The organism is Epilithonimonas xixisoli (assembly GCF_004365655.1).
GTDB lineage: Bacteria > Bacteroidota > Bacteroidia > Flavobacteriales > Weeksellaceae > Epilithonimonas > Epilithonimonas xixisoli.
The window spans coordinates 747507-862849 of the sequence record NZ_SOEO01000002.1 but is presented as its reverse complement, the minus strand read 5'-3'; the positions used below and the strand labels follow the sequence as shown (position 1 = coordinate 862849).

Sequence of the window (115343 nt, the reverse complement as noted above, 5' to 3'; positions counted from 1 at the left end):
GCCTTAAAATCTTATGATGAAGGCAAAACAATGTTGGAAGGCTATACGCATCATTTCAACAAAGTTTACAGAAAGCAAATTGCTGAACTGTAAATTAAATTTAACAAAATTCAAATTCAAAAAAATCTTCCGAATTCCGTCATCGGAGTTCGGACAAAAAATTAAAATTATGGCAGAATTACAATCCATAAAAGCACGCTTCGGCATCATCGGGAATTTCCCTGCACTTAATAGAGCTTTGGAAAAGGCAATTCAGGTCGCTCCAACCGATATCTCAGTTTTGGTAATGGGCGAAAGTGGCGTTGGAAAAGAGTTTATCCCGAAAATTATCCACGGCGAATCCAGAAGAAAGCACCAACCATATATTGTCGTGAACTGCGGTGCAATCCCAGAAGGAACAATAGATTCCGAACTATTCGGACACGAAAAAGGTGCGTTTACAGGCGCAACTTCCACAAGAAAAGGTTATTTTGAAGTCGCAGATGGCGGAACCATTTTCCTTGATGAAGTGGGTGAATTGCCTTTGCAGACACAAGTTCGTTTGCTGAGAGTTTTGGAAAGTGGAGAATTTATGAAAGTTGGTTCTTCTCAAGTTCAAAAAACGAATGTAAGAATAGTGGCTGCTACAAATGTGAATATGATGAAAGCGATTGGCGACAACCGTTTCCGTGAAGACCTTTATTATCGTTTGAATACAGTTCAGATTGATATGCCGGCTTTGCGAGAAAGAAAGGGCGATATTCACCTGTTATTCAGAAAGTTCGCGATAGATTTTGCTGAAAAATACAGAATGCCGGAATTGAAATTGACAGATGATGCGGTTTCTTATCTTGAAAATTATGCTTTTCCTGGGAACGTTCGTCAACTCAGAAATTTGGTGGAACAGATGACTGTGGTTGAGCAAAACCGAGAAGTTAATTCCACAAAATTGGCAGAATACATCCCGATGAATGCGAATTTGCCAGCGGTCATTTCCAAAACCAGCGGAAGCGGAAGTTCCAGCTCAGACTTTGGGTCGGAGAGAGAAATTATGTACAAAGTGCTCTTCGATATGCGGAATGACATTAATGATTTAAAATCCTTAACTTCGGAACTTATAAAAAGTAGAGGAAATGCCGATCTGAGTTCTCAGGAAAAAAATCTGATCAATAGAATTTATACACCGGAACCAGCTCAGAATGCGAATCCAAACTCCTTGCTCTACTTCGAAAATAATAACAACAGTCAGCAGAATCAGATTCACCATCCAACGATTATCTCTGAGGATAATGAGGATTACAATGATGTAGAAGATATTGAAATAGAAGAAGCAAGACCAGAATCTTTGTCTTTGCAAAACAACGAAAAAGATTTGATAATCAAAGCTTTAGAAAAGCATAAAGGCAGAAGAAATAAAGCCGCAGACGAATTGGGAATTTCCCAAAGAACGCTTTACAGAAAAATAAAACAGTATAATCTTGAGGAATAAAAAAATCAAGATAAAAAAGCAAAAGAATCAAAATGATTTCCAATTTTAAAAACAATATTTCATCACTTCGCATTTTTAAAACGTGTATATTTTTACTTGTTTCTTGTCTTTTATATTCGTGTTACAAATTCTCCGGATCTTCACTAAGCCCGGAAATGCAAACGGTGAAAATCAATATGTTTCCAAATAACGCTGCCAATAATCTCCCAACTTTGAGTCAGGATTTTACAGTGGCTTTGCAAAATCGCTTCCTGCAAAGATCTGGTTTGAAAGGCGCTATTGACAATCCACATCTGTTGATAGAAGGTGAAATCAGCGATTATAGCATCACGCCAACCAGTATTGGATCAGCAACCACCACTACTCAAGGAAACACAATTCAGGCTTTGCAAAACAAGCTGACCATCACAGTAAAAGTACATTACGAAAACAGCATAGACCCTACTTTGAGTTTTGACAGAACTTACAGCGACGAGGCGGTTTTCAACAGTGATCTGGATCTCAATACGATAGAAACTGCGCAAGTGAGAATTGTGAATGAGAGGATCATCAACAAAATTTTTAACGACATTGTCGCCAACTGGTAAAAGTATGAATACGAGAGTTTTAGAATTAATAAAAAATCCGAAAATCATCATAGAATCTGACCTCCATATTTTGGAATCGGAGTCAGAAAAAATGCCGTACGCACAAAGTATTCGCGCGCTTTATCTGTACGGAACCAACCTTTACAAGACAGAAAGCTACAAAGAAAATCTTTCTAAAACGGCGGCTTACACCACGGATAAAAAAATATTGTATCAGTTTATCAATTCAGAGAAAAATATTAAAAAAGAAACTGAAAATCAAATTATTAACAATTTAAAAGAAGAGGAAAAGCCTGCAGAGTCTAAAATCATCACAGAAATTGAAGCTGCAGAAAACAATGCTGTTCTTAATAAATTTGATGTTGAAAAAATCATCGAATCCGAGAGGAAAGAAAATTCTGAATTCATCGTTGTAGAAGGCGAAAAGAACCGTTTGCTTTATGAAGGTGAAGAAAATTTCCTTGAAGAAAAATCGGAGGAAATTGATATGGAAGCAACCAAAGAATCGGGCGTTATCACAATCAAAGATGATCTGGAAGTCAAAGAAACCCTGATTGTTATTGATGAAAACCGATCGGAAGAAACCATTTCCGAACATTTGGAGGTAGAAGAAGTTTTAGAAACGCCTGAAGAGAAAATGCCTGAACAAATTGCTGATACTCAAGTTCAGGACGAAGATTCTTCTGGAAATATTAGTTTTAATGGGATTGAAGAATTTTTGCCTCAAGTGAAATTCTCTGTTCCGAAAAATCATTTGGATTATCTGAATCCACCTAAAAAATCGGTGAAAAAAGAGGAAAATTCAACTCCAGAAAAAACAGTTTCCAAGTCAGAATATATTGAACCAATCGTTCCGAAAATTGATGACAATCAAATTAGTTTTGAAAACACGCAAGCTTTTGAAGTTTCAAAACCAACCGAAATTGTAAATGCTGAGCCTGAAACTGAGGACAACATTAATGAAAGTGAAATCAGCTTCGAAAATACGCAAGCTTTCGAAGTTTTAAAATCAGAAGCAGAAATTGTAATTGAAAAACCAACTCAAAAACCTGAAAATCAAACAATTGAAAAAGAAGTCATTTTGGAACAACCAATTTCTGAATGGAAGCCAATGTCGTTTTCCAGCAATGTTCCAGATTCATTAATCGGGAAAAAAGAAGTTCAACAGCCAAAGCAGGAAATAAAAGTTGAAGAAAAAGTTGAAAAACCTGCAGTAATCGAGGAAGTTATCATTAATGAAACACCAATCGTAGAAGAAAAACCTCAAACCTCAGAAACGGAAAGACCTGTGATGAATGTTTCTTTCTTCGGAAATGACGTTTCAAAAATCAAAGAGGAAAAAGAACTTCCATCAATCCTCGACAAACCCGAAGTGAAAGAAACTGTTGACAGCAACGTCGGAACCTTCATCAATACTTGGCAAAGCTGGTTGAAAATCGACCGACCAAAATCCGACGAATCTCCGGAAAAAACAATTGTTGTAAAAGAAAAAATCATAGATCAATTCATCGAGAAAAATCCAAAAATTTCTCAGTTAAAAGAGGAAGTCAGCTTCATTGTAAAGGAGAAAAAAGACGATATTTCGCACCTAATGACAGAAACCTTGGCAAACTTGTACGTGGAACAAAAACTCTATTCCAAAGCCATCAAAGCCTACGAAATATTGATAGAAAAACATCCGCAGAAAGAAGAACATTTTCTTGGAAAGATCGAAGAAATAAAGGAAATCAGAAAATCATAAAAACAAAAATCGTCCCGAGTATCAGGACGATTTTTTTTACTTCAATTCTATCGGATTGTTCTTGCTTTTAGCTTCTTTTTCGAATCGTTTTTGCATTTCCTGCATTTGTTTCGGGTCAAGCGTGAATCCTCCGCCTCCAAGACCGCTATTTCTACCAGCAGTCATAAAACTTACTGGATCTTTTTGCATCTTTTTTTCCATTTCTATATATTTTGATTTGGAAAGTGCGATAACTTGTCCGCGGTTCAAAGGCTGATAGATCTCTCCTATTTTTTTGGTTTGCATCAAATCGAAAGAATAATCGCCTTTTTCGTCTTGAACTTTCACGATCAAACCAGGCAATCCGGAAAATTTATACGGTCCATCTTGCAACGGAACTTCTTGTGTGAACCAAGCGTACCAAGTCCTTCCACCGAATTTTGTTTCTGCTTTTTGCGTTTGGTAATCTCCAATTTTTACGGTTTCTGGTAAGATTTTCCATTCAAAAACAGGCGTTTCTGAATAAGAATAATTATCTCTTCCGATTCTTGATTTATAAATCAAACTCTGGTTCGTCAGATCTTTATCAATAGTGAATTGCAGGTTACTTCTCAGATTTTGCATCTGGCTTCTGTCAAAGTTTTTCGTTGCCCGCATTCTCTCCATCAAAGAATCTCTTTTCAAAGAATTTTCTGCGTAGAATACTGATTTTTTGCCGTCTGTATCCAGATAGGCCAATTCTGTTTTTTTCTCCACGTTTGTAGAATCCGGTGTTAGACTTACTTGATAAACGAATCTTGTACTTTGCTGAGCCATTACCAATGGCATTGCCAAAAGGCTTAATATTTTAATGAATTTCATATGTTTATTTATTTTTTAATTCGATGGGATTTGTATTGATAAAGTTTACATTTCCACTGTTGGGCGTGGTTGGTGAAGAAGAATTACCCATTTGTACATCAGGTTGTCCACCCACAACGTCTCCATTTTGCATGATATTTTGATTTCCAAATCCACCGTTCATACCGCTATTTCTTTGGTTCATTCTGTTGAAGCTATCGAAGTTGATTTCTGGATCTTTATTGGTGACCATTTCCATCCTGACAGAAGCTTTGTCACCTTGGAAGTTGATTCTCGTAGATTTTCGGGCGTCTGGTTTTATCGTTTCGGAAAATGAATTGGGAATATTAATTTTTTTAATAAAACTAAATCTATAATCCCCTTTGTCATCTTCCAATTTCAAAATCAAACCCGGAAGTCCGAAGAATTTGTAAGGCCCATCAGAAATTTTAATGTCTGGCGCAAACCAAGCAGTCCATTTTCTTCCACCAAAATTCATTGTTGCTTTCTGTATTTTATAATTGTTGAAATCGGACGTTTCTGTGGAGATTTCCCAATTCATTTTTCTGTCTTCCTGATAATAAACCTGTCTGGAGCCTACATTTTCAATCAGATCTACAGATTTTGTTTCGAGATCTTTTGTAATATGATATTCGAAAAAAGTGAGCTGTATAGATTTTCCGTCTGGCAATTTTGGAAATTCGGATTTGTCTTTTTTTAATTTTTTCCCATCCAGTTTTCCTTGGCTTCTCAGCACAGCGATCAAAGAATCCCGCAGCAGTTTGCTCTCGCTTATGAACAAAGATTTGTCTGCTTTGATGTCCAAAAAAGTTTTTTCAACTTTCATATTCACAAGGTTGATGGTATCCGGATTTACCTCCGTTTGGTAAATATATCTTTCTGTCTGACAAAAAATACTTGCCGGAAATAGCAAGAATATCATTAAGATAATTAGCTTATTCATAATTTTAAAACTGATTCTTTGATTATTAAAATCAGGCAAAGTTAATTCTTCAAAGGAAGTGTTAAGGTTTTGTAGGTTAATTTATAAATTATTTAACATTCAACAATCTGTTTATCAATATTAATTATAAGAAGAACGCGTATTAAAAATGATGAGAATAGACGACATCGATTTGAGATTGCGGAAATTAGTTCGTACTTTTGTAGACTAAAATCAGTCTAAATAAAAACAATGATACAAGTAAGCGATCAGGCAAAATCTAAGGCGGCTCAGTTGATGACCGAAGAAGGCTTCAACCCTGAGACTGACTATATACGAGTAGGCGTAAAAAGTGGCGGTTGTTCCGGACTAGAGTACGTCTTGAAGTTTGATAATTTAAAAAATGAAACCGACACGATCTTCGAAGATAACGGCGTAAGAGTCATTATTGAGAAAAAATCCATCCTTTATCTTGCAGGAACAGTCTTGGAATATTCAGGCGGATTGAACGGGAAAGGTTTTATTTTTAACAATCCAAATGCTGCAAGAACTTGCGGCTGCGGAGAGAGTTTTAGTTTATAATTAGAGATTAGAAGCTAGAAATTAGATGTGAGAGATCATCTAAAATCTAAAATCTAAAATCTAAAATCTTTTGAAATGGCAAAATATACAGAGGACGATTTAAGGGAAGACCTTAAAACAAAAGAATATGAGGCGGGATTTTATACCGATATCGAGTATGATGATTTCCCGACTGGACTGAATGAAGACATCGTGCGCGCTATTTCTGCAAAGAAAGAAGAGCCAGAATGGATGACGGAATGGCGTTTGGAATCTTTCCGAATCTGGCAGAAAATGACAGAACCGGATTGGGCCAACGTCAAATATGAAAAACCCGATTTCCAAGCGATAAAATATTATGCAGCTCCAACTAAAAAGCCCGAGCTAGCTAGTTTGGACGAAGTTGACCCAGAACTTTTGGCAACTTTTGCCAAATTGGGAATCAACATCGAAGAGCAGAAAAGACTGGCAAACGTTGCGGTGGATATCGTGATAGATTCAGTTTCTGTGAAAACGACTTTTCAAGAGACTTTGATGGAAAAAGGGATTATTTTTTGCTCTATTTCAGAAGCGATCAAGAATCATCCGGATCTGGTAAAAAAATATCTTGGGAAAGTTGTTCCAAGAGGCGATAATTTTTATGCAGCGCTTAACTCCGCAGTTTTCTCTGACGGAAGTTTCTGCTACATTCCAAAAGGAGTGAAATGTCCAATGGAATTATCAACTTATTTCCGAATCAATCAGTCAGGAACCGGACAGTTCGAGAGAACTTTGGTCATTGCTGATGCGGGAAGTTATGTTTCATATCTGGAAGGTTGTACTGCCCCATCAAGAGATGAAAATCAGCTTCACGCTGCGGTTGTGGAATTGATTGCGATGGATGACGCTGAGATCAAATATTCTACCGTTCAGAACTGGTATCCAGGAAATGAAGAAGGAAAAGGAGGTGTTTTCAACTTCGTGACGAAAAGAGGACTTTGTGAAAACAGAGCCAAAATCTCTTGGACTCAAGTAGAAACTGGTTCTGCCGTGACTTGGAAATATCCATCTTGTATCTTGAAAGGTGATAACTCAATCGGCGAATTTTATTCGATTGCCGTGACGAACAATCACCAATATGCTGATACAGGAACGAAGATGATCCACATCGGTAAAAACTCCAGATCGACAATTATTTCTAAAGGAATCTCTGCAGGGAAATCTCAAAACTCATACCGAGGATTGGTAAAAGTAATGCCTTCTGCAAAAGGAGCGCGTAACTTCTCCCAATGTGATTCATTGTTGATGGGTAACGAATGTGGCGCACACACTTTCCCATACATCGAGATCAAAGATCCTACAGCACAATTGGAACACGAGGCGACGACTTCAAAAATTGGTGAAGATCAGATTTTCTATTGCAACCAAAGAGGAATCGATACAGAAAGAGCAATTGCATTGATTGTCAATGGATTCAGTAAAGAAGTTTTGAACAAGCTTCCAATGGAATTCGCGATTGAAGCTCAGAAATTATTGGAGATTTCCCTAGAAGGAAGTGTTGGATAACATTTTGCCATAAAAAACTACAATAATATGAATATCAAATTAAGATTTGTATTTTTCGTTTTGTTTTTGAGCATTAACGGTTTTGCTCAGAATAATTATTACAGCATACTTGGTGGAAAACCTTTTGATGAAGAAAAATATAAATCAATCAAGGAAAATGTTGCCAAGCACGGAAAAGTTGAAGAAGTCAATTTAAAAACGGTAATCAAAAAAGATTCGGCAATTCATTATGTGAAAATCGGAACAGTTTCGCTCACTCCTGATGCAATAGACCCTTATGAGGATTTGAAAAAATTAATTGGGACGAAATTTAAAATCGAAAAATTTGTTGATGATAATTCTAAAAATTTCAAAAATAATTATCTCAACGGTAAACCAACGCTCATCAATTTTTGGTTTACCAGATGTCCACCTTGTATCGAAGAACTTCCGACTTTAAACAGTTTGAAAGAAAAATACGGCAATACCGTGAATTTCATAAGCATTACTTTTGAAAATCAAAAAGCTGTCGAAACTTTTTTAAAAAAATATGAATATCGTTTCAAGCATATTCCTAATTCCAAAAAACAAATTGATGAACTGAATATTTCCAGTTATCCAAGCAATTTGATTCTGGATAAAAACGGAATTGTAAAAATTGCAGAAAGCGAAATTGTCGAACAAAACGTGAAGGGTATTGAAAAAATTCTTGATATTTTGCTATAAGATTATACGGTAGAAATTTTTGTAATTTTAAAGAAATTTTAGAAATGGAAAATACAATTTTAATTAATAAAATAAAAATATTGCCTAATTCTTTGAAGGAAGAGGTCAATGATTTTATTGATTTTTTGTTATCCAAAAGAAATAAAAAATCAACGAGTAACATTGATGTCTTTTCAGGAATTTGGTCCAAAGAAGAATCAAAGGAAATTGAAGATATTATAAAAAAAGGAGCAGAAAATATAGACAATGAGTGGTAATGTCCTAGATACAAATATCATCATTGATCTGTTTCGAGGAGACGAGAAAACAAAATCATTTTTGAATAATTTTGATTTCGAAATACCCGTAATTGTAATTGGTGAATTGTTTTATGGCGCAGAGAATTCTTCAAATAAAGAAAAGCATTTTCAGCAAATAAAGAAATTCACAGAAGAAGTTTCAATTATTAATTCAACAGAAGATACTGCTAAAATCTATGCTTCTATAAAATCTGATTTAAAACAACAAGGAAAGCCAATTCCTGAAAACGATATTTGGATTGCAGCCATTGCTATTGAAAACAATAAATCATTGGTAACCAATGACCAACATTTTTTATCTATCAAAAATTTGAAAATCATTAATTTAAAATAAAAAATCATATTTCGCCAAAAGAAATGTGTATAGAATAATATGTTACAAATCAAAAACTTACACGCCAAAATTGAAGATGGCGCAGAAATATTAAAAGGAATCAATCTTGAGATCAAACCAGGCGAGGTTCACGCAATCATGGGACCGAATGGTGCTGGAAAATCAACGCTTTCATCTGTGATCGCAGGGAAAGAAGATTACGAAGTTACCGAAGGAAGCATCCTTTTCGAAGGCGAAGACATCGCTGAAGATGCTCCGGAAGAAAGAGCACACAAAGGGATTTTCCTTTCGTTCCAATATCCGGTTGAGATTCCTGGCGTTTCTGTTACCAACTTCATCAAAGCAGCGCTTAATGAAACCAGAAAAGCAAATGGTCTTGAAGATATGGGCGCCAAAGAAATGCTTGGCCTGATCCGCGAAAAATCTGAGCAATTGGGAATCAAAAAAGATTTCCTTTCCAGATCTCTTAACGAAGGTTTTTCCGGAGGTGAGAAAAAAAGAAACGAGATCTTCCAAATGATGATGTTGAATCCAAAATTGGCAATTCTTGACGAAACCGATTCTGGACTTGATATCGATGCTTTGAGAATCGTTGCGGATGGTGTGAACAAATTTAAAAATGAAGGCAACGCCGTTCTTTTGATCACGCATTACCAAAGACTTTTGAACTACATTCAGCCAGATTTCGTACACGTTTTGGCAGACGGAAAAATTATTAAAACAGGAGATAAATCTCTAGCACTAGAATTGGAAGAAAAAGGCTACGATTGGCTTTTAAACTAAAAACAAATCTTCTAACAGATGCAAAATCAAACCATTACAATGGCTTTATTTGAACAGACAATAGATCAACATTCAGATTTTTTGGGAACACTTCGTCACAGATTTTTGGACGAGGGCAGAAAAACCGCACTTCAAACATTCGCTTTGAAAGGTTTTCCGACCAAAAAAGACGAAGAATACAAATACACCAATCTGAAAGAAATCACGGAAAAAGAATACAACTTTTTCCCAACAGAAGAGCACCACATCTCGAAAGAGCAATTGGATGCGCTTCATTTGGGTGAAGAAAACTTTGACCGAATCGTTTTTATCAACGGAAAACTTCACAAAGAATTTTCTAAGATTTCGATTGGTAATGCAGAGTTTCTTTCATTCAGTTATGCGCTGAACGATTCTGCTCATAAAGAAGCTTTCGACAAATATTTCAACACGATCACCAACAAAGATTTGGCTTTTACCAATTTGAATTCTGCTTACTGCAACTTCGGATTTTTCTTGAGAGTCCCAAAAAATGTAGTGATTGAAAAACCAATCCACGTTTTTTATCTTTCTCAAAATCAAGAAGAAAACACATTCTACAACACAAGAAATCTCTTGATTGTAGAAGAAGGTGCAAAAGTAGAAATCATAGAAAGTCACCACAACTTGGACGAATCTTTCGTACTAACCAATTCTGTAACAGAGATTTTTACTTACCAAAATGCAAAAACCGATTGGCACAAATTGCAGAATGATAATGACACTTCTTACCTCGTTGATCACACCTTTGCAAAACAGGAAAGAGATAGTTTGACGACGGTGAACACGTTCACTTTCGGAGGAAAACTGGTTCGTAACAATCTGGATTTCATTCACAACGGCGAGAATATCAACTCATTTATGAACGGGATCACGATCATCGGGAAAGACCAATTAGTCGATCACCACACGGCGGTTCATCACAACACGCCAAATTGCGAATCTTACCAGAATTACAAAGGGATCTACAAAGACAAATCTCACGGTGTTTTCAACGGGAAAGTTTTTGTGAACAAGATTGCTCAGAAAACCAATGCTTATCAGCAAAACAACAACATTCTTCTGGACGAAGGCGCAAGCATCGACACAAAACCTCAGTTGGAAATCTTCGCAGATGATGTCAAATGTTCGCACGGTTGTACCGTTGGACAGCTGAACGAAGATGCAATGTTCTACTTGAGAGCGAGAGGAATTTCCAAGAAAGAAGCCAGAGCATTGTTGCTTTACGCTTTCGCCAACGATGCAATGCAAAACATTGATATTGAGTCATTAAAAGTAAAAGTTTCCAAACTTCTTGCAGAAAAGCTGGAGGTAAATATGGAATTCTAAAACTTCAACATAAGCAATCTAAATCCCGGAATTTTCTGGGGTTTTTTATTTTTGGGCGACAATTTCCGTCTTCCGCTCCCAATCTTTTTTGCAGACGGTTTCAGTTTAAATAGAACTTTCGTACACGCAAAAAAGGATTTCCGCTCAAGCCGGGTCGCGGATTCAACTTTTTTTGAACATTTGTCTTTAAATTGTAAATTTGAACAAGAATCGAATTTACATCAACACAAATGAACTACGAAAAATTACAATTCAATCTCAATGCTTACAAAGAAACCGGCGAAATCCTAGACGGTGCGAAATTCCTCATTCACCAATTCGATTTGGACGACGATAATTTTGCAGGATTTGGTTTCCGCGATGAATTAGAAAAGAACTCAATTCTCTTAACAGCGAACGGAGAACTCGGAGAATTACAACACGTGATGATCCCAAGAAACATCTTCGATTTTGACTTGACCTTAGTTCTGAATATGCTCGCTCACGAGATGTTGCACGTCCGCCAGAAATCGCCGAGAATGATGATTATCGATAAGAACGAACGCGAATGGCAAGCTTACTACGAAATGCTTTTCCATACCAATTTTCCTCAAATCCCGACGCTTTCTGATTATTACATCAAATTCTTTGGCGAAAAAGCCTTGATCTATTATTCAAGAATGGGCGAAGGAAGCGAACTTCAATTGAAATATTCAGAACAAAAAAAAGAAGTTGAGAAACTCTTGGAAGATTTAATTAACAAAGAAAAATAAAATGACAAAACCCGAAATAACCTGGCAAGATTTTGAGAAAGTAGACATTAGAGTCGGAACGATAATTTCCGCAACAGATTTTGAAAAAGCCAGAAATCCATCTTACCAATTGGAAATCGATTTTGGAGATTTGGGAATCCGAAGATCTGCGGCGCAAATCACAGCTTTGTACAAACAAGAAGAATTAATTGGAAAACAAATTATGGCAGTCGTCAATTTCCCGAAAAAACAAATCGCCAATTTCTTCAGCGAATGTTTGGTAATGGGCGTTTACGGCGAAAACAAAAGTGAGGTGACGCTTTTGACATCAAGCTTGCCTGTGAAAAATGGATTGGAAGTTGGGTAATCAAATTCTTATTTAAGCAAGCCATCTTTCCAAAAATAATAACAAAATTGAGAATATAATTTGCGCTGATTATCTTTATTTATCCATTGATATTTATGAAAAACATTGTCTTTTAACCGTTTTTCTAATTCATCGACAGTAATTGAATCACCTTTATAATCCACTAAATTCCAGCAATCATCTTGAACACTTTTACACAAATTTGTATAGCTTTCCATTTGTGGAATATTAAGTTCTGGAAACTTTTTAATTAGCCTTTCAGATATATCTTTTCCAAAATTCTTACCCCATTCCAATGATAACTTTAGTGCAAAGTTTTCTATTTCGAACGGTTTACTTTTTCTGAATAATGAAAACATAATTTGATTCTAGAATTATTTGATATAAGTTTTTACTTCTTCCAAAATATTGAAAATCAATTCCATTGGTAAATCCTCATCCATATCCAAAAGTAGGATTTTGAATTTTTTCCTGCCTTCGGATAGAAGCTCTGGATAATCTACTCTGTCGCCGTGATAGAAACTGAGATAATGCTTTTGATGCTGTTTGCTGTAATAGAAATAGCAGAGCATTTTCTTTTTGTATTTCAAAAAAGGAAGTCCAAAACTGAGGGTTTCAGTAATCAATTCGTCGGATTCCAAAATCTTTTTTCTAATGAATAAAAGAGTGCTTCTCGCAGGCTCATCAATCCGAAAAAAATATTCCTGAATGGGGTTCATCGGTTATCATTAATCAAAATTCTGCAACTCGACCAACTTTCTGTACGTTCCGTTTTTCTGCATCAATTCGTGGTGGGACCCTTGCTCTATGATGTCGCCTTTTTCCATCACGACAATGTGATCAGCTTTTTGGATAGTAGACAATCTGTGCGCAATAATCAATGATGTTCTGTTCTCCATCATTTTTTCCAAAGCGTCCTGAACGTATCTTTCGGATTCTGTGTCCAAAGCAGAAGTTGCTTCGTCCAAAATCATAATCGGTGGATTTTTCAGAACAGCTCTTGCGATGGAAACACGTTGTTTTTGTCCGCCAGAAAGTTTGTTTCCATCGTCACCTATATTGGTGTCGTAACCTTCGGGAAGGCTTTCTATAAAGTTGTGAGCGTTGGCAATTTTCGCAGCTTCGATGATTTCTTCTCTCGTCGCATTCTCTTTTCCCATCGCAATATTGTTGTAAATAGAATCATTGAAAAGCACGGATTCCTGTGTCACCATTCCCAAAAGCGAACGATAATCTTTGAGATTCAGGTTTTTGATATTTTCGCCGTCAATTTCTATGCTTCCTTCGGTCACGTCGTAGAAACGCGTTAGGAGATTGGCAATAGTAGTTTTTCCACTTCCGGATTGTCCTACCAAAGCGACGGTTTTCCCTTTTTCGATATTAAGTTCAAAGTTTTTGATGATGGCTCGGTCTTCATTATAATAGAATCCAACGTCTTTGAAAGTAATTCCAGATTTTAAATTTTTGACTGGAATTGGATTTGCAATTTCGTCCACACGTACGTCTGCGTCTAGGATTTCCATCACTCTTATCAAAGAAGCTTCACCTTTTTGAACATTGGAAATTGAATTGGATAAACTTTTAATTGGTGGTAAAATTTGGAAAAATATTCCTAAAAACACCAAAAAATCTTCCGGACGAATGCTTTGATTCACGATGATTTCTTTCCCTCCATACCAAGTGATTATTAGAAAAGTAACAGCGCCCAGGAACTCGCTGGTTGGCGATGCCAGTTCTTTTTTTCGACCAAGGCTGATGGAATTGTTGATCCATTTTGTCATCGATCCAGCAAAACGATTATTCAATAATTTTTCTGCATTGAAAATCTTGATAATTTTTGCAGATTTCAAAGTTTCATCTACTATTGAGAAGATATTTCCCAGCTCGTGTTGCGCTTCGTGAGAGTCTTTTTTCAGGCTTCTTCCAATCAAGGAAATCAAAGTTCCCATCACAGGCAGAACGATTAAACTGAACAAGGTCAATTCCGGACTTAGGTAAAACAAGGTTACTAAAGTGCTTATCAACATAAATGGAGAATTGATGAGATCCACCAAACTTCCCAAGATATTATTCTCAACTTCGCCAACATCATTAGACATTCGGGACATCATATCGCCTTTTCTCTGCTCTGTGAAAAACGAAACTGGCAAAGCCAAAACCTTGCTATACATCGCACTTCTCAAGTCTTTGGTAACGCCAACTCTGTAAAAAATCAAAAGATAAGAGCCTAAATATCGGAAAATATTCCGCAGTAAAAATGTAAACGCCGTAATCACACAAAGCCAAGCCAAAACGGACAAAGCGCCTCTCTCATTGACCTGATTTTGAATGAAGTAATAGGAATATTCCTTAATGTATCCGAAATAATTGGTAATGTCACCGTCGTAAATTGGTTCTTTCAAATTGGCGTCCATCTTCACACTTCCGAACAGCATTCCCAAAACTGGCAAAATGGTTCCTAACGAAGCGATTTGAAATAAAGAATACAGAATATTAAAAAATAAACTGCCGTAGATATATTTTTGGTGAGGTTTGGCAAATTTTAGAATACGACGGTATAAATTCATTGAGAAAAATTGAAATGCAAAATTACGGAAAATAAATAGCTTAGTTTATCAAGACGTTAGAAATCGAAATTTACTTTATCGTTGTATTTTGGAGCGAAGTTTTTGGTGTTCAGCTTCTCAATTGTTTTTGCGAAATTGTTGATGATATTGGTCAAATTCTCTGCATCTACAATATTAATATCATCATTCACAGCGTGATAATGCGTCGCTTTGTTCATATCAACCGTTGAGATTGAGTGCGCGATGATTTTCTTTTTAACGAAATTCACATTGTCCGAACGGTAAAACAATTGCTGACCTTGGTATGGGTCGGAATGAACTTTCAATCCGTTGACTGCATTGGCATTGATTAATTCATCAAAATCAGAAAATTCATCGCCAGTCATAAATACAGCATTTTTTCCGAATTGAGATTCCGTTGCCAACATTTCGAAATTGAAAAGTGCTGAGATATTATTGAAAACTGGTTTCAATTTTTCATTATCAGTCAAAGCTTTTGAACCGATCAATCCAATTTCCTCTGCATTGAATGCCATAAAAACCATTGAGTAATCTGTCTTTTTTTCTTTGAAATAATCTGCCAAACCAATCACTGTCGCAACGCCACTTGCATCGTCATCTGCGCCATTGTAGATATTATCGCCAGATTTATTATTCGTTCCAATGTGGTCAAAATGAGCCGAATATGCCAAACTTTTTTCAGATTTTCCTTTCTTAATTCCGCAAACATTGAATCCTTTTTGTCCTTTATATTCAAACGGAATCAAATAAGAATCGCCGACACAATATCCCAAATTATTTTTTTTGAATTCGCTGGCGATGTATTCTGCAGATTTGTCATTTTCCGGTGTTCCAAATTTTCTGCCTTTCATCTCATCCGAAGCTAAAGTGGAAACAACATTTACAACTCTTTCCTTGGAGATTTCCTGAGCAAAAGAAAAGATTGAAAGATTGACAAAAAGAAACAGGTTTAGTTTTTTCATAATGATTAATTTATAGATTTTTAAAAATAACTAAAATCCCTCAACCACAAAAGTCACAAAAGAAAAGATAGAAAAGGAAAATCTTTCAAAGAGCAAAAAAGCAGACTTTTCGAACACTTCTCTTTTTTGAACTTTTGATAAACTTAGAAACGTTATGGCTTTTGTGACTTTTGTGGTTTTTATTATTTAGTTATATAATAAGTAATTGATTCTTTGGTTTTGTTACCATTAATAAAACAAAAAAACAGCCTCCAAAAAGGAAGCTGTTCTTACTCAAAAAAATCGTCGTCAAGTTTATCGAAGTCTGTCTACAGATTTTACGAGCCTCTCATCTTTCTTGATGTACACATTTGCCAAAAGCAAACATACAATCGCAATTACTGAGAAAACCGGCTCAATACCCTTCTCAGGAAACGAGATTCCTCCGGGTAATTTTAGTAGCCAATAAATCAAAAAACCAAGCAACAAAGCGTTTATGAAAATACTGATGTTATTCAGCAATATCTGTCTTTTGCGGTTTTTGAAACTAAAGATACTTAGCAATCCTAATAATATTAATAGAACCGTAGAAATATTGATCAGAAGATTTCCGCCTAATATATCAAAATCCTGCGCTGTCAGGTTTAGGAACAAAGCGCCTAATACAGCTAAAAATATCCAGATTGTTTGTATTCTTTGTAACATTCTTTTTTTGATAAATTCCGTTTTGAATGGGAACAAATTGTCTGCAAAAATAAAATAATTTTTGCGTAATTCAAAAATTAATGTAGATTTGCATTGTAATCACCTATTAAAAATGATAATCGCCTGATTTTCATTCTTACTTTTACAAAAATAATTTACTTTTTTACGCATTATATGTTTAATATTGAAACGCTAAGGTCCAAATCCGATGAGGAATTGACCAAACTTTCTAAAGATTTAGGCGTCAATTTGGCAAAGAAAAGCTCTCCGGAAGACACGGTTTTCGCCATTCTGGATTATCAGGCTTCGAATCCAAAAATCATTAAAGATTATCTAAACGCCAATCAGGAAAATATGAATAAAAACACAGAAGACAATTCTGAGCAGAAAGCTGTTCCTGCCAAAAAAAGAGGAAGGAAACCTGCAGAGAAACCGAAAGAAGAAACGGCAATTCCAACTGCAGAAGTCGCAAAAGAAGAGGCTCCTGTAGCGGTAGAAACGCCGGTTGCATCGGAAGAGGTTAAAAAACCAAATCCACCAAGAAAAAAGCAACCAAGAGCAAGAGTTGTTGCCAACGAAAATCAAGAAGTTGTGGCAGAAGCTAAACCAGCAGAACCAACTCAGCCAACAGAAACCGCTCCAACTACTGACGAAAAACCAGAGGAAACAAAACAACCTCAACAAAGACAGCCTCAACAGCAAAACAACCGTCAGCAACAGCAAAAGACCAACAACAATAACAACAGAGGTCAGCAAAAAACACAAAATCCCAATTCTCCCCAACACAACAATCAAAAAGAACCATCCGAAAACCAACCTGAGCAAGCTCCAAAGAAGGAATTCAACTTTGATGGATTGATTACAATAGAAGGTGTTTTGGAAATACTTCCAGACAATTACGGATTCCTTCGTTCTTCAGATTTCAGTTATATCTCTTCTCCAGACGACGTTTACGTTTCTACCAATCAAATCAGAAATTATGGTTTGAAAACGGGAGACACTGTAAAGGGATTCGTAAGATTGCCAAAAGAAGGCGAGAAATATTTCTCTCTTTTGAAACCGACAGAAGTTAACGGACGCGATCTGGCTTTCATTAAAGACAGAGTTGCTTTCGAATATTTGACACCACTTTTCCCTCAGGAGAAATTCAATTTGGCAGGAAAAGGTTCCACACTTTCTACAAGAATTGTTGATTTGTTCGCACCAATTGGAAAAGGACAGAGAGCAATGATTGTTGCACAACCAAAAACTGGTAAAACAATTTTACTTAAGGATATTGCTAACGCAATCTCAGCCAATCATCCTGAAGCCTATATGATGGTTCTTCTAATCGACGAACGTCCTGAGGAAGTAACTGATATGCAAAGAAGTGTGAATGCAGAAGTGATTGCATCTACTTTTGATGAAGCTGCAGATAAGCACGTAAAAGTGGCGAATCTTGTTCTCTCAAAAGCGCAAAGAATGGTTGAATGCGGACACGATGTTGTCATTCTTCTTGACTCGATCACAAGATTGGCGAGAGCTTATAATACAGTAACACCAGCTTCAGGAAAAATACTTTCTGGTGGTGTGGATGCCAACGCGCTTCACAAACCAAAACGTTTCTTTGGTGCAGCAAGAAAAATCGAAGGTGGCGGATCTCTTACAATCATTGCAACAGCTTTGATCGATACAGGCTCCAAAATGGACGAGGTGATCTTCGAAGAGTTCAAAGGAACTGGAAATATGGAATTGCAATTGGACAGAAAAATTGCTAATAAGAGAATCTATCCTGCTATAGATCTTGTTTCATCCAGTACAAGAAGAGATGATCTTCTCTTGGACGAGGCGACGATGCAAAGAATGTGGATTATGAGAAAGTACCTTTCTGATATGAATCCGCTGGAAGCAATGGAATTTGTACAAAAACAAATCCAAGGAACAAGAAACAACGAAGAGTTCTTGATGTCTATGAATAGATAATTCTTAGATTAAGTTATAAAAAAGTTCGGCTCGCAAATGCGAGCCGTAACTTTATAGTAAAGTATAATATTTACCATTAATTAATTCATAAAAACGTCTTCCACATCTGGTTTTCTTTTCAAAACAGAATGTGCGTAAGAACAATGTGCCTTTATTTTCCAGCCATTTTTTCTGGCAAAGTCGACGGATTTTTCAACCAATTTTTTTCCAAGACCTTGTCCTTCGAATTTTGGGAAAACCATCACATAACTAACAATTAATTTTTTAAGTTCTGGAACAATCGTGTAAGTCAGTCTCCCGACATCTTCTGCGCTGTTCTTCAGAGTGATGTAACCGCCGTTTCCGGATTTGTTATTTTCAAAGCTAAGATCCATAATAGTTTGTACTTTTCTATGTTATATCCAAAAATATTCCAAACAGCATTATAATATTATTAAATTAACACAAAATTACCTCACAGGAGTTCTAAATTCTCCATAACCCATCAACCCATCGAAGTTTCTACCGAACGGTGTGTAATATAAAAAGGCTTGATAGAGATTTTCCGTTTGCCAAAAATTCCCATTGATTTCGCCGTAATTCAGTTTTCCATCTGAGCCTTTGGTTGCAAGAATATAACTGTAGAAACCTTGTTTCAGATAGATTTTCGCAATGTATTTCTGTGCTTTTTCGTCATATTGCATTTGGCTTAGCTTGTCGGCTTTGTAATCATTGAACATTCCTAAGACATAGAATTCTTTGTCAGATTTTTGACTGTCTAAAGCAAAATAAACCCAAGAATAATCACCTTCTCTATTCGCATCTCTCTCAATTCCAAGGTCATTTCTTCTGAAATAAAACGCACCGTTTACATCAGGCTGATATTGATAATCGCCTGGGAAAGCCCAAACTGGATGCAGATAAGTATAATTTTTTCCATCGATGTTTTCTGTGTTTGCGACCATATCCATCGCTTGGTTCATAATTTTATTATCGTAATAATAGAATTCATTATTCCCCGGAAAAGCCAAACCTAATTGCTGAAACAAAAGCTGATTTCCCATCGTAGAACTCGGTCGAATATTAGTCAAAGAAATTCCCCAATTGTTATTTTGAATCACACTTAATGACAACGATGAAATATTATTTGTAATTCCTGCGCCATTTCCCGTCGCTTGGATTTCCAATCTTTGCTTGGCGTTTGGATTTTTGGCATCAATCAATCGGGTAACATTAATTCCAAGATTAGCATTATTTTCATAGATCGAAAATCTTTTCTTGAACAATGGTTTGTCCTGAGAATCTTTGTAAACGATGATTTCGTAATTCCCAGAAATCTTTGGACGAATTTTTTCGTTTGGGAAAACCAAGTCGTAATGCGTGTATTTTTGATACGTATTGAAGGAATATTGAAACTGATCGATTAGCGCATTCATACTTCCGTCCGCATATTCTGTGAAGAAAAGTCCATCATCTTCCCAATTTCTGTTATAATGTTTGTAGGTATATCGGTAGAGTTGACTGGTATTTGAAAGATCATCAAATCTTAAAATCAACTGCTCGCCTTGTGCAATAATCGGCGTTTCGTCATTAGTCTTAGGATTAAAAACCTGTACACTTCTGATTTCCTGAGCGAGAGAAATTGTGCTTAAAAAAAGAAAAAATAGTCTAATTAGATTCATATCGCTAAGTTAATGTTTTATATTTTTACAATTAAATTAAAAAAATGTTACACGTAGAATCTTTCACTTTCAATCCATTTTCGCAAAACACTTATCTTATTTATAACGATGAAAAGGAGGCTTTTCTTATAGACCCAGGAAATATGCCCGATGCTGAAACTAAAGTTTTAGGTGAATTTATAAAATCCAAAGATTTGAAGATTCAAAACATTCTTCTAACGCATGCTCACATCGATCATATCATAGGCTTGCAATGGGCTCATGACGAATTCAAAGTTCCGGTTTTGCTTCATTCTAATGAAATCGAAATTCTCGAGCAAGCGCCGTTTACAGCAAAAAAATATGGTTTCTTTTTCCCAGCTTTCAGTGGCGAAAAACAATTGATAAAAGAAGGCGACGAGATTAAATTAGGTTCAGATGTTTTTCAAATTTTAGATGTTCCGGGACATTCGCCGGGAAGTATAGCTTTTTATAATAAGGAGAATGAATTTGTGATTTCCGGTGATGCACTTTTTATGATGAGCATAGGCAGAACAGACCTCTACAAAGGCGATTACGACCAATTGATCACCAGCATCAAAACAAAATTACTCACGCTTCCAGAATCAACAAAGGTTTTCAGCGGACACGGAGAATCTACGACGATTGGTTTTGAAAAAGCACACAATTCATTTTTAAAATAAAATTAAAACCGATGAAGTATAAAATTCTGATTCTCTTATTATTAATTTTCAATCTCTCGTTTGCTCAAAATGATTTGGATAAAACTGAAATTGAGAACATTCAAAAGTTGATCAATTTATTTAAAACTAAAAACATCGATGGCATTTCGAAGGTGATTACTTATCCTCTGAATCGAGAATATCCAATTCCACCAGTCAAAAATGAAGCAGATTTAAAGAAAAGATTCAACCAGATTTTTGATAAAACAATTGTTGATGAGATTTCAAACTCAAAAATCGATCAATGGAGTGAAGTTGGATGGCACGGAATTATGCTTAACAACGGCAATCTTTGGATAGAATCTGACGGAAAAATAAAAGCACTCAACTATCAAAGTCATTTTGAATTGACTCAGAAAAAGAATCTGATCAGTAATGATAAAAGTAAATTGCATTCGTCCTTAAAAACTTTCAAATCGCCAACTTACAAAATCCAGACAAAAAGTTATCTGATCAGAATTGATGAATTAGCCAATGAAAAATACAGATACGCCTCTTGGAAAATCGGTAAATCCGAAAATTCAAAACCCGATTTGATTTTAACTAATGGCACAATCCGAATGGAAGGAAGTGGCGGAAATCACACCATCATTTTCAAAAAAGGAGAATATAATTATGAGATTTACAGAGGAATCATCGGCGAAAAAGACGCACCGGAAATATCGTTGACCGTTGAGAAAAATAACAAACAGATTCTTTATCAAGCTGGTAAACTATTAGAATAAAAAAACGCTTCCGAATTGGAAGCGTTTGATATTTAACATTATTTTAAATTTAATTTTGATGAACTTCTGATAAAACCGGACCAGAAGAAATCAATTCACGAGCTTCGTCGTTATCGGCAAACTGCTCAAAATATTTGATGTATTTTTTGGCCAAATCTTTCGCTTTTTTCTCCCAATCAGAATTATTTTCATAAGTATCTCTTGGATCCAAAATGTGTTCGGAAACATTTGGAAGAGAAGTTGGGAATTCCAGATTCATAATTGGAACGTGATCTGTCTCAGCTTTATCAATGCTTCCATCAATGATTGCATCGATGATTGCTCTTGTATCTTTCAAAGAAATTCTTTTGCCAGTTCCGTTCCAGCCTGTGTTTACCAAATAAGCTTTTGCGTTGTGTTCCTTCATTTTTCCAATCAACGTTTTGGAATACATCGTTGGATGAAGCGTCAAAAATGCCTCACCAAATGCTGGAGAAAAAGATGGCGTTGGTTCTGTGATTCCACGTTCTGTTCCTGCTAATTTTGATGTATATCCGCAAAGGAAATGATATTGCGCTTGGCTTTCTGTCAAGATAGAAACCGGAGGCAAAACTCCAAATGCATCTGCTGACAAATAAATGATTTTGCTTGCGTGACCAGCTTTGGATGGCAACACTATTTTGCTGATATGATAAATTGGATAGGAAACTCTTGTGTTTTCCGTAATCGAACCGTCAGCATAATCTACATTTCCTTCGTCATCCGTCATTACATTTTCCAAAAGCGCATCTCTTTTAATTGCACCATAGATGTCCGGTTCTTTTTCTTTGCTAAGGTCAATCACCTTTGCATAGCAACCACCTTCGTAATTGAAAACGCCATTATTGTCCCAACCGTGCTCATCGTCCCCAATCAAATATCTTTTTGGATCTGCAGAAAGTGTCGTTTTTCCAGTTCCGGAAAGCCCGAAGAAAACAGCTACATCGCCCTTTTCACCTACGTTTGCGGAACAATGCATTGATGCCATTCCTTTCAGCGGAAGGTAATAATTCATTATCGCAAACATTCCTTTTTTCATTTCTCCGCCGTACCAAGTTCCGCCAATGATCTGCATTTTTTTCGTCAAATCAAACATTACGAAAACCTCAGAATTAAGTCCCTGTTGTTCCCAATTTGGATTTACAGATTCGGAAGAATTGATGACTACAAAGTCCGGCTCGCCATAATTTTGAAGGTCATAATGAGAAGGACGGATGAACATATTCATCACAAAATGCGCTTGCCAAGCCACTTTGGTCACGAATCTTACTTTCAATCTTGTGTCTTCGTTGGAACCGCAATAGGTATCAACAACATAAAGCTTTTCGTTTGAAAGATCTTTGGTCACGATATCTTTTAACTCATCAAAAATTTCTACAGAAGTTGGTCTGTTGATGGTTCCGTCCCACCAGATCGTATCCTTCGTGATGCTGTCATTCACGATGTATCTGTCTTTTGGAGATCTGCCGGTAAAAATCCCGGTTTTTACAGCTACAGCACCAGATTTTGTCAAAATTCCTTTTGCAAAACCAGAATTGCTTGGATCCATCTCTGCTTGGAAAATTTCTTCGTAAGTGGGATTGTGAATGATTTCTTTGACGTCAAAAATACCTTGACGCTCGAGATAAGATTTTAACTTGTCCATTTTTAATTTTTTTTGAAGATTAAAGGTGTTGCGACAAATGTAAAAATATCAGCCAATTATCAAAGTTTTTATAAAATGACTTTCATCAGTTTAATAAAAATTTACAATTAATTAATAATCAATTAATTAACTCACTCCAAGAGAAAATTTTAGAAAATCCCTGCTTTTTAAAATAGCTTTCATAATCTCCAAATTTGGACGCAAGAACGAAATCTCCACCCCAAGCTCCCAAACTTTTGACAAAGCTGGGACAATTTTGGAAATATTTTTCTTTCACGGTTGGGATTCCAAGAAAATCCGACAGTTTTTGCTCGTGAATGGTCATCAATTGCGAAAATTCTTCCAAATTCTGACTTTTTACAATCTTTTCGGTTAATTTAGAATAGTCATTGATTAATTCCGTTGAAGTCGGCTTTGACTTGTAATGAGAAATTCCTTCCCGCGTATCTTGTTTTTGATTGAGATGGATAAAAATCAGCTCGTCTTTAAAATTTGGATTGAAATTAATTCTATGATAAGTCCTCTCGGGAAATCGACTGTAGAGAACTGCAGACTTTTCTTTGGCAACAGCAACATCGTAACCGCTTCCGCCAAGACTTACTTCGTTCAAAATAAATGGATCAATCTCGGCCCATTCTGCCAAGTTGCTCATCAAAGTAGAACTGCTTCCAAGCCCGAAGTCGGATGGAAATTGAAGATTTGTTTCTAAGTGATACGAAACATCACTTTTGGATTTGTTTTCAGAAAGATTCTGAACGTTTTTGAGAACTTTAAGAATAAACTCTGTGGCTTTTTGATTATTGGTTTCCAGGATTTCCCAATTTTTATAATCAATCTTTGCATCCAACCATAATTGGTTTTGATGATAAGCCTGCCAATGAATCAATGATTTTTGGTCATCACTTTCGGTAAAAAAAAGCTCTTGTCCTAGCTTTGTGGGAACAGCCAGAACAAGAGCGCCATCAACAGCAACATATTCTGAGGTCAGCATTAGCTTTCCGGGGGAAAATATTCTGTTCATATCTTTCTATTTAATTTTGATAACGTCTTTAAACGTTGAATCTGCAGCCCGAGCTGAGTGGAGCTCATTTTTTGCGTGGCTTTAGCTTGGCAAAATAGCGGGAACGGAGCGCGGAAAAGCTGCCCAAAAATTCTTATTTTAAATCGCAGAGGCTACGAAAACTTCTGAATCGATTTTCTTAATCAAACCTTGAAGTGTCTTACCAGGACCAACTTCTACAAAGTTACTTGCGCCATCTTTTATCATATTTTGTACACTTTGCGTCCATTTTACAGGACCTGTCAATTGCGCAATCAGGTTTTTCTTAATTTCTTCCGGATCGGAAATTGCAGTTGTCGTGATGTTTTGATAAACCGGAATTGTAGCTTTACGGAAATTAGTTTTCTCGATAGCAGAAGCCAATCTTTCTTGCGCAGGCATCATCAAAGGAGAATGGAATGCACCGTTCACAGGCAATAACAACGCTCTTTTTGCACCAGCTGCTTTCAACGCTTCACAAGCTTTTTCCACAGAAGTGGTTTCGCCAGAAATTACCAATTGCCCAGGACAGTTGTAATTCGCAGGAACTACGATTCCTTCGATTGTCGCACAGATCTCCTCCACTTTGGAATCTTCCAAACCGAGAATTGCCGCCATAGAACTTGGATTGATGTCGCAAGCCATTTGCATTGCCTGAGCTCTTTCGTAAACCAACTTCAGTCCGTCTTCAAAAGACAAAACGCCGTTTGCTACCAAAGCGGAAAATTCTCCCAAAGAATGTCCAGCAACCATTTCTGCGCCCAATCCATTGGCAACTTTTACAGCTGCAACAGAGTGTAGGAAAATCGCAGGTTGGGTAACGCTGGTTTTTTTAAGGTCTTCGTCTGTCCCATTGAACATTATTGAAACAAGGTCGAAACCGAGAATCTCATTGGCAGAATCCATCAAGTCTTTCACATCTCTTCGGGAATCGTACAATTCTTTTCCCATTCCTACATATTGTGAACCCTGACCAGGAAATACAAGTGCTTTCATATATTTTATAAATGATAATTGATGATTGATAAATGATTATATCATCAATGTTTTAAATTTTATTTTAATCTTGAAATTACGAATTCTGAATCACTTATCATTCATCGCTTATCAACTATTATTTACTGCATTAATCTTACAACTCTGTAACCGTTGTTGATGTATGCGCCGTTTGGTTTTGCTTTTACGAATTCGAATTTTGTAGCGAGTTGCGTTTGAGATTTTCCGATTTGTTTGAAGATCTCGCCTTTTTTGTTTTCTCTCGTCAGCATATCGTTCATCACATCAAACCCGATTACGGCATATTTGGATGGTGATTTGCAATATTTTGCTTTGTAATCTGCAAGAATTTCTTTTTCGAAATCGCCGTCGTAATTGATTTTTCTGTCCATCAGATAAACCAAACTTGCTTTTGAAAGATCATCCACATTTTTCTCAAAACTTGGATTGTAGAACATACTGAATGCTTTTACGCCCTCGGTTTGTTTTCCAAGAGCAATAACTTTTGATGCAAAAGCACTTCCTGCAGTTTCATCATCATCAGCCAAAACAGCAATCACAGGAACGGATTGTCCCGTCATCATATTGTTTTCTAACTGAATCTCATTGGATGAATTGACGATAATCACATTTGCTTTTGACAAAGATTTTTCCAAACCAGCTTTGATTGCGTTGGCATTGGCTTTGGAATTATCTGCAACGATGTAAATTTTTTGGTCTTTATAAACCTGTGAAACTTCTTTCACAATTCTGTCTGAATAAACAGAATTTTCAGTTTCGATGATGATTAAATTACTGTAATCAAAAAGGTCTTCTGAGTTGGCAAAAGGCGCAACCACAGGAATCTTTTTGTCATTCACAAATTTAAGAACTTCCAAAACACTCGATTTGAAAAAAGGACCAACAATCAAATCCGTATTGTCCGGATTGATTTGCGAAAGGCTGTTTTTGAAAGTCGTTTCGTTTCCTGCATCTACCACTTTGATGTCCAGTTTTTGTCCCGTCTTTGCATTTCTTTCAGCCGCCAGTTTAGCGCCTGTCAAAAAATCCATTGACAGCGTTCTGTACTTCGCATCGTTGGCATCAAAACCGAAAGGTAACATCAAAACAACGCTCAAAACATCGCCACTTTTTTTGGAATACATTGGATCTTGCTTCTTGATTTTCAAAGTCATTCCAGCTTTCAAACCATCGGAAAGATTTGGATTTAATGAAATCAATTGATCCAAAGTCACGTTGAATCTGTTCATAATGCTGAACATCGTGTCGCCACTTTGAACGGTGTATGTCACAAAATCGTCTTCCGTGAAAGTCGATGTTGCGGTGTAGGTCACATTGGAAGCTGTGTTTTGAGAACTCACTGTTTTCGTCACTGGAGCCGATGTTGTCGTACTTTGGGAATTATCTTCAACCTTGATAGAATTGGAAGAACTTGCCACAGAATCTGAACCAGAAACTCTAATCGCTTCGCCAGGTTTCAAGCCTGCGGATTCCAAACCTGGATTCAAAGCAAACAATTGCTTCTGTGTCAAGTTGAATTGTCTTGAGATTTTATAATAATTATCTTTCGCCTGAACCACGTACAAACCTTTGTCCGGAGAAGCGGTTTCAGTTTTAGTTACTGTTTTTACTTCGGCAGGTTTTTCTGTCGTAGTAGTAGTTGTTGTAGTTTGAACAACTGCTGTTGGCGTAGAACCAGCGTATTTCTCAATATTCTCTAAAGGCAAAATGATCTTATCACCAATTTTGGTGTGAGAATCCAAATCTGGGTTTAGTTTTCTAAGATCTGCTTCAGAGATTTTATATTGTTTTGTAATGCCGTAGATGGTTTGCTTTGGTTGCAAAGTGATGAAACCCGTTTTTCCATTGTTAGTTACCGCACTTACAGGCGTCGCTTTTGGAGTCGAGGTTTTCGGTTGGCTTCCGGATTTGGAAACCGTAATCACATCACCAATTTTAAGACCTCCTTCTTTTTTGGAAGGATTCAATTGATACAATTCATCAATCGTGATACCATATTGTTTGGAAATCCCGTAAGGTGTTTCTTTTGGAGCTACAGTGTGCGTTTTCTGTGCAGAAAGTCCCAAGAAGCCGATAAGTGCTGATAAAATGAAAATCTTTTTAACCATCCTTTTTTTATAATGATACAAAAATAATGCTTTCAGATTAAATGGGCGAAATTTTATTTCAGAACAAATCAGAATGTGTTCCGGTTCTGACTAATGTGATTAATCTGATTTCCTCTTCCTGATCCCAAACCAAAAGCCAGTCAGGTTTTAAATGGCATTCCCAATAGCCTTCGTAATTTCCGGAAAGTTTGTGTGCTTTGTATTTTGGAGGAAGTTTGTTCCGTTACTAAAAACGTAACAACTTCATCAAGTATTTTCATATTCAAGCCCCGCTTTTTTGCGAGCTTGACATCTTTTCTGAATTGATTGGTTTGTTCTAAACGATACATCAAGAATACAATTGATTTCTGAAATCTTCCAAACTTACAGACGTTGTTTTCCCTGCACGAGCATCTTTCATAGCCTTTTCGGTTTCCTTGTTGTAACGAGGTTTTTCTTCTTCATTAATGAAAACACTTTTTCTTTCTCAGAGAGAAGTTTTGCCATTTCGAAAAGTAATTTGCCTGCTTTTGTGCGCTTATTGATCGTTATCGTTGTCATAACAAAATGATTTGGTCTAACAAATATACAAAATTTAGAATCTGATTTTTTTAAATCTACCTCAGATTAAATGGGCGAAATTATTAATTCGGATTTTTCAACATTCATTTTTTGGTAGCTTTCGTCAATCCATTGTTTGCCAAAATCTGCGTAGAACACACTGAAATTGAAAACTCTTTCTTGCCAATTTCCGCCGGGATGAACTTTCAAGAATAAACTTTGCATCTGGTCAAAACGTTCTGATTGTTTTATTTTTTCTGCTTTCAGAAGGCGTTTTTGCATTCTTTTGAAAGATTTCAATTGTCGGGTTTCTTCTGCTTCTACAAGATTGTAGAACGTTTTTTCGGTTTCGGAAGCTTTGTTTTTAAGTTCTGAAAATGAAGCGATTAACTGAAGTTCTTTTTCCGTGAGAAGTAATTTGATGTCGTTGTTCTCAAGAATTTTTTGATTCAAAACTTCGGCGAAGTTTTCGAAGAAGTTTTCGATTTGCAATCCTGAGTTTTCAATTTTTTTGAATGTTTTTTCTTCGAGGAACAACATTGAGTTTCTTGGAACCAAAATCGGGAAAGGAAGATTGATGGATTCAAAGTAATCTTTCAACTCGATCCAATACATAATCTCTGCATTTCCGCCAACGTAAGCCAAATTTGGCAAAACCGATTCCTGATAAGCTGGACGAAGAACCGCATTTGGACTGAAATTTTCAGGATGATTTTCTAATTCGTTTAAGATTTCTTCTTCAGAAAATTTTAAATCTGTGTCGAGAATTTGATATTCGTCATTGATTTTCTCGATTCGGTTTCTGGTTTCAGAAAGATAGAATAAATTGATTTCTCTCGGATTGACCTGAACTTTGTGATATTCTTTTTCAAGAAATTCTCTTTGCGTTTTTGTAGTTTCGAAAAGTTGGTTTGATAATATTTCTTTTTTGAAAATATCTTTGACCTGAGATTTCAATTCTTTTGAATTTCCATCGATTGTCAATAATCCGTAATCTGCAAACAGTTGATTCACTAAATATCGAATCGCTTGCGTATGGGAATTTCCTTTTTTGTAAGCATTCTTGATCCAAAGAATCAACTCGGTTCCGTAGAGATTGTCTTTGAATTCTTTTTCAAATTCCTGAATGAAATATTGGTCTTCGATTTTAATATTTCCGACATCGCCTCCGGAATTTCCTTTGATTTCGTAATAATGTTCGCGCGTTTTGAAATGGTCAATCTCTTCGAAATCGTGGTCTTCTGTTGCCATCCAAAATATGGGAACGAAGTTGAGATCTGGGAAATTTGATTTTAGGAATTCTGCTGTTTTTATCGTCTGCAAAATTTTATAAACAAAGAAAACCGGCCCTGTAAAAAGGTTGAGCTGGTGTCCTGTTGTAATCGTAAATGTTTTACTTTCCTTCAGCGAGAAAAGAAATTCCAACTGTTTTGGGGACAATTGAGATTCTTGATTTTGTGAGAAAATAGTGTCGTAAAGAGCCGCTCTTTTCTCATCGGAAAATGAATTTTGTTTTTCGGTGATTTGATTTTTGAAGTTTTCCAAATCAAAAACTTTGTTCTGAAATCCGTCCAGTTTTTTTCCTAAAAAATCTTTGATGAGTTTTGGAATGCTGGTTATATTTTCGAAATCAATGGTCATTTGGTTGATTTTTTTTCTTAAAAATTTTAACGCAAAGCTCGCTAAGTTTTTTTTAATTTCTGACTGTTTTTAAGGCTCGCAAAGACGTAAAACTCATCAAAGAAAGCAATGTGTTAAATTGTATACAAATCTTCGTTTTTTGCAGAATCCCGCAGCCCGACTTGAACGGAGCTCTTTTTTGTTATTGCGATTTTGGAAAAGTTCTATTGGTTGCTTCACGCCGTTCGCAATAACAAAAAAAGCGGGAGTGGAAGGCGGAAATAGCTGCCATAATTATATTAATGGAAAAGATACCAAACAATCCCCAAATTGAGCCTGAAATCGTACAATGGATAGTTGGGCGACGTGAAGGATTTGTTTTGCATAAAGGTTTGATTGATATGTTGTCCCTCTACATAGAAATACATCCGCTTGACTCTCATATTGATGTAAACGTCCGCAATCGGTTGCCCACCAATAGAATATGCTGTTGCGCTTGGCAAAATATATTCGTTGAGAATTGGTGAAAATTCTCTAGAAGCAAACTTGGTGAAGTAATAAACTTTGACTCCAGCTTGGATATCTGCGGCTTTTTTGAATGCTTTGGTTTGATAAAACAAATTGATTCTTCCAATGAAATCCGGCATTGGCAAAAGGTTTTCGTTGTTCAAAGCTTTTTGGAACAACACTTTTCCGTTCAGATTGAATTTGCCATATTTTAAAGTACTTTCGCCACCGATTTGAGAAATGTTGAGTGAGGATCCACTCTGCTGTGGCAAAGAACTACTGTTGAAGTAAGTGTAATTGTCGATCTTATAAAAATCTACAAAAAACTGGGTGTCAAACAACTTCGCCAGTCTGACAGTTCCTCCAATTTGGGTTACAATCTCATTGTTTGGGCTTTGTAAGTTGTAATTATAATCGATGTAATGCGAAGAGTTGACGAGATAATTAAAACTTGGATAAGCTGATTGGAAATTGAGTCGTCCTTCCACCAAATAATCTTTGATGGGCTCGAAAACCAATAGATTGGTCGTTTTGATATAATCTCCGAATTGCGAACCTTTGGAAATCTCGAGGAAAGATTTGAGTTGAATTTTGTCCAACAATTTGATTTGCAAATTGCCGACTGCGCCAATCCTTTGCTCTTTGAAATAGCCCGGAATGTTGAGAATCGGGAATGCATTTTTGTTTCCAAATGTCAAATATTGATGGCGGAAACCTGCATCCAGTTTGAATTTCTCATTGTCCCAGACCAAACTAAAGGTGTTGCTGAGATTGTTGGAAAACTTCTTGTTGGAAAGTGGGAAATTTGTAATATTATCGGAATCAAAGAAATTGGTATTGGCTGCTGTTTCCGAAAAGTAATATTTGTTCCCCTGATGAAAAATCGTGTGTCTGAGTTTGAACGGATATTTTGTAGGATCGAAAGGCGAAAACTCCTGACTGAAATAATATCTTCTGTAGGAATATCGGGATTCTGCTCCGTCTAGATTAGTTTGTATATTCTGTCTATTATTAAATCTAGAATCACCACTAAGGAAGACATCTAGATCGACAATTCCACCATTTTCTTGATTGTTTATATTTTGGTGAATGTAGTGCGCATAGGCTTCATATTTTCCGTTTTGCGAAACGTAGTGGCCGCTAAAAAGTGTGTTGTTGCTAGATGCTAAGCTGTTCCTGTACAACCCTTGTGACCTAAGGCCCATATATTCTATTGCGAAGTTGAAATTTTTGCCGACATTCTGTGTATAAGTTGTCTGCAACTGTCCTCCATTCCTCATAGCGTTGTTGTAGAAAAATGTGGTGGTTGGGGTTTTGACATCGTAGTAATTGATGTCATTCTCTCCTTTTAGGTAGAAGGATTTATTTTCTGGGAGGAGATTTAGATTCTGCTCCGCATTTTTCTGATAGACTAAGTTCTGAAAACCGCCACCCACATTTGCGGATTGGATTTTTCCGAAATTATCCTGTTTGTTATATTGTGTGACGATATACGATCTATCGATGGCAAAGCTTGTGTCGTAGATTTTCTTTTGAGAGAATCTGGTTTTTACCAAATAATCATTAATAGTCGGTTTGTAGATCTCCAAAGAATCTTGCTCTCCGGAATCCACCTTGATGGTGTCTGCGGAGATTTTGTTGGAGTCTGTTTTGTTTACCTGCTGTGCATTGATCGATATGCCGAAAATGAACATTAGTATGAATAAATATTTCATCGAGGAAATTTGGGTACAAAAATAGTAGTTATTTTTGTAACGCAAAGGTAAATTTACGCACGCCGCTTTTACATTATCCTAAGCGAATGTTATAGTAATCAATCTAATTTGAATATATTTGTAATAATTAATAAAAAATTCTCAAAATGAAAAAAATAATAATTCCAATTTTATTGCTAGGCAGCATTAGCATCTACTCACAATCAGATATTATGAGAATCTTAGATTCAGATCCAAGACTATCTGCCACTTTGCGAAGTAATAATGTGTATGATCCTAATAAAAATAATAATACAATTACCGGGAACCCCTACAGCTCTACGGAATTTGAAACAGGGACTATTCCTAATATTAATGCTAATATTATCTTTAAATACAATGCTTATAAAGATGTTATCGAATTTAAAGATGGGAATAATATTTATGAACTACCAAAGGACGTAACTTATTCTCCTATTAAGTTAAATGATAATACAAATATTGTTTTAGAAACTAACAATGATGGCTCTTCTAGTTATTATACAGAGCTATATCAAAATAATAGCAGCAGTCTATTGAAGAAATATAAAGTTAATTTACTTGATGCAAAACCAACTGATGGTTACAGGGAGGCGACAGCTCCAAAGTTTTCTTCCCTTAAAACAGAATACTATCTAAAAACCAATAATAGCATTATCGAATTTCCTAAGAATAAAAAAGAATTACTATCTAAATATTCTAATAATTTAGCCTTGGAACAATTTGTAAAAAAGAATGGATCTTATATTAAGGATGAAAATGCAATGAAGGAAATTGTAAAAATAATTTCTCAAAAATAATTTTCATTTTTTTAAATAAAAAATCCGAAGAAAATAAATTCTTCGGATTTTTTTATGCCATAAGCAAACTCAATTATGGAGTCGCTTTATAACCTGGATTCTGCTGAATTAATTGGTTTGCCTGTAATTCCTTTCTCGGAATTGGCAAAGTAAATCTAAAATCGTCATTAGGAATGGTTACCGGCGCTTCTTTTGAATAGTCATCAACGATACTCCTATCAATCGATTGTCCTGTAAGTTTCCCTAGCCTTTTAAGGTCAATATATCTGTGCCCTTCAAACGCTAGCTCGACTCTTCTTTCTTTTAAAATATCTATAAGAGCTGATTGAGAATTTGTGTAAGTAGGCATTACTGCCGCACCTCTATAGTTTCTAGCATCTCTAACGGCTTTTATATATTGTGCCGCTTGTGTTAAGTTATTCTCAACCGCCGCACATTCTGCCAATATAAAATAGATTTCAGAAAGACGGAATACTTTTACATCATTTCTCAATATAACACCACTTCTTCCTGGGTATTTATCAATAACCAATGCATCATCTTTTCTGTAATTATCTGATGTCAAATAATTAGGATCCATTTTATAAGTTGGATCTATATAAGCCCATCTTCTAATATCACCAGGTGTAGAATCTAGTATATTAAATAAATTCCTTCCCATGTCATATCTAGAACCACTAATAGTAGATGAGTTTTGAGCAAATAAATTGACCATATTTTCCCAACCTCTAATTGGAGGTGGTGGATCTGTATTTGGTCTACTTAGCGCAAAAATTACCTCTCCTGGATTTGTATCTTGCCACATTTTAACATACGGGTTAGATGTAGTGTAAACATTCAATGACCTATGCCAACTTAAAACCGCACTCGGAGTACTATTTGAGGTAGGTATCGGAGCTGGAACTGGAGTAGCAGATGTTAAAGACAACCCAGATTCGTTCACAACTTTTTGAGCATATTGCTTAGCCAAAGTATATTTTTTGGTATATAAATAATATCTTGCCTTTAAAGCATTAATCATTTGTTTTGATACAAAAAATCTACTCTCATTTCTCCCTGTAAGGGAAATATTATTTTCAGCAAAATCTAAATCACTTTCAATAACACTATAAATCGCTGAGTTATTAACCCTCGGCAATTGTTCTTCAAAAGTAGGTATGTGATCTAACAAAATAACTCCTAGAGCATTCGGATCTGCCATATCTGTGGAATAATAAGATAATAATTGCAAATAAGCAAATGCTCTCAAAGTTCTACCTTCTGCAAGATATGAATTATAAAGTTTTTGCTCAGCCGGTGATGTTGGTGTTATGTTCTTTGATCCTTCTATTAAACGTACCACGTTGTTAATGATATTGTAACTACTAACCCAAATATCATTTGCTTGGCTTGTGGTAATGTCAACATAAAATTGGTGAGGCCCAACAGTAATATCAGAATTAGCAGGACCAATTCCAACTTCATCTGTAAACTGAGAAGTAAAGCTGATTTGTGGAAACATAGACAAGGATGCTACCTCGGCTTCAGCACTATTTATGTAACTTCCATTATAAATATTTGCATCTAACACTCTTCTTAGATCGTCTGTATATTTGTAAGCATTTTCAGGATATAATTCTCCTTCTTGTACAATATCCAACGCATCTTTGCACGAATATACTGAAAGTACACCTACACAGAGGGCTATTTTTATAATATATTTTTTCATTTTTTACTTATTTAAAATTGTATGCTTGTTCCTATTGATATAGTTCTTGGATTCGGATAACTTCCTAAAGGAAATGTACCCAAACCTTCTGGATCAAAGCCATTATATTCTTTTCTCCAAAGATAAATATTCTCACCTTGTACAAAAATTTTCATTCCTTTAATAAAAGTCCTATCTGTAAACTTTTTAGGAAGTGTATAACCCAACATGAGAGATTTAAATCTTAAAAATGAGGCATCTCTTAAAAATCTGTCAGATGTACTACTGTTATCATTTGCTTTCAGTACTTCCCAACTTGGAATATCTGTTATTTTATTATCCGGCGTCCAGGCATTTAATAAATGGGCAGAAACATTATAACCATCCATTGCATAGCCTTGCCCTAAATAAGCCCAGTATTCCTGATTATCGGTTCGATAATAATCTGCCTGGAAGGAAAATAAAGTATCCAAAAAGAATCCTTTGTATTCTGCATTGAAACCGAAACCACCAATATATGCCGGGAAATAATTTTTTCCAGTTGCTCTTCTATCACCTTCAGTTGGATTGGTCGTGATTGTATTTCCACTCGCATCCATGTACTGCATCTTACCAGTTTCTGGATCAATGCCTAAGTATGGCACTACATTCCATTGGTAAACTGTCCCTCCTACTTCATTTATTAGAGACCCTCTTAACAAAGGAATCTGAAGATCTGTAATCGTGTTTTTGTTGTAAGATCCGTTTGCAAATACAGATAACTTAAAATCTTCTTTGTTAAACATATTATATCTCAACAACAATTCCACCCCTCGGTTTCTGATTCCTCCTAAGTTACCATCGTATTCTGTAAGACCATTGATAGCTGAAACTTGAATACCTGTAAATAGTCTAGATGTCTGTTTGTTGTAAAAATCTATATTACCCTCCAACTTTCCATTAAGCGTTTTAAAATCTAGTCCAATATTAGCCTGTGCAATTTCTTCCCATTGTAAAAGCGGATTTCCTAACTGATCTATAGTAAATCCCGCATCATTATTATTGTAACTTGTACCAACTGCTAATACATCTCTAATAAGGTTTGCACCAACAAGCAATGCATTAGAGCCATAGTTAGGAGCTAAAACATTTTGATTTCCCTGAGTTCCATAAGACCCTCTCAATTTTAACATTTGGAAGCCAGAGTCAGACATGAAATTTTCTTGGTCAATATTCCATCTAGCGCCCGCTGACCAAAAAGTTCCCCATCGATAATCTTTTGCAAAACGATAAGTTCCGTCCCTTCTTATCAAACCGGTAATACCATATTTACCAGCATAATCATAATCCAAAGTTGCGAAATAAGCCAAAGACCCGGCATCAACCTTACTAGCGAGAGCCGTACTATTGTATCTAATTTGAGGGTTATTTGGGTTTGTAAGATCGACCTGTGGATCGACATACCCCTTTCCTGTTCCCATACTCCAAACTCGCTCATCTAATCCGTTTTTAGTTTGTGAACTATATAGATAATGAACTTTGGTATATTCTAAATAAGCACCGAAATCAAAAGTATGATTTTCCCCTAGCTCAAAATTATAATTTGTACTGGTAACAGAGTTGAAATTCATTTCCCTTCCTGCGTATATTTGCTCGTGCCCACCATAAGGATTTGCAAAATTTGCATTTACGGTACCAAAAGCAACTATTCTTGCTAAGTAACCTTTGGGGTCTCTACCAGTATCACCATTCGTATTCTTATAATCAACCCCTGATCTATTGCTAATTGACCATTTGTCCGTCAACTTATATGACAATGTTGCTCCGGCAAAGATGGTAGTTTCTTGAATTTGATGAAAAACACTTTTGTTTCTTAGAATCTCCTGCAAAACATAAGTACCATAGCGATCGTAATTCGGTGCTGTAATTGTACCATTTTGGGTTAAAATATTAAACAACTCTAAACCAGTGTTTGCAATATTTGCTTTCAATGCTGGATTTCCAAGTAAAGCTCCTTGTAAAGGATTTTGAATAACATTATTATTAACTGCACTGTTTGTTTCTTGAATCAATTGATTTCGTTTTGAATAAGCCAAGCCAACTTGAGCATTATATGAAAACCTGCTGTTCTTAGACTTTCCTGTTATATTGTTTCGGAATGTCATCCTTTGGAAATCAGTACTTGGCACCATCCCTCCTTGACTCAAATATCCTAGTGATGAATAAACACTTGTATTTTCGCCCCCAAAAGTTGCATTAACATTGTGCTGCAAAGTTATATCTGGTCTGAAGAATTCTTTAGTCCAATTTGTGTCGGTTTTATAATTATCTATTTCTTCATAAGTCATATCTTGCTGACTATCACCCAATATATTGACACCAAGATTCTTTTGGATAGTTAAAAACTCTTTTGCATTTGCAAGATTATACCTATTTGTAGGAAGCACACTTACTCCCGTGGTACTATTGTAGCTAACTGTTAAGGGAGAGTTAAACTTTCCAACTTTCGTTTTAACGATAATTACACCATTAGCACCTCTGTTACCATAAATCGACGTTGCGGCCGCATCACGAAGAATACTTACAGCATCAATATCTTCTGGATTTAGATTTCTAAATTGGTTTGCATTTGTGGGAACACCATCTATTACAATTAGAGGATCAGTACTTGCATTAAGAGAAGAAACCCCTCTGATAACCACATCTATTTTTGCAGAACCAGGAGAACCTGAACTAGAAGCAATTGTAACCCCCGGGGCAGACCCTTGTAGAGAATTTAGAAAGGAAACATTTGGACGATTTTCCAATACTTCCGACGAAATAGTTGTATTCGCCGAAATGTCTTTAGGTTTTGTCGTAACCTTACTATAACCCAAAACCACTACTTCATCAATTTCTTTACTTGTAGAAGCAGTATCACTTTTTGTTTTTTGAGCCATAAGATTTTGCCCACAAAAGAACAAAACGCCCACAGTCAAAAGCTGTAACTTTACATTCATATTAACACTATTTATATTATTACCTGCAAATATGTTAATAAATACTAATATTTCCAAATTTTTAACATTTATTCTTTAAAAAAATATATTTATTGAATTTTCTATTACCAATTCTGTCCTTAAACAATCGATATGAAAATACAACAAAGACATCATTACCTTTTTGAGAATTATAAATTAAGAACCAAAAAACCCCACTCAAGAGTGGGGTTTTTCCTATTAAAAAAGAAATAATTTACTTCTTAATAATTTTCTTTGCTTCAGATTTGGTGCCATCTGTAACTGTGATAATATATACTCCTTTTGTCAAATCGCTCACATTATAAGAATCTTGTGAACTGAAAGATTTAACTAACTTACCAGATACATCTGTTATTGAAACTTTTACTTTTGCATCATCATACCCCTTAACATTAATTTTAAAATAGTCAGTAGCTGGATTAGGGAATACGCTCACTGAATTTTTGTCAGCAATATCATTTACTGCAAGACTTTCTGTAGATTTGAACATTCCGGAGTTAGTAGAAATATCTGAGTAACCTCCCGAATAACATACATCTCCTATACATTTAATCGAAGTATGCTGTACAGCATCCAACTGTGTCCAAGTAGACCCATTATCTTTACTTATATAAGACCCTGGAGCTGCTTGAGTAACCGCAGCTGCAATAATTGTGTTTGTTCCTGGCACGTAAGAAATTGAAGTTATATTACTTTGAACATTTATACCACTTACATTTACTGTCTCCCAAGTTGAACCTCCGTTTGTTGTTCTATAAACATTTAAAGCCGTAGGAGTTCCTGCTGAATTAGCACTTTTTCTAAACACGATGCCTTTGTTTGCATCACTAAAACTCATCAATCCACTATTAGCAGTAGTACCAAAATCTGTAACATAACCTGTTGGTAGTATAACAGACCATGTCAATCCTTTATCAGTAGATTTCAAAATTCTTCCTCTATTTGTATAAAAAAACACAGCATCACCAACATATGTATATCCTCCTGTATAACCATATTCGGAATTTAAAGGCGCTGGGATATTAGCGGATGGAACCCTAGTCCAATTAGCACCACCATCAGATGTTGTGTACAATTCGAAATAACCACCAACTGGATCGCTCATGAAAACACCATTATTGGTATCATAAAAATGAACCCAGTTATTCCAAGATTCGTCAGGTGTCGTTCCTCCAATTTGGAAATCCCAAAAATCGCCTCCATCAGATGTTTTGAAGACACCTCCCGTTCCATCTGCTTCTCTGGAAGCCATAACCCAAGCGGTATTAGCATCAGCTCCGACGATACTTTGAATATTAAGACTTGGATCCCCTAAATCTATAATGCCAGCCGTCCACTGCGCGCCACCATCTGTGGTTTTTGTAAACTCTTGAATATCTGCCCCCGCAACCCCATCAAATGCATAAGCCCAAACATTATTAGTATCTTTTGCATGAATTCCTAAAATTCCTCTAGAATCATCGGCAAAACCAGTAAATTGATTAGTCCAAAATTGTGAATATGCATTAGTGGCAAAAAACATTGCTGCACAAGAAAATAGAATTTTTTTCATAATATTTTTAAATTTTTGTTTAATAAAGTAAAATTATAAAAAAAACCTAGAAAATCTAGGTTTTTTTTAGGAATTTATTATTTTAACTTTTTCTTAACAGCTACTTCTTCATAAACTTCAAGTATATCTCGTTCTTCGATATCATTGTAACCTTTGATATTAAGACCACATTCGTAACCTTTGGTTACTTCTTTTACATCGTCTTTAAAACGTTTCAAACTTTCCAGTTCTCCATCGAATTTTACAATTCCATCTCTCAGAAGTCTGATTTTAGAATTTCTGGTTACTTTTCCGGTAAGAACCATACAACCTGCGATAGATCCGACTTTAGAAATTTTGAACACCTCTCGGATTTCTACGTTACCGATCACTTGTTCCTGAATTTCTGGAGAAAGCATTCCTTCCATTGCTTCTTTCACTTCGTCGATTGCTCGGTAGATGATTGAGTATGTTCTGATTTCTACTTCTTCTTTATCTGCAATATCTTTTGCATTCACACTTGCTCTTACGTTGAAACCAATCATAATGGCATCAGACGCTGCAGCTAGCAATACATCAGACTCTGTAATCTGACCAACACCTTTGTGAAGGATATTAACCTGAATCTCTTCTGTTGATAATCTTTGTAATTGATCTGCCAATGCTTCTACAGAACCATCCACATCACCTTTCAGAATAATATTCAATTCTTTGAAATCTCCTAGAGCAATACGACGTCCAATCTCATCAAGCGTCAAATGTTTCTTGGTTCTGATAGATTGTTCTCTTTGAAGTTGCTCTCTCTTATTTGCAATCGTCTTAGCTTCTTTTTCATCCGCAAAAACTCGGAATTTGTCTCCAGCTGTTGGTGCGCCGTCCAAACCTAAAATTGTCACAGGAATTGATGGTCCTGCTTTTTCCATAGCTTTTCCACGCTCATCCAACATTGCTTTCACTTTACCGTGATTTTTACCTGCGAGTACGTAATCTCCAACAGTTAAAGTTCCGTTTTGAACCAACATTGTTGCAACATATCCACGACCTTTATCCAAAGCTGCTTCTATTACTACGCCACTTGCTTGCTTGTTTGGATTTGATTTTAACTCCAACATTTCTGCTTGAAGAAGGACTTTTTCCAACAACAATTCTACATTGTTACCAAACTTAGCCGAGATTTCTTGTGCTTGTACATTTCCACCCCATTCTTCTACCAAGACATTCATTGCAGAAAGTTGCTCTCTGATTTTGTCAGGATTTGCGCCTGCTTTATCCACTTTATTGATAGCGATAATCATTGGGACACCTGCTGCTTGTGCGTGTGCAATGGCTTCTTTTGTTTGTGGCATTACGTCATCATCTGCTGCAACTACGATAATTGCAATATCAGTAACTTGAGCACCTCTAGCTCTCATCGCGGTAAATGCCTCGTGACCTGGTGTATCCAAGAATGTAATTCTCTGTCCACTTTCCAATTTCACATTATAAGCTCCAATGTGCTGAGTGATTCCTCCAGATTCTCCAGCAATTACATTGGTTTTTCTAATATAATCTAGCAATGATGTTTTACCGTGATCTACGTGTCCCATCACTGTTACAATTGGTGCTCTTGGCAATAAATCTTCTTCCAAGTCTTCAACATCATCCGCAGCAGCCTCTTCTACATCGGCATCCGCAAATTCAATTTTGTAACCAAATTCGTCTGCTACCAACAACAATGTGTCCGCTTCCAAACGCTGGTTCATTGTCACCATTACACCTAGAGAGAAACATGCAGAGATCACTTCTGTTGCGCTTACATTCATCAAACTAGCCAATTCGCTAACTGTGATAAACTCCGTCACTTTCAGAGTTCTGTCTGCCGCATCAATTTCTTGTTGAAGTTCGTCTTGCTCTCTTCTCCAAGATCTTTTGTCCTTTCTATGTTTAGAACCTTTAGATTTCCCTCCTTTATTCGTCAGTTTTTCTAAAGTTTCTTTGATTTGATTTTTAACCTGCTCATCTGTCAGTTCAACTGGCATTGTACGAGCTTGTCCGCCACGGTTGTTCCCGCCTGGACGATTGTTTCCGCCTGGACGGTTGTTATTATTTCCGCCTGGACGATTGCCGCCTTGCCCTGGTGGGCGATTGCCTTGATTGTTACCTTGTCCTGCAGGTCTGTTGCCGCCACCTTGGTTTCCACCTTGGTTGGTATTGGTCTGTCCAGGAACATCTTTGGTAATACGCTTTCTTTTTTTCTTCGCAGCGTTATTTGAATTGGCAGAAGGTTTTGGCTTATTGAACTGAGACAAATCGATTTTCTCACCTACAATCTTAGGCCCGTCCAATTTTTGATAAACGGTTTCGATTTTTTGAGGCTCGTCAGATTCCGGAGTAGTAGGTTCAGCCTGAGTTGACACAACTGGCGCTGGTTTTTCTTCCACTTTCGGTTCTGATTTCGGTTCTTCTTTTGCAACAGATTTTGGCTCTTCTTTTGGTTTCTCAGAAACTTTTGGTCTGCCGCTGTCTATTTTAGAAAGATCAATCTTATCCAAAACTTTGAACTCCTGTTTTTCTTCTTTTTTCACAACCTCTACTGGCTGCTCTTCTTTCTTCTCTTCTACTACCGGTTTTGGTGTAGGAGCAACTTCTTCCACAGGTTTAGCTGCAGGATTCAAGTCGATTTTTCCCAAGATCCTGGTTTCGGGTCTTGCGTTTGATTTGGCTCTTATAACCTCAGGTGCTTTTTCTTCGATCGCTAATTTTTCGTCAGGAACTTTAGAAATCACCACCTCATGAGAAGCTTTTCTCTGTTCTCCATCTTTTCGGAACTCAGCTTCCAATGCAGAAAATGCCTGTTCTTCTAATAGAGCGTTAGGATTACTATCCACTTCTATTCCTTTGCCCTGCAGATATTCCACAGCTCTTGGGATAGAAATGTTAAGTTCTTTAACGGCTTTATTTAATCTTATTTTTGGCATAAATATAATTTTGCTTTTGGCTTTAGCGTTTTAAGCTTTTGCTTTAATTTTTCTTTTTATTAAATTTTAGTTTTTCAAAAAATAATTTGAAAAACTATATTTCATTTTATTATCCTTCTAATTCTTCTCTTAGAATATTCTTCACATCATCAATCGTTTCTTCTTCAAGATCTACAATTTTCAACAATGCGTCCGTATCTTTATCCAATACGCTTCTTGCAGTCATAAGTCCCACTTTTTTGAACTCATCGATAATCCAAGCTTCGATCTCATCTGAGAATTCTCTCAACTCAACATCATCGTCATCAGAAGTTTCTCTGTAAACATCAATCTCATAACCCGTCAACCATGATGCCAACTTGATATTTTGTCCTTGTTTACCAATTACTTTCGAAATCTCTTCTACTGGTGTATAAACCAAAGCGTAGTTCGATTCTTCGTTGATTTCAATTTTATTAATGATAATATTCCCTAAAGCTCTCTTCACAAAAATCTCAGGATTTTTTGACCATTGAATCACATCGATGTTTTCATTTTTAAGTTCTCTCACCACACCGTGGATTCTTGAACCTTTCACTCCAACACACGCTCCAACTGGATCGATTCTATCATCATAAGCATCAACTGCGATTTTCGCTTTCTCACCAGGAATTCTCACTACTTTTTTAAGGATAATCGTTCCATCTTGAATCTCAGGAATCTCAAGCTCCAACAATTCTTCTAAGAACTTCGGTGCTGTTCTGGAAACGATGATCTGTGGTTTTGAACCTCGGAAGTCAACACTTTCCACAATTCCTTTAATGCTTTCTCCTTTTTTGAAAAAGTCAGAAGGGATTTGGTTTTCCTTTGGTAAGATAAACTCATTATCTTCATCATCCAAAAGAATCACGTGTTTGTGACGGATATGGTGAACTTCACCTATAATGATTTGTCCGATTCTGTCTTTGAACTGCTCATACAAAGAAGCGTTGAAATGCTCTTGGATTTTCGTAGCCAAAATTTGCTTCAAAGTCAAGATACTTCTTCTCCCAAGATTTGCAACTTCGATCTCTTGAGTATATTCTTCACCAACTTCGAAAGTGGAATCGATCTTTCTAACTTCAGAGATCTCGATTTCCAAATCATCATCTTCTGACATCTCGTCTTCTACGATAGTTTTATTCAAGAAAATCTGAAAATCCCCTTTGTCAGGATTTACAATCACATCAAAATGGTCATCAGAGTCATATCTTTTTCTAAGAAGAGTCTTAAGAGAATCTTCGATAATAGCCATTAAGTCTATTTTGCTGATATTCTTTATTTCTTTAAAATCACCAAAGGCTTCTATTAAAGCTAAATTATCCATATCCTATATTATATATTGATAAATGATGGTTGATAGTTGATTTTATTTTGAATCAATATCAAATCATCTAATTGTTAAAATTTAATTACTACTAATGCTTTTTTGATTTCGGTGTAAGGAATTTCTCTTTCTTCTACTACATCTTCTTTTCCTTTTCCGATTAATTTTGGTTGTCTGTATTCTAATCTCAGAACAATCTTTTCATCATCAACTGATAAAAGCTCACCTTCAATCTTTGTAGAATCTGCAAACATCACCTCTATATCTCGACCAATATTTTTTCTAAATTGTCTTGGATATTCAAGTGGTTCACTCAATCCAGCTGACATTACCTGCAAACTAAAATCGTGCTCTTCCCTATCCATATTGAACTCAATCGCTCGGCTTGCATCCAGACAATCCTGAAGTGTAACGCCGTTGTCTCCATCCAAAACCACTGTAACATCGGACGTTACAGAGATTTTCAGATCTACTAAAAAAAGATCCGCTCTAGTTTCTAGAAACTCATTAAGCAACCGACTTAATTCTGTTTTAAATTCCATAAATATTACCTCCTAATTACATCTACGAAAAAAGGCATTCTTGCGAAAGCCTTCCCATTTTCCCGTAAATCTTTTGCAAAGATAATTAAATTTATTTTAACAAACAAAAACCTCCAATAGCAATTAGACATAGTTCAAGTTAATTTTCTTATTTTTGCCGAAATTAAAAACTTATTCTCTGTGAATATTACAATTGTCGGAACAGGATATGTTGGTCTTTCCAACGCTGTTTTACTAGCGCAACACCATAATGTAATTGCGTTGGATATTATCCCCGAAAAGGTAGAGATGATCAATAACAGACAGTCTCCTATTGACGATCATGAAATTATAGAATTTCTGAAAACGAAGAATCTCAGCCTAAAAGCAAGTCTTGATAAAGAAGAGGCTTATAAAAATGCTGATTTTATTATCGTAGCGACACCGACTGATTATGACCCAGCTACAAACTATTTTAACACAAGAAGTGTTGAAAATGTTGTAGAAGAAGTTAAAAAATACAATCCCAAAGCAGTTGTGATTGTAAAATCCACAGTTCCTGTTGGTTTCACGGAAAACTTAAAAAAAGAGTTAAATTTCGATAATATCCTATTTTCTCCAGAGTTTTTGAGAGAAGGAAAAGCACTTTATGACAATCTTTATCCATCAAGGATCATCATTGGCGAGCAAAGCGAGCGGGCAACGGTTTTTGCGAATCTTTTGAAAGAAGGTGCCATAAAAAAAGACATTCCCATCCTTTTTACCAATGCAACAGAAGCGGAAGCCATCAAATTGTTCTCAAATACTTATTTGGCAATGCGTGTAGCTTACTTCAATGAATTGGATAGCTATTCCCAAATCCACGGATTGGACAGCCGTCAAATTATAGAAGGTGTAGGATTGGATCCGAGAATTGGTTCTCATTACAATAATCCATCTTTTGGATATGGCGGATATTGTCTTCCGAAGGACACCAAGCAATTGCTTGCCAATTACGATTCGGTTCCTAATAACCTCATCCAGGCTATTGTGGATGCCAATCGTACGAGAAAAGATTTTATTGCCGATTCTATTTTGGCAAAACAACCTAAGAAAGTTGGTGTTTACAGGCTAATCATGAAATCTGGATCAGATAATTTTCGAGCTTCTGCAATCCAAGGCATCATGAAAAGAATCAAGGCAAAGGGAGTGGAAGTTGTTGTTTACGAGCCCGTTATGAAAGAAAGCACTTTTTTCGGATCAAAAGTTTACACAGATCTAGATGCTTTCAAACAAGAATGTGATGTCATTATATCCAACAGAAAAACGCCGGATCTGGATGATGTGAAAGAAAAAGTTTACACCAGAGATTTATTCGGGAACGATTAAAATTAAAAAACTAAAAACAATACAATAGTATTTATGAAAAATATTATCATTACAGGAGGTGCTGGTTTCATCGGATCTCACGTTGTAAGAGAATTTGTTAAAAATAATCCGGATTCCAAAATCATCAATCTTGATGCTTTGACTTACGCCGGAAATCTTGAAAATTTAAAAGACATCGAAAACGAACCAAATTATGTTTTCGAAAAAGCAGATATCACAAAACCTGAAGAACTAAGAAAGGTTTTTGAAAAATACAATCCAGACGCAGTTGTGCATTTAGCTGCAGAAAGTCACGTGGACAGAAGTATCACGGATCCAAACGCCTTCATCAACACAAACGTCAACGGAACTGCAAATCTTCTTAATCTTTGTATCGAATTCTGGACTTTGAATCCAGATCATACACACGGAAGATTCCCGAACGAGCCTAGAAAAAATCTTTTCTACCACGTTTCTACGGATGAAGTTTATGGAAGTTTAGGAGAAACTGGTTTCTTTTTGGAAACAACACCTTACGATCCACAATCGCCATATTCAGCTTCGAAGGCTGCTTCTGACCACTTGGTAAGAGCCTATGGAAATACTTACGGAATGCCGTTTATTTTGTCAAATTGTTCCAACAATTACGGGCCAAATCATTTCCCTGAGAAATTGATTCCACTTTGTATTTCGAATATCATTAATGAAAAGCCATTGCCAATCTACGGTGACGGAAAATATACAAGAGATTGGTTATTCGTAATCGATCACGCAAAAGCGATTCATCAGATCTTCAACGAATCTAAAACTGGAGAGACTTACAATATCGGAGGTTTCAATGAGTGGCAAAACATTGATTTGGTTAAAGAATTAATCAAACAAATGGATGAAAAGTTAGGAAAACCTGCCGGACATTCAGAAAAACTGATTACTTACGTGAAAGACAGACCAGGTCACGATAAAAGATATGCTATTGATGCTACGAAATTGAACAAAGATCTTGGCTGGAAACCATCTGTAACTTTCGAACAAGGTTTAGGAAAAACCATCGACTGGTTCCTTGAAAACAAAGAATGGCTGGAAAATGTGACTTCCGGCGATTATCAAAAATATTACGACGGACAGTATAATTAATTTAATATCAGACTTATGAAAGGAATTATATTAGCCGGCGGATCCGGAACAAGATTGTTTCCATTGACGATTGCTGTGAGCAAGCAGTTGATGCCAGTTTATGATAAACCAATGATCTATTATCCGCTTTCAACATTGTTGTTGGCTGGGATTAAAGATATTTTAATCATCACAACGCCTCACGACCAAGCAGGATTTATCAAACTTTTGGGCGATGGATCTCAATTGGGTTGTAATATCGAATATGTTGTTCAGCCAAGTCCAGATGGATTAGCGCAGGCATTTATCCTTGGTGATCAATTCATTGGTGATGATTCTGCAGCTTTGGTTTTGGGCGATAATATTTTCTATGGTTCCGAAATGGGAACTTTATTGAAAAATAAAACCAATCCAGACGGCGGTGTCGTTTTTGCGTATCACGTTGCAGATCCGGAAAGATATGGCGTTGTGGAATTTGACAACGATTTCAAAGCCATTTCTATCGAGGAAAAGCCAACTGAACCAAAATCAAATTATGCTGTTCCAGGACTTTATTTCTATGATAATGAAGTCGTTGAAATTGCTAAAAATATACAGCCATCTCCAAGAGGCGAACTTGAAATCACGGATATCAACAATGTTTATCTAAGCAAAGGTAAATTGGAAGTTGGTGTTCTTGACAGAGGAACCGCTTGGCTGGACACTGGGACTTTTGATTCGCTACAGGATGCGTCAGAGTTCGTCAGCGTGATTGAAAAAAGACAAGGTTTCAAGATTGGCTGTATCGAGGAAATTGCTTTCAGAAACGGATTCATCAATGAAGAAAAACTTTTGGAAACCGCTTCGAAATATGGTAAAAGTGGATATGGAGAATACCTGAAAGCCCTAATCAAATAAAATAAAACACACACAAATGAGTGATTCTCAAAATCATCAATGGACCGAAACGATAGAGTCCAAACATTCTCTTTTTGATCTTAATCTGAAAGAAGTTTGGCGATATAAAGATTTGGCTTACATGTTTGTAAAACGGGATTTTGTATCCAGTTTCAAACAGACTATTTTAGGGCCGATTTGGTTTTTCATCAATCCAATTTTCACCACGGTAGTTTACCTAGTTGTATTTGGTAATATAGCCAAACTTTCTACTGATGGTGCGCCAAAGATTCTATTTTATCTTGCAGGAATTACACTTTGGAATTATTTCTCTTCTTGTCTTACAGCTACTTCTAATGTGTTCACAACCAATGCGAGTATCTTTGGCAAAGTCTATTTTCCAAGACTCATTATGCCCATATCTATTGTTCTTTCGAATTTGATGCGATTTGGAGTACAAATGGGACTATTCCTAGTTGTGTTTGTTTATTATCTTTTTGAAGGTCAAGTTCAGCCAAACTGGTGGATACTTGCAACGCCGTTTTTAGTTTTTTTGATGGCTGTATTTGCGCTGGGAATGGGGATGATATTTTCTTCTCTCACCACAAAATATCGTGATTTGCAAATGCTTCTGACATTCGGAATCAGTTTGTATATGTATGCTACGCCAGTAATCTATCCAGCTTCCAGCTTGAAAGGAATTTTCAAAACTATTGCTTTTTACAACCCCTTAACAGGAATTTTTGAGTGCTTCAAATATGCTTGGCTTGGAGTTGGAGATTTTAATGCGCCTATGTTAATCATCAGTACGATATTAATTTTCGTGATCCTTGTGATTGGCACTGTGACCTTCAATAAGGTGGAAAAGGGCTTTATGGATACGGTTTAATTTTAAAATTAAGAAAATGGCATTAGCATTAAAAGCTGAAAATATATCTAAACAATACCGTCTTGGGCAAGTGGGCACAGGATCTCTTTCTCACGACCTCAATCGTTTCTGGCATCAAATCCGTGGAAAAGAAGATCCATATTTGAAGATTGGTGATTCTAACGACAGAACCCAAAAAGGAAACAGCGATTACGTTTGGTCGCTCCGGGATATTAATTTTGAAATAGAACAAGGCGACGCAGTTGGTATTATCGGTAGAAACGGCGCTGGAAAATCGACTTTACTAAAACTATTGAGTAAAGTAACCAAACCAACCACAGGAAGGATATTGACCAACGGTAGAATTGCTTCACTATTAGAAGTGGGAACAGGTTTCCATCCGGAAATGACGGGGCGAGAAAATGTTTTCCTCAATGGTGCAATCCTAGGAATGACTAGAAAAGAAATCACTAGAAAATTTGATGAAATTGTCGATTTTTCGGGAGTTGAAAGATATATTGACACGCCTGTGAAGCGATATTCTTCTGGGATGTACGTGAGATTAGCATTTGCTGTAGCTGCAAATCTGGAATCTGAAATATTGATTGTAGATGAAGTTTTGGCAGTAGGTGATGCAGAGTTTCAAAAGAAATGTCTAGGGAAAATGGGGGATGTTTCTAAAGGTGAAGGTAGAACCGTATTGTTTGTGAGTCACAATATGACGGCGGTGAAAGAACTTTGTTCCAAAGGAATTCTTCTCAACCAGGGACTTTTAGATTATCAGGGAAATATTGCAAATACGATTTTTGAGTACCAAAAAAGTTCTCAAATACAAAGTAGCTATCTACATTCAGGATCTTTAGATTCGGCTTTAGGAAATGAAAATATCCGAATTTTAGAATTTTCCGTTAAACCTTTAAATGATGGATTTCTGGATATTGATTCTGGAATGAAAGTAAAATTGAAGTTTTACAATTTTCAGGAAAATATCAATTTGGATACAACTTTTGAATTGAGAACTTATGAAGAAAGTGTGGTTTTCCATACAGGTGTCCTCATCTCTACCCAAAATAACAGTAAAAAAGGAGAATATACCGTAGAATTTGAAATACCAAAAAATCTCCTGAATGCAGGAAATTATTATTTCAAACTTATCTTTGGTATGGATCAAAAAGTAGCCCTTTTCATTGCGAATGAGATTGTAGGATTCGAAGTTGAAAATGTAAAGATTGGCAGTAATATGGCTTTGTTGCCTGGAATCATAAGACCCATTTTTGATTATAAATTACAAACGCCATGAAACCAAGAATCATAGAACTTCCAAAAATATATGACAAAAGAGGCAATTTATCTTTTTTTGAGCATCCAAATCAATTACCTTTTGAAATTGAAAGAACATATTGGATTTATGATGTTCCAGGAGGAGAAGTAAGAGGCAGTCACGCTTTTAGAGAGCAGCAAGAATTCATCATTGCACTTTCTGGCAGTTTCGATGTTGTATTAAACGACGGAAAGGAAGAGCAACGTTTTTCACTCAACCGCTCGTATTACGGCTTACTGATTCCAAAAATGTACTGGAGAAAACTGGAAAATTTTTCTACCAATTCATTAGCTCTTATTGTATCGGACAAAGCATATAATGAAGCTGATTACATTAGAGATTTCGAAGAATTTATAAAAATTGCAAATGAGAAATAAAGTTTCAATTTTTGACTGCAGTGTTATCAATTTAGGAAAAATTAATTTTGATGAAGGCAATCTTACCGTTGTCGAAAATAATTCTAATTTTCCGTTCGATGTAAAACGTGTTTTTTACCTTTACGATATTGCTGGAGGAGAAAACCGCGGTGCACATTCGCACAAAGAATGTCATCAGTTCCTAATAGCTGCCAGCGGAAGTTTCGAGGTTTCTTTAGACGACGGAAATTACAAAAGACAAATTTTCTTGAATCGTCCCGATATGGGTTTGCATATTCCGCCTGGGATTTGGGCATCAGAAATCAACTTTTCATCTGGAGCTATTTGCTTGGTCTTAGCCTCTCATCATTACAACGAAGCAGATTACGTTAGAGATTACGATACTTTTTTAAAAATACAAAATGAAATTTAATAATATCAACGTCCAAATTAGTCCAAAAGCCATCATTGGAGCCAATGTAAAAATTGGCGACAATACCGTTATCTATGACAACGTGGTGATTGGCGACAATTCTATTATTTCTAATGACTGTATTATTGGCGAACCTTTGAACGATTATTACTTCAGTGAAGAATACGAAAATCCTAAAACCATCATTGGAGAGAATGCTTTGATTCGGAGTCATACCATTATCTATGCGGATTCTGTTTTCGGAAAAAATTTCTCCACAGGTCATAGAGTTACAATCCGTGAAAAATCTAAATTTGGAGACAACTGCAGATTGGGAACAGTAACGGACATCCAAGGTTATGTAGAGTTTGGCAATAATTGTTGGTTGCATAGCAATGTTCACATAGGTCAGCAATCCAAGATTGGGAATTTTGTTTTTATCTATCCTTATGTCGTTTTGACAAACGATCCCACGCCGCCTTCTAACATTTGTGTTGGATCTACGATTGGTGATTTCTCTCAAATTGCCGTAGGAACGGTTTTGTTGCCTGCTACAGAAATTGGAAAACATTGCCTTGTAGGAGCACAATCTTTGGTAGGCGGGAAATATGAAGACTATTCTTTGATCATTGGTAATCCTGGGAAAAGAATTAAAGATGTGAGAGATTTGAAGTCTCGAGAAACGGGTGAATCTCACTATCCTTGGCCTTATAATTTTCAAAGAGGAATGCCTTGGGAAGGCGAAGGTTTTGACTCTTGGAAAAAAAGTAATGGTTACGAAAACGACTAGAAGTTTCTAAAAAAGAATGCCATTGAAATTCAGATTTGACATTTCATTTCTAAGAGCAGTATCTGTACTCACAGAATAGTTATACCAAACATCTCCGTTTTTCTCTGTTTTGAATAAAAACAACATTAATATTAAACACAATACAAATGATTAAGTTTCTGGACTTACAAAAAATAAATCTGGTTCATCAGCAGGAAATAGAAAACGCATTGTTAGAAGTTTTCCGATCCGGCTGGTATTTGTTGGGCGAAAGACTCAAGAACTTTGAAAAAAATCTGGCCTCATACATTGGTTCTTCCCAAGCCATTGGTGTTGCAAATGGTTTGGATGCTTTGAGATTGATTCTAAAAGCATATATAGAATTAGGTTTTATGAAAGTTGGAGATGAGATTATCGTTCCAGCCAATACTTACATTGCTTCCATTCTTGCAATTTCTGACAATGGATTGGTTCCCGTCCTTGTTGAGCCCAATATTGATAATTATAATATTGACATTTCAAAAATTGAAGAAAAAATAACGCCTAAAACCAAAGGCATTCTGATTGTTCATCTCTATGGAAGAATTATTTTTTCTGAAGAATTACAGCAGTTAGCAATCAAACATGATCTTAAAATCATTGAGGATAACGCCCAAACTATTGGTGCTGAATGGGGCGGCAAAAAATCCGGAAATCTAGGCGATGCTGCTGGATTCAGCTTTTATCCCGGCAAAAACCTGGGTGCATTGGGAGATGCTGGTGCCATCACCACCAATGATGAAACGCTTGCGGCAACAATCCGAGCTCTCGCAAATTACGGCTCCAACCAGAAATATGTGAACATCTACCAAGGTCTCAATTCCAGACTGGATGAGATCCAGGCTGCTGTTTTGGACGTGAAACTACAATACATCGATTCCGAAAATGAAATCCGAAGAAAGATTGCAAAACGTTTTGTATCAGAAATCAATAATCCAAAAATAATTCTCCCAGAATATCCGGAAAATGAACTGGAGCACGTTTGGCACGTGTTCATCATCAGATCTGGCAACAGAGAACTTTTGCAAAATTATCTTGCGGAAAACGCTGTACAAACCTTGATTCACTACCCAATTCCTCCGCACAAACAAGAGGCTTACAAGGAATGGAACAATCTCTCTTTCCCGATCAGCGAAAAAATACACGACGAAGTTTTGAGTTTGCCGATTTCACCAGTTTTGGACGAAAACGAGGTAAGCAAAATCATTGCAGTTCTAAATCAGTATTAGATGAATCATTTTCCCTTGGTTACCATCGTGGTGATTTCGTACAATCAGAGTCAGTATATTAATGAAAATTTGGATAGTATTAAAAATCAGACATATCCGAACATCCAGTTAATTGTTGCTGATGATGCCTCTAAAGATAATTCGGTGGAGAAATTTAACTTGTGGTTGAAAAACAATGATTTCCAAGCACATACAAATTTCCATCAAAAAAACACAGGTCTTGCTACTGTATTAAATGAGTGTATTGAGCTCGCTTCGGGAAAATACATTAAGATGATCGCAGCAGATGATTTTTTGCATCCAGAGTCTATCGAGAAATGTGTACAAAAGCTTGAGATCCTAGGTGATGAGTACGGAATGGTTTTTACGGACACGTATGTAATTGATGTTAATTCAGAAATTATTAGTGATGTAGCAGATTACAATACTTTAGGTAATGTATCTCCAGAGTATTTTAGAGAATCATTGATTAAAGGTAACAGAATAGCGGCGCTATCGGTTTTGCTTAGATTAGATGTATTGAAGGAGACTGGAAAATATGATAGTAATTTCTTAGTAGAGGATTATTACAGATGGCTTCTTGTGAACGAAAAATATTATATTGGATATATTGCTGAAAAATTAGCGTACTATCGAATGCACGACACAAACATTTCTATTAGCAAAAGAGAGCAAATAGAAAGGGAAGATATCTTACTAAAACTGATTTTTGATAAAAAAGGATCTGTTAAAAAAAATATAAACTATTATCTTTTCACACAATATTTGAACAATAGAAAAATTGACAAAAAACTTTTAGAAGCTTTTCTCAAATACCCATATAAAAGTAAAAGATTAGCGATACTATTAAGATTGCATATTCCTGCAGAATTTTATAAAAAGGTCAGCAAATTTATATAATGTTTTTTTTGATGAAAAATCCTCTTATCTCTATTATAGTACCCTGCTACAACCAGGGAAAGTTTCTTTCAGAATGCTTGCAATCTGTGTTAGAGCAAACATACCAATTTTGGGAATGTATTATTGTAAATGATGGATCAATTGATGATACAGAAGACATTGCACAAAAATGGATATTGAAGGATAGTCGGTTTAGGTACATTTCTAAGCAAAATGCGGGTCTTTCCGCAGCAAGAAACAGCGGGATTGATCTAGCACTAGGCAAATGGATTCTTCCTTTGGATGCAGACGATAAAATAGGAAATCAATATTTAGAATTAGCTGAAAAAGAATTTGACAAAGGATATTCTATTATTTACTGTAATGCAGAGTTTTTCGGAATTAAAACTGGACACTGGGATATTGCCGAGTTTTCTTTGCATAATTTATCCTTCAATAATGTTATTTTTTGTAGTGCATTTTTTCAAAAGAGTCAATGGGTTGATGTTCAAGGATATGATACTGACTTAATTTACGGTCTCGAAGATTGGGAATTTTGGATTTCTCTTTTAAAAAATGGAGGAAATGTTTTGAAATTAGACTATTATGGTTTCTTTTATAGAATAAAAGAAAGCTCCATGCTCGCAGATCTATCAGATGACAGATTGAGAAAAATGAAAACATTAATTTTCAAGAAGCACGTAGATTTTTTTTTAGATCATCAAGGAAGCTATCATGAAAACCTCTATTTGCTAAAAAAACTAAGCCCAGAGTCGGAATTTTTGAGAAAACTATACCAAAGTCGGCTCTTCCGCTTGATGTTGAAACTCAAGTTTTTCCAATAAACATTCATATACAGTTACATTAAATACTGAAAAAATTGGAAAAAATATTAATCATAGAAAGGAACATCCTGAACACAGAATGCTGCAGTTTTCTGAAGCAAAAAGGTTATGATGTGACAAAAATTGATTTTTCCGATGCTCCAACTTTTAACCAACGTAGTTTTATAAATAAATATCTTAATATTTTTCTGCGTGTTATCTTTCGGTACAAAAACTATCTTTACAAAGCAGAAAGAAAATTTAATAAAAAACAACGGTCCAAACTCGTCACTCAGTTTTGTAAAAAAAACACCACGAAATTCGATAAAGTAATTGTTGTAAGGCCTGACTATCTGAATCAAAAATCAATCCTTCATCTCGCAAAAATTTCCTACGAAATGGCAGGCTATTTTTGGGATTCTATTGCAGAGGGAGAAGCTTTAGAAGTTTCCAAAAGTGCGCACCTATTCAAAAATTTATTTATTTATGATAAGATTGATCTGGAACGTTACTCTTTTTTGAATCTGAAATTCATAACCAACTTTTATTATCCGATTGAGCAAGATTTACCAAAATCTGAACCAAAGAAACTTTACTATCTAGGCAACATTACCGTAGAAAGACGAGACTTCATTCTGGAAAAAATCATTTCTAAAATCAGTGAGAAGGAGCAATATGAATGGAACATTCTATTCAATAATTTTCCAGTAAGAGATTATGAATTATTATCGAATGAGTACATCCAATATATTGCAAAATCTAAGGATTACATCTATCATTTGGAAGAGATGATGCGTGCTTACGTCGTTTTTGACATCAATCCTTCGTATAACAACGGGCTTTCCTTCCGATTTTTTGAGGCTTTGTATTATGAAACCAAAATAATCACAACCAACAAAAATGTATTGGAATATGATTTCTACAACACAAACAACATTTTTGTTTATAACAATGATACAACGAGTGAAGAAATCAATGCTTTCCTAAAACTTCCATTTATGAAAATGAACGATTCTCTAATAGAAAAGTATCGTGTTGATAATTGGGTGAAAAAATTATTTTCTTAGAAATTGGCTTATGATAAAACCTCTAACCTCTCTGCGTTTTTTCTTTGCATTTTTTGTTTTTTTAAGTCATTTAACATTCGCAAATACGGATAATAATCTTCTTCAATGGCTCCAAAGAAACGTCTTTTTTGAAGGTTATCTGGGCGTTAGTTTTTTCTTTATTCTCAGTGGTTTTGTTTTGTCGTACAGCTATAAAGAAAAATTCTTGCAAGAAAAAATAACCAAAAAATCATTTTACTTAGCGCGTTTTGCAAGAATCTACCCCTTGCATTTCCTAACTTTAATTTTAGCTATACCTTTTGTTTATTTCAATAATGCCTTATATATAGGGGCATTCCTGACCAATTTTTTTCTTATTCAGAGTTTCGTTCCCAACCAAACTATTTTTTTTAGTTTCAACCCACCTGCCTGGAGCATCTCAGATGAAATGTTTTTTTATCTGATATTCCCCTTTATCATTGTCCTCTTCCAAAACGTAAAAATATTAAAGAAGATATTTACTTTTCTAATTCCTGCAATATTAATCATTGGAGTCTTCTTGATTCCAAGTGGTCATCATAAAGATGTATTTTATGTGAATCCACTTATTAGAAGTTTCGATTTTATCTTAGGAATATTACTTTATGATCTTTTCAAAAATGAGAAGTTCAAATCTTTTTTTTCAACTATAAAAAGAGCTACTCTTGCAGAGCTCTTTACCATAGTTACTTTTTTAATATTTTTTATATTTCACAATTATTTTGCCAGAGGTTTTAGATTTTCCGTTTATTACTGGATTCCGATGTGTCTTATTATCTATACTTTCGCACAGAATAAAGGTTATCTTTCAAAATTATTATCAAACAACGCATTAGTATTTCTGGGCGAGATTAGTTTTGGATTTTACATGATCCATTACTTGGTTATTACTTATGGTAATATGCTCAAAGACAATTATTTTGTTAATTTTAATGAAATTAATCTATCCATAATTTACTTTATTGTGACGATCGTATTAAGTTGTCTTTCATTCCTCTACTATGAAAAACCAATGAACACTTTTATCAAAAAGAAATTGATTAAACCATGATTCCAAAAAAAATACACTACTGCTGGTTCGGTGGCAATCCAAAACCAGAATCTTTCTACATTTGCCTAGACTCCTGGAAAAAAAACCTTCCCGATTACGAAATCATCGAATGGAACGAATCCAACTTTGACATCACTTGTTGCGAGTACGTTCGTCTAGCGGCGGAGAAGAAAAAATGGGCTTTTGTTTCGGATTATGCAAGAGCATTGGCTTTGTTTGAGCAAGGTGGGATTTATATGGACATCGATGTGGAAGTCAAATTTTCTTTGGATGAGTTTTTGGTTCACCGCGCATTTTCTGGTTTTGAGATCAAAGGTTCACCATTCACGGCACTTTGGGCTACGGAAAAAGACCATCCTTGGCCAAAAAAGGTTTTAGACTTTTATAATAAAAAAACTGACTTTGATTTGACAACGAATACAGTTTTTGTTTCAGATCTTCTCATCAATCATTACAAAGCTGATCCAGAAAGAGATGAATATCAGGAACTTGAAGACGGAATTGTGATTTATCCATCAACATATTTTTGTTTGGATCTTCCGAAGAATTACGCTGCGCATCATTTTGTGGGAACTTGGCACGAGCGCGATACGCCAAATCCTTTCAAAGATTATGTGCACGCTTATCATCATCTGAAAAATGTAGCAGATATCAAAGATGGAAAGAAGGAAATCCACAATGCTGTCAACAATCTCAAAATTATCACAGCCGATGAGATTCTGAATCAATTTCCATTGAAAATGCTATTTAAACATATTTTAAAACGCATTAAGCCTTAAGATTTATTATTTTTGCACAAAACAAATTGATGAGTCATAAAATTGCCATCGTTTACGGAACCAGACCAGAATTTCTAAAAGTTTTTCCGGTCATTCATCAATTCCGTATGCAAAATGAAGAAATTGTGGTGGTCAACACTGGTCAGCACGATGATCTTCTTACAAAAATGGAAGAAAGTTTTGATGTCAAACCGGATTTCCGACTTTCTGTTCAGTCACTAGATTTCACCAATTCCAATTTGGTAGCAAAACTGATTAATAGTTTATCGGATCTTGTACATCAAGAAAACATTACCAAAATTGTGGCTCAGGGCGACACTTTCACCGTTTTGGCTTCGTCCATCGTGGCTTTTATGGAGAAGCGAAAATTCTATCACATCGAAGCGGGTCTTAGAACCACAGACATCAGAATGCCTTTTCCTGAGGAATACAATAGACGTGTGGTTTCTTTAGGAAGCGACGTGAATTTTGCACCAACTACTTTATCTCAAGAAAATCTCTTAAAAGAAGGAATTCCGAAGGACAAAATATTGTTGACTGGGAACACGATTGTTGATATGATTCAATATATTCTCGAAAAAGAAAATATTGAAATAGAGTATCAAAATAAGGTTTTCATCACGGCGCACAGAAGAGAAAACATTGGAAAACCTTTGCAAGAAATTGCGCAAGCCATCAAAGAATTAGCTAGCGAAAATCCGGAAACTAATTTCGAATGGGCATTACACCCAAATCCAAACACGAGAAAGATCATTCTTGATGTCTTCGAAGATAAAAAACCTGACAATTTATTATTTACAGAACCTCTACCCTATTTGGATACGATAAGAAAAATGGCTTCTGCAAAATTAATAATTTCAGACTCTGGCGGAATTCAGGAGGAAGCTCCAAGTCTTAGAAAAAGAGTTTTGATCTTGCGTGAAGAAACCGAAAGACCCGAAGTTTTGGACTGTAATTGTGGTGTTTTGGTCGGTAGCGATTTGGAAAAAATTAAAGCAGAATTTTATACAATTTGGAATGAAGAGAAAGAATTCATTTTCAAGTCAGAGAAAAATCCTTTTGGCGATGGAAAAGCTTCGGAAAGAATTCTTAAAACACTTTTAGAATGATTGTCGGTAAAGGATTGATTGCATCTCTCTTCGCTGAGGATGATAGGAAAGACATCATCTTCTTCGCTTCCGGTGTTTCTAATTCTTTGGAAGACAGACCAGAAGAATTCTCACGAGAGGAAAAGCTCATCAAGAAAACCATCGAAGAAAATCAAGATAAAACATTTGTTTACTTCTCAACTTGTAGCGTTTACGATTCTTCCAAAACGGGAAGTGACTATGTGCTTCATAAACTGAAAATGGAGCAACTTGTGAAAAATTCTTGTGATAAATATTTGATTCTCAGAGTCAGCAATGCAGTTGGGAAAGGTGGAAATCCGAATCTTTTGATGAATTACCTCATTCGATCAATCCGAAACAACGAGACCATCAATGTTCATACAAAAGCTACCAGAAACCTCATAGATGCAGATGATATTAAGAACATCACTTTCAATTTGTTAGACAGCCAAACTCTCAACAAAATAGTGAATGTCGCCTATGTTCAGAATTACGCCATCATCGAAATTCTGGAAATCATCGAGCGTTTTTACAACACAAAATTGGATCTCAACCTCATCAAAAAGGGCTCTGGATATGATATTAATATTCCAGATTTAGAAGATTATTTTAGAATTAACAATCTTAATAACAAAGAATCTTATCTTTGCCGAATCTTAGAGAAATATTACTCTTAAAACTATGAACGACTTCAAAGAAAAACTTAGTAATAAAAATATATTAGTCACTGGTGGTGCTGGTTTCATCGGCTCCAATCTTTGTGAAGAATTATTAAATCTTGGCGCAAATGTCACTTGTCTTGACAACTTCTCCACAGGACTCAGAGAAAATCTGGAAGCGATAAAAGACAATCCCAACTTCAAATTAATCGAAGGCGACATTCGCAATTTGGAAGATTGTAAAACCGCTTGTGCAAACCAAGATTTCGTTTTGCACGAGGCTGCACTTGGCTCGGTTCCAAGATCTATCAATGATCCGATCACAAGCAATGATGTAAACGTTGGCGGATTTCTGAATATGTTGGTCGCGTCGCGAGATGCAAACGTAAAGAGATTTGTTTATGCGGCAAGTTCCTCAACTTATGGAGATTCTGAAAGTCTTCCGAAAGTTGAAGATAAAATAGGAAAACCACTTTCGCCTTACGCAATTACAAAATACGTGAATGAACTTTATGCTGATGTCTTCAAAAGAACTTATGATTTTGATACGATTGGCTTAAGATATTTCAATGTTTTCGGAAGAAAACAAAATCCAAATGGTGCTTACGCTGCGGTAATTCCGAAGTTCGTAATGCAACTGATGAACCACGAAAGTCCTGTCATCAACGGTGGTGGAGAATATTCCAGAGATTTCACTTATATTGATAATGTCATCTTGATGAACCTTTTGGCTTTGACTTCAGACAATACAGAAGCTCAAAATCAGGTTTACAACACCGCTTTCGGAGAGAGAACCACTTTGAATGATCTTGTTAGTAATTTAAAGGAATATTTATCCGACTTCGATCCAAAAATTGCCGATGTAGAAGTGATTTACGGCGATTACAGAAAAGGTGACGTTCCACACTCTCTTGCCAGCATCGACAAAGCAAAAAATCTATTAAACTACAACCCTCAATTCTCAATGAAAAACGGTTTGAAAGAAGCCGTGAAATGGTATTGGGAGAATTTGAAATAATTAAATAAAAAATTAATGAGTCATAAAATTACCGTAATCGGACTTGGCTATGTTGGGTTGCCACTTGCCAGATTATTCTCTACAAAATACGCCGTTGTAGGTTTCGATATTAATGAAAAAAGAATATCCGAACTGAATGCCGGAAAAGACGACACTTTGGAAGTTTCCGATGAACTTTTGCAATCTGCATTGGTCGCAAGCAATCCAAAAGCTGGAGAAACGGGTTTATATTGTTCTAATAAATTTGAGGATATTGCCGACTCTAATATTTACGTCGTAACAGTTCCAACGCCAGTTGACAAGAACAATCGTCCAGATTTGACACCACTTTACAAAGCCAGCGAAACTGTTGCAAAAGTTCTGAAAAAAGGCGACATCGTGATCTACGAATCGACAGTTTACCCAGGCGTGACAGAGGAAGAATGTGTTCCTGTGTTGGAAAAAAATACGGGAATGAAATTCAATGTGGATTTCTTCGCAGGTTATTCTCCGGAAAGAATCAATCCTGGTGACAAACTTCACACGGTGGAAAAAATCTTGAAAGTTACAGCCGGATCCAATCCTGAAATTGGAAAAATTGTAGATGACCTTTATAATTCTGTCATTGAAGCTGGAACTTATTTGGCTCCCACAATCAAAGTAGCAGAAGCGGCAAAAGTGATAGAAAATTCTCAAAGAGATATTAATATTGCTTTCGTTAATGAGTTGGCAAAGATTTTCAATCTAATGAATATCGATACGCACGAAGTTCTGAAAGCGGCGGGAACCAAATGGAATTTCCTTCCGTTCAAACCAGGTTTGGTTGGTGGACATTGCATCGGCGTGGATCCTTATTATTTGGCTCAAAAAGCGCAGGAATTTGGTTATCATCCGGAAATTATTTTGGCTGGAAGAAGAATGAATGATTCTATGGGTCAATACGTTGCAAGCGAAACCGTGAAACAAATGCTGAAAAAAGATTTGAAAGTGAATGGTTCCGAAGTATTGGTTCTTGGATTTACTTTTAAAGAAAACTGTCCTGATGTTAGAAATACGAAAGTCGTTGATGTCATCAGAAACTTGGGAGATTACGGCATCAATGTGACCATTTTTGATCCTTGGGCAAATCCAGCTGAAGTGATGCACGAATATGGATTGACGACGACAACCAAAATGCCTTTCAAAAAGTATGAAGCGGTAGTTTTGGCAGTTTCTCACAAAGAATTTGAAGATCTTAATATCAAAAATCTTCTTTCAGAAAACGGGATTATTTATGATGTGAAAGGAATCTTGGAGCAAGATGATTGCGTGAAAAGATTATAATTAAACGACCAAATTAGATGGATGTAAAATTTGATTATCTATCAAATCTCCATCGGAAAAATTTGTATCCAATAGACAAAGGCAGGCGATAAAATAAGTCCTGCTTTTTTAGTTTTGTAGTGTAAGCAGATGACAAGTAATTAGCAAAACTCAATCCAGACAATTGATTGTAAGCCTTGTAGCTTCTTTTCCAAAGTTCTTCATTTTGTTGGGCTTTCCAGTTCATTCCCAAAGTCGAAGCTTTGAAATCGATCAAATTTTCCAAGATCAGCTTTTTATTGTACGGATTTTTTTCTTCCAGATAGACGCGATTCATAAACTCTGCAATCGTGATCCAATTTCCAAAATGTTTCTCACCACGATTGTGAATAATGGACGCACCGTGAAAATAATAGAGATAAGTATCTTCTCTTAGAAAAGCGATTTTTTCAAATTTCAGCATACTTTGGAAGCTCCACAAAACATCCTGCGAGAAAAGGTCTTTTACAAAATAAAGCTTGTGTTCCATCAGAAAATCCATTCTCACCAACTTATCGCAAGCCATCACAGGATATTTCCCCTTCACAAAACTCCATACAATGTTTTTACTTCCTTCGATAACATCTTTTTCGGATGTGATGGGAAAATAATTACGTTTCCAATTTTCCTCCTCATTGATGCAGACGCTTTGCCCCAAAACCATTTCTGCATTGGTTTCTTCGGCCAATTTTACCAAATGGTCAATCGCATAATCAGTAATCTCATCATCGCTATCCAAAAAGTAAATGTATTTTCCTTTTGCCAAATCCATTCCCGCATTTCTCGCCATAGAAAGTCCTTGGTTGAAAGGTTGATTGATGATTTTAAAATCAAAATCCGGATTTTTGGCAATGAAATCCTGAGCTACTTCCATAGACGAATCTGGCGTGACATCGTTTACAAGAATGCATTCAATGTTTGTGTAGGACTGATTCACAACGGACTGCAGACATCTGACAATAAATTTTTCTACTTTGTAAACAGGAATTACGATACTCACCAAAGGACTCATAAGAAAAATATTAGTTACTAATTTTGCACAAAAATATAGAAATAAATACTAAAATTTTATCTTTGTATATAATCGATTGAAACACAAAAATGAAATCAGCTTTAGGCTTTATATTCTCCAAACTACAAAACCTTGTCAAGGCTTGTATTAATCAACATCAACGAGGTGTTTTTTTTACTTCGGGAAGTCAAATTCATTCAAGTTTCAAAATAGGTTCTGATAATTTTTTTGACATCACGCCGACTTCAAAATTTGATATTGCAGAAAATGTAACCATCAATCAATCAAACTTTATCACCGTGAAACCAAACGGTAAATTGATTATTGGCAAAAACACTTACATCACGCGTGCTACAATATCTTGTTTGGGAGAAGTCAACATTGGCGAAAATTGCATTTTGGGTGAAGGAATGAAGATTTTCGATCACAATCACCATTATACAAAAGAACCTTTTTCTGTCTCGAAAACTGAATTCAGCATCGGAAAAGTGAAGATTGGAAACAATGTTTGGACAGGCGCAAATGTGGTTATCTTGAAAGATGTAACGATTGGAAACAATGTAATCTTAGGTGCTGGATGTGTGATCCACAAAGATGTTCCGGATAATTCGATTATTATCAACAAACAAGACCAAATGATAAAAAATTTATAAATGATTACTTCCAACAACTATCATTATCTCCATCGGCTTGCCAAAAGAACGGTGCCAATTCTTCACAAGAAAAACCGATTTGATTTGGTAATGGATCGCGAGAAAAATGGCGATACAAATCAACTGATTTCTGAGATGATAAAAAGCGGAAAACCCTTTATGGTTGGAAGACTTGGAAGTACAGAAACGCGATTTTTAGTCAATCAATCTTTGCAGAAAAAAGTGGGCTCCGATTTTTCTGGAATTACAAAAACCCTTTCTGGCGACATTAATATTCTTTGGAAAAAAGATTCCGTTTTTTTGGATAATCTTTGTTTGCTTTCTGGCTTCTTCCCAAATGATGCGTCTCTCGGAGAAAAATTCATTGAAATTTACAATCAATCTATTGAGAATCTTGATATTCTTGGTGTTTGGAATGAGATGGAATATCAGGTTGAAAATATTCCTGATGATGTAAAACTTTGCAAAATACGGGAATTGGAACCTTGGTTTTATGACGAGCCTTGGTCTTACGAATTGAAAGGAAAAAAAGTTCTTCTGGTTCATCCGTTCGAAGAATCCATCAAACATCAGTTTGCACAGAAAGATTTGCTTTATAAAAATCCCAAAATGCTTCCTGATTTTGAACTTAAAACGATAAAAGCCGTTCAAACTATTGCCGGACAAAAATCGGAATTTGAAACGTGGTTTGATGCTTTAGAATCTATGAAAAATCAAATCTCAAAAACGGATTTCGACATTGCCATCATCGGTTGTGGTGCTTATGGATTTCCGCTGGCTTCTTATGTAAAAGACTTAGGAAAACAAGCCATTCATCTGGGAGGCGTTACTCAACTTCTCTTCGGCATCAAAGGGAAAAGATGGGAAGAATGGGAACATTACACAGAACTTAGAAAAAACAACGGTGAAAATTGGATTTTCACACAAGATATTCCAAAAGATTTTGAAAAAATAGAAGGCGGTTGCTATTGGTAAAAAACAAAAAAATGATGAAAAACAAAATTGCAGTCGTAATCCCATATTATAAAATCGATTTTATAAAGGAAACTTTAGAAAGCTTAAACAATCAGACGGACAAAAGATTTAATCTCTACATTGGAAACGACAATAGTCCTAATGATCCAAAGGAATTGATTGAAAAGTACGATTCTATCATCACAAGATATAAAAATTTTGACACGAACATCGGAGGAAATTCTCTATCCAAACAATGGGAAAGATGCATTGATGAGTTTATTACAGATGAAGAATGGGTGATTGTTTTGGCTGACGATGATACATTGAGCGAAAATTGCATCCAAGAATTTTATAGCAATGTGGAAGAAGCTGAGAAAAAAGGCATCAGCTTGATAAAATTCAAATGCAGAGTTATTAATGAAAATAATAAGATTGTAAGGGAATTTCCAGATTATCCACATCTTCAGAAAGCGTCTGTTTTCTTCGGAAACCTCTATCGCAACATTGGCTTCTCAACATTGAGCGAAAATATTTTCAGAATCGACAAGTATCGTAAATACAAGTATCAAGATATAGAATTGGCGTACGGATCTGACGCCATCGCGGTTTTGGAATTTTCAGAATTTGGAGATATTCTTTTTATTAATAATGCTTTTATGTCTTTCCGAGACTCAGAAGTCAACCTCTCCGGAAACCGAAATTCCACCGATTTCAGGATGAGAAAAATGAAAGGAAACTCTGAATATATGGGCTATCTCCTGAATAATTACGAGGAAAAATTCGATTATGAAACGAAAGTCAGTATGAGCAAAATGCTGTACAGAAACTTCCGAATTGCATACAAAAATGATATTCTGAAAAACATCTATTACTTCTACATTTTACTAAAGACGATCAAAATAACCGACATAAAACACATCATTAAAAATGGGGGAAATTAGAAATAAAATCAGTGATTTTGCAAAATCCAAATTAGGTTTTGTCTATAAAGAACTCTATGCTTTCAGAGATTGGTGGCGCGTGAAAAGACAATCTATTTTTCCTTATCATTTTAATAAAAACAGATACCCTAATTTCTTTACAACTAATGATTATGAGCCATTTTCAGATGTCACATCCAAAGTCGATAGAGTGATCTACTGCTTTTGGACCGGCGACAATGAGATGTCCGAAAACCGAAGAAAAGGCTACGAATCTTTGGCCCAAAACTCTGGTGTGGAAGTTAGATTAATCACGCCACAAAACCTCCAAAATTATATTTTACCAGAGCATCCTTTGCATCCTGCTTATGACAATCTTTCTTTGGTTCATAAATCGGATTATCTGAGATGTTACTTTATGCATTTCTATGGCGGTGGCTACAGCGACATCAAAACAAACCGCAATAATTGGGAAAAAGCCTTCGAATCTCTGGAGTCAAATCCGGAAAAATGGCTGTTGGGCTACACAGAACTTACACCTTTTGGAATGGGAAAAGATCAAGGAATCATAGATCAAGATTTGCAATATTATTACAAAAGCTGTGTCGGGACAGGCGGTTTTATTTGCAGATCTAATACGAAGTTCACTGCAGAATGGTACGCAGAACTTTATAAAAGAATGGACAATTTTCAGGAAGAACTGCGAAAATTTCCGGGCGATGTGAAAGGTCGAAATCCAGGTTATCCCATTGGTTTGTTGGTAATTCTTTCACAGATTTTTGCGCCGTTATGTTTGAAATACAAAGAAAGGATCATTCACAACGATGTCACGCTTCCCGTCTTGACAAATTACCAATAAAAACAATCCTCTTAATTCTGAATAAAAAAACCGATTGTAATTTCAATGTGGTTGTTTTTTAATGGCTAAAATTACATTTCTATCCGTAGCATTTTATTATCATTAATTTTTGATTAATAACATAATTATGTTGCATATTTAACACAAATAATATATAAAATTAATTAAATTGCACTAAAATTATAGCGGGGTTATTGACTCTTTAACATAGAGTTTAAGAGTAAACAAGATTATCACCAATCCCCTTTTCTAATTGCAATTTTATGGAAGTTGACATCATTATAAAATCCTTTAACAGAGCATTTTATCTCGATAAAGTTTTATTTTCTATTGGAAAATTTGTTACAGGTTTCAAAAACATCATTATTTTGGACGATGGCACACCGGAAATCCTTCTATCTAAAATAACAGAAAAATATCCATTTGTTGAAATTAGAAAATCAACAAACCATCAAGAAAAATCAGACAAAATTCTTCGTAATCAAGAAATTGATGGATATAAAATACCTTCCGAACTTTGGATTAATACTGTGAAAAATGCGACAGAAAATGTTTTGGTGATAGAAGATGATGTTTGGTTTACAGATTTTATTGATCTAGAAAAAATCTCAAAAGAGATGACCGCCAACAATGTTCATTTGACAAAAATCGGATGGCAAAGTGATGTACGGTTTTGGAACAATTTGGAAGAAAATCAGATTTCAGAAAATTTGATTTCTCAAAATTCCACAAAATTGTTTACCAGCAACAGATGGGTGATGGATCTTGTGTTACACAATAGGTATAAATTTTTCTCATTACTTTGCAGATTGCGCCTAGCAAACAACCAAAGCATCAACGAATACTACAATTTTGGTTCTATTTTGATGGGACTGTACCGGAAAGATTTTTGGATCTACACCTGGCAGGATTCAGCAGGGAGAGTAAATGAGAAAGATCTATTGAAAAATTCTACTGCGTGGTACCATCGATTCAAAAAAAATAAATCAGCAATTTGCCGCACGACAAAAGAATACCTGAAGACCACCTACATATCGTCAGCTACCAATTCTTACCACAGGTACAACATTAATTTTAATGTCTTGGCTTTCAACAATGATCTCAATCAAAGGTGGTTAAACGGCGAAATGGATGTTATCGAAAATTTCCCCAACGATTACAGCAGAACTTACCTATCTCATTTTTTAAACGATGACAAGAAAGCACTTTTCTATCAGTGGTCAGATGTTTTTATTAAAAAATTTGGCAAAGATCCATCATTACAATAATGCTCCTCCATCCAAATCCCCAAAACCAACAAACTCCAATGCTTGTAATTGTAGTTTAGCTGTTTTTGTACGGCTTGGAAATCTAATTTCTTAAAGATTTTTGAAGAGGAATTTTTAAGGATTTTTGTGGTCAAATTTTCCATTTCTGGGATTCTTAACCATTGTGAAATTGGCGCTCCAAAGCCTTGTTTCTTTTTGGTGAGAATATTTTCTGTAAGCTTTTCACCAAAAGCTTTTCGTAGAATAATTTTGGTTTGATTTTCATCAACCTTATATTTTGCAGGAAGCATCGAGCAAAACTCTACCAAGTCTTTATCCAAAAATGGCGTTCTGAGTTCTATGGAATGCATCATCGCAATGCGGTCATCTTTTACCAAGTAATCACCAGCAATCACATTCGTAAGATCCATTCGCATCGGTGTATTCAAGTTGGTTTTATCCAGTTCAAAATTATATTGATGCTCATAAGATTGTCTGGATTTCATCAATTGAAAAGTTTCTTCTTCGGTAAAATTATTGTGGACTTTTCCTTTTTGATAAGCAACAATATCTGGAAACTTAGATCGAAAGACTTTATCAATGAAATAAGAATTTGATTTATTTAAATTTAATTTTTCACTTATTGTCGAACCTATTTTATAAAACGGCAACAATGATGCATTTGCGCCACCTTTTTCAAGAATTTTTTTCTCTTCTTGATACCATTTGTAACCTCCGAAAAGTTCATCGCCGGCATTACCTGTAATCACAACGGTCATATTTTTGGAAGCTTCTTTGCAAATGGTGTAAGTCGCCAAAATAGCAGTATCAGCAAGAGGCTCATCCAACTTTTTCAAGACTTCTACTAAAGTTTTCGGTATATCTGCATTTTGAAGTGCAACTTCTTTATGATCGGTGTTATATTTCTTCGCAATTGTTCTCGCATCGGGCATCTCATCCCAATCGCCTTCGTATTGAAATCCTAATGTTGTAAGATTTTGATTTTTTTCTGATGACAATGCGACCAATGTTCCAGAATCTAATCCTCCACTGAGAAAAGCACCAACTTTCACATCTGCAACCAGTTGTTTCTCAACCGATTTTTCAACTAAAGTTTGGAATTTCTCAACTGCTTGCTCTTCAGAAATATCCAGTTCTTCTTTTGGGAAATTCCAATATTGGGAGATTTCTATCTTTCCGTCATTGTAAATCAGCTGATGAGCAGGTGGTAAAACTTTGATATTTTTGTAAATACTCTGCTGACTATCAACATACATATGTCGCAGAAAATGATGAACCGCTTCGTCATTCAGCTCAGAATCTACAAGATCTGTTGCAAGAATCGCCTTGATTTCTGATGCAAAAATAAACTCACCATTTTTCCCAAAGGCGTAATAAAATGGTTTTTCGCCAAATCTGTCTCTTGCACAAAACAGTTGTTGTTTTTGCTCATCCCAAATGGCAAAAGAAAACATTCCGTTGAGTTTTTGAGGAAGTTCTGAACCATTTTTTTGATACAAAGACAAAATGACTTCCGTATCTGTATTGCTTTGGAAAGGATAGTCTGTGATTTCTTTCTTCAAATCACGGTAACCGTAGATTTCACCATTGAAAGTGATGCATTCGTTTCTGGTATTAGAATACATCGGCTGATGTCCATCTTTGGAAAGATCCACGATTGCCAATCTTCTGAAGCCAAGAAAACAGTTCTGAAAATACTCGTGACCTTCATCATCCGGACCTCGGTGGATGATGGAATCTGTCATATTTTTAAGAATTTGTGAGTAGGATTTTTTTTCAAGAATATTATTCGTGACGATGCCTGCGATTCCGCACATATTGTGTTTTTAGACTGCAAATCTAAGATTATTTTACTAATTTTGGAGATATTCTTATTTGATGAAAAAATTTTCCGTTCTTATTGCTCACTATAACAATTTCGAATACTTCAAAGATTGTTATAAAAGCCTTCTGACTCAGACTTTTCAGGATTTTGAAGTGATAGTCGTGGATGATTTTTCTACAGATGATTCGTTTGAAAAAATTAGAGAATTGACACAAACTGATTCACGATTCAAACTATTCCAAAATGATAAAAATAGTGGAGTGGGTTTTACCAAAAGAAAGTGCATTGAAATGGCTTCTGGAGAAATCTGCGGTTTTGTAGATCCGGATGATGCTTTGCAAGAAAACGCGATTGAAGTCAGTTTGAAAAATCATACGGAAAACAATGTTGTCACCTACTCCAGTTTTACACTTTGCGACAACAATCTGAAACCTCAGCGTACATTTGCACACTCCAGAGCGGTGAAAAATGGAGACAAAAAATTCTTCAACATATTCTTGGAAGCCAATCATTTTTTCACTTTTAAAAAATCGGCTTACGACAAAACTTCTGGAATCAATCCAGAATTGACATCTGCTGTGGATCAGGATTTATATTTGAAACTGTACGAAACGGGCAATTTTATTTATATTAAAGAACCTCTTTATCTCTACAGACTCCACGCAAACGGCGTTTCTCAGGATTCATCAAAAAAAATCAAGCTGAATGAAAACTGGCAAAAAGTGATTCTTGATACAGCAAAGAGAAGAAACATCACCCAACTTTATGGAAAAAACATCAGCGAAATCTCTGATCTTCCTACTTTTCTTAAAACAAAACAAAATAATATCATTGCCAAAATCTTAAGGAAATTCTCGTAATCATTCCGAAAACTAAAACCACAAAAACACTTTGATGTCAACCCAAGAAAAACAATTTTTCCCTGCACTTACAGGTTATCGCGCTATTGCCGCTTGGCTGATTTTTGTCTTTCACTTTATGCCTTTTCGCAATCCAAACGTTCCTGACTTTGCAAAAAAAGTAGTTTCTAATTTTCATATTGGGGTTGAAATGTTTTTCGTACTCAGCGGATTTTTGATTACTTACCGGTATTTTAATGATCGTCCGCTGAATTTCAAAAAATATATGGTCAATCGTATTGCACGCATTTACCCAATGTATTTTCTCCTGGCTGCCGGCGTTTTTCTCGTTTGGTTTTTTCAAAATAATTATTGGAATCTAGAAAAAACTATCGAAGCAATTCTATCTTTTACGATGACAAAGGCTTTGTTTTCTAAATACTATTTCGCTGGAATCCCGCAAGGATGGACACTTACGCTTGAGGAAATGTTCTACATCACAGCGCCACTCTACTTCATATTAATTCGAAAAAGCAAATGGTTTCTCGCACTTCTGCCAGTTCTGATATTTGCGTCAGGACTTTTTTTGAAAGATGCTACCAACGTTCCTCAAAACACCTGGGGATTTTTACAATATGATTTTTTCTTTAATATTTTTGAGTTTTTTGCTGGCATTGCATTGGCAATTCTGATGCTCAAAAAGAAATTGAAATTTTCAAAAAATTGGGTGACTTGGTTTGGGTTGTTCATCATTATCTTATTCGTTTGTGTTAAATCTTATTTGAATTTCGAGGCAGAATTCGCACTCGTCCTTGAGCTTATTTTTCTATCTGTTTTTGGAATTGTGCCTTTGCTTTGGGGATTGATTCACGAAAAAACTATTCTACAAAAACTATTGGCAAGTCCCATTTTTGTTTTGCTTGGAAAAAGTTCTTATGTCTTTTATCTGATTCACAAAGGATTCATTCCTGTTTTTATGAATGATTACATTACAGAAAACAAATTGGTAATTTTCATTTTGCTTAATATTGTTTCAATTTTGATGTTCACGTATTTGGAAGAACCTCTGAATCATTTGATTAGAAAAAAATTCAATTCTAAAAAAGCTTTAAAAGCTAATTAATAAAATCCTAAGTTTTAAATAATGACAGATATTTTCATCAAATCTTTCAACCGAGCTTTTTACTTGGATCGATGCATTTCCTCGATTTACCAAAATGTTTCTGGTGATTTCAGAATCAAGGTTTTGGATGACGGAACGCCGAAAAAATATCTGGACAAAATCCGTGAGAAATATCCCGAAGTTGAAATCCATCTTTCCCCAAGTTACGACCAAAAAGGAAAAGCGATTGAAGAAAATTTGCAATCCGGAAAACCAGTCAACGGCTTTGAGATCCCGACAAAATTTTGGTTTGATAACATCAAAAAAGGCTCGGAATATGTGATTGTGACAGAAGATGATGTTTGGTTCACACGTCCGATTGATATTAATAATCTCCAAAATCAAGCAAAAAAATTTGACATTCATCTTTTGAAATTGGGTTGGCTCGGAAACGAAAATGAGCGGAAAGATTTGAATTTAGAATCAATCTCAGAAGATTTGGAATCTGCACAACCGAAGGATTTATTATTAATGAACAAAACATTGATGAATGCTTTTTTTCATAATCAGTATAAATTCTTCACGATTCTTTACAAATTAAAAATTGTTGATAATCTGACAACTTTGAAATATTGGTCGCTCAACTCAATCCTGATGGGCTTTTACAAAAAAGAGTATTGGCTGGAAATCTGGAAGGAGATGGACGGAAAAGTGGATGAGAAAAAACAACTCATCAACGCTTCGGTTTTCTATAAAAAACACAAGCAAAACGCCAGCTTTGTTTCAAGATTGAAAACAGAAGCGATGAAAACAACTTTCCAATCGTCGGCAACCAATTCTTATCACGAGTACGGTTTTGATTTTGATGTCAATCTTTTCAATCATATCATTAATGAAGCTTGGCTGAGAGGGGAATTTGATGCGATGGAAAACTTTCCAAAAGACTTTTCTTTGGCTTATTTTAAAACTTTTGTTTCAGATCAAATCAATATTCCGGAATTTGAAAAATGGGTTGAGAAATTCCAATTACAATATCAGCAAATGGGTTGTAATGTAAATTAGACTATATTTTCATTTCAATGAAAAAGCATCAATTAAAATTGTTTAATTGATGCTTTTTTGTTTTTAATTAGGATTTAGAACTGGCGGTTTAATATTTCGAACTCTATTATTTCTCTTAATTAATAAAAATTTACAAGAAAAACCCAATGACATTTTTATTATAAAATTATCATAAATAAACAATTATTCCAATTCCTAGTTACGCAATAATTAATTAAGACAATTATTATCAATAAAATAATCATTATTTTATACTATATTTACAAAAACATATTTGATTTAAATAAAGCATAAAATTTCTCTCCTAAAAGAAAGTATTATGACCGACATCTTTATCAAATCATTCAACCGTCCTTTTTACCTGGATAGATGTATTGCATCCGTTCACAAGTACATTTCGGGCGATTTCAAAATCATTGTTCTGGATGACGGAACCCCTGAAAAATATCTGGACAAAATCCGCAAAAAATATCCCGAAACCGAAATCCGGCTTTCTGACAATTACGATAGAAAGATAAAAGCAATCGATGAAAATCTAGCCTCAAAAAAAGAAATTAACGGTCACAAAATCCCTACAAAGTTCTGGTATGACAACGTGGAAAAAGCTTCGGAATATGTGATTGTAACGGAAGATGACGTTTGGTTCACAAAACCAATCAATTTGGACGAACTTCAAAATCAGGCAAAGGAACTCAATGCCAATCTGATAAAACTTGGCTGGCTCGGAAATCAAAAAGAGGCAGAAAATCTCAATATCAATCCAATTTCTGAAAATATAAATTCGGCTTTACCAAAAAACCTAATGCTTTTTCCGAAACCTCTGATGAAAGCTTTTTTCTACAATCAATTCAAATTTTTCACGATTCTCTACAAACTTGGCAGAGTGGACCATTCAACACAACGAAAATATTGGGCGCTCAACTCTATTCTGATGGGCTTTTTCCGAAAAGATTACTGGTTGGAAATCTGGAAAAACATGGATGGAAAAGTGGATGAGAAAAGACAATTGATGAACGCTTCTCTGTTTTATAAAAAAAACAAGAGTAACCACAACTTCGTCTCCAGACTGAAAACGGAAGCGATGAAAACAACTTTCCAATCGTCTGCCACCAATTCTTATCATGAATACGGTTTTGATTTTGATGTCAATCAGTTTAATCACCTCATCAATGAAGCTTGGCTGAAAGGGGAATTTGATGCGATGGAAAACTTTCCGAAAGATTTTTCATCAAACTATTTCAAAAGTTTTGTTTCTGATAAAATCAATTTTACGGAATTTGAAAAATGGGCTGGGAAATTTAAACTACAATACCAACAGATGGGCTGTAACATAGAATAAAAAATGCTCCAGAAAATTCTGAAGCATTTTGTTTTAATCTTTTATAATAACGCCGGCATACTTGCCATCGAATTCTATAATATATGGTTGGCGGTTATTCTTTTCACAATAATCTTTGAAAGCCGCATTGTCGCCAATATCATCACTCATAAAAACGCCTCCTTTTTTCAGTTTGCTCCAAAGCAGATTGTACGCCCAAAGTCTTCCGTCGTAGGTTTTATCACTATCGTAATGCACTACATCGAAAGAGTCTGACTTTGCAAAAATCTTCGGTAGAGACTCCTTGTCTGCAAAACGGAAAAGATCCCAATTGTTTCTGTACTTTTCCGGAATAACGCAACCAACAAAATCCTCGCTTTGATTTTGAAGAATGTAAGGCATATCCGAACTGTAAAGCGTTCCATTTCTGGAAACCAAAGACGCCAAAGCCGCAAAAGAAGACCAGCCATAAGCCACACCTGTTTCTATGGATTTTTTAGCATTTGCAAATTCATTAATATAATAAATCACGCTTAGCGATCCTGCACCGCCCATTTTCACTGGTGCTTTTGCCTGAGCCTGTAAAGCGGATGCAAACTCGTCTGGAAACAATTTTTCGAAAGGAACGAAAGGGGTTTTCAGAATGTTTTCTATGAAATCTTTTTCGGAAATCGCCAGAGATGCGCACCATTTTTCAGCTTCTTCTTTTCCTCGCAGACCAGATGAACGGTTGAAGATGTTTTTCCAGATTTTACGTCGCAACTCAGGATAGAGATCTGGACGTTTGAGATAGGCAAAAAATGTAGAGCCGATTTCAGAAATTTTATTCATAGTTTATGTTTTGAAACGCAAAAATACAAAGTTTTGAATAAACAATGTTATATTTGTATCTTAATCTAAAAGAGACATAGATGCATCAAAAAATAAAAGTGCTTTTCCGACACAGATCAATGGAAATGGGTGGTGTAGAGAGAGTGCTTCTGGATCTTTTGGAAAATCTGCCAAGAGATATTTTTGACATTACACTTTTGCTCACCATTTATCAAGGCGAACTCAGAACAGAGATTCCTGCGGACATTCAGCTCATTTCGATTCAAAAAGGACGAGAAGATATGAGCAAAAATCCGATTCTCAGAAATCTTCAATTACTAAAAAGAAGTTTCACGCTGTGGTTCTACCGCAAATTTCCAAAAGCACTTTACAAACGTTTTCTGAATCAGCATTTTGATGTAGAAGTTGCGCCAGGTTATTCGGATTTTGATCCGGTTTTGGACAGTCCTATCAAATCGAAAAAAATTGGCTGGTTTCATACGGACGTGAGCTACGATCCCGATCAGGAAAGAGTGATGGGCAGAATCAATGCGTTGCAAAAATTTGATTGGACCATTTTCGGCTCCAGACAAACGAGAGAAGTTATCAAAGATCTTTACAACATTACTTATCCAAAAAGTTCTGTGATTTACAATGCGATTAAGATTGAAGAAGTAAGGATAAAAGCAGAGGAATTTCCCGTTCAATATGATCTTCATCCTGTTTTTTCTTCAATGGGAAGATTGCACAGTCGGAAGAACTATCACACATTGATGAAAATTCACAGAAGACTTTTGGATGAAGGTTTTTCTCATTCCATCGCAGTCATTGGTGGTGGTGGCGAAATGGAAAATCTGAAAAACCAAGCGAAAGAATTGGATGTTGAAAAAACATTTTTATTGCTTGATTCTCAGATCAATCCTTATCCTTATATCAAAAATTCGGATTATTTTGTTTTGCCATCGGAGTCGGAATCTTATCCTTTGACGATTGGCGAAGTGATGGGACTTAATATCCCAATTATCAGCACAAACGTGGGCGGAATCCCTGAAATGATTGACCACAACATTGACGGTTATCTTGTAAGCCCAGACGAAACTGCCATCTACGAAGGAATGAAGCTCTTTCTTAGCAATCCAGAAATGGTTTCGAAAATGAAATCAAATATGGAAAAAGCGGTGGAGAAATTTGACAATCAAAAAATATACGACGAAGTAACGGCTGTTTTTGTCAGTCAACATCAAACAAAATAATGAGCAAACCGACTGTTACGATTCTTACACCAACTTACAACCGGGCTCACACTTTGCCTCGGGTTTTTGAGTCTTTACAAAACCAAACCTACAAAGACTTTGAATGGCTTGTGATAGACGACGGCTCTACTGACAATACTAAAGAATTAGTAGAAGAATTTCAGAAAAATGCAGATTTTAAAATCCGATATTACCATCAAGAAAATCAACATAAATTTCTGACATTCTTTCGGGGAATCGATTTGGCGGAAGGAAAATATTTTTCTCCATTGGATTCTGATGATGCTTTACCAAAGGATTCTATGGAGATTTTGGTAAATACTTGGCAAGGCATTCCGGATGGTCAAAAAATTGTCTTTGTTTCCACGCTTTGCGAAGATCAGTTTGGAAATCTGGTTGGTGATCGTTTTCCAAAAGATCCTTTGGTTTGTAGCATTTTTGATATGCGCTACAAATTCAAGGTGAAAGGTGACAAATGGGGAATGGGAAAAACGGAGATTTACAAAAAAATGAAGCTTGATTTGGAAGATCTTGCTGGGAAAGGTTTCATCCCGGAAGGTGTTTTTCAGTTTCAGTTTGATAAGTTGGGTTTGCATTACTGCATCAATCAAGTGACAAGAATCTACTTCCGCGACAAGGAAGATGAGCAATCACTTGCCAATCAATTCTATGATGATAAAAACGCATTTGGACTGGCAGAAAATTACAAAGCTTTTCTCAACACATATCACAGTAGGTTTTTCAGCAATCCAATAACATTAATCCGAAATGTCGGTGGATATTTGAAGTTTTCTGTGATTGACAAAAGATCATTTGGAACCACCATCCGCGAATTGAATTCTCCCTTAATGAAAACATTAGCGTCCATCTTTTATCCGATTTTTAAAATCATTAATTAAAAACATGGGAAAGAAACTGCTTTTCATTTATTATCAAAACATCAAAGCGGGAGGCGTTGCAAAAGTGCTGGCAAATCTGGTGAATGAACTGGTGGAAAATGGTTACGAGATCGACATTCTCTTTTTGATGAGCGAACACGAGGATTTTTATCCTATCGATAGCAGGGTCAAAAAACATTACGTAGATTCCTTTGGACATTGGGCTTTTGCAGTTTGTGCTTTTAATAAAAGAAGGCTTCGTTTCATCCCAAAATTGCAGGCGATTAATGATTACATTTATCAATTGGGTGTGACTTTATTAATGAATAAATGGCTGAAGGAAAACCATAAAAACTACGACAACATTATCTCTTGCTGGTACAAATTATCTTGTACACTGGCATTAAATAAAAATATTAATAAAAAAACGATTGCTTGGGAACACACGAGTCACGAAGTTGGTGGACCATTGTACAATCAATTAAAACTTAAATATAGAAATCTTAAAAATGTGGTGGTTTTAAACCAAAACGATTTTAATTACTACAAAGACATCAACCCGAAAACTGTAGCGATCGGAAATATGATGGATAAGAAAACCGAAGCACAAGACTTCATACCAAACGAACAAAAGAGCAACCTCATCACAATGATTGCAAGATTGGATGAGGAGAAAAATGTTTTGGAATTTCTGGAAATCATCAAAGAATCTAATTTACCACAAGATTGGCAAGTCAAAATCATTGGGGATGGAAATCAAAGAAAAATTCTCGAAAATTATATTAATGAAAATTCTTTGACTCATATTTCCCTGGAAGGACAGTTAAATTCAGACCAGGTAAAAGACATTCTCTCCAAATCGAAAATCAGCTGTCTTACATCTCGGAGAGAGGGTTTTGGCGTGGTGTTAATAGAAGCTATGTTTTCTTCCAACGCTTTGATTGCCTATGATTGTCCCAGCGGACCTTCCGAAATCATTAACAGCAAAAACGGTTTTTTGATTCCATTGCGCAACAAACAGCAGTTTCAGGATAAACTGAAATTTCTCATAGAAAATCCAAACACTTTGGAAACCTTAATGAAAACAAGCTTTCAGGATTCTCAAAATTGGAAAAAAGACACCATCATTAAAAAATGGAAGAATATATTGTGACAATGATGATAATCTGCTAAAAAAAATACATTATTATTTCATATCAATCTTATAATTCATTAAATCCCCTTCTTTTTATCAAATTTTGTGAGATTATTGTATTCCTCACATAACATTCTTAATCATTATCTTTGCAAAAATTTACCCAATCTAGATATGATCAATCTTGCTGCAATAGAGTACTATTTGCCGAAAAACATCCTAACCAACGAAGATATTGCGAACGAATTCCCAGAATGGAATGCCGAAAAAATTACTGCAAAAATTGGTGTAGAATCTAGACACGTGGCAGATGCTTCGCAGACAGCTTTGGATTTGGCTTATGAAGCTTGTCAAAAGCTTTTCAAAAAATATGACAAGAGCAAAATAGATTTTATTCTTTTTTGCACACAGAGCCCAGATTACTTTCTTCCCACGACAGCTTGTATTTTACAAGACAAACTGGATCTACCAAAAAACATTGGTGCTTTGGATTTCAACCTTGGCTGTTCTGGATTCGTATATGGATTGACGCTTGCCAAAGGATTGATTTCTATTGGATTAGCTAAAAATATTTTGTTGGTAACCTCTGATACTTACACCAAGTTTTTGGACAAAAATGACAAGTCCAACCGAAGTATTTTTGGTGATGGCGCTGCTGTAACCGTTGTAGAAAAAGACGATTCTAAAGCAGATTTTCAATATGTTGTAGGGACAGATGGCGCAGGTTACAACAATCTGATTGTAGAAAACGGAGGCGCAAGAAACACTTCGGAAAAGCCAGTTCTTTTTATGAAAGGCCCAAAGATTTTCACATTTGCCTTGGAAAACATCCCAGCGTTAATTAGTGAAACGCTCGAGAAAAACAGATTAAAACTGGAAGAAATCGATCTCTTTGTGTTCCACCAGGCGAGTTCTTATATGTTGAATTATCTCAGAAATCTGTGTAATATTCCCGAAGAAAAATTCTTTCTGGATATGAAAGACATTGGAAACACAGTCTCTGCAAGTATTCCTATTGCGCTGAAACTGGCTTTTGACCAAGGCAGAATAAAAGAAGGTTTCAAAGTGATGGTTGCCGGTTTTGGCGTTGGCTATTCTTGGGGCGCAGGAATTTTAGAATTTTAAACAAACATTAAACTGTGATATTGAATGAAGAAAAGCAATTTTCTTCATTTTTTTTTATTCCTCTTAATTCTTAATCAACTTTATATAAATATTTGTTTAGAAAACCATAAACTAAACCTTTTTCGTATTTTTTGTAATTATCATCAATGATAACAGATCCTTTCGGCTGAAATCTAATGATTTGTTTGTTGTCATCAGATATTTTCACTTCTTCATATTTTATCCCGTATTCTTCAAGTCTATTGAGATTACTAGAAAAATTTCTCGCATCCATTTTCACGGTTTTTTCAGATGTTTTTAGCACATCCAAAATATAATATGTTTTTTCTGTTCCATAAACATTCAGCACAGTAACCGCCAAAAGGAACAAGGAGATATTGACAAACAAAACACCTTTGATTATGAAAAGATTTCTGATTTTATTATCATTAATTTCTAATATCAACAACAAAATGAGCGGAATAAGATAGAACTGTGGAATATACCTCACCCACCACGGATCTGAAATGATAAGCATCGAAAACAGAATTGGAATAATGGTGAGAAAAAGTAATTTTTGCTGATTATTTAGATTTTGCAATCGTTTATAATTAATGAAATAAAACACCAGTAACACAATTAAAAAACCACTGTAAAAAATCCCAAATCCGCCAACTCCAATATCCGCATCAGACAACCTGTTCAGCTCCTTTTGGTAAACTGTGAAAGGGATTTTATAGGAAACATTCTCTCTATCAAAAGATCCTGTTTTGGTAAACAATGTAAATGCAAGCTTCTCTACCCTATTCTTGTCTTTTACAAATCCTGGTGGTGCAAAACGCTCCAGAATATCTATCGCACCCTCACCTCTTAGAGGATAAAACACGTGTTTTCCTTCTTTAAGATTTGTAATATATGGATTGTAATTACACAACAGTAACAAAAAAGGTAAAGAAACAATCGGCAAAGCCAATTCTTTGATTGTTGATTTCTTTTTCAAAATAAGTAGCAATATTACTATACAAAATCCTAAAACAGCAAATACAGGAATAGATGTAAACTTCAAACTCGCGCCAATGGTAATGCTTGCTACAATCAACAATGTATAAATCTTGTCTTTTGTTTTAATGAAAAGAAATAACGAAGCCAAAAAGCAAATCAAAAAAGAATACCCAAGGCCATCCACATAGAATGTTAAAATCTGTAAGATTACCACAGGATTTGCCGCCACAAGAAAAGCATAAATCCACTGCTGTAAAGGATTTATATTAAAATACTCGATTGCTTTTTTTACAAGAAATAAAGATGCTACGAAAAGAAAAATATTGGTAGCTTTTGCTAGTTCCAATTTTCCGAAGAAAAAATACATACAGGCTTGAATGACTTCTGCTCCTTTAGGGTAATGCTCTGTCCAAACTTTCATAGTTCGGGATTTAGACTCTGAAAAAATGGGATTCCAACCTTGCTTAAGTTGGATAATACTTTCTTGATGATAGCTCTGTCCGTCCGCTGAGAAGTCAAAGAAATAACCACTTATTAAAAATATTCCCGTCAATAAGGTGAATAAAAATAATCCTGAAGTAAAATTAATCCTGCAAATCAGAAGAGAAATGATGACAGAAAGTGGATAATAAATCCCTGAGATAGGAAAATTGAGGAGTAATCCTACTTGAGAAACGACCAAACAAATAAAAAGATGAAAAATAAGTACAAATGAAATATTTTTAAGAGAGATTTTCTTCATTTTTATGTTATTTTAGCAAATATAAATTTTTTAATTCCTTTCTTCAATTAATGGAAGAAAATAAAAAGAAAATCCTTATCAGAATTGGTTCTTTGCGTCACGGTGGCGCAGAAAAAGTCTTGGTGACGTTTCTGAAAAACCTTCCGAAGGATAAATATGAAATTGATTTATTATTAAATCTCTATTCAGGGAAATATTTGACAGATGTTCCAAGCTGGGTCAACGTGATGTACCTCAACCGTGGTGAGATGATTACCACAAACCGCCCAAAAGACATTCCCGAAAAAATATACCGTGTTGTTTATCAACGTCTTTTGAAGAAATATCCCAAAATCCTCTATAAGAGAAAGCTCAAGAAAAAACAATATGATATTGAGTTTGCAGCCATCCACGGTTTTATGGATGAAGTTCTGAACAGCCCTCTGAAATCTTCCAAAAAACTGATGTGGATTCACAATGATCTCACACAAGTCAGCGGCTACACACCAGAAAAAATCAGACGTTTTTTCCATTATGACAAAGTGATGGTGATTTCCGAAAAAATACAGGAAACATTTTTGAATTTAGCCAAAACTGAAGCTGAGAAACAGAAAATCGTAAGAATCTACAATCCACTTGACACAGAAGAAATCCTGGTGAAATCCGAAGATGGAAGCTGGAAGACTGATGAAATCCCAACTCCAACCTCCGACCTCCAACCGTTATTTATTTCCGTTGGAACTGTTTTCCCGCAGAAAGGATTTGATCGATTGTTGAAAGTCCACAAACGACTTTTGGATGAGGGTTTCCCACACAAAGTTTTGATTGTTGGCGATGGCTACGATTTCGAAAATGTCAAAAAACTGAAAATCGAACTTGGCTTAGATCAAACGGCTACAATGCTTGGTTTTACAGACAATCCTTATCCACATTTCAAATCAGCGGATTTTTATATCCTGAGTTCGAGATACGAAGGCTATCCTACTGTTTTGTTTGAGGCGATTACATTAAAGAAAAACATCATCGCTACCGATGTTTCCGGCGTTACAGAGATGTTGGAAGATGGAAAATTAGGTTTAATAACCGAAAATTCTGAAGACGGAATCTACGAAGGAATGAAGCTGGCTTTGACGAATCCTGAACATTTCAAATCTTACCAAGACGAACTTCAGAATTACGAGATGCCTTTCAATTTGAAAAATTCTGTTGATAAGATTATGCAAATCATTGATAATTTGTAATTTTATCCAATGGGGCATTCTACTATTCAAAAAGATTTTTACAGAGAGAGCGGAAAATATCTGTCACATTTTCAGATTCTTAAAAAATGTTTTAGCCCAAATCTGCATTACATCTATTGGCTCAGAAATGCTCAAAAACATTCCAAACCTTCTTTGCTTGGAAAGATTTACCGACTCATTCTTCGCCATTATCAAATCAAATATGGTTTTCAAATCTATCCAGAAACGGAGATTGGAGAAGGCTTCTATCTGGGACATTGGGGACATTTGGTCATCAACCCGAAAGCAAAAATTGGCAAAAACTGCAACATTGCACAAGGCGTTACCATTGCCCAAGCAAACCGAGGGAAAAACGAGGGCGTTCCTATTATCGGAAACGAAGTATGGATTGGACCAAACGCCGTGATAGTCGGCAAAATAACAATTGGCAACAATGTTTTGATTGCACCAAATGCCTATGTGAATATGGACATTCCCGATAATTCGATTGCTTTGGGAAATCCCGCTGTCATTACTTCAAAAATGAATGCGACAGAGGGTTACATTAATAATAAAATTTAAAAAAAATCGTTTTCGCTGAGGAAAACAATGACAATTCTCAATATTAAACTTTGTTAAAAACTTGGGATTTTAAATTTTTTAAGCATATTTTTGTATCATTATTGATTTGGTCTATCAAATTTTAAAATAACTTCCTAGAATCAAATAATTATAAATCTTAAAAAGAGACTTATTATGGGAAAATCTTACGAAGCTATTTTTGAAAATAACAAAAGATGGGTAGAATCAAAAATTGCAGACGATCCTGACTATTTCCACAATCTTGCGAAAACGCAGCACCCGGACTATCTTTACATTGGATGTTCCGATAGTCGCGCAACTGCAGAGGAATTGATGGGTGTTGGGCCAGGCGAAGTTTTTGTTCACAGAAACATTGCCAATGTGGTGAATACTTTGGATATGAGTTCTACAGCGGTAATCCAATATGCGGTAGAACATCTGAAGGTGAAACACATTATCGTTTGCGGTCATTACAATTGTGGTGGTGTAAAAGCGGCAATGACGTCTCAGGATTTGGGACTTTTGAATCCGTGGCTTAGAAATATCCGCGACGTTTACAGGCTTCATCAGGAGGAATTGGACTCCGTAGATGAAGATAAAAAATATGATCGCCTTGTGGAACTGAATGTTCAGGAGCAATGCATCAATGTGATAAAAATGGCCTGCGTGCAGGAACGTTATATTTTGGAAGAATATCCCATCGTTCACGGTTGGGTATTTGACCTCAGAACTGGAAAAATTATAGATTTGGAAATCGATTTTGAGAAAATCCTCAAAGACATCCAAAAAATCTACAATCTGACAGATTCTGATTGGGTGATGAGCAAAAAGAACAACAAAAACCTCATCTAAATTGATTTTATGAAGTACTGGAGTATTATAACTTTACTGATCTTTTTCAATTTTACGGCGCTCCCAGGAGTAGCCGTGGTATTTGGTTGGGATTTGTCCTCCAGAACCAATGTTGTAATGAGTGAAGAAGAGCCACACTCCAACAATACTTTTACTCTCTACGAGAAAACCATTCCTAAAACCTTGGACATTCACGATTTTCTGAAATTCTGTGAAGTTGTTCCTCAGAATAAAATAGCCATCATTTGGGAAACCAACGCTTATTATTCTCCCCATCTCAGTATATTTTCTCCGCCTCCTGAGGCTTAAGCTAATCTCGTTTTTTCTGTAAAACGATGTTTCTGTTTGTTGTATAATAATTACAGCAGGCTATATTCTGTATAAATTCAATACTTTTTAAAGAAAATTGATACCGTGTATCAGTTACAGTTGTGGTGTCTCGGCACGTTTACGACTGACATTTGCCTGTGAAAGTATGTTCAGAAATGAGCATATCGAGTCGGTGAGTAAATTTATTTTAATCTCTTATGAAAAAATCAACATCTTTGTTTGGAGGAATCAAGGAAAATTTTCCTTCCGGTCTAGTCGTATTCCTTGTGGCGTTGCCTCTTTGTCTTGGTATTGCCTTAGCGTCTGGAGCACCACCATTGTCCGGTGTTATTGCAGGAATTGTGGGTGGTATCGTTGTAGGACTTATCAGTAATTCCAACATTTCTGTCTCTGGTCCGGCAGCGGGACTTACCGCTATTGTTTTGGTAGCCATTACAGATCTTGGCGCATTTGAACTGTTCCTTTGCGCAGGAATCATTGCAGGAATTCTACAGCTCATTCTAGGATTCATACGCGCAGGAAGTATTTCTAATTATTTTCCAAACAATGTGATCGAAGGAATGCTTGCCGGTATCGGAATCATTATTATTCTGAAACAAATCCCGCACGCATTAGGTTTTGATAAAGATTACGAAGGCAATCAGGCTATTTTTGACAAAGGTCTTAACTTCGGTTATTTCTCCGAGTTATTTGGTGCAATACATCCGGGAGCAATTGTTGTGACATTGGTGTCTGTAGGTATTTTGCTGGCTTGGGATCATATTTCGGTGCTTAAAAGACTGAAGCTTTTGCCTGGCGCTTTGGTAGCTGTAATCGCAGGAATTCTTTTGAATGAGTTCTTTAAAATGTCTGGTAGTTCTTTGGCTATTTCCAAAGAGCATCTTGTGACTTTGCCAACGCCGACATCATTAGAGGATTTCAAAAATCTAATTACTTTTCCCGACTTCAATGGATTTACGAATCCTAAAGTCTGGATCGTGGGTGCAACCATTGCCATCGTGGCCTCTATCGAAACTTTGCTTTGTATCGAGGCATCGGACAGACTGGATGTTAGAAGAAGAATTACAGATACTAATCTGGAGCTGAAAGCACAGGGAATTGGAAACCTCATCAGTTCTTTCATCGGTGGATTGCCAATGACTTCGGTTGTGGTAAGAAGTTCTGCCAATGCAAGCGCAGGAGCTACTTCCAAGTTATCCGCTATCATCCACGGTATTTTGCTATTGATTTGTGTACTGTCTATTCCAGTTATTTTGAATCTTATTCCGCTTGCAACGCTTGCAGCAGTTTTGATTTTGGTGGGTTATAAATTGGCTAAGCCTGCGACTTTCAAACATTTCTGGCACAATGGTAAATATCAATTTATCCCTTTCGTAGCAACTGTTGTAGCGGTAGTTGGGACAGATTTATTAAAAGGTGTGGGAATTGGTTTAGTCATTTCCATCTTCTACATTTTGCAAGGAAATATGAAGCGTGCTTACTACCTGAGCAGAGAAACGCTGGACGATGCGGACGAGATCACCATCAAACTTGCAGAGGAAGTTTCTTTCTTAAATAAAGCAGCCATCAAAAAAACATTGAAAAATGTAAAATCTGGTTCTAAAGTAATCATAGATGCACAAACGACTTCTTACATCACAACGGATGTTTTGGAGATGATTCAGGATTTTGCAAATGTAAGGGCAAAAGAAGAAGATATTGAAGTAGAATTGATAGGCTTCAAAACATCATACAAAGATTACGCAACAGATGAAGACTCGCACGTGGTAATCAATCACAGAAGAGCAATGTAAAATTTAAACAAAAATCAAATTCTAAAGTAATTTTGGAATCATAATTATCATTAATAATATTAAATCAAAAATATGAAAGCACATACTTCCGAAACACAATCTACAATTACACCGGAGAAAGCATTAGAAATCTTACAAGAAGGAAACGCAAGATTTGTAAACAACCTAAAAGCCAACAGAGACCTATTGGCTCAGGTGAATGATACGCGCGCAGGACAATGGCCGTTTGCTGTGGTTCTAAGCTGTATCGACAGCCGTACTTCTGCGGAATTAATTTTCGATCAAGGTTTAGGAGATATTTTCAGTGTAAGAATTGCAGGAAATTTTGTGAATCAGGACATTCTTGGATCTATGGAATTTGGCTGTAATGTAGCAGGTTCCAAACTGGTAGTTGTACTAGGTCACACAAAATGTGGCGCCTTGAAAGGAGGTTTGGACGCCGCTGCAATCGAAGGTATGGGAATGGATAACTTGAATCATTTGATCGGGCATTTTGATCCCATCATCAAAAACATCATCAACGATGGTGAAGAGCGCTCTTCCAAAAACGAAGATCTTTTGGAAAGACTGAATCACCATAACGTAAAACACGCGATAGAAGAAATCCGCAAACAAAGTTCTACTTTGAGAAAAATGGAAGAGGATGGCAAAATCAAAATCGTGGGTGCAAATTATGACGTTGAAACAGGCGTCGTAAGCTGGATATAGAAAACATTTTTTTTCATACAATTAATTAGGTTTGTAGGCCGGGTAATTTATTTTATCCGGCTTACTTATTTTTTTGATGAAAAAAGTGCTGATTTAATCGAACAAAAAACAATTATGCATACCACAGCAATATGTTTTTGGAATCAAATTTGATTGAGTATTTTTGCACAAACAAACAATGATGAAAAAAATAATTTTTCTACTGGGCGCATCTACCATGGCGTTCGGTCAAAGTCTGACCTCTGAACCTAAATATACGTCCGCAGATTTAGCTCTTTCTAGCAATGTGCTTTCTTATGGTCACGGGGATTTGTTAGAAACGAAACCTTTCATCCCACATTCAAAAGTTACAAGCAATAGTTCTGATACTATAAACAATTCTATTTCTGAAAAAGAAGTGGTTGTAACTTACGAAAACAAAAAACTGAAGACTGCTTCTGTTTATTCAGAAGATGGAACATTAATACAAACATCCTCCAAAGCACTTCTCAATGAGAAAAAACTGAAAGCAGGAAATTATATTGTGAAAGTTGATTTCGAAGATGGTACTTCGACTTCGGCTAAATTTATAAAGAAATAATTTACTTCCCGTTGAACGCAGTCATTGTATTTTGAATGCCTGCAAAAACGAAAGATAAACTAGCATTGGAAAACTTTTCGATTCTTTCGGAGAGTTTTTCTTTTTCCTCCTCATTCCATTTTCCGAGAACATAATCGGCTTGTTTACCTTCAGAAAATTCCGCAGAGATTCCAAATCTCAGTCTTGGATAATTCTGAGTGTTGAGTTGTGATTGGATGCTTTTCAAACCGTTGTGTCCCGCATCCGAACCTTTCATCTTCATTCTCAAAGAACCGAATGGCAAAGCCAGATCATCCGTAATAATCAAGATATTTTCCAGAGGAATATTCTCTTTCTGCATCCAGAATTTTACTGCGTTTCCAGAGAGATTGACATAAGTATCTGGTTTCAGGACGAAGACTTTTCTGCCTTTATATTTTCCTTCTGCCAACAGTCCAAAGTTGGAAGATTTGAAAGGCGCTTCTATCTTCTCGGCAATTTTCTCAGCTACTTTGAAACCAATATTGTGTCGCGTTTCTGCATATTCTTCCCCTTTGTTCCCGATTCCGACGATAAGATATTTCATTCTGAAAAAAAAATTATTTTACGTATTCAAAAGCAACTGTTCCGTTTGCAGAAGTTCCGAGTGTTGGATAACCATCTGCATCATAGAGATAATTGAGTGTTGCCGTGATAGATTCTGCATTGGTCGTCACCTTCATTGTTCTGGCATTGTTGGCAGAAAATCCGGAAACCAAATTGTTTTCCAAATCAAAATGAGAACTTACCAGCTTGAAAGCCATTGGCAAAGTATTAAGAGGGTTTTTCTTATTATCAAAATTGCTGAATGCCGTCAAAATCTCAATCGGAGTCATCGTAATTGGCCCACCTGGCGCTAATTTGATGGAGAATTTCATCCCAGAAACATTGGCGTTATTGAATGTGTAATCTGTTTGGATGGTAAACAATTCCGTGGTATTGCTTTCGTCTTTTACTTTGGTAATGATGTTTTTGATCTTATCCCCATTGTAATTGTAAGTGGTTGTCGAGTTATAAACCAAAGCGCCGTTCACTTTGTTGGTTCCTGTGGAAGATACGAGCTTCTTTGCTGAGTCATAAGTCAAATCCTGACTGTTTAAGGTTTTCTCACCACTGAAGTCCACTGCTTCATAATCAACTTTGCTGACGTCATTCCCGCTGTACGAAATTGTATATTTAAAAGAATTATCGTCCGAAGTAACGCTTGTAATCCTTTTGTTGGTGTAAACATAGGTTGCAACGACTTTTTCACCGTCCATATCAACGGTCGTGACTTTGTTAATATTCTTGATGACAGCATTCGTCCCGCCGTCATTTGTATTGGTTCCATATTCCACACCTTTCAGTAAGTCGCCACTATCATCCTGGCTGGGAACACAGGCCGACAGCATTAGAAATCCGAAGACAAGTGTGAGATAATAAAATATATTTTTCATTGTTTGATTTTCTGTTTGCAAAGTTAGTTTTTTAAAATAAATCTTTTAAGCCAAAATCCTATTCAAAACCAGATTCACCTCATCCACATTTTTCACATTATCCTTTCTCATCATCAGCTGGTTGTTCTTTTCTTTTAACGTCGCTTGCTTTGGATTTTGTGTGAGGTAGGCAATTATTTTTTTGAATTTCTCGCTTTGGTAAAATTTATCCTGCGGATTCGCAGGGAAATAGCCGAGGAAAACTTTGTTCTTCACTACCAGTTTATCAAATCCAATTTCCGCCGCCAGCCACTTCAATTCTACAGATTTCAAAAGATTAATCGCCTCACTTGGCAAATCTCCAAATCGGTCTTTCAACTCATTTTCAAATTTCGAAAGGTCAATTGCATTCTGAATATCCGCCAATTTTTGATAAAGTGACAAACGCTCTTCAGTTGAACTCACGTAATCATCGGGCAACATCAATTCCAAATCGGTGTCGATGTTGACTTCTTTTGTGGATTTGATGAGCTTATTTCTATCTTCTTCATTTTCGAAAAGATTTTCAAAATTCTCATCGTCTTTCAATTCTTCCAAAGCTTCCTGCATCATTTTCTGATAAGTTTCAAATCCCATTTCGTTGATAAATCCACTCTGCTCTCCACCCAACAAATCTCCAGCTCCACGGATTTCCAAATCCTTCATCGCAATCTGGAAACCACTTCCTAAATCCGAGAATTGTTCAATCGCTTCCAAACGTTTTCTCGCGTCAGAAGTCATCATATCAAACGGAGGCGTGATGAGATAACAAAACGCTTTTCTGTTGCTTCGCCCAACTCTACCACGCATCTGATGTAAATCTGCCATTCCAAATCTATGAGCATCATTAATAAAAATCGTATTCGCATTTGGAACGTCCACGCCACTTTCTACGATTGTTGTTGCGACCAGAACATCATATTTCCCTTCCATAAAATCAAGGATATTTTGTTCCATTTGTTTCCCGTCCATTTGTCCGTGACCTGTAATCACTCTTGCATCAGGAACCAATCTTTGGATCAAGCCTGCAATATCTTTCAGATTTTCGATTCTGTTATTGATGAAATAAACCTGTCCGTCTCTTTGCAATTCGTATGAAATCGCATCACGCAAAATCTCTTCATTAAAGCCAACAATGCTCGTCTCAACAGGCTGACGGTTTGGCGGAGGCGTTTTAATCACGGATAAATCTCGCGCTGCCATCAAAGAGAATTGCAAAGTTCTCGGAATTGGTGTTGCTGTCAATGTCAATGTATCGACATTGGTTTTCATCGTCTTTAATTTATCTTTTACCGAAACGCCGAATTTGTGTTCCTCATCGATAATCAACAATCCAAGATTTTTGAATTTCACTTTATCCGAAACCAATTGGTGTGTTCCAATCACGATGTCGAGTTTCCCATCTTTCAAACCTGCCAAAGTTTCAGATTTTTGTTTCGCAGTTCGGAATCGATTCAAATAAGAAATATTAACTGGGAAATCCTTCAATCGTTCTTTGAAACTTCTGTAATGCTGGAAAGCGAGAATCGTCGTCGGAACCAAAATCGCCACCTGTTTGCTGTCCGTCGCCGCTTTGAACGCCGCACGAATCGCCACTTCTGTCTTCCCAAATCCAACATCGCCACAAATTAATCGGTCCATCACGCCTTCATCTTCCATATCTTTTTTCACGTCCAAAGTCGCTTTTTCCTGGTCGGGAGTATCTTCGTAAAGGAAACTCGCTTCCAACTCATTTTGAAGATAAGAATCCGGCGAATATTGAAATCCTTTCGCCGTTTTTCTCTGAGCATATAATTTAATCAAATCAAATGCAATCTGCTTAACTCTAGCTTTTGTCTTCTGTTTCAGTGACTTCCAAGCGGGTGAACCGAGTTTGCTGAGGACGATTTCTTTTCCGTCTGGTCCGTTATATTTTGAAATCTTATGAAGGGAATGAATACTTACATAAAGTAAATCTCCATTTTTATAACTCAGTTTGAAACATTCCTGGATTTTCCCATCGTTATTCACCTTCACCAATCCCATAAATTTCCCGATTCCGTGGTCGATATGCGCAATGTAATCGCCCACTTTCAAAGACATTAAATCTTTGAGTGTCAGTTGCTCCGACTTGGCAAAAGTGTCTTTGGATTTGTATCTTTGGTATCTGTCAAAAATCTGGTGGTCTGTATAAACCAAAATTTTGTTTTCAGAATCTACAAAACCTTCGTGAAGTTCCGATTTGAAACTTTTGAACGGAATCTCGTGTTCCAGTTCTTCAAAAATCGATTCTAATCTTTCCTTTTGCTTTTCCGATGAAAAAGAAATCCAAGTATCAAAACCCTGATTTTGCTTTTCTTCCAAATCCTGAATCAACATTTCAAAATTCTTATGAAAGCTCGGCTGTTGCGTTTGGCTGAGTTCTAAAGTTTTGATTTTAGGCAAATTGAAAACCTGCGAACTGAAATCAATGGTTTTGAATTTGATTAATTTATTCTGAAATTCAGGTTCTGATATGAATAATTCCTGAGGCGTTCTGTGCTTGATGTCTTTGCTTAGAGTCTCGAATTTTTCTAATGATTTTTCGTAGAAATCTCTGATTCTTTTATTGGAAACAAAAAGATTCTTCGAAACCAGAAAACTGTCATCTGGCAAAATATCAAGAAACGAAACCTTGCTTCCCGAAACCGAAAAATTCATATTGGAAACCAGCTGAAAATCCGTGATTTTATCAATCGAAAGTTGAGATTCTATATCAAAAGTTTTGATGCTTTCCACCTCATTTCCGAAAAATGTGATGCGATAAGGCTTCTCATTAGAAAAAGAAAAAACATCCACAATTCCACCTCGGACAGAGAATTCTCCAGGCTCGGAAACAAAATCCGTTTGATTGAATTGATAATGGTTCAGCAACTCATCCACAAAATCAAAATCCAATTGGTCACCGACTTTGATGTGATGAGAAATCGCCGAAAAATCTTCTTTCTTCAAAACTTTTTCCGACAATGCGCCAACGAAAGCTACAATCACTTTTGGCGATTTCCCCGAATTCAGTTTATTAATAACTTCAGTTCTTAAAACCAAATTCGCATTCTGCGTTTTCTCAACTTGATAAGGTTCCAAATGAGTTGCAGGAAAATAAAGCACGTTTTCTTTTCCTATCAAATCTTCCATTTCTGCATTTACATAAAGTGCATCTTCCTTGTCATCAAGCAAATAAAGAATTATTTTGTTCCGAGTCAAAAAAAGTTCCGACGTCAAAATTGAAACCGCAGAACCTGCACTTCCTTTGACAGAAATGTGCTGATGCGTTGATATTTGTGAAAAAATCTCACTCCCGAATTGTTTCTGAAGCAAGTCCGGCAAAAGATTTTGATTGATTTTTTTTAATTCCATTTTTCCTCTCTCTAAATCTCTCTCCAAAAGGAGAAAGACTTTTTTAAATTTGATACAAACGCAAAAAGCGATTCCGAGAAATATTTCGGAATCGTTATTGGTTACAAAGATAGTCTTTTTTGAATTTTATCTGAAACTGAGATTGCTACAAACTTTTCTCCGCTTTTTTCAAAAGTTGAACAAGTTCTTTCAACTCTTTTGTATTGAATGTGATAATGCTCATCGAAATCACAGACGACATATTGATGTAATTTTCCCACAGTTTTTGAGATGAATTGTAAACGCTTCCTATCTCGATTCCGTCTTTCGTTGTGTATTTGAATTTGGTGGATTGCTCCGGATTGGTACTGGAATTTTGTTCCATTGTCTGCAAAGATTGAATCAACTTCGCCAGTTCATCTTTCTCAAAAGTGATGGTTCTTTTGGAAATATTATCGAAAGTTTCGAACTGTGTCATTATTGCAAAAACCGCAACGCTGGAGTTATCCGATAGATTTTTGAGAATGATTTTTTGGAAATTCAAATCTTTGAAATCGCCCATTGGAAATATTTTCTTCTCTACCAACGCTTCTTTTTTAGAATTCAGATTTCTGTAAGTTATTTTTGGTGGGACAATTGGCGGGAAAATCTCTTGGGCGAATACGAACGAACAAGACATTAGGAACAATGTGGAAATTAGTTTTTTCATTTGGATTGATGATTTAAAATATGAACTCTGAAACTACGAAAAAATTATATTTTTATCTCAAAACGAATCTTGAAAATAAAAACCATCAAAATATCGTTATTTTTACAATTCCAAAACTATGAACATTTGAAATTATTTTTCAAAATATTATCCCTTTTTCTGATTTCATCACTTGTTTTTGTACAATGCAAAGATGATGAGGCCAATGTTTTCCGCGCTTATGTGGAAGGAAAATTCACTTATTCCGATGGGAAATTTCTGGAAAATCCAATCCATCTCACCGTTGATAAAAAAATAATTGCAGAAAGCTACCCCAAAGAGAGTGGAAGTTTTGTCTTGGCCGGACCATACAACAAAGGGGCTTACAAACTGCAACTGAAAAATTTCAAAATCAAATCTTTTTCTACAGAAACCGTTGGTTGCAAAATCTCCGCAGATTCCTTGAGCATCGAGATTCCAGATGGAATGACTTATGTTATTTTTAATGATATTACTTTGAAATGATAAAAAAATCTATTCTTTTTTTCATTATCATATTTTCCATTTCTGTTTCTGCACAACGAAGAAAACAAAGCTGGACAGAAAAAGTGACATTCTCCGCAGACCCGCACGTGAAAGTGATGACATCGCTTGGCAACAATTTTCTAAGCAATGCATTTGGCTACTTTTACGGATTTGGCGTTGGATTAAACACCAATCTTTACAAGAATTTCGGATTGGGTGTAGAATACACTTATTTCCTCGCCAGCATCAAAGACCGCGACACTTTCGGCTATCTCGGCGCACCATCGATGAATAATTTTGATTGGTACGTTTTCCATAAAGACAAAATCTCGGAAGAATTTTTCGTCGAGGAAATGGTTGGTTACAGCACTTATCGGATGAAAAGTCCTTACTTGGACAATTCTGGGAAATTCAATGAAGGAAATGGTGGGCTACATTTTGGAGCGAAGGCAATTTATACAATTGACAATGAGGGTTTTCAGCAAGTGGTTTTCGGAACAAAACTCAATTTTTACAATGCCAAAATCGGAAACCAAAATCCGGATATCGAAAAATATTACTCCAAGGCATTGCTTCTCAACTTTAGTTTAGCTTATCGTTTTAATTTTTAAGGCGTTTTTAAGTTGTTATAATTTCTGGTTAAAGTTTTTTATTCTTATTTTTAAAATCAATTATTAATATACATTTGTCAAACAAAAACCCAATCAAAATGAAAAATCTATTCACCGCATTGATGCTTACTTTCGGAGTAGGATTCGCATCTGCACAAGTCGCTTCCACTGTTGCAACCTCAGCTTCTACAACTGCTTTGAACGCATCTACAGTCGCAAAAGCTCAAAAACAAAAAACAAAAAAGGCAGAAGCAAAAGCAGAGAAAAAAGCGACGCCAACAGCCGTAAAATTGAAAAAAGACGGAACACCGGACAAACGATACAAAGCCTCAAAAACCTTGAAAAAGGACGGAACGCCAGACAAGCGCTACAAGGCTAACAAGTAATTTATCTCAATCTTTTTTAAAGAAAAGGATAATTTAATTTTTCATAACTTTTATTTTTTTAAGACTTTGCAAATTTTGTAGAGTCTTTTTTGGTTCACGATTTGATTATCAAAACGTAACCAATCTAAAAAATACTGTTATGAATAATCCGAAACCAATGCTGACACTATCAGAAGTGATGGAAAAGCTGAGACAAAAAGGAATCACAAACGAAATACGAATGACCGATGATAAACGTTTTGTAATCAGCGGTACAGAAAAGTCATACCAACCAGAAGATTTGAAAATCATAAGAACTTACAGATTTGAAGGCGCAAGTGACCCAGCAGATAATATTGCGCTTTACCTTGTCAAAGACAACTACGAAAATATTGCAATGATTATTGATTCTTACGGTGCCAATAGCAATTATGAAGGTCCGGAATTCGATAAGTTTTTGAAAAGAATCCCAGAAGTAGAAGCAAAAGAAGAATTTGACTTTTAAAAATAATTTTTTTTACATCATTCAAAATATTGAACTCCTACGGAGTTCTTTTTTTGTGTGGATTTGTCTTCTACAAACATTTTGCTCCTATGGAGCTTTTTTTAATATGAATTTGATTAAAAAACATAGTCAACAGATTTGATTTCAATTTTTTATATTTCAAGAGTGTGTTTTTGGCAGGAAGTCTTCTACAAACATTTAATTTTCGGAACTTTTTTCACAGAATTCACAGATAACTTTGGGAATTATACCAATTCTGCTTTAAATTGCAATATTCAAATGCTCCATAGGAGCAATATGTTTGTAGTCAATCTAAAAACAATCGATTTCCGCTCCGTAGAAGTGGAGTTTTTTTGTCGCTTTTTAATAGTAGGAATTAATACTTTTTTTAAATTTTAATAACGAGAAGCGACTTTTTCAAACCATCTTCTATGCCTTTCCAATAGAAATTGAAGAATGACCGTTCTTTATTTCTTTCCACATAAATGTCCACAGATTCCGGGAATTTCTGAGAATCTTTTTTCACCAAAAGATTAGCGACGCCAGACAAGAATTTCTTCTTTTTCTTGGTGTCTTTGTCCAAAAGATTGACTTTCAAATCTTTGTGAGTGATTCGAAATTTTCCATTCATTACATCATTATTCCCTTTGAAATCATAATTGAGACTTGTAATTGTTCCAGTCGCAGTGATGTTCATATAAGGTTTGATGAACGGATTGATGTCATTCGCAGGAAGATTGTTGATGTAACCGCCGATTGTAAAATTGTCTCTCATATTCGCCGTGTCAAAATTCCAATTCACTTTCATTGGAGAAACGCCCATAAACTTGCAATTGATCACAATCGGAACTTTCGTATTGGCGCCTTTCTTTTTGTTAGAATTAAGATTTTTGACGCTCATATTGAAGTTTGTGAAAAACACTTTCCCTGGTCCGTTGGAGTCTGGCTTATCTTCTTCGTACACCAATTTGGAGTCCACAAGATTCAGATTATCAACAATTAAAGGAAATTTTATTTGTCTTAATAATTTGGAATAAAGCAACTTTTCTTTCGGATTATCTTTCGGAATTTTACTTCGGAAGATGTTTGCATCCACATTGTGCAACTTTGCAGATTTTAAATGAAGGTCGAGTTCTTTTTCAAAAGTCCAATCAACGCCGGAAAGTAGAATTCGGTTTGCTGAGATATTGAACTGGTCATCTTCCATCGGAATTGTTCTTACAAACTCGGCGCGCGACATTTTTGGAATCAGTTTAAAATTCATTAAATCAATCGATTGCGAAGCCAATTTGAAGCTTGACAACGTCATATTGTAATACTTTCCAGAATCATAGAAAAATGTATTTCCAACGATTTTATAATCTTTGAATTTGAAAGGCAATTTGTTTTTCGAAGTTTCTTCATTCATCACAAAATCAGTGACATTCGCATCAAATTTTGCCAGAGAAAGAGATTTTTCTTGGTTTGATTTTAAGATTGATAATGTTCCATTTTTGATGTCAATGTTGGCGAAATTAAAATCAATTCCGTTTTTCTTAGGATTTTTTGGTTTGATGATTTTCGCATCACGATTTTGAATAATGAATTCTGGATCAACAAATTGTGCGTTTTTCAAATTCAGTTTGGTATTATCAAAAACCAAATCGCTGAAAGAAACTTTCTTGCTTTTGATATTGAAAAGACTTTTTTGTTTGGTAAAATTTTTCTCCCAATCTTTAAAATCCAAAACCGATTTTAGTTCAAAATCGTTGATTTCCAATTGTCCGTTGTCCGTTTTCACATCGGAAGAATTAATGGTGTAAACATCACTGATTCTGGCGAAAAAATCTTTCGCAGTAATTTTGTAACTATCCAGCGCAAAAGGCAATTCGTCTGGATTCTCGTTCAGGCTAAGGTTTTTAATTTCGAGATTTAGATTTTTTGCAGAAAAAACTTTAGAGTCATCTAGATTTATAACTTCGATGTTTCCTTTGGTTATATCAATGTTTCTAATGAGAAAAGGCATCGGTTCTTTTACAGAATCTTTGCTTTTCTTTTGAGCCAATCTAACTTTAAGTTTTGGATTCGTCAATCGGATAGAATTGGTGTTGATTTTTTTATTTTTAATCAAATCAATGATCCCTAATCTACTGACATTCAATCCGTTTACAAATCCATCAATCGCCAAAACTTTTTTATCATCTGGATTTTTAGATTTAATTAAAATATCGTCGGCCGAAATACTTCCGCTGAGAATCTCGACATTCAAGGTTTTGTAGGTAATGGCGTACGGTGTTTTATTTTTGATGTAATCCGGAAGCTGATACTTGAGCCAGAGACTGAATCCAATGTTCACAATCAAAATGAGAAGCAAAATACTTCCGAGAACGATTCCGGTAACTTTTAAAGTTTTTTTCATCTAATTTTTTATAATTAATTGATGACTAAAAACCGTTCCAACTTTAAACCGTCAGATCCACCACATAACCTTCGTGCCCACGAACATTGATGAAATCATCACCTTCAAAAGCCAAATATTGTCCTTTGATTCCCTTCAAAACACCATTAAATTCTGGTTTTTTATCCAACGTAAAAACATTGATCTTCTCAGGTTTCTCGTAAGGAAAATCGAGTTTGATGATATTCTCATCGCTCACTGCAAACTTTTTGAAATCGTTGGGGAAATAATCCGCAATTTTATTTCGGAAATCAATTAAATCTAGGTTGTCTTCATAATCATCCAAAAGCATTTTCTTTGGATTGGTTTTGTCAGCCACGTGTTTTTTGAGTTCAACTTCTATCATTCCGGCTTCGTAACGGTTTTCTGTGATGGCAATTGGCAAAGCGAAAGTTGCACCTTGATCAATCCATCTTGTAGGAATCTGAGTTTCTCTGGTAACGCCTACTTTTACGTCACCTGTGTAAGCCAAATAGACAATGTGCGGAACCAGCTGAATCTGTTTCTCAACTTCCAAATCTCTTTCTCCAACGCCAAGATGCGCAGTTGACAATTCTGGACGGATGATCGTGTCGCTCGCATACGGACTTTCGAAAAAGCATTTTTTGCAGAATCCCATTCGGTAGATTTTCTCATCGCTACCGCAGTTCACACATTCGTAACCGACGTGTTTAATGTGAAGTTCTTTCCCAAAAAGCTGATTCATATTAATCAAATCTCCTTTCAGATTAAGGAAATATTGAATCGGCTGACCGTTTTGGGAAATCATTTTGAGAATTTGTCCGGAGAATTGCATTTTGTCGTGGATTTGAAATTGGGATTAAAAGTAAGTATTATTAATTTAATTTTTATCCGATAGATTATTTTGCCATTTATTTTCTTCAATTCTTGCGGAATTAACTTTAGATAATTTTTGATTTGATTTTAAATAATAGTTTTGCCGAAATTTAAAAACATTTTATAATGAAAAATATTTACTCATTACTATTGTTAGCATTAACAAATTTCGCAATTGCTCAAACTACTATTTTTACAGAAAATTTTGGATCGCCGTCCGCAACTACTACAGTCTCTACTTACACAGGTTTTCAAAATGCTTCTCCTATAGTTTACACGGGTAATTCTGACATTAGAAACACATTTACTTCTACGGGATACACTAGTGCAAGCGGAGCTGGTTGTCTTTTCATTGGTGCTACAACTGCGGCAACTCCGCCAGAGAAATTTTTGACAATCTCAGGAATCAAAACAACAGAATATAAAGATATGAGTCTATCTTTTGGACACTACAATGGTGTTGCAAACACAAGCTTTGTCCCAAAAGTTGAAGTTAGCACAGATGGAACATCTTGGACTGCTCTTAGCTACGCAAGAGTTAGCACCAATTCATCTGTTTGGGAATATGTGACAGCTTCTGGAAACATCCCTGTGACAGAAAATCTTAGAATCCGTTTTACCAATACTGTGGATTCATCAGTTGGATATAGAATTGATGATATAAAATTAGTTGGAACCAAAGAAGCTTTAGCAGTTAACAACGATAGTAAAAAATCATTCAACATCTACCCTACTGTTGTAAGCAATGGCATCATTTCTATTACATCTGCAAATAATCAGACTAAAAATGTAAAAATCTACGACTCTTCTGCGAAATTGGTAATTAGCAGAGGAACTCAGAAAGAAATCAATGTTTCTCAACTTCCTAAAGGAACTTACGTTATGAATGTTGAAGAAAATGGCGTGGTTGAGTCCAAAAAATTTATTATTAAGTAAACAATTAATCATTCGATAACAAAAGAATCTCCAAATAAGAGATTCTTTTTTTTTGTTTAATTCTTATCTTCGCAACACAATTGATGTTATGACTTATCTTATCACTGGCGGAAGTGGATTTATCGGTTCTCATTTGGTAGAACAACTTTTGAAAAATGGACATTCTGTCATTAATATTGACAACTTCGACGATTTCTACGATTATAAAATTAAAATTAAAAATACATTAGAATCTTTAGGTTCAAATTCTGAATTTAATTTTACCGATAAAGAAACGGATATTCAAAAGTTAGCAACTGAAACCAAATCAGAAAGTTATCAGCTTTATTACCAAGATATTCGTGATAAAGAAAGCTTGAAAGAGATTTTTCAAAATCATAAAATTGATTTAGTCATTCATTTGGCCGCTTTAGCAGGCGTTCGTCCTTCTATTGAGCGACCTTTGGAATATGAAGAAGTCAACATAAGAGGAACTCAGAATCTTTGGGAACTTTGCAATGAATTTGGTGTCAAAAAATTCGTTTGCGCTTCATCATCAAGTGTTTACGGAAATAATCAAAAAGTTCCTTTCGCTGAAACTGATAATGTGGACAATCCAATTTCGCCTTATGCAGCAACCAAAAAATGTAGCGAAGTCATTGGTCACGTTTACCACAGTCTTTATCATATCGATATGATTTTGTTGAGGTTTTTCACCGTTTATGGACCAAGGCAAAGACCAGATTTGGCAATTCACAAATTCACAAAATTGATATACGAAAATCAAGAAATTCCTTTCTACGGCGATGGTTCCACAGCTAGAGATTATACTTTTGTTGATGATATTATTGATGGCGTTTTAAAATCAATCCTATATCTTGAGACAAATGACAATGTTTATGAAATCATCAATCTTGGGGAAAGTGAAGTGATTACGCTAGGCGAAATGGTCACGACTTTGGAAAATACAATTGGAAAAAAAGCCATCAAAAAAATACTGCCAATGCAACCTGGTGATGTCCAAAAAACCAACGCAGATATCACGAAAGCAAAAGCATTAATTGGCTACAAACCTACCACAAACTTCCAAAATGGCACAAAAAAATTTGTGGAATGGTTTTTGGGAAATCGGCAATAACAATTCTCTGACAATCGATATTTTGGAAATAAGATGAATTTATTTTTAAATATTGTTGAAAATCAGTAGAAATATGTATAAAGTATCACCTAATTTTTTACTTTTGCAAAAATTATAAATTATGTATTGGACATTAGAATTAGCATCATATCTTAGCGATGCACCTTGGCCGATGACCAAGGCAGAATTGATTGACTACGCCATCAGAACCGGAGCACCTATGGAAGTTGTAGAAAACCTACAAGCCATCGAGGACGAAGGAGAAATCTACGATGCGATAGACGAAATCTGGAGCGACTATCCTACAGACGAGGATTACCTCTGGAACGAAGACGAATATTAATTCGTTTTTTGACATTGAGTAATCTCAATGTCAAATTCCTTTTTAAATAAATTAAGCAGTTAGCCAAAAGCTAAGTGCAAACCGCAAATAGCAAATTATGAGTTTTTTAAATACCGTTCTTAAAAGTTTTTTGGGAGACAAAAATGCAAAAGATCTTAAAGAAGTAAAAAAAGTTGTCACAAAAATCAAAGCCGTTGAATCTGGCATCCAATCATTATCCGATGACGGGCTGAGAGATAAAACCGCAGAATTTAAAGAAAAAATAAAATCTGCAACGGCTAAGTTTACAACCCAAATAGACGAAATTAAAGAGCAGATAAAAAACTCAACCAACGTTGATGAGAAAGAATCACTTTTTACCAAAATCGAAGGTCTGAAAAAAGAATCTTACGATGTTGAAGAAAAAGTTCTTGGCGAAATCCTTCCAGAAGCTTTTGCATTGGTAAAAGAAACTTCCAGACGTTTGGCGCAAAACGGAGAAATCCGCGTAACGGCTACAGAAAGAGATCGCGAATTGGCGGCTACAAAAGATTTTGTGGTTCTAGAAGGCGACACTGCCGTTTGGAAAAACTCTTGGGATGCGGCAGGAACGCCTGTGGTTTGGGATATGGTTCATTACGACACGCAATTTATCGGTGGTGTTGTTTTGCACTCAGGGAAAATCTCTGAGATGGCAACCGGTGAAGGTAAAACTTTGGTGGGAACATTGCCAATCTATCTTAATGCTTTGCCGGGAAGAGGCGTTCACGTTGTAACGGTGAATGACTATTTGGCAAAACGTGACTCCGCGTGGATGGGTCCATTGTATCAATTCCACGGATTGACGATTGATTGTATTGATCTTCATCAGCCAAACTCAGACTCAAGAAGAAAAGCTTACCAAGCAAGCATTACCTACGGAACCAATAACGAATTTGGGTTCGATTACCTGAGAGATAATATGGTGACCAATCCTACTGAATTGGTTCAGGGAGAATTGAACTTTGCGATTGTGGATGAGGTGGATTCTGTTTTGGTAGATGATGCTAGAACGCCATTGATTATTTCTGGTCCGGTTCCTCAGGGAGACAGACAGGAATTTGATGTTTTGAAACCTTCTATTGATAGAATTGTTGAGGTTCAGAAAAAAACAGTTTCTGCAATTTTCAATGAAGCTAAAAAATTAATAGCAAACGGAAACACCAAAGAAGGTGGATTCAAATTGTTGCAAGCTTACAGAGGTCTTCCGAAAAACAGACAATTAATCAAATTCTTATCCGAAAGTGGAAACCGTGCATTGCTTCAAAAAGTTGAAGGTCAATATATGGCGGATAATAACCGCGATATGCCGAAAGTAGATAAAGATCTTTATTTCGTAATCGATGAGAAAAACAATCAAATCGATTTGACAGATAAAGGTGTGGAATATATGTCTGCTGGTAATGAGGATTCTCAATTCTTTGTTTTGACAGACATCGGGACAGAAATTGCTGACATCGAAAAGAAAAATCTTTCCAAAGAAGAAGAATTTGCAGCGAAAGAAGAATTGTACAGAGATTTTTCTGTAAAATCCGAGCGTATTCACACAATGAATCAATTGCTAAAAGCGTATACATTATTCGAAAAAGATGATGAATATGTGGTAATTGACGGCGAAGTGAAAATCGTAGATGAGCAAACTGGTCGTATTATGGACGGTCGTCGTTATTCAGACGGACTTCACCAGGCGATTGAAGCTAAAGAAAATGTAAAAATCGAGGCAGCGACTCAAACGTTTGCAACGGTTACTTTACAGAACTACTTCCGTATGTACAACAAACTGGCGGGAATGACTGGAACTGCGGAAACAGAAGCTGGAGAATTCTGGCAGATTTACAAGCTGGATGTTGTGGTAATTCCTACCAACAGACCAATCCAAAGAGATGACAGACAAGATTTGGTTTTCAAGACCAATCGTGAAAAATACAATGCGGTAATCGAAGAAATCGAAAGATTGACCTCGGCGGGAAGACCTGTTTTGGTTGGTACAACTTCAGTTGAGATTTCTCAATTATTATCCAAAGCATTAAGCTTAAGAAAAATCCAACACCAAGTTTTGAATGCGAAACTTCACAAGAAAGAAGCAGAAATCGTTGCTGGAGCTGGTGGACCGGGTGTTGTAACCATTGCAACCAATATGGCTGGTAGAGGTACCGATATCAAGTTGAAAGCAGAGGTAAAAGATGCTGGAGGTTTGGCAATCATCGGAACAGAAAGACACGATTCTCGTCGTGTTGACAGACAGTTGAGAGGTAGAGCTGGTCGTCAAGGAGATCCAGGAAGTTCTCAGTTCTATGTTTCTTTGGAAGATAATTTGATGCGTCTTTTCGGTTCTGAAAGAATCGCTAAAATGATGGACAGAATGGGTCATAAAGAAGGAGAAGTAATTCAGCATTCTATGATTTCCAAGTCTATCGAAAGAGCTCAGAAAAAAGTTGAAGAAAACAACTTTGGTGTTAGAAAAAGATTGCTGGAATATGATGATGTAATGAACAAACAGCGTGACGTAATCTACAAACGTAGAAAGAACGCATTGTTCGGAGATCACTTGAAGTATGACATCGTGAATATGATCTATGATACTTCTGCAGCAATTGTTTCCGCAGCTAAAGCAACAGGAAATTACAAAGATTTCGAATTCGAGATTATCAAATATTTCACAATGGAAGCGCCTGTGACGGAGGCAGAATTTGGAAGCTTGCAAATTCCTGCGCTTACAGATAGAGTTTTCAAAGCAGCAAAAGAAGATTACGACTTGAGATTGAACCTTCTGAAAGAAAAAGCATATCCAATCATCGAGAATGTGTTTCTAAACCAAGGTTCGATGTTCAAAATGATCCAAGTTCCTTTCACGGATGGCGTTAAAACAATGACGATTGTTACGGATCTTCAACAAGCTTACGAAACTAAATGTGAATCATTGATTACTGATTTCGAGAAGAATATTTCGCTTTCTATCATTGATGAAAACTGGAAAACGCACTTGAGAGAGATGGATGATCTACGTCGTTCTTCACAAGGTGCAGTTTACGAGCAAAAAGATCCATTGGTGATTTACAAGCAAGAATCTTTCTACTTGTTTAGCGAAATGGTAGAAAAAGTGAACAAAGAAATTGTTTCATTCCTGTACAAAGGCGAAATTCCTGCATAAATAAAGGATTTTTAAGATAAAATTAAAAAGCTGTTGATAATTTCAACAGCTTTTTTTGTTTTAACATTTATTAAGAAATGACAAATATCATAATTTATTCTAATTTAGAATTAATAAAAATAATACATTTGCAAAAATTATTATAGCAATGAAGAAAGTTATTGTAAGTGCTGTGGTTCTCGTTTCCACTTTTGCTTATGCTCAGGAAAATGATTCTATCAACAAATCAAATGAAATTGATGGAGTTGTAGTACACGGATATATTACTAGAGACAGAGAATCGGCAAACAAAATGCCTCTTAAAGATATTGAAAATCCTCAGGTTTATAATACTGTAAACAAAAACGTTATCAAAGAACAAGTTGTTACGAATTTCAATGATGCTCTTAAGAATGTGACTGGTATTACAAGACTTTGGGAATCTACCGGTAGAGGAAATGATGGTGGAGAATACTACACAATGAGAGGTTTCTCGCTTCAGCCAACTTTGGTAAACGGAATGCCGAGCTTAAGCAACGGAACTTTGGATCCCGCAGGTATCGAAATTATTGAGGCAATCAAAGGTCCATCTGGTACTTTGTATGGTGGAAGTGTGATTTCTTATGGAGGTATGATCAATGTTGTTACAAAGAAGCCTTACAATCATTTTGGAGGTGAAGTTAATTATGTGAACGGAAGCTACGGTTTGAACAGACTTACAGCTGACGTAAACACGCCACTTAACAAAAACCTATTTGCAAGAGTGAACACTGCTTATCATAAAAACAATACGTTCCAAGATGCTGGTTTTAACGAATCTTTCTACATCGCTCCATCTGTGAAATTTGTAGCCAATGACAGATTGACGTTCCACGTTAATACAGAAATCAAAACGTCTGAATCCTCCAATGCACCAATGATTTTCTTGAACAGATATGCACCGCTTTCTTTTAATTCAATTGGTCTGTTCAAAGACAATTATAAAAAATCATACACCAGCGATGATTTAACGATCAATAACAATTCATTCAACATACAAGCTACTGCAGACTACAAAATATCTGACAACTGGACATCCAAAACCTTAGTTTCAAGAAGCAATTCTAAAACAAAAGGTTACTATTCTTACTTGTGGGATCAATCCAATGGTGGCGATTTCGTAAGATTTATTGCGAACGTTGGTGGAGAGACCAATACAACAGGAATTCAGCAAAATTTTGTAGGAACTTTTAATTTTGGAAGTGTTAAGAATAAATTGCTATTTGGATTAGATTATTTCCAAAGAGATTTCATCCAAGGCGGAACAGGATGGATAGGACACGGTGTGGTGAACTTGGTTAATCAAACCGATACAAAAGCAGACCTTCTTACAAAATCTGCAGTTGATTATGAACTAAGAAACGCAGGACAAGAAATAGGACACGCAGAAGCAAAAATCTACAGTGCTTATGTTTCAGATGTTGTGAACATTCTTCCAAATCTATCTGCAATGTTAAGTTTGAGATTGGATCATTTCACAGGAATGGCAACTGCATATGCGACAGACAATTCTAAAGAAAAAACCACACTTTCGCCTAAGTTAGGTTTGGTTTATCAGCCAATCCAAGACAAAGTTTCAATCTTTGGTAACTATATGAATGGTTTCCGAAATGTTGATCCTTCAACGATTCAAATCACTGATGATCTTGGAAACGTTTTGAGCAGTGAGCTTCGTTATTTTGATCCAGAGCACGCCAACCAATGGGAAGTTGGTACAAAAGCAAATTTAGCTGGCGAAAAATTCTCTATTACCGCAAGTTATTACAACATCTATGTAAAAAACAAAGTAATGGGTAATGGTGTGAATGTCAATCAAGGTGGAGAAGTAGAAAGCAAAGGTTTTGAAGTGAGCGTTTTGGGAAGTCCAATTCCTGGGATGAACTTAATTGCCGGATACAGCTACAACGATAGTAATGTTGTAAAAGGTGACGAAGGATATCCAGGAAACAGAACAGAAGATGCAGGACCAAAAAACCTGATCAACTTCTGGGGAACTTACAAAATCCAAACCGGAGCGCTTAAAAACTTCGGAATTGGTTTCGGTGGTAATTCTGCTAGCAGATTTTATACATTGAATAGAGGTAACATCGGTGCTTTCCCGCTTCCTAGTTACATCATTATGAACTCTTCACTTTCTTATACAGAAGATAGATACAGCATCATTTTGAAAGTTGATAACATTGCCAACAAGAAATATTTCTCTGGATGGTCAACTGTGACACCACAAAGACTTAGAACTTTATCTCTAAGTTTGAATTACAAATTCTAAAAAATAAAAAAGCTAAGTTTGTAGCTTGGCTTTTTAAACTTTTATGAGGAAAAAACATCATCATAAGAAGAAACCTGGTTTCTTTAAAAAATGGACAGCCAAACTACATCTGTGGTTTGGCTTGTCCATTGGTACGCTTATCTTTATCATCGCAATCACTGGCGCCTTGTACGTTTTCAAAGATGAGATAGAAAACATCTCACGAAAAGAATACATCTACCACAATGAGCAAAACATCGATCAAAAACAGATCTTGCCCATCCGCGTCATAGAAAAACTAGTGAATGAGCAGACCAAGGAGAAGTATCCGATCCACTGGATCAACGTTCCTATAGATAAAAAAATGTCTTATCAAGTTTATTGGTACGAGCATCAGCCAGATCAATGGAATTATTTTGATGAATTTCCGATTTATAAATTGGCGTACGTCAATCCTTACACTGGAAAAGTCCTCCAAGTTTATGATGAGAAAAACGGGTTCTTTGCCATCGTAAAATCCATCCATTGGAGTTTTCTTTTGAAACAAGATTGGGGAACTTACGTTGTCGGTATTCCTGTTGTCATCTTCTTGATTATGTTGATTTCCGGAATCATCCTTTGGTGGCCAAAAAACAAAGCGGCAAGAAAACAACGTTTCAGCTTTCAATGGAAAGACACCACAAAATGGAAAAGAAAGAATTATGACCTTCACAACATTCTCGGATTCTACTCTTCCATTTTCGCTTTGATTTTAACGATTACTGGTCTATTCTACGCATTTTTCGCAGTTCAGGCGATGATATATGTGGTCTTCTCCGGAGGTGAAACTGTTTATCCAGATTTCTCTGCCATTACCACAAAAGCGCCAATTGAAATGAGAAACGACAAAACATTGGACAAGATTTCTGACAAAGTGAAGGAACTTTATCCAACAGCGTACGCATTCAGTCTGGATCTTGGACATCCACATTTGGACGATCACGAGCATCCGAATTTCTCGGTTTTTGTAAGACACCTCTCATATTCTTATCATAAAAACAGCACTTTAATTTTTGATGAGAACTCCGGCGAACTCTTGCACATACACGATCCGAAAGACAAGAACTTCGGTGAGAAAGTAGTTGCAGCCAATTATGACATTCACGTTGGCGCCATCTTAGGTTTGCCTACCAAAATCATTGGATTTATTGTCAGCATTATTATCGCATCAATGCCCGTCACTGGATTTATGATCTGGTGGGGACGAAGAAAGAAAACACAGATTAAATAATTGAGCCAAAAACCTGAACTATGATTCAGGTTTTTTTATGTTTAATGAGCAAGAAATTTATTAATAAAAACCAATTTCAGTCCGAAAAAATCCAGCGTTTCTTTTTAAAATTAAAACAATATTTACTGAATATTAATTTCCTTTTGTCTAAATTTATGGTCTTAAAAATTTTAATCGATGTCATTAATTGATTTATCAAAGCAAATCGCCATAGGTATAGATATTGGCGGAACCAACACCAAATTCGGATTGGTGAATCACCGGGGAGAGATTCTCGCAAAAGGAAGTATAAAAACTGAAGATTACAAACAGGTAGAAGATTTTATCGATGCTCTACACACCAATATCCAACCGTTGATAGATGAAGTCAGTCAAAATACAAGATTGGACGGAATTGGTGTTGGTGCGCCTAACGCTAATTACTTCACAGGAACGATTGAACTAGCTCCCAATCTTCCTTGGAAAGGCGTAGTTCCATTTGCAGAACTAATGACTAAAAAATTTGGAGTGCCTTGTAAAATGACCAACGATGCCAATGCAGCAGCACTTGGAGAAATGATGTTTGGCGCCGCAAGAGGAATGAAGGATTTCATAATGATTACTCTTGGAACAGGCGTTGGAAGTGGAATCATCAGCGGTGGAAACTTGATATATGGCCACGACGGATTTGCCGGAGAACTCGGTCACACGATTGTAAAACCAGGCGGAAGAAAGCATTGGAGCACAGGATCTGAAGGAAGTTTGGAATCTTACGCTTCTGCAACCGGAATCGCTATTACAGCTAAAAAATTCCGTGCTGAGTTTCCAGATTCTATGTTGAATCAATACCGTGAAGAAGACATTAACTCTAAAACTGTTCACGAGTGCGCGATTGCAGGCGACCCAACAGCGATAGAAGTTTTCCGATACACAGGACAAAAATTGGGTGAAGCATTAGCAAACTTCGTAATGTTCTCATCTCCAGAAGCTATTTTGCTTTTTGGAGGCGTTATCAAAGCTGGTGATTTCTTGCTAAAACCTGCAAAACTACATATGGAAAGAAATCTGTTGCCAATTTTCCGCTCAAAAGTTAAATTGGTTTTCAGCGAGTTGGATGAGGCAGATGCAGCAATTCTTGGTGCAAGTGCGCTTGTTTGGGAAAATAAATAATTGATATAGAGAAATCCTTTGGTTCTCATTTTTGATAGGAATACAATTTGCTATTAAGAACGAGGAAAATCAAAGGATTTTTCTTGTCTAATAATGAAACAGTATTTATTAATAATTCTAAGTTTTGTCCTCTTCAGCTGTAATGGTCAGGAGAAAAAACAAAACCCATTAAAAAATCAAAAAATGGATAAAAACAATTTGGAATATGCCACTTTGGCTGGCGGATGCTTTTGGTGCGTAGAAAGCTGTTTTCATATGCTGAAAGGTGTAGATTCTGTAATATCGGGATATTCCGGTGGCCACAAAGCCAATCCGACTTATGAGGAAGTTTCGGCAGGAACCACAGGACATGCAGAAGTAGTGCAGATTGCTTATGACCCAAAAATCATTTCTTACAAGCAATTGCTGGAAGTATTTTGGTTTCTCCACAATCCTACAACGCTGAACAGACAAGGAAATGACATCGGCACGCAATACAGATCAGCGATTTTCTATCATTCCGACAAACAAAAGCAAGATGCAGAAGAGTCATTGAAAGCATCTGAAGACAAACAGGAATGGAACGGAAAGTATGTGACAGAGATTGTTCCTTTCGAGAAATTCTGGTCTGCAGAAGCATATCACCAAGGTTATTACAATGCCAATCCAAACCAGCCTTATTGTAGCGCTGTAGTTGGACCTAAGATTCAAAAATTCAAAAAGCATTTTGGAGAGTTGGGTTGGCTAAATGAAAAAGCGGAGAATTAATTCCCCGCTTTTTTTATGTTCAAAAGTTTGTAGTTTTTATTTCCAGCTTTGATTGCGTTTGTCATCTGAGCGTTTTTTGCCATTATCAATATTGTAGGCAAATCCAATTCCCAAAGTCTGTTTCAACTGGGTCTTTCTAATTTGATTGTGGTCATACAGCAAATCTAAAGTTACGTTGGTAGAAATATACTTGTTGACTTTCATATTCAAAATTCCAGAGTAGGACATTACAAGTCTCTCTGGATGATCCAAATAATTAGAAAAAACAGACGCTGCATTTTGCAACGTAATATTTTCCATCAGCTTCACTTTATACTGCGCCGTTCCCAAGAAACCGAACTGGAATAACATAGAATCGCCATCGTTTTTCAAGCCATAATTTCCAGCCCATTGCAAATCCTTATCCATCACAAAAGTGAATCTGGCGTTTGCAGGTCGCAAAGTCATGGTGAAATTATCACTTGGCTTATACGTAAAACCGGCTCCTACATTCACATAACCAGGTGACATAAAGTTGGAGATCTTCGCTGCATCCGGATTATTTCCATCGGCATAGCCTGGCGCGAATTGAGAAATCAAACCAGCTCCCACAGACGTGTACCAATCTCCTGAAAGTTTTCTTCCGTAATTGGTAGAAAGATTGATGACATCCTGTGTTTTCCTGTTGCCAACACCTTGTGTATTGTTCATCCCATAGCCAAGAATAATGACATTTTCCCAAAGGTCTTTGTCTTTTTCGTAAGTCAAATTGTAATTGACACCAGCTTGCCAACCGATATTATTGGCGCCACCAGCCACCCAATTGGAGAATGCCGATTGATTCAACATCAAAGTATTTTGTCCAACAATCGACCAAGCTTTTACAGAATCCTGAACGGGAGCCTCCTGCGCATAAGAATTCATAGCCCAAAGAAGGCTTAATGATAATAGAAGTTTCTTCATTAATTTGTTTTTGTTTTGCAAATATAATGAATAGCCGAAATATCTTAATTAACGAATGGTTTTATGATGCCGGTCTTGGTATCTCTTTCCATTTTGTAACCTAAATTATAAGTCACACCCACACCCAAAGTCTGTTTTCTCTGCAATCTTTTGATTTGATCGTGGTCATAAACCATATCATAAGTGATAACGGTTGTAATATATTTGTTGAATTTAAGATTCAAACTACCGCTATAATTGATATCTACTCGCTCGGAGTGTTGTAAATAATTGCTAAAGAAATTGACCTGATTCACAAAATTGACATCTTTGAAAAGTTTAATTTTATAGAGAACATTTACCATGGCCCCAAGCTCGGATCTCATGCTTTGTCCATCTCTTTCCAAACCGTAATTGCCTGCAAACTGAAGTTTTTTGTCTAATACAAAAGTGAATTTTCCATTTACTGGACGGAAGATCACTTGGAAATTTTCGTTCGGATTGTAAGACACACCGATACCCAAGTTGAGGTAACCAGGCGCCATAAATTTGGAAATTCTGTCATCATAAACAGGATCCGGATTATTAGCATAATTGAATCCCGGCGTAAACTGTGACAAAAACTGGAAACCGGTGGATAGGTAGTAATGCTGCGCCAACTCATAACCATAATTGGTCATAATATTAATGTAATCATCTGTCTTTCTCGTAGATTGACCAGTAGATGACACAAAACCGTAACCCATCTGGATATTATTGTCCATATAATGTCGGTTCTTTTTGTAAACGATATTGTAGTTAACTTTCCCAATCACGCCAATATTATTATTTCCCCCTGCATACCAATTCGCAAATGATGACTGGTTGAAAACCAGACTGTTCTGCCCAAAGAAGAACCAACGTTTCAAAGTAGGAAGATTGATGATCGACGATGGTGTGAGCGGACTGGTGTCACTGGTATTAGAAACAATGACCATATTATTTGTCAGTTGCACAGAATCTTTTTTCAAAGATCGAATGTCAATAATTTTTGGATTGGAAAGACTGTCGATATCTAATGCCGTAGAATCCCATCTTTTTTGCGAAATAGAATCTATTAACTTTTGATAATCAGTAATTTGAGCCTTAGAAAACAAGACCATCACAACCGCAAAAACTACCAATACCTTTTTCATTAATATCAAATTTTGCACAAAAATAGCAATTCTAAATTTTTAAAAATCTGACTTTATAACAAATTCCACAATTAATTAAGCCTTTTTTGCGGACAAAATTACCTTTTCTCAAGAATGGCTGTAAAATTGTGATTTTCAAAACTATGTTTTTGAAAACCTTTCATTTAAAATCATTTTTAGTTCCGGCCATTATGCTGGCACTTATGTGGATTTTTTTTCTGCTTCAGAATCTCGGATTTTTTGGAGGATGCTTCGGCGCCATCATTCCATTGGTGCCCGATGGATTGAGTGGTGTGATTTTCGCACCATTGCTTCATGGCAGTTTGGATCACATCATTAGCAACTCTATGCCAATTGCTATTCTCTTATTTTTATTGTTTGAATTTTATTCAAAAATCGCATTCAAGATTTTTCTCATCGGTTGGATTGCGGGCGGATTACTTGTCTGGATGCTACCACCAGTGGACATCTTTACCGGAGAGTGGACTTATACATGTATTGTGGGAGCAAGTGGCGTGGTTTATATGCTGGCTTTCTTCATCTTTTTCAGTGGCGTTTTTCGGTGGAATATGAAGTTGCTGACAGTTTCACTCGTTGTTGCACTTTATTACGGAAGTTTGATTTGGGGTATTTTTCCAGAAGAATTCTTCTCACAATTGGAAGAACGGAGCAGAATCAGCTGGCAATCTCACTTGGCCGGTGCAATCACAGGAATTATTTTGGCTTTCATTTTCAGAAAACAGGGCGAAAAAAAAATTAAATACCTCTGGGAATATCCTAATTATTACAGCGAAAAAGACGACAGACTTTGGCAAGAATACATCCAGAATCACCCAGAAGACTTTGACGATTTGCCTCAATACAAACAAGAAAATATTTGGGAATATCTGGATGAAATCCGTAGAAATGAAAAATAATTTCTAAATTGGTCTTTACACAAATGACCTTATGAATCCCGAAGAACATCTCTATATCCTTGCGCTGAAACAGTGCAAAAACATTGGCAACATCAATCTAAAAAAGCTAATAAAGAATATTGGCTCAGCAAAAGAAGTTTGGGAATCTAAGCCAAAATCTCTTCTTTCTATTTCTGGAATTGGGAAAAACAGCATTCAGAATATCGGGAATCAAGAATTTCTGACTTCCGCCGAGAAAGAATTGAAATTCTGCGAAAAACACGACATCAAAATCATTCACCAAGACGAAGAATCTTACCCAAAGCATCTTTTGAATTGTGATGATGCGCCGATGATTCTATTCTACAAAGGAAATTTGAACAATGAACTAAATCCTGTAAGCATCGTGGGAACAAGAAAATTGACCGCTTATGGAAAACATTTCATTCAGGATTTGACTCAGGAATTATCGGGTTCAAAAGTTTGTACCATCAGCGGATTGGCTTTGGGCGCAGACTCTTGCGTGCACGAAGAATCATTAAAAAATCAAATTCCCACCATTGCCATTTTGGCGCAAAGTCTAGACAAAATCTATCCGGCTTCCAATAAAAATCTCGCTAAGAAAATTATTGAAAACAATGGCGCTCTCATTACGGAATACGCCTCGTTTGAAGGAATGGCGAAGGAAAACTTTTTACAACGCAACAGAATCATCGCTGGATTTTCACCTCATCTAATTGTTGTGGAAACGGCTTATGGTGGCGGTTCTGTGACAACTGTCACCGCATCAAATCAATATAATCGGGATGTTTTTGCTTTGCCTGGGAAAATCACAGATGTTTACAGCCAAGGTTGCAATCAACTCATTGCCAACAACAAAGCTGAATCTATCGTTGATATCAAAACGCTGGTCAAGAATCTGAATTTCATCCCTCAGCCAGAACTTTTCCCGGCAGAAGAACCGAAAATTAAAATCGATGCTGACAAAAAAGAACACCTCAAATTACTGGAAATCATTACTGAAAATAAGAGCATTTCTTTGGATGAATTAGCGGATAAATCTGGGATTTTGCACCACAAACTTTTACCAATTCTTTTAGATTTAGAGATTTATGGCTATGTGAAATGTCTTTCCGGGCGACAATATCAACTTAGTTAAAAAATAAGGCTTACGGAAATTTGAAGTAAATTAACATTAACTTCAAAAATCGTTAACGCAAAAGATGTAATTATACATTAAGCAAAAAACTTAGTTCATATCCTTAAATTTTCGATAATAATTAAAATATTACTTGCGAAATTCGAAAATAAAATTAAATTTGTTGTCATAATAATCAACCTTTATGGAACACTATAACGTAGAGCAAAAAATCCAGGAGTTTATGGCAAAAGTAGAAGCCAAAAACCCAAATGAACCAGAATTTCTTCAGGCTGTGAAGGAAGTTGCAGTCACTGTAATTCCGTTTATCGCAACCAGAAAACAATACACAGGAATGAAGCTTCTAGAGAGAATGGCTGAACCTGAAAGAACGATTATTTTCCGCGTTCCGTGGGTGGATGACAAAGGCGAAATCCAAGTAAACAGAGGTTTCAGAATCCAAATGAACTCTGCGATTGGACCTTACAAAGGCGGAATCCGTTTTCATCCAACTGTGAACTTGTCTGTTCTTAAATTTTTGGCTTTCGAACAAACTTTCAAAAACTCTTTGACGACACTTCCAATGGGCGGTGGAAAAGGAGGTTCTGATTTTGACCCACAAGGAAAATCGGATATGGAAGTGATGCGTTTTTGCCAAGCTTTTATGACAGAAATGTGCAAACATATTGGTCCAGAAACCGACGTTCCTGCGGGAGATATTGGTGTTGGTGCTAGAGAAATCGGATACTTATTCGGTCAATATAAAAAAATCAGAAACGAGTTTACCGGAGTTTTGACTGGAAAAGGTTTGGCTTATGGAGGTTCATTGATTCGTCCGGAAGCGACTGGGTACGGCGTTGTTTACTTCGCTGAGCAGATGTTGAGAACCATTGGAGAAGATTTCAAAGGAAAAACTGTAACAGTTTCAGGTTTCGGAAACGTGGCTTGGGGTGTTATCAAAAAAGTTGAAGAACTAGGCGGAAAAGCAGTAACACTTTCTGGTCCTGACGGTTATGTTTATGACAAAGACGGAATCACTGGTGAAAAAATTGAATATCTATTAGAACTTCGTGCGTCTGGAAACAACCGCGCAGAAGACTATGTGAAAAAATATCCAACGGCAGAATTCCACGCTGGGAAACGTCCTTGGGAAGTGAAATGCGATGTAGCGATTCCTTCTGCAACTCAAAATGAGTTAGATTTGGAAGATGCTAAAAAATTAGTAGAAAACGGCGTAATCTGTGTGACTGAAGCAGCGAATATGCCTTCAACTTTGGACGCTATTAATTATTTCTTGGACAACAAAGTTTTATTCTCTCCAGGAAAAGCGTCTAACGCTGGTGGAGTTGCCACTTCTGGTTTGGAGATGACTCAGAACTCCATCCGTTTGAATTGGTCTTCTGAAGAAGTTGATGCAAGATTGAAAGAAATTATGATTGGCATCCACAAAGCGTGTAGAGACTACGGAAAAGAAGAAGATGGTTATGTTAACTACGTGAAAGGTGCAAACATCGCAGGCTTTGTAAAAGTGGCTGAGGCAATGTTGGCGCAAGGTGTGGTTTAATTAAGAAATTAGAAGTTAGATTTTAGAAATTAGAATCTGATTGATTATAAAAAATGCAACTAAATAATTTAGTTGCATTTTTATTTAAGTATTGAAATACTTTTTACATTATACTTTTTACAATGTACATTTATATTATCTCGGCAAACCTCTTTTCAAAGCGTAATTTCCTCTTTCGATGGCTTTTTTCTCTTTCCAATTCATATAATTGGCTTTGAAATTTTTTTTCATAAAGTTATCAAAACCTCTTTGTACCGTAAGATTCCAAAGTGAATTGGCTTTCACGCCCCAACTTTTGTCCCAAGCTCTCAGCGACAGTGAGAAACTGCCGTCCAGATATTTCATCCAGTGCCACCAGCCCGTCGGCATAAAAAGCGTGTCGCCGTGCTCCAGAAAACATTCGATACCTTGAACGCCGTCTAATGCTGGGAATTTTGTGAAATCGGGATTTTCTATATCATAATCTTCCAACGCGTAAGTGGCATATGGCAAACAGTATAATCTTTCTTTCCACTTCTGTTCGAAAAGCAAAACGTGTTTTCTCCCGTTGAAGTGTGTGTGGAAAATGTGAGCTAAATCAATATCGTAATGCAGGAACGTCACAGAACTTTTCCCTCCGAAAAACATACTTGGATATTTGTCAAGAAATCCGCCCATTAATTCTTTTGGAGAGATATAATCATTCAAAATATCGGGTGCGTGTTTGATGGGATCGAAAAAGAAAATCCTAAGATCCGTAGGTTCTCTTTGAATCAGATCGATGTAATCTGCAAATTTCATTTCTGTAGTTGGCGCATTGATGGGCGCTGCAGGATCTGCTTTTGCACTGTCATACAAGGGAACCGTCACATCGCCTACAACTTCTTTGATATAATCCATCGTCCATTTCTGATAGGCTGGCCAGTTTCTAGCCATATTTTTGATGACAACAGGTTTGCGTGGTTTCAGATATTTTTCCAAGAAATCTTCTCTAGAAATATCATCTACAATATCAATCGGTTTTAAAATGATTCCCATGTTAATGTAATATTAAGGAGCAAATTTATTAAAATTAAGTATTCTTTGTTTATAATTATTTTAAATTAAATCATGTGATATTATAAATGATCTAAGCGCTCTTACCCAATTATCAAGCCATTTGATTTTTCATAAAACTTTTAACTTCTATCTTTTTTACGACTCAAACAAAAAGTTTGTAACAATCTGCAACGTTTCTTTACTAATACTTTAGTGATACATTTTAAATAACTATGAAAAAACTTTTATCTTTCATCTTTGTGCTTGCGTTTTCTTTAATTGTTTTTGCACAAAAGACAGTATCGGGAATCATCAATGATGCAGACGGGAAGCCACTTGCCAGCGCCAGTGTGACAATTGAAGAACCAGGAAAAAATGCGATTCTGGCTTACGGAATTTCCAATGCAAAAGGCGAATACAAAGTCACATTCACCTCGGCGGAAAGCAATTTGGATCTTAAAATCAAAGCTTTCAACCAGAAGCCAGTGACAAAATCCATCAAAAATGATGATCAAAAAATGAATTTCTCTATGGATTCTCAGGCAACGGAAATCCAGGAAGTGCGTTTGAAAACAAAATTGATCACTAAAAGAGGAGATACGATTTCTTACGATCTAAAATCCTTCGAAAATAAAAATGACAGAACCCTTGCCGATGTTTTGAAAAAAATCCCGGGAATTGAAGTTGGAAAAGATGGCGCCGTGAAGTACCAAGGTGAACCAATCAATAAATTCTATGTGAATGGAAAAGATTTGATGGAAGGCGGTTACGGAACCATCAACAATTCACTTCCGAAAGATGCAGTTTCTAAAGTAGAGGTTATGGAAAATCATCAGCCAGTAAGTATTCTACGAGATAAAGTACCATCTGACCAAGCAGCATTGAATATTAAATTAAAAAAATCTGTGACGATGACTGGTCGTGGAGAAGTTGGCGCAGGTTTCAGCCCATTGCTTTGGAATGTGAAATTAACACCAATGTTCTTTGGTCAGAAAAATCAATGGGTCATTAATTACAAAGCCAACAACAATGGCGAAAGTGTTGAAAATGAAGGCAATCTTTTAGGTTTTGGAAGCCGATGGGAAGGTAGAAGAAGCCAAGCGGGACAAAAGTCTTGGACAAATATAGAAACCGCAGGCGTTCCAAACATTCCTGAAAAAAGATATTTGCTAAATAATGTTCACTACTTTTCTGCCAACCTTTTGACCAGTCCTTTCAAAAATAAAGAATGGGAGTTGAAAGCAAACGCTTCTTACACAAACAACAGCATTACAAGAGAAGATATTCAAACCAGAGTTTACCAAGCTGGATCACCAACTATTGAAAGTGGAGGAACGTTTATCTCTTCTACCAACAACAAGTTTTTTGATAACGTTGCAAAAGGAGAATTGATCTTCACAAAA

Annotated in this window: 106 protein-coding genes and 1 pseudogene (2 of these 107 cut by a window edge); 71 read left to right on the top strand and 36 right to left on the bottom strand. The window is 36.0% G+C overall.

The features are described 5' to 3' along the window. The 4 genes from B0I22_RS11380 to B0I22_RS11365 form a co-directional block, all read left to right on the top strand. Positions 1 to 93 carry the 3' end of a tetratricopeptide repeat protein gene (locus B0I22_RS11380; RefSeq protein WP_133944909.1) on the top strand. 732 nt of this gene lie to the left of the window's left edge, so only the last 93 of its 825 coding nucleotides appear in the window; the start codon falls outside the window, past its left edge; its stop codon occupies positions 91 to 93. 76 nt (positions 94 to 169) lie between these two features. Further along, the gene (locus tag B0I22_RS11375) at positions 170 to 1468 is read left to right on the top strand and encodes a sigma-54 interaction domain-containing protein (RefSeq protein WP_133944908.1); all 1299 of its coding nucleotides are present in this window, start codon (positions 170 to 172) and stop codon (positions 1466 to 1468) included. Positions 1469 to 1500: 32 nt separating this feature from the next. After that, a complete protein-coding gene (locus B0I22_RS11370) occupies positions 1501 to 2055 on the top strand; it encodes an LptE family protein (protein WP_133944906.1) in 555 nt (184 codons plus the stop codon). Beyond that, positions 2006 to 3796: a hypothetical protein gene (locus B0I22_RS11365; RefSeq protein ID WP_166668223.1), complete on the top strand. Its 1791-nt coding sequence runs from the start codon at positions 2006 to 2008 to the stop codon at positions 3794 to 3796. The genes B0I22_RS11370 and B0I22_RS11365 overlap by 50 nt, the downstream gene beginning before the upstream one ends. A gap of 36 nt (positions 3797 to 3832) precedes the next feature. Here the strand turns inward: B0I22_RS11365 and B0I22_RS11360 are convergent, their stop codons facing one another. Both B0I22_RS11360 and B0I22_RS11355 read right to left on the bottom strand, forming a co-directional pair. Continuing rightward, positions 3833 to 4636 (bottom strand): GLPGLI family protein, encoded by an 804-nt coding sequence (locus B0I22_RS11360; protein WP_133944902.1) that lies wholly within the window; start codon positions 4634 to 4636, stop codon positions 3833 to 3835. A 4-nt stretch (positions 4637 to 4640) separates the two neighbouring features. Then, the gene (locus tag B0I22_RS11355; RefSeq protein ID WP_133944900.1) at positions 4641 to 5579 is read right to left on the bottom strand and encodes a GLPGLI family protein; all 939 of its coding nucleotides are present in this window, start codon (positions 5577 to 5579) and stop codon (positions 4641 to 4643) included. Positions 5580 to 5810: 231 nt separating this feature from the next. Here B0I22_RS11355 and B0I22_RS11350 point away from each other — a divergent pair, with 231 nt between their 5' ends. From B0I22_RS11350 to B0I22_RS11310, 9 genes are all read left to right on the top strand, one after another. Next, the gene (locus B0I22_RS11350) at positions 5811 to 6140 is read left to right on the top strand and encodes a HesB/IscA family protein (protein WP_133944898.1); all 330 of its coding nucleotides are present in this window, start codon (positions 5811 to 5813) and stop codon (positions 6138 to 6140) included. A 75-nt stretch (positions 6141 to 6215) separates the two neighbouring features. Continuing rightward, complete coding sequence (gene sufB / locus B0I22_RS11345) at positions 6216 to 7664, top strand: Fe-S cluster assembly protein SufB (protein ID WP_133944896.1); 1449 nt, start codon at positions 6216 to 6218, stop codon at positions 7662 to 7664. A 27-nt stretch (positions 7665 to 7691) separates the two neighbouring features. Further along, the gene (locus tag B0I22_RS11340) at positions 7692 to 8369 is read left to right on the top strand and encodes a TlpA family protein disulfide reductase (RefSeq protein ID WP_133944895.1); all 678 of its coding nucleotides are present in this window, start codon (positions 7692 to 7694) and stop codon (positions 8367 to 8369) included. 44 nt (positions 8370 to 8413) lie between these two features. Beyond that, positions 8414 to 8626 carry a DUF2281 domain-containing protein gene (locus B0I22_RS11335; protein WP_133944893.1) on the top strand — a complete coding sequence of 71 codons (213 nt, stop codon included), beginning with the start codon at positions 8414 to 8416 and terminating at the stop codon, positions 8624 to 8626. Next, positions 8616 to 9002 carry a type II toxin-antitoxin system VapC family toxin gene (locus B0I22_RS11330; RefSeq protein ID WP_133944891.1) on the top strand — a complete coding sequence of 129 codons (387 nt, stop codon included), beginning with the start codon at positions 8616 to 8618 and terminating at the stop codon, positions 9000 to 9002. The genes B0I22_RS11335 and B0I22_RS11330 overlap by 11 nt, the downstream gene beginning before the upstream one ends. 39 nt (positions 9003 to 9041) lie before the next feature. Continuing rightward, a complete protein-coding gene (sufC, locus tag B0I22_RS11325) occupies positions 9042 to 9785 on the top strand; it encodes a Fe-S cluster assembly ATPase SufC (RefSeq protein ID WP_133944889.1) in 744 nt (247 codons plus the stop codon). A 39-nt stretch (positions 9786 to 9824) separates the two neighbouring features. Beyond that, positions 9825 to 11132 (top strand): Fe-S cluster assembly protein SufD, encoded by a 1308-nt coding sequence (gene sufD / locus B0I22_RS11320; RefSeq protein WP_133944888.1) that lies wholly within the window; start codon positions 9825 to 9827, stop codon positions 11130 to 11132. Positions 11133 to 11362: 230 nt separating this feature from the next. Then, the gene (locus B0I22_RS11315) at positions 11363 to 11884 is read left to right on the top strand and encodes a hypothetical protein (RefSeq protein ID WP_133944886.1); all 522 of its coding nucleotides are present in this window, start codon (positions 11363 to 11365) and stop codon (positions 11882 to 11884) included. Between the two features lies 1 nt (position 11885). Then, positions 11886 to 12230 carry a tRNA-binding protein gene (locus tag B0I22_RS11310; protein WP_133944884.1) on the top strand — a complete coding sequence of 115 codons (345 nt, stop codon included), beginning with the start codon at positions 11886 to 11888 and terminating at the stop codon, positions 12228 to 12230. Between the two features lie 8 nt (positions 12231 to 12238). Here the strand turns inward: B0I22_RS11310 and B0I22_RS11305 are convergent, their stop codons facing one another. The 5 genes from B0I22_RS11305 to B0I22_RS11285 all read right to left on the bottom strand — a co-directional run bounded on the left by B0I22_RS11305 (position 12239) and on the right by B0I22_RS11285 (position 16464). Then, a complete protein-coding gene (locus tag B0I22_RS11305) occupies positions 12239 to 12589 on the bottom strand; it encodes a hypothetical protein (RefSeq protein WP_133944882.1) in 351 nt (116 codons plus the stop codon). A gap of 15 nt (positions 12590 to 12604) precedes the next feature. Next, positions 12605 to 12949 (bottom strand): DUF1801 domain-containing protein, encoded by a 345-nt coding sequence (locus B0I22_RS11300; RefSeq protein ID WP_133944880.1) that lies wholly within the window; start codon positions 12947 to 12949, stop codon positions 12605 to 12607. A gap of 9 nt (positions 12950 to 12958) precedes the next feature. Then, the gene (locus B0I22_RS11295; RefSeq protein ID WP_133944878.1) at positions 12959 to 14797 is read right to left on the bottom strand and encodes an ABC transporter ATP-binding protein; all 1839 of its coding nucleotides are present in this window, start codon (positions 14795 to 14797) and stop codon (positions 12959 to 12961) included. Between the two features lie 56 nt (positions 14798 to 14853). Next, positions 14854 to 15780, bottom strand: a complete 927-nt coding sequence (locus B0I22_RS11290; RefSeq protein ID WP_133944876.1) for a M28 family peptidase — start codon at positions 15778 to 15780, stop codon at positions 14854 to 14856. A gap of 294 nt (positions 15781 to 16074) precedes the next feature. After that, entirely contained in the window at positions 16075 to 16464 is a 390-nt protein-coding gene (locus B0I22_RS11285; RefSeq protein ID WP_133944874.1) for a DUF4293 family protein, read from the bottom strand. A 174-nt stretch (positions 16465 to 16638) separates the two neighbouring features. On the opposite strand from B0I22_RS11285, the gene rho reads away from it, so the two are divergent. Continuing rightward, positions 16639 to 18426, top strand: coding sequence for a transcription termination factor Rho (gene rho / locus B0I22_RS11280; protein WP_133944873.1), 1788 nt, complete (start codon positions 16639 to 16641; stop codon positions 18424 to 18426). 80 nt (positions 18427 to 18506) lie between these two features. Here the strand turns inward: rho and B0I22_RS11275 are convergent, their stop codons facing one another. Next, complete coding sequence (locus B0I22_RS11275) at positions 18507 to 18800, bottom strand: GNAT family N-acetyltransferase (protein WP_034963287.1); 294 nt, start codon at positions 18798 to 18800, stop codon at positions 18507 to 18509. A gap of 75 nt (positions 18801 to 18875) precedes the next feature. Continuing rightward, on the bottom strand, positions 18876 to 20087 hold the full coding sequence (locus B0I22_RS11270; RefSeq protein ID WP_133944871.1) for a type IX secretion system plug protein: 1212 nt from the start codon (positions 20085 to 20087) through the stop codon (positions 18876 to 18878). A gap of 44 nt (positions 20088 to 20131) precedes the next feature. Here B0I22_RS11270 and B0I22_RS11265 point away from each other — a divergent pair, with 44 nt between their 5' ends. Then, positions 20132 to 20770, top strand: coding sequence for an MBL fold metallo-hydrolase (locus tag B0I22_RS11265; RefSeq protein WP_133944869.1), 639 nt, complete (start codon positions 20132 to 20134; stop codon positions 20768 to 20770). Positions 20771 to 20781: 11 nt separating this feature from the next. Then, the gene (locus tag B0I22_RS11260) at positions 20782 to 21534 is read left to right on the top strand and encodes a hypothetical protein (RefSeq protein WP_246022202.1); all 753 of its coding nucleotides are present in this window, start codon (positions 20782 to 20784) and stop codon (positions 21532 to 21534) included. Positions 21535 to 21583: 49 nt separating this feature from the next. Here B0I22_RS11260 and pckA read toward each other — a convergent pair whose 3' ends face one another. The 8 genes and pseudogenes from pckA to B0I22_RS11225 all read right to left on the bottom strand — a co-directional run bounded on the left by pckA (position 21584) and on the right by B0I22_RS11225 (position 31743). Further along, positions 21584 to 23197 (bottom strand): phosphoenolpyruvate carboxykinase (ATP), encoded by a 1614-nt coding sequence (gene pckA / locus B0I22_RS11255; RefSeq protein ID WP_133944868.1) that lies wholly within the window; start codon positions 23195 to 23197, stop codon positions 21584 to 21586. 118 nt (positions 23198 to 23315) lie between these two features. Next, a complete protein-coding gene (locus B0I22_RS11250; RefSeq protein ID WP_133944867.1) occupies positions 23316 to 24218 on the bottom strand; it encodes a GYDIA family GHMP kinase in 903 nt (300 codons plus the stop codon). A gap of 138 nt (positions 24219 to 24356) precedes the next feature. Further along, entirely contained in the window at positions 24357 to 25232 is an 876-nt protein-coding gene (gene fabD / locus B0I22_RS11245) for an ACP S-malonyltransferase (RefSeq protein ID WP_133944866.1), read from the bottom strand. Between the two features lie 122 nt (positions 25233 to 25354). Then, positions 25355 to 27361, bottom strand: coding sequence for a LysM peptidoglycan-binding domain-containing protein (locus B0I22_RS11240; protein WP_133944865.1), 2007 nt, complete (start codon positions 27359 to 27361; stop codon positions 25355 to 25357). A gap of 58 nt (positions 27362 to 27419) precedes the next feature. Further along, positions 27420 to 27521 (bottom strand): annotated as a pseudogene (locus B0I22_RS16345) (type II toxin-antitoxin system mRNA interferase toxin, RelE/StbE family); the annotation flags it as partial. Positions 27522 to 27757: 236 nt separating this feature from the next. Then, on the bottom strand, positions 27758 to 27901 hold the full coding sequence (locus B0I22_RS16150) for a hypothetical protein (protein ID WP_166668222.1): 144 nt from the start codon (positions 27899 to 27901) through the stop codon (positions 27758 to 27760). 66 nt (positions 27902 to 27967) lie between these two features. After that, entirely contained in the window at positions 27968 to 29542 is a 1575-nt protein-coding gene (gene bshC, locus B0I22_RS11230) for a bacillithiol biosynthesis cysteine-adding enzyme BshC (RefSeq protein ID WP_133944863.1), read from the bottom strand. Positions 29543 to 29820: 278 nt separating this feature from the next. Continuing rightward, a complete protein-coding gene (locus B0I22_RS11225) occupies positions 29821 to 31743 on the bottom strand; it encodes a putative porin (protein WP_133944862.1) in 1923 nt (640 codons plus the stop codon). A gap of 146 nt (positions 31744 to 31889) precedes the next feature. Between B0I22_RS11225 and B0I22_RS11220 the strand changes: the two genes are divergently transcribed. After that, positions 31890 to 32561, top strand: coding sequence for a hypothetical protein (locus tag B0I22_RS11220; RefSeq protein WP_133944860.1), 672 nt, complete (start codon positions 31890 to 31892; stop codon positions 32559 to 32561). 73 nt (positions 32562 to 32634) lie between these two features. Here the strand turns inward: B0I22_RS11220 and B0I22_RS11215 are convergent, their stop codons facing one another. From B0I22_RS11215 to rimP, 6 genes are all read right to left on the bottom strand, one after another. Beyond that, entirely contained in the window at positions 32635 to 34269 is a 1635-nt protein-coding gene (locus B0I22_RS11215) for a RagB/SusD family nutrient uptake outer membrane protein (protein WP_133944858.1), read from the bottom strand. Positions 34270 to 34280: 11 nt separating this feature from the next. Then, a complete protein-coding gene (locus B0I22_RS11210; RefSeq protein ID WP_246022200.1) occupies positions 34281 to 37283 on the bottom strand; it encodes a SusC/RagA family TonB-linked outer membrane protein in 3003 nt (1000 codons plus the stop codon). Positions 37284 to 37461: 178 nt separating this feature from the next. Next, positions 37462 to 38799 (bottom strand): T9SS type A sorting domain-containing protein, encoded by a 1338-nt coding sequence (locus tag B0I22_RS11205; RefSeq protein ID WP_133944856.1) that lies wholly within the window; start codon positions 38797 to 38799, stop codon positions 37462 to 37464. Between the two features lie 77 nt (positions 38800 to 38876). Next, complete coding sequence (infB, locus tag B0I22_RS11200) at positions 38877 to 41735, bottom strand: translation initiation factor IF-2 (protein ID WP_133944854.1); 2859 nt, start codon at positions 41733 to 41735, stop codon at positions 38877 to 38879. 109 nt (positions 41736 to 41844) lie between these two features. Then, positions 41845 to 43080 carry a transcription termination factor NusA gene (nusA, locus tag B0I22_RS11195; RefSeq protein ID WP_133944852.1) on the bottom strand — a complete coding sequence of 412 codons (1236 nt, stop codon included), beginning with the start codon at positions 43078 to 43080 and terminating at the stop codon, positions 41845 to 41847. 74 nt (positions 43081 to 43154) lie between these two features. Continuing rightward, positions 43155 to 43622 (bottom strand): ribosome assembly cofactor RimP, encoded by a 468-nt coding sequence (rimP, locus tag B0I22_RS11190; RefSeq protein ID WP_133944850.1) that lies wholly within the window; start codon positions 43620 to 43622, stop codon positions 43155 to 43157. 180 nt (positions 43623 to 43802) lie between these two features. Between rimP and B0I22_RS11185 the strand changes: the two genes are divergently transcribed. From B0I22_RS11185 to B0I22_RS11100, 18 genes are all read left to right on the top strand, one after another. After that, complete coding sequence (locus B0I22_RS11185) at positions 43803 to 44969, top strand: nucleotide sugar dehydrogenase (RefSeq protein ID WP_133944848.1); 1167 nt, start codon at positions 43803 to 43805, stop codon at positions 44967 to 44969. 33 nt (positions 44970 to 45002) lie between these two features. Continuing rightward, on the top strand, positions 45003 to 46082 hold the full coding sequence (gene rfbB, locus B0I22_RS11180; protein WP_133944846.1) for a dTDP-glucose 4,6-dehydratase: 1080 nt from the start codon (positions 45003 to 45005) through the stop codon (positions 46080 to 46082). A gap of 15 nt (positions 46083 to 46097) precedes the next feature. Beyond that, the gene (gene rfbA / locus B0I22_RS11175) at positions 46098 to 46958 is read left to right on the top strand and encodes a glucose-1-phosphate thymidylyltransferase RfbA (RefSeq protein ID WP_133944844.1); all 861 of its coding nucleotides are present in this window, start codon (positions 46098 to 46100) and stop codon (positions 46956 to 46958) included. A 16-nt stretch (positions 46959 to 46974) separates the two neighbouring features. Beyond that, complete coding sequence (locus tag B0I22_RS11170; RefSeq protein WP_133944842.1) at positions 46975 to 47826, top strand: ABC transporter permease; 852 nt, start codon at positions 46975 to 46977, stop codon at positions 47824 to 47826. Between the two features lie 16 nt (positions 47827 to 47842). Continuing rightward, on the top strand, positions 47843 to 49105 hold the full coding sequence (locus B0I22_RS11165; protein WP_133944840.1) for an ABC transporter ATP-binding protein: 1263 nt from the start codon (positions 47843 to 47845) through the stop codon (positions 49103 to 49105). After that, positions 49102 to 49503: a sugar 3,4-ketoisomerase gene (locus B0I22_RS11160; protein ID WP_133944838.1), complete on the top strand. Its 402-nt coding sequence runs from the start codon at positions 49102 to 49104 to the stop codon at positions 49501 to 49503. The genes B0I22_RS11165 and B0I22_RS11160 overlap by 4 nt, the downstream gene beginning before the upstream one ends. Continuing rightward, a complete protein-coding gene (locus B0I22_RS11155) occupies positions 49493 to 49915 on the top strand; it encodes a sugar 3,4-ketoisomerase (RefSeq protein ID WP_133944836.1) in 423 nt (140 codons plus the stop codon). Before B0I22_RS11160 ends, B0I22_RS11155 begins: the two co-directional genes overlap by 11 nt. After that, complete coding sequence (locus tag B0I22_RS11150) at positions 49905 to 50684, top strand: N-acetyltransferase (RefSeq protein ID WP_133944834.1); 780 nt, start codon at positions 49905 to 49907, stop codon at positions 50682 to 50684. Before B0I22_RS11155 ends, B0I22_RS11150 begins: the two co-directional genes overlap by 11 nt. 146 nt (positions 50685 to 50830) lie before the next feature. Further along, complete coding sequence (locus B0I22_RS11145) at positions 50831 to 51931, top strand: DegT/DnrJ/EryC1/StrS family aminotransferase (protein WP_133944831.1); 1101 nt, start codon at positions 50831 to 50833, stop codon at positions 51929 to 51931. Continuing rightward, complete coding sequence (locus B0I22_RS11140; RefSeq protein ID WP_133944829.1) at positions 51932 to 52831, top strand: glycosyltransferase family 2 protein; 900 nt, start codon at positions 51932 to 51934, stop codon at positions 52829 to 52831. A gap of 11 nt (positions 52832 to 52842) precedes the next feature. Beyond that, on the top strand, positions 52843 to 53655 hold the full coding sequence (locus B0I22_RS11135) for a glycosyltransferase family 2 protein (protein ID WP_133944827.1): 813 nt from the start codon (positions 52843 to 52845) through the stop codon (positions 53653 to 53655). Positions 53656 to 53690: 35 nt separating this feature from the next. Further along, positions 53691 to 54701, top strand: coding sequence for a WaaS/CpsH family glycosyltransferase (locus B0I22_RS11130; protein ID WP_133944825.1), 1011 nt, complete (start codon positions 53691 to 53693; stop codon positions 54699 to 54701). 10 nt (positions 54702 to 54711) lie between these two features. Next, the gene (locus B0I22_RS11125; RefSeq protein ID WP_133944823.1) at positions 54712 to 55770 is read left to right on the top strand and encodes an acyltransferase family protein; all 1059 of its coding nucleotides are present in this window, start codon (positions 54712 to 54714) and stop codon (positions 55768 to 55770) included. Then, entirely contained in the window at positions 55767 to 56549 is a 783-nt protein-coding gene (locus B0I22_RS11120) for a glycosyltransferase family 32 protein (RefSeq protein ID WP_133944821.1), read from the top strand. Before B0I22_RS11125 ends, B0I22_RS11120 begins: the two co-directional genes overlap by 4 nt. Positions 56550 to 56578: 29 nt before the next feature. Beyond that, positions 56579 to 57658, top strand: a complete 1080-nt coding sequence (gene wecB / locus B0I22_RS11115) for a non-hydrolyzing UDP-N-acetylglucosamine 2-epimerase (protein WP_133944819.1) — start codon at positions 56579 to 56581, stop codon at positions 57656 to 57658. Then, positions 57655 to 58335, top strand: a complete 681-nt coding sequence (locus B0I22_RS11110) for an NAD-dependent epimerase/dehydratase family protein (RefSeq protein WP_133944818.1) — start codon at positions 57655 to 57657, stop codon at positions 58333 to 58335. The genes wecB and B0I22_RS11110 overlap by 4 nt, the downstream gene beginning before the upstream one ends. A gap of 4 nt (positions 58336 to 58339) precedes the next feature. Beyond that, the gene (locus B0I22_RS11105) at positions 58340 to 59335 is read left to right on the top strand and encodes an SDR family oxidoreductase (RefSeq protein ID WP_133944816.1); all 996 of its coding nucleotides are present in this window, start codon (positions 58340 to 58342) and stop codon (positions 59333 to 59335) included. A 15-nt stretch (positions 59336 to 59350) separates the two neighbouring features. After that, positions 59351 to 60637 carry a nucleotide sugar dehydrogenase gene (locus B0I22_RS11100; protein WP_133944814.1) on the top strand — a complete coding sequence of 429 codons (1287 nt, stop codon included), beginning with the start codon at positions 59351 to 59353 and terminating at the stop codon, positions 60635 to 60637. A 34-nt stretch (positions 60638 to 60671) separates the two neighbouring features. Here B0I22_RS11100 and B0I22_RS11095 read toward each other — a convergent pair whose 3' ends face one another. Next, positions 60672 to 61667: a glycosyltransferase gene (locus B0I22_RS11095; RefSeq protein WP_133944812.1), complete on the bottom strand. Its 996-nt coding sequence runs from the start codon at positions 61665 to 61667 to the stop codon at positions 60672 to 60674. A gap of 89 nt (positions 61668 to 61756) precedes the next feature. Here B0I22_RS11095 and B0I22_RS11090 point away from each other — a divergent pair, with 89 nt between their 5' ends. The 5 genes from B0I22_RS11090 to B0I22_RS11070 all read left to right on the top strand — a co-directional run bounded on the left by B0I22_RS11090 (position 61757) and on the right by B0I22_RS11070 (position 66324). Then, positions 61757 to 62320, top strand: coding sequence for an acyltransferase (locus tag B0I22_RS11090; RefSeq protein ID WP_133944810.1), 564 nt, complete (start codon positions 61757 to 61759; stop codon positions 62318 to 62320). Then, positions 62321 to 63295, top strand: coding sequence for a hypothetical protein (locus tag B0I22_RS11085; protein ID WP_133944808.1), 975 nt, complete (start codon positions 62321 to 62323; stop codon positions 63293 to 63295). An 11-nt stretch (positions 63296 to 63306) separates the two neighbouring features. Then, a complete protein-coding gene (locus tag B0I22_RS11080) occupies positions 63307 to 64218 on the top strand; it encodes a glycosyltransferase family 2 protein (RefSeq protein ID WP_133944806.1) in 912 nt (303 codons plus the stop codon). Next, a complete protein-coding gene (locus tag B0I22_RS11075; RefSeq protein WP_133944804.1) occupies positions 64205 to 65056 on the top strand; it encodes a capsular polysaccharide synthesis protein in 852 nt (283 codons plus the stop codon). Before B0I22_RS11080 ends, B0I22_RS11075 begins: the two co-directional genes overlap by 14 nt. A 263-nt stretch (positions 65057 to 65319) precedes the next feature. Then, complete coding sequence (locus B0I22_RS11070) at positions 65320 to 66324, top strand: glycosyltransferase family 2 protein (RefSeq protein WP_133944802.1); 1005 nt, start codon at positions 65320 to 65322, stop codon at positions 66322 to 66324. Here the strand turns inward: B0I22_RS11070 and asnB are convergent. Beyond that, complete coding sequence (gene asnB / locus B0I22_RS11065; protein WP_133944800.1) at positions 66270 to 68141, bottom strand: asparagine synthase (glutamine-hydrolyzing); 1872 nt, start codon at positions 68139 to 68141, stop codon at positions 66270 to 66272. The genes B0I22_RS11070 and asnB overlap by 55 nt on opposite strands. A gap of 61 nt (positions 68142 to 68202) precedes the next feature. Between asnB and B0I22_RS11060 the strand changes: the two genes are divergently transcribed. The 4 genes from B0I22_RS11060 to B0I22_RS11045 all read left to right on the top strand — a co-directional run bounded on the left by B0I22_RS11060 (position 68203) and on the right by B0I22_RS11045 (position 72491). Further along, entirely contained in the window at positions 68203 to 69009 is an 807-nt protein-coding gene (locus B0I22_RS11060) for a glycosyltransferase family 2 protein (RefSeq protein ID WP_133944798.1), read from the top strand. Between the two features lie 34 nt (positions 69010 to 69043). Further along, entirely contained in the window at positions 69044 to 70111 is a 1068-nt protein-coding gene (locus B0I22_RS11055; RefSeq protein WP_133944796.1) for an acyltransferase family protein, read from the top strand. 21 nt (positions 70112 to 70132) lie between these two features. Next, complete coding sequence (locus B0I22_RS11050; protein WP_133944794.1) at positions 70133 to 71152, top strand: glycosyltransferase family protein; 1020 nt, start codon at positions 70133 to 70135, stop codon at positions 71150 to 71152. Between the two features lie 319 nt (positions 71153 to 71471). Next, entirely contained in the window at positions 71472 to 72491 is a 1020-nt protein-coding gene (locus B0I22_RS11045) for a glycosyltransferase (protein WP_133944792.1), read from the top strand. 33 nt (positions 72492 to 72524) lie between these two features. On the opposite strand, the gene B0I22_RS11040 is transcribed toward B0I22_RS11045, so the two are convergent. After that, entirely contained in the window at positions 72525 to 73301 is a 777-nt protein-coding gene (locus B0I22_RS11040; RefSeq protein WP_133944790.1) for a class I SAM-dependent methyltransferase, read from the bottom strand. Positions 73302 to 73381: 80 nt separating this feature from the next. On the opposite strand from B0I22_RS11040, the gene B0I22_RS11035 reads away from it, so the two are divergent. The 4 genes from B0I22_RS11035 (at position 73382) to B0I22_RS11020 (ending at position 77671) form a co-directional block, all read left to right on the top strand. Continuing rightward, positions 73382 to 74533, top strand: coding sequence for a glycosyltransferase (locus B0I22_RS11035; protein ID WP_246022198.1), 1152 nt, complete (start codon positions 73382 to 73384; stop codon positions 74531 to 74533). Beyond that, entirely contained in the window at positions 74533 to 75432 is a 900-nt protein-coding gene (locus B0I22_RS11030; RefSeq protein WP_133944788.1) for a glycosyltransferase family A protein, read from the top strand. The genes B0I22_RS11035 and B0I22_RS11030 overlap by 1 nt, the downstream gene beginning before the upstream one ends. A 4-nt stretch (positions 75433 to 75436) precedes the next feature. Beyond that, a complete protein-coding gene (locus B0I22_RS11025) occupies positions 75437 to 76564 on the top strand; it encodes a glycosyltransferase (RefSeq protein ID WP_133944786.1) in 1128 nt (375 codons plus the stop codon). Positions 76565 to 76720: 156 nt separating this feature from the next. Beyond that, the gene (locus B0I22_RS11020; protein WP_133944784.1) at positions 76721 to 77671 is read left to right on the top strand and encodes a 3-oxoacyl-ACP synthase III family protein; all 951 of its coding nucleotides are present in this window, start codon (positions 76721 to 76723) and stop codon (positions 77669 to 77671) included. Positions 77672 to 77741: 70 nt separating this feature from the next. On the opposite strand, the gene B0I22_RS11015 is transcribed toward B0I22_RS11020, so the two are convergent. Then, positions 77742 to 79394 (bottom strand): hypothetical protein, encoded by a 1653-nt coding sequence (locus tag B0I22_RS11015; protein WP_133944782.1) that lies wholly within the window; start codon positions 79392 to 79394, stop codon positions 77742 to 77744. A gap of 50 nt (positions 79395 to 79444) precedes the next feature. Here B0I22_RS11015 and B0I22_RS11010 point away from each other — a divergent pair, with 50 nt between their 5' ends. The 7 genes from B0I22_RS11010 to B0I22_RS10980 all read left to right on the top strand — a co-directional run bounded on the left by B0I22_RS11010 (position 79445) and on the right by B0I22_RS10980 (position 85438). Then, positions 79445 to 80614: a glycosyltransferase gene (locus B0I22_RS11010; protein ID WP_133944780.1), complete on the top strand. Its 1170-nt coding sequence runs from the start codon at positions 79445 to 79447 to the stop codon at positions 80612 to 80614. Between the two features lie 9 nt (positions 80615 to 80623). Further along, entirely contained in the window at positions 80624 to 81175 is a 552-nt protein-coding gene (locus tag B0I22_RS11005) for a serine acetyltransferase (protein WP_133944778.1), read from the top strand. A gap of 174 nt (positions 81176 to 81349) precedes the next feature. Beyond that, positions 81350 to 82027 (top strand): carbonic anhydrase, encoded by a 678-nt coding sequence (locus tag B0I22_RS11000; protein ID WP_133944776.1) that lies wholly within the window; start codon positions 81350 to 81352, stop codon positions 82025 to 82027. Positions 82028 to 82036: 9 nt separating this feature from the next. Then, positions 82037 to 82336 carry a hypothetical protein gene (locus tag B0I22_RS10995; RefSeq protein ID WP_133944774.1) on the top strand — a complete coding sequence of 100 codons (300 nt, stop codon included), beginning with the start codon at positions 82037 to 82039 and terminating at the stop codon, positions 82334 to 82336. A 218-nt stretch (positions 82337 to 82554) separates the two neighbouring features. Continuing rightward, on the top strand, positions 82555 to 84150 hold the full coding sequence (locus tag B0I22_RS10990) for a SulP family inorganic anion transporter (protein ID WP_133944773.1): 1596 nt from the start codon (positions 82555 to 82557) through the stop codon (positions 84148 to 84150). 72 nt (positions 84151 to 84222) lie between these two features. Then, on the top strand, positions 84223 to 84858 hold the full coding sequence (locus B0I22_RS10985) for a carbonic anhydrase family protein (RefSeq protein WP_133944771.1): 636 nt from the start codon (positions 84223 to 84225) through the stop codon (positions 84856 to 84858). Between the two features lie 178 nt (positions 84859 to 85036). Next, positions 85037 to 85438, top strand: a complete 402-nt coding sequence (locus tag B0I22_RS10980; protein WP_133944769.1) for a T9SS type A sorting domain-containing protein — start codon at positions 85037 to 85039, stop codon at positions 85436 to 85438. A 1-nt stretch (position 85439) separates the two neighbouring features. Here the strand turns inward: B0I22_RS10980 and pth are convergent, their stop codons facing one another. From pth to B0I22_RS10960, 4 genes are all read right to left on the bottom strand, one after another. Further along, entirely contained in the window at positions 85440 to 86003 is a 564-nt protein-coding gene (gene pth / locus B0I22_RS10975) for an aminoacyl-tRNA hydrolase (protein WP_133944767.1), read from the bottom strand. Positions 86004 to 86016: 13 nt separating this feature from the next. After that, on the bottom strand, positions 86017 to 86892 hold the full coding sequence (locus tag B0I22_RS10970) for a hypothetical protein (protein WP_133944765.1): 876 nt from the start codon (positions 86890 to 86892) through the stop codon (positions 86017 to 86019). A gap of 45 nt (positions 86893 to 86937) precedes the next feature. Continuing rightward, the gene (mfd, locus tag B0I22_RS10965; protein ID WP_133944764.1) at positions 86938 to 90285 is read right to left on the bottom strand and encodes a transcription-repair coupling factor; all 3348 of its coding nucleotides are present in this window, start codon (positions 90283 to 90285) and stop codon (positions 86938 to 86940) included. Positions 90286 to 90430: 145 nt separating this feature from the next. Next, the gene (locus tag B0I22_RS10960; protein ID WP_133944762.1) at positions 90431 to 90973 is read right to left on the bottom strand and encodes a hypothetical protein; all 543 of its coding nucleotides are present in this window, start codon (positions 90971 to 90973) and stop codon (positions 90431 to 90433) included. Positions 90974 to 91099: 126 nt separating this feature from the next. On the opposite strand from B0I22_RS10960, the gene B0I22_RS10955 reads away from it, so the two are divergent. The 4 genes from B0I22_RS10955 to B0I22_RS10940 all read left to right on the top strand — a co-directional run bounded on the left by B0I22_RS10955 (position 91100) and on the right by B0I22_RS10940 (position 92958). Then, positions 91100 to 91477 carry a hypothetical protein gene (locus B0I22_RS10955; protein WP_133944760.1) on the top strand — a complete coding sequence of 126 codons (378 nt, stop codon included), beginning with the start codon at positions 91100 to 91102 and terminating at the stop codon, positions 91475 to 91477. Beyond that, positions 91474 to 92088, top strand: coding sequence for a hypothetical protein (locus B0I22_RS10950; protein ID WP_133944758.1), 615 nt, complete (start codon positions 91474 to 91476; stop codon positions 92086 to 92088). The genes B0I22_RS10955 and B0I22_RS10950 overlap by 4 nt, the downstream gene beginning before the upstream one ends. Before the next feature lie 98 nt (positions 92089 to 92186). Continuing rightward, on the top strand, positions 92187 to 92474 hold the full coding sequence (locus B0I22_RS10945) for a hypothetical protein (RefSeq protein ID WP_133944756.1): 288 nt from the start codon (positions 92187 to 92189) through the stop codon (positions 92472 to 92474). 139 nt (positions 92475 to 92613) lie between these two features. After that, a complete protein-coding gene (locus B0I22_RS10940; RefSeq protein WP_133944754.1) occupies positions 92614 to 92958 on the top strand; it encodes a hypothetical protein in 345 nt (114 codons plus the stop codon). A gap of 388 nt (positions 92959 to 93346) precedes the next feature. Here B0I22_RS10940 and B0I22_RS10935 read toward each other — a convergent pair whose 3' ends face one another. Both B0I22_RS10935 and B0I22_RS10930 read right to left on the bottom strand, forming a co-directional pair. Then, positions 93347 to 95356, bottom strand: a complete 2010-nt coding sequence (locus B0I22_RS10935; protein WP_133944752.1) for a hypothetical protein — start codon at positions 95354 to 95356, stop codon at positions 93347 to 93349. A 43-nt stretch (positions 95357 to 95399) separates the two neighbouring features. Beyond that, positions 95400 to 96191, bottom strand: a complete 792-nt coding sequence (locus B0I22_RS10930) for a DUF2797 domain-containing protein (RefSeq protein ID WP_133944750.1) — start codon at positions 96189 to 96191, stop codon at positions 95400 to 95402. Positions 96192 to 96358: 167 nt separating this feature from the next. Between B0I22_RS10930 and B0I22_RS10925 the strand changes: the two genes are divergently transcribed. The 8 genes from B0I22_RS10925 to msrA all read left to right on the top strand — a co-directional run bounded on the left by B0I22_RS10925 (position 96359) and on the right by msrA (position 107229). Beyond that, positions 96359 to 97168: a T9SS type A sorting domain-containing protein gene (locus B0I22_RS10925; RefSeq protein ID WP_133944748.1), complete on the top strand. Its 810-nt coding sequence runs from the start codon at positions 96359 to 96361 to the stop codon at positions 97166 to 97168. Positions 97169 to 97256: 88 nt separating this feature from the next. Then, the gene (locus B0I22_RS10920) at positions 97257 to 98285 is read left to right on the top strand and encodes a GDP-mannose 4,6-dehydratase (protein ID WP_133944746.1); all 1029 of its coding nucleotides are present in this window, start codon (positions 97257 to 97259) and stop codon (positions 98283 to 98285) included. 121 nt (positions 98286 to 98406) lie between these two features. Continuing rightward, entirely contained in the window at positions 98407 to 98628 is a 222-nt protein-coding gene (locus tag B0I22_RS10915) for a DUF2795 domain-containing protein (RefSeq protein WP_027382805.1), read from the top strand. A 97-nt stretch (positions 98629 to 98725) separates the two neighbouring features. Further along, positions 98726 to 101797 (top strand): preprotein translocase subunit SecA, encoded by a 3072-nt coding sequence (gene secA, locus B0I22_RS10910; RefSeq protein WP_133944745.1) that lies wholly within the window; start codon positions 98726 to 98728, stop codon positions 101795 to 101797. A gap of 148 nt (positions 101798 to 101945) precedes the next feature. After that, on the top strand, positions 101946 to 104084 hold the full coding sequence (locus tag B0I22_RS10905; protein WP_133944743.1) for a TonB-dependent siderophore receptor: 2139 nt from the start codon (positions 101946 to 101948) through the stop codon (positions 104082 to 104084). Positions 104085 to 104127: 43 nt separating this feature from the next. Continuing rightward, the gene (locus B0I22_RS10900; protein ID WP_133944741.1) at positions 104128 to 105333 is read left to right on the top strand and encodes a PepSY-associated TM helix domain-containing protein; all 1206 of its coding nucleotides are present in this window, start codon (positions 104128 to 104130) and stop codon (positions 105331 to 105333) included. A 177-nt stretch (positions 105334 to 105510) separates the two neighbouring features. Continuing rightward, a complete protein-coding gene (locus B0I22_RS10895) occupies positions 105511 to 106482 on the top strand; it encodes an ROK family protein (RefSeq protein WP_133944739.1) in 972 nt (323 codons plus the stop codon). A gap of 93 nt (positions 106483 to 106575) precedes the next feature. Beyond that, complete coding sequence (msrA, locus tag B0I22_RS10890) at positions 106576 to 107229, top strand: peptide-methionine (S)-S-oxide reductase MsrA (protein ID WP_133944737.1); 654 nt, start codon at positions 106576 to 106578, stop codon at positions 107227 to 107229. A 36-nt stretch (positions 107230 to 107265) separates the two neighbouring features. Here the strand turns inward: msrA and B0I22_RS10885 are convergent, their stop codons facing one another. After that, positions 107266 to 108171 (bottom strand): DUF3078 domain-containing protein, encoded by a 906-nt coding sequence (locus tag B0I22_RS10885; protein WP_133944735.1) that lies wholly within the window; start codon positions 108169 to 108171, stop codon positions 107266 to 107268. A gap of 44 nt (positions 108172 to 108215) precedes the next feature. Next, the gene (locus B0I22_RS10880) at positions 108216 to 109325 is read right to left on the bottom strand and encodes a DUF3078 domain-containing protein (protein ID WP_133944734.1); all 1110 of its coding nucleotides are present in this window, start codon (positions 109323 to 109325) and stop codon (positions 108216 to 108218) included. Between the two features lie 143 nt (positions 109326 to 109468). Between B0I22_RS10880 and B0I22_RS10875 the strand changes: the two genes are divergently transcribed. The 3 genes from B0I22_RS10875 to gdhA all read left to right on the top strand — a co-directional run bounded on the left by B0I22_RS10875 (position 109469) and on the right by gdhA (position 112923). Further along, positions 109469 to 110242, top strand: coding sequence for a rhomboid family intramembrane serine protease (locus B0I22_RS10875; RefSeq protein WP_133944732.1), 774 nt, complete (start codon positions 109469 to 109471; stop codon positions 110240 to 110242). 31 nt (positions 110243 to 110273) lie between these two features. Next, on the top strand, positions 110274 to 111380 hold the full coding sequence (dprA, locus tag B0I22_RS10870; RefSeq protein ID WP_133944730.1) for a DNA-processing protein DprA: 1107 nt from the start codon (positions 110274 to 110276) through the stop codon (positions 111378 to 111380). 184 nt (positions 111381 to 111564) lie between these two features. Continuing rightward, positions 111565 to 112923 (top strand): NADP-specific glutamate dehydrogenase, encoded by a 1359-nt coding sequence (gene gdhA, locus B0I22_RS10865; protein WP_133944728.1) that lies wholly within the window; start codon positions 111565 to 111567, stop codon positions 112921 to 112923. Positions 112924 to 113058: 135 nt separating this feature from the next. Here gdhA and B0I22_RS10860 read toward each other — a convergent pair whose 3' ends face one another. After that, a complete protein-coding gene (locus B0I22_RS10860) occupies positions 113059 to 113940 on the bottom strand; it encodes a cupin-like domain-containing protein (RefSeq protein WP_133944726.1) in 882 nt (293 codons plus the stop codon). A gap of 233 nt (positions 113941 to 114173) precedes the next feature. On the opposite strand from B0I22_RS10860, the gene B0I22_RS10855 reads away from it, so the two are divergent. Continuing rightward, positions 114174 to 115343: the 5' end (the start) of a TonB-dependent receptor gene (locus B0I22_RS10855; protein ID WP_133944724.1), read on the top strand. 1542 nt of this gene lie beyond the right edge of the window; the window shows 1170 of its 2712 coding nt (coding positions 1–1170); the start codon lies at positions 114174 to 114176; its stop codon lies beyond the right edge, outside the window.

Coding starts and splice junctions, on each gene's coding strand:
- B0I22_RS11135 (WP_133944827.1), top strand. CDS start 52,843: ATGAAAAATCCTCTTATCTCTATTATAGTACCCTGCTACAACCAGGGA.
- rimP (WP_133944850.1), bottom strand. CDS start 43,622: ATGGAATTTAAAACAGAATTAAGTCGGTTGCTTAATGAGTTTCTAGAA.
- B0I22_RS11220 (WP_133944860.1), top strand. CDS start 31,890: ATGAAAAAAATAATAATTCCAATTTTATTGCTAGGCAGCATTAGCATC.
- B0I22_RS10930 (WP_133944750.1), bottom strand. CDS start 96,191: ATGCAATTCTCCGGACAAATTCTCAAAATGATTTCCCAAAACGGTCAG.
- B0I22_RS11060 (WP_133944798.1), top strand. CDS start 68,203: ATGAAAAAATTTTCCGTTCTTATTGCTCACTATAACAATTTCGAATAC.
- B0I22_RS11090 (WP_133944810.1), top strand. CDS start 61,757: ATGAAATCAGCTTTAGGCTTTATATTCTCCAAACTACAAAACCTTGTC.
- B0I22_RS11330 (WP_133944891.1), top strand. CDS start 8,616: ATGAGTGGTAATGTCCTAGATACAAATATCATCATTGATCTGTTTCGA.
- B0I22_RS11000 (WP_133944776.1), top strand. CDS start 81,350: ATGGGAAAATCTTACGAAGCTATTTTTGAAAATAACAAAAGATGGGTA.
- msrA (WP_133944737.1), top strand. CDS start 106,576: ATGAAACAGTATTTATTAATAATTCTAAGTTTTGTCCTCTTCAGCTGT.
- bshC (WP_133944863.1), bottom strand. CDS start 29,542: ATGACCATTGATTTCGAAAATATAACCAGCATTCCAAAACTCATCAAA.
- B0I22_RS11170 (WP_133944842.1), top strand. CDS start 46,975: ATGAGTGATTCTCAAAATCATCAATGGACCGAAACGATAGAGTCCAAA.
- B0I22_RS10960 (WP_133944762.1), bottom strand. CDS start 90,973: ATGAAAAAACTAATTTCCACATTGTTCCTAATGTCTTGTTCGTTCGTA.
- rho (WP_133944873.1), top strand. CDS start 16,639: ATGTTTAATATTGAAACGCTAAGGTCCAAATCCGATGAGGAATTGACC.
- B0I22_RS10915 (WP_027382805.1), top strand. CDS start 98,407: ATGTATTGGACATTAGAATTAGCATCATATCTTAGCGATGCACCTTGG.
- B0I22_RS11340 (WP_133944895.1), top strand. CDS start 7,692: ATGAATATCAAATTAAGATTTGTATTTTTCGTTTTGTTTTTGAGCATT.
- secA (WP_133944745.1), top strand. CDS start 98,726: ATGAGTTTTTTAAATACCGTTCTTAAAAGTTTTTTGGGAGACAAAAAT.
- B0I22_RS11275 (WP_034963287.1), bottom strand. CDS start 18,800: ATGGATCTTAGCTTTGAAAATAACAAATCCGGAAACGGCGGTTACATC.
- rfbA (WP_133944844.1), top strand. CDS start 46,098: ATGAAAGGAATTATATTAGCCGGCGGATCCGGAACAAGATTGTTTCCA.
- B0I22_RS11290 (WP_133944876.1), bottom strand. CDS start 15,780: ATGAAAAAACTAAACCTGTTTCTTTTTGTCAATCTTTCAATCTTTTCT.
- B0I22_RS11355 (WP_133944900.1), bottom strand. CDS start 5,579: ATGAATAAGCTAATTATCTTAATGATATTCTTGCTATTTCCGGCAAGT.
- B0I22_RS11105 (WP_133944816.1), top strand. CDS start 58,340: ATGAACGACTTCAAAGAAAAACTTAGTAATAAAAATATATTAGTCACT.
- B0I22_RS11205 (WP_133944856.1), bottom strand. CDS start 38,799: ATGAAAAAAATTCTATTTTCTTGTGCAGCAATGTTTTTTGCCACTAAT.
- B0I22_RS11375 (WP_133944908.1), top strand. CDS start 170: ATGGCAGAATTACAATCCATAAAAGCACGCTTCGGCATCATCGGGAAT.
- B0I22_RS11070 (WP_133944802.1), top strand. CDS start 65,320: ATGGAAGTTGACATCATTATAAAATCCTTTAACAGAGCATTTTATCTC.
- B0I22_RS11260 (WP_246022202.1), top strand. CDS start 20,782: ATGAAGTATAAAATTCTGATTCTCTTATTATTAATTTTCAATCTCTCG.
- B0I22_RS11270 (WP_133944871.1), bottom strand. CDS start 20,087: ATGAATCTAATTAGACTATTTTTTCTTTTTTTAAGCACAATTTCTCTC.
- B0I22_RS11080 (WP_133944806.1), top strand. CDS start 63,307: ATGATGAAAAACAAAATTGCAGTCGTAATCCCATATTATAAAATCGAT.
- mfd (WP_133944764.1), bottom strand. CDS start 90,285: ATGGAATTAAAAAAAATCAATCAAAATCTTTTGCCGGACTTGCTTCAG.
- asnB (WP_133944800.1), bottom strand. CDS start 68,141: ATGTGCGGAATCGCAGGCATCGTCACGAATAATATTCTTGAAAAAAAA.
- sufC (WP_133944889.1), top strand. CDS start 9,042: ATGTTACAAATCAAAAACTTACACGCCAAAATTGAAGATGGCGCAGAA.
- B0I22_RS11285 (WP_133944874.1), bottom strand. CDS start 16,464: ATGTTACAAAGAATACAAACAATCTGGATATTTTTAGCTGTATTAGGC.
- B0I22_RS11155 (WP_133944836.1), top strand. CDS start 49,493: ATGAGAAATAAAGTTTCAATTTTTGACTGCAGTGTTATCAATTTAGGA.
- B0I22_RS11225 (WP_133944862.1), bottom strand. CDS start 31,743: ATGAAATATTTATTCATACTAATGTTCATTTTCGGCATATCGATCAAT.
- B0I22_RS11095 (WP_133944812.1), bottom strand. CDS start 61,667: ATGAGTCCTTTGGTGAGTATCGTAATTCCTGTTTACAAAGTAGAAAAA.
- gdhA (WP_133944728.1), top strand. CDS start 111,565: ATGGAACACTATAACGTAGAGCAAAAAATCCAGGAGTTTATGGCAAAA.
- B0I22_RS10875 (WP_133944732.1), top strand. CDS start 109,469: ATGTTTTTGAAAACCTTTCATTTAAAATCATTTTTAGTTCCGGCCATT.
- B0I22_RS10980 (WP_133944769.1), top strand. CDS start 85,037: ATGATGAAAAAAATAATTTTTCTACTGGGCGCATCTACCATGGCGTTC.
- B0I22_RS11160 (WP_133944838.1), top strand. CDS start 49,102: ATGAAACCAAGAATCATAGAACTTCCAAAAATATATGACAAAAGAGGC.
- B0I22_RS11370 (WP_133944906.1), top strand. CDS start 1,501: ATGATTTCCAATTTTAAAAACAATATTTCATCACTTCGCATTTTTAAA.
- B0I22_RS10950 (WP_133944758.1), top strand. CDS start 91,474: ATGATAAAAAAATCTATTCTTTTTTTCATTATCATATTTTCCATTTCT.
- B0I22_RS10885 (WP_133944735.1), bottom strand. CDS start 108,171: ATGAAGAAACTTCTATTATCATTAAGCCTTCTTTGGGCTATGAATTCT.
- rfbB (WP_133944846.1), top strand. CDS start 45,003: ATGAAAAATATTATCATTACAGGAGGTGCTGGTTTCATCGGATCTCAC.
- B0I22_RS11145 (WP_133944831.1), top strand. CDS start 50,831: ATGATTAAGTTTCTGGACTTACAAAAAATAAATCTGGTTCATCAGCAG.
- B0I22_RS11250 (WP_133944867.1), bottom strand. CDS start 24,218: ATGAACAGAATATTTTCCCCCGGAAAGCTAATGCTGACCTCAGAATAT.
- B0I22_RS16150 (WP_166668222.1), bottom strand. CDS start 27,901: ATGACAACGATAACGATCAATAAGCGCACAAAAGCAGGCAAATTACTT.
- B0I22_RS11140 (WP_133944829.1), top strand. CDS start 51,932: ATGAATCATTTTCCCTTGGTTACCATCGTGGTGATTTCGTACAATCAG.
- B0I22_RS10920 (WP_133944746.1), top strand. CDS start 97,257: ATGACTTATCTTATCACTGGCGGAAGTGGATTTATCGGTTCTCATTTG.
- B0I22_RS10860 (WP_133944726.1), bottom strand. CDS start 113,940: ATGGGAATCATTTTAAAACCGATTGATATTGTAGATGATATTTCTAGA.
- B0I22_RS11010 (WP_133944780.1), top strand. CDS start 79,445: ATGGAAGAAAATAAAAAGAAAATCCTTATCAGAATTGGTTCTTTGCGT.
- B0I22_RS11335 (WP_133944893.1), top strand. CDS start 8,414: ATGGAAAATACAATTTTAATTAATAAAATAAAAATATTGCCTAATTCT.
- B0I22_RS11310 (WP_133944884.1), top strand. CDS start 11,886: ATGACAAAACCCGAAATAACCTGGCAAGATTTTGAGAAAGTAGACATT.
- B0I22_RS11125 (WP_133944823.1), top strand. CDS start 54,712: ATGATAAAACCTCTAACCTCTCTGCGTTTTTTCTTTGCATTTTTTGTT.
- B0I22_RS11365 (WP_166668223.1), top strand. CDS start 2,006: ATGAGAGGATCATCAACAAAATTTTTAACGACATTGTCGCCAACTGGT.
- B0I22_RS10925 (WP_133944748.1), top strand. CDS start 96,359: ATGAAAAATATTTACTCATTACTATTGTTAGCATTAACAAATTTCGCA.
- B0I22_RS11050 (WP_133944794.1), top strand. CDS start 70,133: ATGACAGATATTTTCATCAAATCTTTCAACCGAGCTTTTTACTTGGAT.
- B0I22_RS11315 (WP_133944886.1), top strand. CDS start 11,363: ATGAACTACGAAAAATTACAATTCAATCTCAATGCTTACAAAGAAACC.
- B0I22_RS11295 (WP_133944878.1), bottom strand. CDS start 14,797: ATGAATTTATACCGTCGTATTCTAAAATTTGCCAAACCTCACCAAAAA.
- B0I22_RS11045 (WP_133944792.1), top strand. CDS start 71,472: ATGACCGACATCTTTATCAAATCATTCAACCGTCCTTTTTACCTGGAT.
- B0I22_RS10905 (WP_133944743.1), top strand. CDS start 101,946: ATGAAGAAAGTTATTGTAAGTGCTGTGGTTCTCGTTTCCACTTTTGCT.
- B0I22_RS11085 (WP_133944808.1), top strand. CDS start 62,321: ATGATTACTTCCAACAACTATCATTATCTCCATCGGCTTGCCAAAAGA.
- fabD (WP_133944866.1), bottom strand. CDS start 25,232: ATGAAAGCACTTGTATTTCCTGGTCAGGGTTCACAATATGTAGGAATG.
- B0I22_RS11005 (WP_133944778.1), top strand. CDS start 80,624: ATGGGGCATTCTACTATTCAAAAAGATTTTTACAGAGAGAGCGGAAAA.
- B0I22_RS10995 (WP_133944774.1), top strand. CDS start 82,037: ATGAAGTACTGGAGTATTATAACTTTACTGATCTTTTTCAATTTTACG.
- B0I22_RS10945 (WP_133944756.1), top strand. CDS start 92,187: ATGAAAAATCTATTCACCGCATTGATGCTTACTTTCGGAGTAGGATTC.
- B0I22_RS11305 (WP_133944882.1), bottom strand. CDS start 12,589: ATGTTTTCATTATTCAGAAAAAGTAAACCGTTCGAAATAGAAAACTTT.
- B0I22_RS10935 (WP_133944752.1), bottom strand. CDS start 95,356: ATGAAAAAAACTTTAAAAGTTACCGGAATCGTTCTCGGAAGTATTTTG.
- B0I22_RS11120 (WP_133944821.1), top strand. CDS start 55,767: ATGATTCCAAAAAAAATACACTACTGCTGGTTCGGTGGCAATCCAAAA.
- B0I22_RS11015 (WP_133944782.1), bottom strand. CDS start 79,394: ATGAAGAAAATCTCTCTTAAAAATATTTCATTTGTACTTATTTTTCAT.
- B0I22_RS11055 (WP_133944796.1), top strand. CDS start 69,044: ATGTCAACCCAAGAAAAACAATTTTTCCCTGCACTTACAGGTTATCGC.
- B0I22_RS11035 (WP_246022198.1), top strand. CDS start 73,382: ATGCATCAAAAAATAAAAGTGCTTTTCCGACACAGATCAATGGAAATG.
- B0I22_RS10900 (WP_133944741.1), top strand. CDS start 104,128: ATGAGGAAAAAACATCATCATAAGAAGAAACCTGGTTTCTTTAAAAAA.
- pckA (WP_133944868.1), bottom strand. CDS start 23,197: ATGGACAAGTTAAAATCTTATCTCGAGCGTCAAGGTATTTTTGACGTC.
- B0I22_RS10880 (WP_133944734.1), bottom strand. CDS start 109,325: ATGAAAAAGGTATTGGTAGTTTTTGCGGTTGTGATGGTCTTGTTTTCT.
- B0I22_RS11030 (WP_133944788.1), top strand. CDS start 74,533: ATGAGCAAACCGACTGTTACGATTCTTACACCAACTTACAACCGGGCT.
- B0I22_RS11020 (WP_133944784.1), top strand. CDS start 76,721: ATGATCAATCTTGCTGCAATAGAGTACTATTTGCCGAAAAACATCCTA.
- B0I22_RS11360 (WP_133944902.1), bottom strand. CDS start 4,636: ATGAAATTCATTAAAATATTAAGCCTTTTGGCAATGCCATTGGTAATG.
- B0I22_RS11165 (WP_133944840.1), top strand. CDS start 47,843: ATGGCATTAGCATTAAAAGCTGAAAATATATCTAAACAATACCGTCTT.
- B0I22_RS11240 (WP_133944865.1), bottom strand. CDS start 27,361: ATGGTTAAAAAGATTTTCATTTTATCAGCACTTATCGGCTTCTTGGGA.
- B0I22_RS11150 (WP_133944834.1), top strand. CDS start 49,905: ATGAAATTTAATAATATCAACGTCCAAATTAGTCCAAAAGCCATCATT.
- B0I22_RS10985 (WP_133944771.1), top strand. CDS start 84,223: ATGAAAGCACATACTTCCGAAACACAATCTACAATTACACCGGAGAAA.
- infB (WP_133944854.1), bottom strand. CDS start 41,735: ATGCCAAAAATAAGATTAAATAAAGCCGTTAAAGAACTTAACATTTCT.
- dprA (WP_133944730.1), top strand. CDS start 110,274: ATGAATCCCGAAGAACATCTCTATATCCTTGCGCTGAAACAGTGCAAA.
- B0I22_RS11265 (WP_133944869.1), top strand. CDS start 20,132: ATGTTACACGTAGAATCTTTCACTTTCAATCCATTTTCGCAAAACACT.
- B0I22_RS11110 (WP_133944818.1), top strand. CDS start 57,655: ATGATTGTCGGTAAAGGATTGATTGCATCTCTCTTCGCTGAGGATGAT.
- B0I22_RS11025 (WP_133944786.1), top strand. CDS start 75,437: ATGGGAAAGAAACTGCTTTTCATTTATTATCAAAACATCAAAGCGGGA.
- wecB (WP_133944819.1), top strand. CDS start 56,579: ATGAGTCATAAAATTGCCATCGTTTACGGAACCAGACCAGAATTTCTA.
- B0I22_RS10940 (WP_133944754.1), top strand. CDS start 92,614: ATGAATAATCCGAAACCAATGCTGACACTATCAGAAGTGATGGAAAAG.
- B0I22_RS11215 (WP_133944858.1), bottom strand. CDS start 34,269: ATGAAAAAATATATTATAAAAATAGCCCTCTGTGTAGGTGTACTTTCA.
- B0I22_RS10970 (WP_133944765.1), bottom strand. CDS start 86,892: ATGAAAAATATATTTTATTATCTCACACTTGTCTTCGGATTTCTAATG.
- B0I22_RS11075 (WP_133944804.1), top strand. CDS start 64,205: ATGGGGGAAATTAGAAATAAAATCAGTGATTTTGCAAAATCCAAATTA.
- sufB (WP_133944896.1), top strand. CDS start 6,216: ATGGCAAAATATACAGAGGACGATTTAAGGGAAGACCTTAAAACAAAA.
- nusA (WP_133944852.1), bottom strand. CDS start 43,080: ATGGATAATTTAGCTTTAATAGAAGCCTTTGGTGATTTTAAAGAAATA.
- B0I22_RS10990 (WP_133944773.1), top strand. CDS start 82,555: ATGAAAAAATCAACATCTTTGTTTGGAGGAATCAAGGAAAATTTTCCT.
- B0I22_RS11100 (WP_133944814.1), top strand. CDS start 59,351: ATGAGTCATAAAATTACCGTAATCGGACTTGGCTATGTTGGGTTGCCA.
- B0I22_RS10895 (WP_133944739.1), top strand. CDS start 105,511: ATGTCATTAATTGATTTATCAAAGCAAATCGCCATAGGTATAGATATT.
- B0I22_RS11350 (WP_133944898.1), top strand. CDS start 5,811: ATGATACAAGTAAGCGATCAGGCAAAATCTAAGGCGGCTCAGTTGATG.
- pth (WP_133944767.1), bottom strand. CDS start 86,003: ATGAAATATCTTATCGTCGGAATCGGGAACAAAGGGGAAGAATATGCA.
- B0I22_RS11040 (WP_133944790.1), bottom strand. CDS start 73,301: ATGAATAAAATTTCTGAAATCGGCTCTACATTTTTTGCCTATCTCAAA.
- B0I22_RS11300 (WP_133944880.1), bottom strand. CDS start 12,949: ATGAACCCCATTCAGGAATATTTTTTTCGGATTGATGAGCCTGCGAGA.
- sufD (WP_133944888.1), top strand. CDS start 9,825: ATGGCTTTATTTGAACAGACAATAGATCAACATTCAGATTTTTTGGGA.